The following is a 99,104-nucleotide window of genomic DNA, read 5'->3' as shown; positions in this document are numbered from 1 at the left end:
CGTCGGTGCCCGCGACGCCCATCGCGATACCGATGTCGGCCAGCGCCAGCGCCGGGGCGTCATTGGTGCCGTCGCCGACGACCGCGACCGTGTGGCCCTCGGACTGCAATGCCCGGACCACGTCCTGCTTGTCCTCGGGCAGCACCTGCGCACGGAACTCGGCGATACCCAGTTCCGCCGCGACTGCCTGCGCGGTCTCCGGATGGTCGCCGGTGAGCAACACGATCCGCCGCACCCCGTCGCGGCGCAGTCCGGCCAGCACCTCGTGCGCCTCCGGCCGTACCGTGTCCCGCAACGACACCAACCCGGCCAGCCTGCCCTCCACCGACAGCAGCAACGGCGTCTCCGCGTCCCGCCGGAGCTTGTCCACCCAATGCCCGGCTTCGGCCGGAATCGGGACATTCTCCCGGCGCAGCAGCTCCACGCTGCCCAGCAGCAGGGTCCGGCCGTCGCTCTGGACTCGCATCCCCTGCCCCAGCAGCACGGTGCACTCCTCGTGCGGGGGCACCTCGATCCGCCGCTCCTCGGTCGAGCGCAACACCGCCTGCGCCAGCGGATGCCGCGAGTGGATCTCCGAGCTCGCCGCGTAGGCGAGGACCTGCTCGGGTGACCAGCCGGGGTCGAACGACACCACGTTCGTCACCACCGGACGTCCGACCGTCAGCGTCCCGGTCTTGTCGAAGACAACAGCGTCGACCCGGCCCGCTGCCTCCAGGTGCGCACCGCCCTTGATCAGGATCCCGCGCCGGGCGCCGTTGCCGATCGCGGCGCTGATCGCCGTCGGCGTGGCCAGTCCGACCGCACACGGGCACGCCACCAGCAGCATGGTCATCGCCCGGCGCACGTCGCGGGTCGCCAACAGGGTCAGCGCCGACAACGCGAACGACGCCGGCACGAAACGCCGCGAGAAGGCGTCCCCGACCGTCTGGATCGGCGCCCGGTCCGCCTGAGCCTGCTCGACCCGGGCGACGATCCGCCCGATCGCGGTGTCCGGGCCCACCGCGGTCGCCCGCACGACGAGCCGGCCCCGCAGCAGCACCGAGCCCGCATGCAGGACCGCACCCGGCGCGACGACGACCGGCAGCTGCTCGCCGGTGACCGCCGCCTGGTCGAGGATGCCGTCGCCCTCGACGACGACCCCGTCCACCGGCAGCACCACGTGCTCGTGCACGACGACCTCGTCGCCGAACCTCAGATCGGCGATGTCGGCCTCGGCCTCGGCACCGCCCGGCAGGCGGACCCACGTGCGGGTCTGCGCGCCGGTGAGCAGCTCCGAAATCGCCCGCCTGCTCCGCCGCAGCGTGAGGTCCTGCAAGTACTCGCCGATGTTCAACAGCCACAGCACCGTCAGTGCAACCACGTTCTCCCGCAACACCAGACTGGCCACGGTCGCGGCGGACACCAGCGCATCGGTTCCCGCGCCCCGCCCGCCGATCAGCGTCCGCAGCGCACCCCGCAGGAACGGGTAGCCGGTGAAAATCGTGACCGCGGTGGCGGCGGTCCGGCTCACCGGACCGAGCAGCGGCGGCCTGCGCAGGCCGTAGCGCCGGACGCCGAGCAGGGCAAGCGCAGCACCCCCAACCGCCAAGCGCAGCAGCTCCCCGGCGCGCGCGTCCTCCGACCGCGGCACCCGGCCGGACGGCTCGGCCCGATCCGCGCGCAGCCCGGCTTCGACCGCTGCCACCAGCTCGTCGCGATCGCAACGGCGATCGTCATACCAGACCACGACGCTGCCGCTGCGCGGATAAGCGTGCACCTGACGGACTCCGGCGACCCGGTCCGCGGCGTCCTCGACCGCGACCGCGCGCGCCGGGCTGCCGCACAACGCGTCGTCGCGGAACCGGGCTCGCCCGGCCGCGTCCGACACCAGAGTCAGCACGGTGTGCTCAGTGCTCGTGGCCGTGCCCGGCCGCCGCACCCGGCACCGGCGCCTGCTCGCCGATCCGCTCACGCGCCTCGCTCACCACATCAGCAGTCGCCAGCCGCACCTTTTCCGCGCTCGTCTCGGCGGTCCGGGCACCCTTCAGCCCCCACGACACCACAGTCACCGTCGCAGAACGGACTGCACCCGAACGGGCGACCCGCTTGACCCCGTCGTACACCGCCGCCCCAGCGACGCCGGTCACCACCAGCCCAGCCGCCTTAGCGGCGATCGCGTGCAACACCACCGAGCCTCCTCCGCCTTCCTGCCCCGCAACCGCGCCCATCACCGCAGCGACGACACACCGGCGAAGCGAAGCCGACAGCCTAACCGCGCCGGGCATGCCTGTCCTGACGACGAGACTACCTGAGAACGATTGTCATTGCAGACAGGGTGGCTGTTGCTAGGAAACCGGACAGGGCCCTCACGGAGGCGAGCATCGACAGCTCCGCTGATGACCGGCAAGCCATGCCCGGCGGCGCTTGCTCGACCACGCGCAGTTGGCCGGCTGTTCTCCTCAACCGCTCCCGCTCGGCGGGAAGACCGTCCGCCCGCACCGGCGAACGAGCCGTTCTTGCGCGTCTGCGGTCTCGCAATGACCGCACTGACGCCCAGCCGGGACAACACACGAGACTGCCGAAAGAACGTTGTGCGCCGCAGGGCGGTCCCTGCAGCGGAGTGCTGCCCGGCGGGCTCTGGCTTCTCCATCTGTCGTCAACAGGGGCTCGTGGGGCAATGCAGGCCGGCACGCCATCGGGCGGCGACCGCGCAGCTCCACGCCACGATCCCGACCGAACTGTCAGCCCGTGTGCGCTCGGCATCGTGAAGTGCCGGTCAAGACCACCGCCCCCCGCTGACCAGCGCGAGGGGCAAACAGCGACCTCACGAGGGGCAAAGCCTGCCCCACCGTCCCACTTCGCCTCAGACGCCAGCTAAGATATGACGACGCTCCCCCGCAATCCGCACGTGGCAGCAGGCCTGCCCCACGCCGCAGACCACTCCCACTCCATCAACTGGAAGCGCGCGTTCTCAAGCCAGGCGGGCGCTTCAACGACGACGTCGAGCTCTTGCCCAATCTGCAACCCGCTTTCGCCTCCAAAGTCCCTGCCACCGGAGACGCCACCCACGCCGGCGGACCTGCCCCCACCCAAGTCCCCGTCGCCCAGCACCAAGGCAAAGCAGGCGCAGTCCCGATAGTCCACGACGACACCGCCCCCGGCTGTGAACTATCCGCCGGCCGACTCGTCCTGCATCCCCCCTCAAATCCCGGATCTGCTCCGTCCTCCGGCCCACACGCCCACATACACCGGCACCACCAACGAATGCTGTTCGTCCTCTCCGGGCACCTCGCCATCGTCCACGGCACCCACGAACCCACCCTCAACGGACTCCCCGACAAGGTTCCGCTGATCGCCGTGCACGACGGCGGGAACGGGAACCTGCAGCGACCGGATCCTCGCTAAACCTTGCACGCGAGCCACCGATGAATTACGCACCTTCTAAGACTCTGGGCAGGTGCGGATCAACGATCCTATACTCCCTGATCCGGTCAGTGCCGCTATCCTCGGTGTGCAACCCTGATTCTTCTGCAGTGATGCTTTCCTGCTTACCACTCCATGGTGTCCAGACTTCGAATACCATGCGAAAACATCGCAGCACATCAACATTATGTGGATCCACGGCGACGCCTGAGCAGACCCGATCACAGCGAATCGTCACAGGCCGACCGTCACAATCCCGCCCTGGCCGACGCGCAGCCACGGCCCTGCACTTTCGCGCCACCGGTGCCCGCAGCCGGAGCCAGACTGGCCGATCCATCGGATATCACGAACTCAAGGGGCGAACGCACCCCACGCGTCCAGGGCCCCGACCATGCACGAAGGGACCGACCTCAGTAGCGAGCTTTCGCGACTTCAGCCGTGACGCGAAACGGGGTCAACAGGTGGGGTCTCAGCGCCCAGCAGCGAAACTCATGAAAGTAAAGATGCTGGTAGAGACCATGGTTTCCCTTGCCGACCGCCCTCCGGAGGCAGGTGTCGCAGGTTCGAATCCTGCCGGGGGCACGGCCAAGGATGGGAACGGGAGAGGTGCTAGCCATGGCGCCCCCGGGTTTTGTTGTGTTTGTGCTGGTTTGGCTGCCCGGACTACGTCGGCCTTCGCCACCTGTCAGTCGGCCATGACGTTCGTTGCTTGCTGGGAAGAAGTGGCCGGCACGCCACGCGGTGCGGCGGCGCCGACGAGATAGCTGTCGAGGGTCTTCCGGCGTTGCGCCAGGTTCCGCTCTTGCCGGGCGAGTTCGTCACGAACCTTACGAATACGAGCCAGCAGTGCTGAGCAATCCGCCTCCGCGCGCGTGTCTCCGGCCAGCGGAAGGCAGTCACGAATGACCGATGAGGACAGACCCGCGCTGAACAGGTCCTGGATGAACGCGACCCGCTCTACCGCCTCCGGCTGGTACTCCCGGTAGGCATTGGCGGTGCGGCGGCTGCACAGCAGGCCCTGTTGTTCGTAGTAGCGCAGGGAGCGACTGCTCACGCCGGTGGCTGCGCTGAGCTCTCCGATCCGCACGGCGATTCTCCGGACGTCTCCGATGTTGACCTTGACACTGATGACACAGTTTAGCGTTCTGGGCATGACAACCGCACCGCAGATGAAGGGCCGGACCGCGGTCGTGACCGGCGCCACGTCCGGCATCGGGGCCGAGATCACGGAGCAGTTGGCCGGACACGGCTCCCATCTCGTGCTGGTGGCTCGCTCCGCCGACCGCCTTGAGACGGCGGCGACCCGCTTACGCGTTCAGTACGGCGTCGATGTCCGCACGGTGTCCCTCGATCTCGCCAGCCGCGAATCACCCCGGCTGCTCGCGCACCAGCTCGCTGAGGCGGGGATCGAGGTGGAGATGCTGGTCAACAATGCCGCCGCCAGTCAAGTGGGTGCACTGACCGACACCGATCCGACACGGTTGCGCGCGATGCTGGAACTCAACGTCGGGGCACTGGCGGAACTGACCGCCTGGCTGCTTCCCGGCATGGTCCGACGCGGCCGCGGAGCGGTGCTCAACATCGCCAGCACGGGCGCCTACCAGCCGACGCCGTACATGGCGGCCTACGGCGCGTCCAAGTCCTTCGTACTCTCGTTCACCCAGGCCGTGTGGGCCGAGGTCGCCGGCACCGGCGTGCGGGTTGTGGCCGTCGTCCCGGGCCCCACCGACACTCCGATGAACGCAGCGGCGGCACCGCTGCGCAAACGTCAGCCCGCGGACGTGGCCCGCACCGCTCTGGGCGCGCTGAGCCGGCGACGGCCGGCGATTGTGGACGGTGGCGGCAACGCTCTGCAGACCTTTGTCTTCGGCAGACTGTTACCGGCCGCAATAGCCGCCCGTGCCGGGAAGCAGATCTTCGAATCCACGATCCTCCGTCGCTGACCCGCGACCACGGCTCACCTCGTTCGCGAAAGAAGAAAAACATGCCCGAACCGATCACGACGACAGCCCGCGAGCTGGACGGCCTGCGCGGCCGCCGCGTTCTCGTCACCGGCGGCAGCAAGGGAATCGGGCGCGCCGTCGCCTCCCGGCTCGCAGCCGTCGGCGCGACGGTCGTCGCGGCGGCCAGAAAAGAACCCGAGAGCCTGCCACCCGGGGTGAACTTCATCTCGGCCGACCTCGGCACAGCAGACGGCTGCGCCGAGCTGGTTACCGCCGCGACCGATCTGCTCGGCGGTGTCGACGCACTGATCAACAACGTCGGTGCCGGTACCCCACCGCCTGACGGACTGCTGTCCGCGTCGGACGACATCTGGGAACAGACACTCCAGCTGAACCTGCTGGCTTCGGTCCGCCTGGATCGCGCGGTGCTCCCCGGGATGATCGCACGGGGTAGCGGAGCGATCATCCACGTCACATCGGTGGGCGCATACCTACCGATCGGTCCCGATGCCCCCTACCAGGCAGCGAAGGCGGCACTGTCGACCTACAGCAAAGCACTGGCGAACGAGTTCGCTGCACGCGGTGTTCGGGTCAACCGGATCTCCCCCGGCCTGATCGCCAACGACGCAATTTCCGCACTGCTGGGACAGCCCGCCCACGGCGGTCCAGACGACCCCGCGGCGCAGACGCTCCAGAACTGGGTCGGCGGCATCCCCCTTGGCCGCCCCGGGCAGCCTGCCGAGGTCGCCGACCTGGTCACTTTTCTGGTTTCCGACCACGCCGCCTGGATCACCGGATCCGACTTCCGCATCGACGGCGGCTCATTCCAAGCTGTGTGACCGGCCACGTCAACGCCGATCCAAGGACCGGCCGGCGGGTTGGGTGATCGACACGCTGAACCTGTCGAGCCACTGCGCCGTCCGTACCCGAACGCCTGCCCGACTTGCCTCTTCGCAGCTTCCTCGCCGCCGTGGGGGAAGCTCGCGTAGACCTCCAGCAGCACCGAGACCGACTGACCGCGGCATGACGGAAGCCGTAGGGGCTGGCAACGAGTCGCCCTCGCTGCGCTTTCGATTCTTCCGCTCCGGCGCGTATGAGCGAGTGCGCGTCGGGAGTGGGTCACCGACCTTGGCGGACCCGCCGAGCGCTTTCAACCTGATCCGCAGCGAGCCCTACAAACCCAAGACGCTGACACAACGGTACAACCGGCCCGCCGATCGACTTGGCATCAACACCACCATCCGCTGCGTTCGGCACTATGCAGCGACCGAACCGATCGTCGCAGGCGTCGACATTCGCGCCGTGGCAGGCCCGCCCTCGGACTTCTTCGGACCTGGGAATGCGCAGTGGCACGCGGCCGGTCACGAGGCCTTGCGGACCACGCCGACCGACGTGATCCATCCCACACCAGATGACTCTTGCCGAAAGTGGGCACAGGTTTAGCCTGACCTTAAGTGAACTTAGTTAGGCTACGAGTCCGACGGTGGGAGAATCCCGTGCACATCGCCATTGGCGAGGGCAGATGCTGCGGGCCGGCCAGTATTCCTGGGTACGGAGGTCGCTTCGGTGGCGCGCGAGGCGGACGCGGAGGTCACGCTGGTGTCCGGTTTGGACACGCCACTATCCGATGTGCCGGGTCCGGAGCTCGGCAGCCTGCCCATCGAGCTGCATCGCGCGCACGAGATGCCGGTGTCGACCGGTTCGGTCCCCGGCAGCTGGTCGGGCCAGTACCACCGCAAGGTCCAGATCCACGGCCTGCCACGGGGGCCGACACGTTCGCGGTGACCGAGGGCAGCACGGCCGACGGCAAGCTCGTCGCGTTGTACGGCAAGAACAATGCCGTGCGCAGCACGGTCGGCGTCGGCATGGTGCGCTCCGTGCGGTCCGCACGTGCACACGTCGTCGCGCGGACGGCATGGGGCGAAGTCGTTACGCAGAAGGGAGTTCCGGCATGAGTGCAGTACCCGGCGAACAGTCGAGGGCCGGGGTGATCGGCCTGGGCATGATCGGCGGCGGAGTTGCGGTCAGCCTGGCCCGCAGCGGCCAGGCCCCCGCCGTCTACGACATCCGGCCGGAGGCCGCGGACGGGCTGGCCGGGGTGCCGGAGCCGCTCGGGTCGCCGGCCGAGGTGGCGCGCGCCAGCGATGTGGTGCTGATCGCCGTGGTCGACGCGGATCAGGCCAGGCAAGTGCTGTCCGGAAAGGACGGAGTGCTCGCGGGCGCGCATCCGGATCTGGTTGTGGTGCTGCTGTCGACGGTGGCGGTTCCGGTGGTGCACGAGCTGGCCGAGTCGTGCGCGAAGGACGGCGTCGAGCTGCTCGACTGCGGTGTCACGCCGGGAGACAAAGCCTTCGAAAACGGCATGGTCGCAATCCTCGGCGGCGACGAGTCCGCGGTGGCCAAGGCGATGCCGGTACTGTCCGGCTTCGCCAAGCAGGTCGTCCACTGTGGACCACTGGGTGCCGGGATGGCGGCCAAGATCGCTCGCAACGTCATCACCTACGGGACGTGGCGCGCCGTACACGAGGCCGCCGCACTGGCCGAAGCCGCCGGGGTGGCCCCGAACAAGCTGATTACCGTCGTCGAGGAGGCGGACCCCCAAGGCGCGACATTGTTCTCGTGGCTGCGGATGCGGCTGGCGGGCGAGGCGAGTCGAGCCCTCGCCGGACAGGTAAAACGGTTGCAGGACAAGGATCTCGCGGCAGCACAGGACCTGGCCGGACGCGTGCACGTGACGTTGCCACTGGTCGAGGTGGCCCGCGCGTGCGGCGCAGAAACGCTGGCGATCACGGCAGGGGAGAACGCGTGAGCAGCGAACGGGGCCGCGCGATGATGGACCAGGTCTACGGCGAAGGTTTCAGCAAAAGCCTGCCGGCGGAGACCACGCCGATGCTGGAGAAGACCGTCGAGCACCTCTTCGGCGAGATCTGGAGCCGCCCCGGGCTGTCGGTGCGCGACCGTCGGCTGCTGGTGCTCGGCGCGACCGCCGCACTGGGCCGGGCCGATCTGATCCGGATCCAGGTCCAGGGCGCACTCGCCGGCGGGGACCTGACCGCGGAACAGCTACGGGAAGCGGTGCTGCATTTGCAGTACTACGTCGGCTGGGGCAATGGAACCCAGGTGCACAACGGAGTCGAAGCAGCGCTGCACGCGCACGACGAGAAGGAGCACAAGTGACCGTCGAACTGCCCGAAATGCCGATGGTGCGCCAGCGATTGCTGGACCCGCCGGTGGAGTACGACCGGTTGCGGGCCGAGCAGCCGATCGTGCGGATGCGTTTCCCGAGCGGCCGGACCGGCTGGCTGGCGACCCGGTTCGAGGAGGGCAGCCAGGTGTTCTCCGACCCGCGGATGAGCGCCCGCCGTCCGCGCCACGACGTGCCGCCCGAGGAGGACGACGACCACGGCTCGGACGAGTCCGGCGAGGAGATCGACCCGACGTTCGTGTTCATGGACGAGCCCGACCACAGCGCCTACCGGCGGCTGCTGGCAGGCCGGTTCAGCCCGAAGTCGGTGCAGCAGAAGCTCCAGCCCTACATCGACCGGATCGTGGACGAACACCTCGCCGCCATCGAGTGCGCCGGCGCCGACGGCACCCCGGTCGACCTCGTCGAACACCTCGCGCTGCCGATCCCGTGCCTGGTGATCTGCGAACTGCTCGGCGTGCCCTACGCCGACCGCGACGGATTCCACCACGCCACCGAAGTGATGATGGACGTGAGCAAGACCCGCGCCGAACGCGGAAAGGGCGCCCGCTGGCTGCAGAACTACATCACCGGCCTCGTCACGGCGAAGAAGGCCGACCCGCAGTCGTCCGGACTGCTCGCCGACCTCATCCGCAGCAGCCAGGAGGACGGCTCGATCCTCACCGACAAGGACCTCGTCAGCATCGGCGTGCTGCTGCTGTTCGCCGGGCACGACACCACCATGGCGATGATCGGGCTGTCCGCCCTGACCCTGCTCACCCACGACGAACAACGCCGGCACCTGCAAGAGCACCCGGACAACATCGGCCCTGCCGTCGAGGAACTGCTGCGCTACCTCACCATCGTCCAGTTCGGACTCGGCCGGACCGCGAAAGAAGACCTGGAAATCGGCGGGCAGCAGATCACCAAGGGTGACCTCGTGGTCGTCGCGATGCCCGCCGCCAACCGCGACCCGCGCGCGTTCGACAACCCCGATACGCCGGACTTCGAACGGGCGAGGACCCGCCATCTCGCCTTCGGCTACGGCGTGCACCAGTGCCTCGGCCAGAACGTGGCCCGCGCCGAACTCAAGACGATCCTGCCCCGCCTGTTCGAGCGCTTTCCCCGCCTACGCCTGGCCACCCCGCTCGAAGACGTCGAAATGGACACCTACGGCACCAACTACGGGGTCCGCAAGATGCTCGTCACCTGGTGACGACCGACGCGTCGGGGTGGCGGTGCCGGGGCGCCGCCACCACGGCGTTTATCGTGAACCGGTGGTGAAAGGCAGGTCTTCGACCGGGTCCGGGCGGCCCCGCAGCCGACGGGGGCAGGGCGAGCGGCTACGCGCCGAAGTGCTCGACGCGGTCAACCGCCTGCTCGACGACTGGGGCAGCGACGAAAGACTGACCATGCGCGCGGTGGCCAAGGAGGTCGGCGTCGCTGCGCCGAGTATCTACCTGCATTTCGCCGACAAGGCCGAACTCGTCTGGGCGGCGCTGACCGACAAGTACGAGCAGCTCGCTCAGCAGATGCGCGCCGCCGACCAGCAGGCGGCCGCCGCCGGGGCGCGCGAACGGCTCCGGGCACAGGTCGCCGCCTACTGCCGGTTCGCGCACGAAAACGCCGGGCACTACCGGCTGATGTACGAGGTCCGCCAGCCCACCGCCGATCCGGCACGGATCGGGCACCACCCCTCGCGGCTGGTCTCCCGCGGACTGCGCCGCGCGCTGGCCCGGTGCGCCGACGAAGGCTATCCGCTCGCACTCCCCTTGCACCAAGCCGCACACACCCTGTGGACCGGACTCCACGGTCTCGTCTCGGTCCAGCACAGCCTCGCCATCAACACGCCGATGACCACGATCACCGACTTGGCCGACGGCCTCGTCGACGTCCTCGTCAGCACTGAGCGCACAGCCGGTCCCGGCTACCCGCAGTCGACCGAGGTCGACCGGCTCATCGCCGAAACCGTCCTCGACCACGACTGAATAGCGAGTTCACGAGGCCGCTGCGGCGGCCAGCCGAACCGCGCAGCTGCTGGCAGGACACGCGACCGGCCCCTCCAGCCGCGCGGCCAGTGCGACGCACTCCGCGAATGCCGGCGTCGGCGCCTCGTTGTCGCCTCAGGCCGAGCGACGACCTGCGCACCGAGGCGGTCGGCAAGCTTGCGTCGGTCGCCGCGTTCGGTGCCTTCGACGCCGGCGATCAGCCGACGTCGGCGACGGTCCGATAGGCCAGGTCGTCCCGGCTCTGCGAGAGGGCCGGCCAGTTGTTCTCCGGCGTCGGGAAATCGACCGGGCTGATCGGGAGGGAGAAGTTGCGGAGGAAGTCGCGGCGGAGGATTCTCCACTGCCCGTTTCGACGTTCGAACACATCGTGGTAGCGGTTCGAGTTCAGCCAGTTCAGTTCCGGGTCGTCACCGGGTTCGCGCCAGTAGAAGGAGAACTGGTAAGTCTCCGCCACCGCTCGATCCCCGTCGACCTCGATGAGCATGTTGCAGAGGTGGTGCTGCGAAGCGGTGAAATCACCGAACCCGGCCCATTCCTGGTCGAAGAACTCCTCGGCGGTACCGGTGTGGAGCCTGCCGTGCCTGCCGATGTGCACGTCGACGGCGCCCGGCCAGAAACAGGAGAGCGTCAGCTCCTTGTCCATGCGGTCGACACCGCGGCAGTATCGGCACATCAGCTCGTAGATCTCTTGTTTGGCCAGCAAGGTCAGAAGTCGTTCATCGAGGTCCACACTGTCCTCCGGTTGTTCCGCCGACCGACTGCTTCCCGACACATGGTGCTCGGTCACCCGGCCCGGCCACTGTCAAATAGCCGACAGTTCGCCGGGTGGCCGGACCCGCACCACGACCGCACGTCGCCAGGTGCCACACCGGTTTCGTTCGCCCTCAGCGCAGCAATGCGATAACCGGGGCGAACGCTTCGAGCTCCAGCTCGTTCACGGTCACGTAGCCGAACCCAAAGCGCCTGCGGTTCTCCCGCAACCTGTCGGCGATTTCCGCGGCAGTGCCGAAATACGCCGTGGGCAGTTCGGCGATTTGGGCGACGGTCAGATCCGGAAGCTCTTCCTGTGCCTTGACCAACGCGGTTTCTCGATCATCGGTGATCACCAGGTGATAGACGGAGATGTTGAACTCCACGTCGTCGGCTCGGTTCCCGAGCTTCCCGCGGACGAACTCGACCCGCTCTGCGATCGCGCCGGCATCGGCGAGACCCGGCCGACAGCCCGTGTTGCCGTGCACGGTACCGCTGAAACCGACGATGTCGGCGTGCCCGGCCGCGAGTGTGAGTACCCGGTCACCGCGACCGGCGATCAGCAGCGGCGGGCCGGACCGCTGCGCGGGCCGGGGCTCCTGGCCGGGATCGGCGTAACACCGCTCGAGTTCGGCGACAGTGCGCTCCAGCTGGTCGACCCGGCGCCCGGCGGTTTCCCAGGGGATGCCGGCGGCTTCGAACTCCGCCTTCAGGTACCCGCCGCCGAGGCCGATCTCGATCCGGCCATCGGTGAACCGGTCGGTTCCGGCGACCTCCCGGGCGAGCAGCGTCGGGTGGTAGAACGCGGCGTTGAGCACGAAGGTCGTCAGTCGTACTCGTTCGGTCGCCTCCGCCGCGAGCACCATCGCCGGGAACGGCGGAGCAAGGCCGAGGTGGTCGGCGACCCCGATGACGTCGTAGCCGAGCTTTTCGGCCCGGCGGCATTTCGCCATCCACTCGGCCCGCGACGACGGCACGAACATGGTGACTCCGAAACGAAACGGTTTCTCACTCATGGTTGCCTCTTCGTTCGCGTCGTGCGGTTCAGCCGGCCGAGCCGAACCACCGGTTCAGCGCCGAGCGGAGCGCGTGCTGGTCGGTGCCTGCCCAGGCGACGTAACCGTCGGGACGGATGAGCAGCGCGCCTGCCGGAGCTTCTTCGGCTTTCGCGGAGACCCTGGCCACCCGATCGGCCCACGGTGCCACGGCATCGGCGAGCTCGGTGCCGCCGGTGAGGTCCAGCAGCAGGGGGCGCGCGTCGTGCAGGAGTTCGGCGAGGCGGTGCGCACGCCCGTCCTCGGTCAGCACGTCCAGGATCGGGACGAACCACCCGGTGGGCGCGGCGGGGTGCTCCTCCCCCATGTCGTACCGCACGTCCGCCCCGGCCATCAGGTCGGCGATCTGCTGGACGTTTTCCTTGCGGGTCAGCAATTCCGTGAACAACTGCCGGAGGGCGGTCACGTCGGCACCCGGTGCCATCAGCGCGGTCTGGGACTGGGTCTGCATGAACACCCGCTGCCCGATCGCGCGGCGTTCGGTCTCGTAGGTGTCCAGCAATCCCTTCGGGGCCCAGCCGTGCACCTCGGCCGCGAGCTTCCAGGCCAGGTTCGCGGCGTCCTGCAACGCGAGGTTCAGGCCGGGCCCGCCCGCGGCGGCGTGCACATGCGCGGCGTCGCCTGCGATGAACACCCGCCGATCGCGGTAATGCTCCGCCAGCCGGGTGTTCCGGCCGCACAGGCGGCGCAGCAGCGCCGGGGAACCGGCCGGGGGCGGGACCAGGGGAACCCGCACGCCGAGGACCCGTTCGACGCTGTCTTCCATTTCCTCGATCGTCATCGGTTTGCCGGGGCCGGGGAAGTTCCCGGCGGGGTGGTCCTCCCATTCGATCGTGTGCAGGAACGCGTGCTCGGAATCGGAGAAGGAGATGGTGAGAACACCTCGTTCGGTGCGGTGGAAGTTCGCCTCGATCTCACCGAACCCGTCGATCGCGACTCGCCCGTCCGGGGCGGGCCGCAGCCCCTCGTGCGCACCGATGAGCATCGACCGGTCGACGACGCGTCCGTCGGTGATTCCGTGGAACCCGATGCCGGACTGCTTGCGGACGACACTGTGCGCGCCGTCGCAGCCGACGACGAACCTGGCGCTGAACGTCGTCTCGGCACCTGCCTCGTCCGACGCGACGACCTCGACGTGGTCCTCCGCCTGGCTGAAGGCCCGCACGTCGTACCCGCGACGCACGTCGACTCCCAGCTCGGCCGCCCGCTCGCCGAAGGCGCGCTCGATGTCACGCTGAACGACACGGTGGGCGTACATGGAGTTGTCCGCACCGAGGACGTGCAACGGCAGTGTTATCGCCCCGAAGAAGAACTCGGGGACAGGTACGGGCGCTCCCGTTCCGCCGGTGCGCTCGAACAGGCCGCGGTGGTCCAACAGGCGCACCACCTGCCCGGTGAGCCCGTGCGCCTTGTCCGCCTGGTTCGCGCCGGGCAGCCGCTCCAGGACCACCGGGTCGATGCCGGCGAGCTTGAGTTCGCAGGCGAGGAAAAGACCGACCGGCCCACCACCGACGACGATCGCATCGAACATCACGAGTGTTTCCTTTCACGGCCCGGGAAAAGCGTTTGTGCGCGGAGATCGTCGAATCCGGCACCCAGCCGGGCAAACGCCGCACGCAACAGCGGAAACAGTTCGACGGCCGGTTCGGCCCGGAGCCAGAAGTCCACCGTCGCCAGTTGTGTGCTCAGAGCGGCGTTGGCGACCAGTCGCGGAAGGATGTCCGCGGTGCCGTCCACGCCCAGCCGCTGCGCGATCGCCTTGGCAAGTTCCTCGGTCGCCACCCGCGATCCGCGAGCAGTGGCGTCCTGCATGTCCGGTTCGCTGAGGACGGCGGCGAGGCTGTCCTGTTCTTCCCTCGGCTGCGCGGCGGTGACCTCGAGGCGCTCCGAGTACGGCTCGACGACGACTGCCGTGATCGCGTCCCACAACGGTTCGCCCGCGGGCCGTTCGAGCAGGGCCTGCGCCGCCTTGCGCGTCCGCTGGACGTGCCGGTCGGCGATGGCTTCTTCCTTGCTGGCGAAGTAGTTGCTGAACGTCCGGCGGGACACCCCGACCCGCTCGACGATGTCCTCCACCCGGACGTTGGCCAAGCCGTGTTCCTTCGCCAGCAGCACCGTGGTCAGGCTCAGCTGGTCACGCAGTTCGCGACGCTTCCGCTCCCGTAGTCCGCTCGCCATACCCCGAGACTAACAGAACTTGCGCAGTGTGCAACTTTGCCCTTTGGGCAATTATCTGCACCTTCACAGCAGCGTGGGGTCCGCGCCGCCGTCGACGGTCACGGTGCTGCCGGTGACGTAACCCGCTTGTTCGGAGGCCAGGAAAAGCGCGGCGGCAGCGACCTCGGCGGGGGTGCCGAACCGGCCCGCCGGGATGAATTCGTCCGCGATGGCACGGCGCTGCCGTTCGTCGGGGAATTGGCTTTCGTTGATCTGGTGGGACTCGATGAGCCCCACGGTCACGGTGTTGACCGTGACCCCGGTCCTCGCGACCTCCCTGGCAGTCATCTTCGCCACGTTGACGAGCCCGTACTTCGCGATCGTGCCCATGTTGAACTGCTGCGGGGCACGGTAGGCGGCGCCGGTGACGTTGATGATCCTTCCCCACCCGCGCTCGCGCATCCCGGGAAGCACCGTTCGGGTGACCTCGACGTGGCTGAGGAAATTGAGCTGGCTGCTCGCGTGCCATTCTTCGGTGGTGCTCTCGAGCGAGGCGGGCATCGACCGGCCGGCGTTGTTCACCACGATGTCGATTCCCCCGAACCCGGCGATCGCCGCCTCGGCGGCCGCTGCCGGTTGGCCCGGCACGCCGAAGTCCGCGGAGTGCCATCGGCAGCGAACGTCGTACCGCGCCTCGATTTCCTCGGCGGTCCGGGCGAGCAGCTCGGAGCCGCGCGCGATGAGGAACAGGTCCACCCCTTCGCCCGCCAGCGCGTCCACCACCCCGCGCCCGATTCCCTGTGTGGCACCGCTGACCAGAGCGCGACGTCCGGCGATTCCCAAATCCATGTCGATCGTCACCATTTCTGTTCGTCGGGAGAAATCAGACCGGATTCCGCAACGCACGGTGAGTGCCGAAAACGCGACCGGAATAGACCAGCGGATCGCCCTTCAGTGCATCGGCGGCCAGGACCCGGCCCGGTACGAGAAGGTGGTCACCGCCTTCGACCAGTTCGCCGGTACGGCAGGCGAGCCAGCCGGAACCGCCGAGGCGGGGCAGGCCGTGGTCGGCGGTCCAGCCGACCCCGTCGAACTTCGCGGCGCCCCCTTTGCGGGAGAACGTCAGTGCCAGATCCGACTGACCGGCGCCGAGGACGTTGACCCCGAAGTGGCCGGTGGTACGCACCATGGCCAGCAGCTCGGAGCCGTGGTCGAGGCAGATGACCACCATCGGCGGGGTCATCGACAGCGACGCGAACGCGCTGACCGTGGTGCCGTGCGGCACGCGGTCCGCCATCGCGGTGATCACCGCGACCGGGGACGGTACCGCGGCCATCACGTCGCGGAACCGGTCGGCCAAGCCGGGAACTGCCGCTGCCGCGGGGTGCTCAGCGGCCGTTCGGTGGTCGAAATCGGTGGTTCGCATGAGCTCTTCTCCTCTTGAACCGGGTTGGTGTGCGGGCCGGTCAGCTGCCCTGCTCCGTGGTCGCGCTCAGCCGCGCGCGCAACTCGGCGAGCTCGCCCCGGTAGGCGGCCGCGTTCCGCACCTTGATGTCCTCGTACCCCCGGACGGTGTCGGGCAGGCCGGCGATCCGCACCGCCAGTGCGTGGCTGCCCGGGTCGACCCGCTCGGCCAGCTCCGCCACCACCTGCTCGTACTCCCGCACGAGGTCGCGTTCGAGCCGCCGCACCCTGGCCGGGCCGAACGGGTCGAACGGGGTCCCGCGGAGCCGGCGCAGCACCGTCAGCAGCCGGAACACCGGCCGGAACCACGGTCCGAGACTGATCTTGCGGCGCAGGCCCATGGCCCGCAGGACCGGCGGGTGCAACCGGAAGGACACCCTCGCGCCCGCACCGAACCGTTCCCGGACGTCCGCATCCACGGCGGGGTCCAGTGCCAGCCGCGCGACCTCGTACTCGTCCTTGTAGGCCATCAGCCGGTGCAGGTGGTGTGCCACGGCCTCGGTCAGCTCGGACGAACCGGGGACCCGCTCGTCCTCGGCCCGGTGGACCCTGGCGACCTGCTCCACGTACCGGCGCGCGTAGCGCAGATTCTGGTAGGCGACGAGATCCGGCACGCGGATGCGGAGCAGCCGATCCAGCTCGGACCCGGCGGGCGCACCCACCAGCCCGAGCAGTTCGCGGATCTCCGCGCCCGGCTCGGCGGGCAGTTCGCCGGACGGCTCGGCGGGCGGCTCGGCGGCGTCGGCCCGGCCGAGCCGGAACGCGAGCAGATTGGCCTGTACCGCAACGCCGTTGACGCTGATGGCCTCCTCGAGCGCTTCCGGCGGGAGTGGGAGCGCGCCCCGCTGCACGGCCATGCCGGCGAGATAAAGGTTGGCGTACTGGTCGTCGCCGAACAGCTCACGGCTGCGCCGCCGGGCGTCGACGAACACCGCGTCCCGGGTCGCACCCGCGATCCGGTCGGTCAGCTCGCCGATCGGCGGGAAAGCGGCCGCGACGTCCGAGACCATCCGGCCGGTCGGCACCTCGGCGGTGGACACCAGGGCCACCGTCCGCTCGCGTGACACGGCGGCGAGGTGCGCCGGGTCGGCCGCGACCAGGATGTCCGCGCCGAGGTAACAGTCCACCTCGCCCTGCGCCGCTTTCGGCGCGCGCTCCCACGGCCCGACGCTGAGCGCGACGTCCGCGATGACCGCGCCGCCCTTCTGCGCGAGCCCGGTCTGGTCGAGCGTCTTGACCTCGCGGCCGGCGAGCATCCCGGCGACCCCGATGATCTGCGACAGCGTGACGACCCCGGACCCGCCGACCCCGGCGATCCGCAGCACATGCCGGTCGGTGCGCCCGGCCGGCACCGGCTCCGGCAGCGGGCCGGGATCCGCCGGCAGCGCCTTCTTCGCCGCTTTCCCTTGGCGCACAGTGAGAAACGACGGGCAGTCGCCATCGAGGCAGGAGAGGTCGCTGTTGCACGAGGGCTGGTCGATCCGGGTCTTGCGGCCGAACTCCGTCTCGACCGGCTGCACGGACAGGCAGTTGGACTTCGCCCCGCAGTCGCCGCAGCCCTCGCAGACCCGCTCGTTGATCAGCACCTTGTCGAGCGGCGCCTTGAGTTGCCCGCGCTTGCGCTTGCGGCGCACCTCGGTCGCGCACTCCTGGTCGTGGATCAGCACCGTCACGCCCGGCACCTCGGCGAGTTCGCGCTGCGTCTCGACGAGCCGGTCACGGTGGCGCACCTTGACCCCGCGGGCCAGCCGGATCCGGCGGAACCGGCTCGGATCCTCGGTCGTCACCACGATCTTCGCGACGCCCTCCGCCTGCAGCCAGCGGGTCAGCTCGGGTAGCCCCATCCGGCCCTCGGGCTGCTGGCCGCCGGTCATCGCGACCGCGGAATTGTGCAGCAGCTTGTAGGTGATCGACACGCCCGCCGCCACCGCCGCCCGGATCGCCAGGCTGCCGGAATGGTGGAAGGTGCCGTCACCGAGGTTCTGCACCAGGTGACCGGTGCTCAGGAACGGCGCCATGCCGATCCACTGCGCCCCCTCACCGCCCATCTGCGTCAGCCCGGTGACGTCCCCGACCTGGGCCGGGTCCATGAACAGCACCATCGCGTGGCAGCCGATGCCACCGCCGACGAGGGTGCCGTCGGGGACCTTCGTGGAGCTGTTGTGCGGGCAGCCGGAACAGAAGTAGGGCGTGCGCGTGACCATCGGGAGCTCGATCCGGGACGCGACCGGAGCAGTCGTGACCGGCAGGAATTCGCCGAGCCTGCGGCCGAGCCCGGTGGCGATGGCGTCGGCGCCCAGCTCGCCGGAGTGCGAGAGCAGCGCCCGCCCGTCCGGGTCCTTCTTGCCCGAGACCCGTGGTGCGCCGGGCCGGCCGTACAGCAGTTCCTTCACCGCCGTCTCGATCATCGGCCGCTTTTCCTCGACGACCACGATCTCGTCGAGGCCCTCGGCGAACTCCGCCAGGATCGTCGGTTCGACCGGGTGGACCAGGCCGAGGCGCAGCACCCGGATCCGGTCGTCGCCGGCCACGCCGAGTGCGTCGAGCGCCTGGTCGACGGCGAGCGCAGTGGCCCCGGCGCAGACGATCCCGATCCGCGCCCGCGGCCCCGCCGCGGTGATGCGGTTGAGCTCGTTGAGCCGCGCGTACCGCAGTGCGGTCTCGAGCCGGATCCCGGACTGCGACTCCTCCAGCCGCCCGAGCACAGGCTGGGCGAACTGGGCGGTGACGGTGTGCCGGAATCCGCCGTCCGGCAGGACCGGGGACACCCGGTCCGGGTCGACCCGGACCAGCCCGGCCCCGTCGGCGACCTGGGTGGCGATCTTCAGCGCGGTCCACAACCCCGACGCCCGCGACATCGCCACCGCGTGCAGGCCGAGGTCGAGGACCTCCTGCGGATCGGCCGGGCTGAGCACCGGCATCCCGAGGTCGGCGAGCAGCCGTTCGGAGGTACCGGGCACGGTGGACGACTTCGCCCCCGGGTCGTCGCCGACCAGCACGACCGCGCCGCCCTCGGGGTGCGTGCCCATCAGGTTGGCGTGCCGCAGCGCGTCCGCGGCGCGGTCGAGGCCGGGGGTCTTGCCGTACCAGAACCCGGCGACGCCGGAGACCGTCCGCTCGTCCCGGGTCGCGGCGAGCTGGGTGCCGGCGACGGCGGTGGCGGCCAGTTCCTCGTTCACCGCGGGCCGGAAGACGATCTCCTCCTCGTCGAGCAGGGCACGCTGCCGGGCCAGCTCCAGGTCGTAGCCCGCCAGCGGCGAACCCTCGTACCCGGAGACGAACACCCCGGTGTCCCGGCCCGCCCGGCGATCGGCCCGCCGGACGTCGAGCGGCAGCCGGGCCAGCGCCTGTACCCCGGTGAGGTGCACGGTGCCCGTGCCGAGCAGGTAACGATCGGTCAAGACGGTCGACGACGTCACGGTGGTTCAGTCCTTCCAGACCCGGTCGTGCTGCTCCACACCGGCTGCCGCGAGGGCCTCTCCCAGGCGCAGGATGTCGAAGAGCTGTTCGCCACGGTCGATCGCCGCGCGGATGCCGTGCTCGCGCTCCACCCGGGCACGGGCGGCGCGGACCACCTCCGGGAGGATGTCGAGCGGGAGGCTGATCACCCCGTCGCCGTCGGCCACGATCACGTCGCCGGGCTCCACCAGAACGCCACCGCAGACGACCGGCACGTTCACCGCACCCGGCCCCGCCTTGTCGGTGTGCCCCGCGTAGATGCCGCGAGACCAGACCGGGAAAGCCATCTCCGCCAACGCATCCGAGTCGCGGATCGGCCCGTCGACCACCACGCCGACGGCGCCGTTGGCACGTGCGGCCAGCGCGGTGAGTTCGGCGAACATCGCCGCGGCTCCGTGCCCGCCATTCACCCCGACGAGGAGCTGTCCCGGCCCGAGCAGCTGGATCGCGCGGTGGGCGAGCAGGCCGTCGTCCGGGCTGCTCCGCACGGTCACGGCCTGGCCCGAGATCCGCGTGCCCCGCAGGAGCGGCTTGATCGCCGGGTCCAGCAGCGCCGCGCGGCCGCGGTCGAACCCGAGCAGCGATCCCAGCGCCTCGTGCAGATCGGCCACGCTGCACGCCTCGACGGCGGCGAGCGATTCGGGGTCGGCAGCGGGAATCTTCAGATACACAGTCATGACAGCTCCGCCCGTGCGTGCCCGAGAACCTCGGGGTTGAACAAGTACCGCGGCCGTTCGCCGCGCAGCACCGCCAGTGCGGCTTCGGCGGCCTCGACGGCCGACCGCACCCGGGCCAGCTCGGTGCCACCGCCACAGTGCGGGGAGAGCACGACGTTCGGGGCGGCGAACAGCGGGGCGGACACGTCCGGCGGTTCCTGCTCGAAGACGTCGAGCCCGGCGGCGCGGATCGTGGCCGTCGCGAGTGCCTTGGTCAGTGCCCCCTCGTCGACGGTGCCGCCGCGCGAGGTGTTGATCAGGATCGCGCCCGGCTTCATCCGCTCCAGTTCGGCGGCGCCGATCAGGTGCCGGGTGCCCTCGGTGAGCGGCAGGTGCAACGTGACGATGTCCGAGCGCGCCAGCAGTTCGTCCAGCTCGACCTTCTCCGCACCGGGCGTCTCCGCCTGAACCGGGTCGTACGCCAGGACCGTGCACCGGAAACCTGTGAGCAGCTGCGCGACGTCCCGGCCGATGTTGCCGTAACCGACGATCCCGACGGTCGCGCCGAACAGATCCGGGAACGCGGTCATCCGCTCACGCTCGCGGTAACCACCCGCGCGGACCGCCGCGTCGAGCTCGGGGACCCGGCGCAGGACAGCGAGCATGAGGGTCAAGGCGTGCTCGGCGACGCTGGTCGAGTTCGCGTTCCCGCTGGTGGCTACCACGATGCCCAGCTCGGTGGCGGTCTCGAGGTCCACGGAGTCAAGTCCGGCCCCGTGCTTCGCGATCACCTTCAGCTTCGGGCAGCGGCGAAGCAGGGCACCCGGTAACGGCACGGACCGGAGCACCATCGCGTCGGCGTCGGCGAGGGCCTCGGCCATTTCGGCCTCCGTGGCGACGCCGTGGTGCACCTCGCGCACCTCGAAGGCCGGGCGCAGCAGCTCGATGCCGCGCTCGTGGATCGGCGCGGACACGACGATCACGGGTTTCGGAGCTGTCGACATTGACATCATCACCTTCAGTACAGGGAAAGAGGATTGGTGGTGAGGATCGAGCGGGCGGCCGCCGCGCCACCGGCCCACTGCACGAGCAGGCCGAGAAGCCCGCCGTCCTCGGGTACGGGGCCCTCCTTCATCGGGTGCGGCCAGTCGGAGCCCCACACGCAGCGATCCGGGGCGGTCTCGACGAGGGCGCCGGCGAACCGCCCGGCGTGGGGGTAGGGGCCGGGCCCTAGCCCGTCGATGGCGTAGGGATGCGAAAGTTTCACCCAGCCCTCCCCCGCGGAAAGCCACTCCCGCAGCGCGCTGAACCCGCGGCCCGACACAGTGTCACCGGCCCGTGGACTGCCCATCGCCTCGACCACGACCCGAACTCCGGATCCGGCGACGGCGTCGATCAGCGCGGGCGCCGAGTCGCTGTGGTCGAGCAACACGTCGGCATGCCAGCCCAAGGTGCGCAGCCGCGGCAGGATCTCACCGATCCGGTCGGCGGTCTGCGGCCAGCGCAGCCGTAACCCGCAGACCCCGGCCAGGCCACGCAGATCCTCCTCGGCGGTGGCGAGCAGGTCGAGATCGACGACACCACGGAACCGGGCCGGGTGCGCCGCAAGTGCGGCAAGCAACCGGCTGTTGTCGGTGCCGTAGCAGCTGGGCTGTACCAGTACGCCGTGGCTGAGCCCGAGCGCGTCGAGCGTCCGCAGGTAATCCGCTGGGGTGGAGTCCGGCGGGGTGTACGTACGTCCTGCGGCGTAAGGGAAATCGGCGGCGGGGCCGAAGACGTGAGCGTGGGTGTCCCAGCCGCCGTCCCCGACGTCCCAGCCGGGGTCGCGCACGTCGGGACGGAAACCGGGGATACTCGGCGGCTCGCTCACCGCGGTCATCGGGAGACCGTGGCCCGCGCGCGGAATTCCGCGCCGGGATGCCCCGCCGGCAGGCGCGGTCCGCCACCGGCGACGTTCTCACGCAGGGTCGCCGCCGGATACGCGGCCGGTACCCGGCCACGGCGCTGCAGCTCCGGCACCACCATCTCGACGAAGTCCGGGAAGGTGTGCAACGGCGCGTAGTCGTAGATGTTGAAGCCGTCGATCCCGCCGATCTCCATGATCTCTTCGAGCTTGTCCGCCACCGTCTCCGGCGAACCGACGACAGTGATCGCCCCGAGCGAGCGCGCCATCTTCTCCGCGACCTGCCTCGGGGTCCACACGCGGTCGGGATCGCCGATGGTGAAGCGCTCCAGGAAGGACCGGATGCCGTCGGTCTGCACGTACTCCAGCGGGGCGTCGATGTCCGCCGCCCCGAAGTCGAGCTGCATCAGTGCGGACTGCCTGGCCAGTGTGCCCTCGGCACTCACGAACCGGACCTGGTCCTCGAACTTCCGCTGCGCCTCGGCGTCGGTCGGCGCGACGACCACGGACACCCCGGCGATGAAGGTGAGGTCCCGGCCGGTCCGCGCCCTGATGTCGTCCACAGTGGACCGCATGCGGCGTGGATCGGTCTCGACCAGGAAAACGGCCTCCGCGTGTTTCGCGGCGAACTCCTTCCCCGCGGCCGAAGCACCGGCCTGGAACAGGGCCGGCGTGCGTTGTGGCGAGGGCTCACACAGGAACCGGTCCGGTACGGCGAAGTACTTTCCCTTGTGCGCAGCCGGATGGACCTTCGCCGGGTCGGCATACCCGATCGCGGGGTCACGGATCACGGCGTCGTCCTCCCAGCTGCCCTCCCACAGCGCATAACAGGCCTCCAGGAACTCCTCCGCGATCGCGTAACGCTCGTCGTGCGGGACCTGTGCGTCGCGGCCGAGGTTGCGGGCCGCACTGGCGGTCGCCGAGGTGACCACGTTCCAGCCGACCCGGCCCTTGGTGAGGTGGTCGAGGGTGGCCATCGTGCGGGCGAAGGAATACGGCTGCGCGTAGGTCGTGGAGGCCGTCACGGCGAAGCCGAGGTGTTCGGTCACCGCGGCCATCGCGGAGATCGCCATCATCGGGTCGTTGATCGGCAGCGCGATCGCCTCGCGGATGCTGGTGTCCGCGCTGCCCTGGTAAACGTCGTTGATCCCGGGGAAGTCGGCCAGGAACAGACTGTCGAACAGGCCGGCCTCGAGGGTGCGCGCCGTCTCGATCCAGTAGTCGAGATCGGTGTAGCGGTATTCCTGGTTGTCCGGGTTCCGCCAGCTGCCGACGGCTGTGTGGCCGACCCCGGCGATCTTGAATCCGTGCAGATGAATGCGCGTCATTGACACACCTTCCGCTGGGCTTTTCCGGTCGTGCGCGACCGATGACTCGACGGTAGAAGCAGCTGCCGCTCCAACACTGTCAAAGCGGCGACAGTTCACCGGAGCTCGCGACGGAGGATTCGGTGCCGGCGTCGCGAAGCCGGGCACCGCGGGTCTCCGGGGTGCGGAACACGACGATCAGGCCCACCACGGCGATCGCCATGACGTAGCACGCCGGGGCACTGGACGAGCCCGTCGCGCTGATCAGGGCGGCCGCGACGAGTGGCGCTGTGCCACCGAAAACCGCGTACCCGACGTTGTAACCGATGGAGTGACCGGTGACCCGGACAGCGGTGGAGAACAGCTCGACCATCGTCACGAACCCGCCGGAGGCGAACAGCGCGACGCCCACCGCGAGCACCAGCTGCCCCGTGAGCGCCCCCACGATCCCGCCCGTACCGGCCAAGGCGAACGCGGGCCAGACGCCGAGCAGCAGCCAGCCGACACCGGCGAACATCACCGGCTTGCGGCCGAACCGGTCCGCGATCCAGCCGAACGGCAGCATCAGCAGTGCCATCACCACGATCGCCGCCGCGTTGGTGAGCAGCGCCGCGGTCACCGACAGCTGCGCCACCGTGGTCAGGTAGGTGTAGAAGTAGCTGAGCAACAGGTAGGCACCGACGGCCTGCACCGCGACCAGCAGCGTGACGGTCACGATCGCGCGCCGATCCGAACGCAGGGCCTGGCGAACGGGATGGGCCGCGCGTTGCTCACGCGTGGCCTCCACGTACTCCTCGGGATCGTCGAGCGTGCTGCGCAGCCAGAGCCCGATCAACGCGAACAGGCCACCGAGCAGGAACGGCACCCGCCACGCCCAATCGAGGTACGCCGCGTTCCCCAGCCCGCCGCGCAGACCGAGAATCAGCAGCGACGCCAGCACCGAAGGCAGCCACGACATCGCCACGGCGACCCCGATCCACCGCGCGCGGCGGTCGGTGGGCGCGGACTCGAGGATGTAGCTGAGGCCGCCGCTCGTCTCCCCTCCGGCGGAGAATCCCTGTGCGATCCGGCAGAGCAGGAGCAGCGCCGGTGCCCCGATGCCGATCGACTGGTAAGTGGGCAGCAGACCGATCACCATCGTCGACGCCCCCATGAGCAGGACCGTCACGGCGAGCACCCGGATCCGGCCACGGCGGTCACCCATCGCGCCGAAGACGAGCCCGCCGAGCGGACGGACCAGGAACGAGACGGCGTACACGGCGAAAGTGCCGAGCAGCGCCGCCACGGGGCTGGACCCCGGGAAGAAGTACACGGCAAGGATCGGGGCCGACAGGCCGTAGACGAGAAAGTCGTACCATTCGACGAACGTGCCGACGAAACCACCGACCAGACGACGGCGTGGGGTGACAGCGGACATGCGCAACTCCTCGCGGGCGGAGCGCCGACGAGGAACGACGTCCCATCCTCGCGACGATGTCCAGGACGCTAAGTGTGCCGCGAGCCGCAGACTGTCAACATCACGACAGTTCGGCCGAACCCGCCAGTGCCCGCAACCCCGGGGGGTCGGCCAGCCGGATCACGCCGTACGACAGCCGGACCAGCCCCTGGGCCTCGAAACCCTTCAGCACCTTGTTGAGGCTTTGCCGGGACACCCCGAACACGGCGGCGAGCTCGGCCTGCGGCAGGTCGACGGCAAGCACGCCGTCGCGGTCGGGGGCCGAGAGCAGGAGCATCCGCCGGGCGACGCGCGCGGGCAGCCCATCGAGTGAGGCCTCGGCCAGGAAACCGATCAGGATTCTGATGTCGCGCAGCATCGACCCCATGATCGCATCGTCCACACAGGAATGTTTGCGACGCAGCTGCGCGAAGGCGTCCCAGTTGAGGACCTGCACCGTGACCTCCGTGCGGGCCGTCGCGCTCTGGGGCAGGCCACGGCCGTCGACCAGCGAGCTGATCCCGAGACACTCACCGGGACCGACCAGGCCGTAGCGCAGCTCCTTGCCGTCCGGCCGCGAATACGACAGCCACACCCGCCCGTCGACGATCCGGTACATCACCCGATGCCGGTCCTCCTGGGTGTAGAGGCGGGCCCCGGCCGGTACCACCCGGCTGACCGAGCGCGCGACGAAGTCCTCCTGCGCAGCAGGGGTGAGCAGGCCGAAAAGATCGACCCGCCAAGCCTCCGCCTGCTGCGCACCGACGCGGCCACCGTGGCGAGGTGTCATCCGACGGACGGTACAACACTTCGGCCCGCACCCCACTGAGATCGAGGACCTGCCGGCAGTTCCCCCGCCTTGACACCCGCCGGGCACACGGGCAAGCGGTCTCTCATCGTTTGTCCTTGGATATCCCGATGGTGAGACCAAGGCGGTGAATGGGCAGCACTCGTGCGACCTGCGTGAAGCAGGCCCGACCTCCCGGCGCGGCAGGAGCGCGGATGACCGTCGGTGCCCGGACAGTGCCCGGTCCCGGGCAGACCGACCGGCCGGTGCGGGTGTCTTCGGTGCGGAAGTCGTTGCCGAGCAGGCTCTTCGGCATCGCCCGCACCCAAGGCAGGATCGCGCTCGACACGAACTGGGTACCGCCATTCGTCCGGGAAGTCTTGCGCACAAGCAGCTTCCGGCCGAAGGGGAGCCCGCACCGGAGCCTCACGCCTGCCCGATGCGGGTCATCAGGGGATGTGTCGCCAGCGGGGTCACCTCCGCGGTGACCAACGGCCAGATCGGCAGGCTCTGCAACGCCTCCGCCAGCTCGTCGGCATCGCGGGCGGACCACAGGCCGACGTTTCCCTGGTACCCGGGCACGCGCCAGAGCGTGCGCAGGATGCCCTGAGCGTGCAGCTCCTGCCCTCGCGCCCACTCGCGTGCCAGCAGATCGCGATACTCCTCGGCGGGCAACGCACTCACCCGGCTGGTCTCGATCCGTACCAAGAAGTCCATCAGGACACCTCCCGAAGAATTGTTTCCGGCGTGACCCGCACCGTCGGGTCGACCTCCCCGGAGCAGCGCAGCCCGTCGCGCCGGGGTTTCCCGGCGAGCGCCGTATCGCCGACGCCGAGCTGCACCGCGTCTCCCTTGGTTGGCCGCCGAGGCCGGAGTGACTTGACCAGGCTGCAGAACAAAGCCACTCTACGTGCTACTGTCTAGCACACTGTTCCGACTATGCGAACACTCGTCCACCTGATGAACCTGGGCCGGACACTGTTGTTCTCCCCGGAGATCACGCGCGGCGAGCCGAGCGCGGGCGGGGTGGCGCACGGTGCGCCGGTACTCGCCCCGCCCTGGATCACCACCGGGCGGCAACTACGCGTTCGCCGGCACAGCGATCATCGGAGATCCGGACCTCTGGCTGATGTTCGCCGGGCAGGCATGGCCTCTGCCGGAGGACTTGTCGCAACGCCTGGCGCCCGCCGGGTTCGGGCTCTGGTCGAGCCGGGAAGGACGCACCCGCACAGTGGTGGCGTGTCACGAGTGGACGGATCTGGGCAACACCTGCCTATCCGTGCCTGTCCTGCACGATGGCCGCATGCCGGCGCACCGTCACGCGCCCCACTTCGAGCGACAGGTCGTTCCCCGATCTCCTGCAGACTCGCGGGCAGTACGAGGACCGTCCGCCGCTGCCGTTCATCCCCGGCTGCGAGATCGGCAGCGTGGTGGTCTCCGCCCCGGCGTCGAGCGGTCTCGCACCCGGCGACCACGTCGCGGCCGACGGCCGGCTCGCGACGGGCGATGAATACCGATCCCGACAATACAAGAGCGGACATCAGACTCAATGTCCGATGTCCGACATCCCCCAGCTGGGCAGAGATACCGACGGATCGTGCCTGACCTCGATGGACGCGGTCTACTGCCGCCGCGACCGGGAGAGCGACGGGAACCGATGCTCCTGTGCGAGAAGCCGATGCCGGATTCGGTTCCACGGCCCGAGCACGCTGAGCGTGCTGCTGAGCCGTTTCGACCGCGTCGCCGGCGAGACGTCACCGCCTTCAACGCCGAACTCCAGGAATGGCGCGACTTCCGCCGCCCGCATGGCGGACCCGACGGCGAGGCACCCGATGATCACACCCTCTCGGTGGTGTGTGCCGCGAGTGCCCGGAACTGGCTGGCGTGGAAGACCAGCGGGGGCCGCGTCGGGTCCGCACTGCATCCGAGCACTTCCAGGAGCACGAGTACGTGATCGCCTGCCTCGAGTTCCTCGTACACCCGGCAGTCCAGGAATGCGGTGGCGCTGGAGATGAACACGCTCCCCTCCACCGTGGCTTCCCAGCCGATTCCGCGGAAGCGATCACCGTCTCGGCTCGACAATTGCCGAGCGCTCCCGATGTCGCCTGCGGCCAGGACGCTGAGCCCCAATCGCCGACGGGGGCGTAGTTCAGGCCACGTTCTCGAGGTGTGCTGGACGCAGACGGACACGAGCGGCGGCGCCAACGAGACCGAGGTGAACGAGTTCAGGAAAAAGCCCGATGGAACACCGCCACTCGTCGCCGCCAAGGCCACCGCCCCGGACGGGAAGCATCCGACCGCCTGCCGGAGTGACCGTCCGGGGTCGCCGGCAGTCCTCATTTCGAGCATGTCAATCCTCCTGGCGCACCGAGCCCGAGTCGCCGAGCACCCACGTCACAGCATCGCGCCGGTCACCTCGAGACCGAGCGCGTCCCGGCCGAACATCGCAAGCGCGCTTTCCACGTCGTTGACCACGTGGCCCCGTCCGGTGTGCACATCCCGCCAGATGCGCTCGAGTGCGCCACCGGATCGCATCGCGCTGCCACCCGCGTTCTCCATCACCAGGTCGACCGCACCGACGGCCCGCTCCGTGGCAAGCGGCTGATCTCGCCTCAGCCGCGTCCGCAGTCCCAGCGGCGTGTCCTCGCCCGATTCGGCGCACGTGTAGACATCTGCAACATTGCGCGTCAACTGCAGCCACGCCCCGTCGACCGCACTCGCCGCACGGGCAATGCGGACCTGCGCAAAGGGATCCTCGGCGACCCGTTGGTTGCCGACCACCCGGATGCGCTTGCGCGTGGCATCCAGATACGCCGCAAGGCCGGCCTCGGCCATCCCGACGATCGCAACCGAAATGGAGGTCGTGAAGATCGTGGCCAGCGGCATCCGGTACAGCGGCTCCGGGTTCACCGCGTGCCCCGGACACTCCGGCAGCGCCACTTGCGCCGCACTCAACGTCCGATGCTCCGGCACGAAGACCTCGGCGATGTGCAGATCGTTGCTCCCGGTGCCCCGCAGTCCGACGGCGTGCCACACGTCCTCAACGACGAAATCGCTCTGCGGCACCAGGAACGTTCGAACGTGCGACGGCGTGCCGCCGCCCTCCTGCACCACCGCGCCGACCAGCGCCCACCCAACGTGGTCGCTCCCCGAGGAGAAGCCCCACCGGCCGCTGAGCCGGTAACCTCCCTCGACACGGTGCGCGGTACCCGAGGGTGCCAAGGATGAACACACGACCGCGTCGAGATCGTCGATCAAGCCGCCGGCGGCCCAGGTCGGCCGTCGGCAATCCCGTCCCGCTAGGAAACATCCCTCAGGAGCGTCCGGGGGCTAGTGCTCACCCCTTCGCCTTGCCCATGTTCGCCTGCACAGCTTGGATCGCATCCTGGGTGCGCGGGTCGCGAAACAGCTTGCCCTGCGGCGGCCGGGTCACAGAGGCACAGAGGCACAGAACATCGAAGCTTTTCAAGTCACACTCCCGCTCGTTTGAGACGCACACGTGGGAACTCGTCAACCTCGCGGCGCCGCGGGCAACCGACGGCAACGCAGAGGCAAACGCAATGCGACCGAATCCCGCGGCAGGCGCGTGAACACCTTGCCGAGCGGCTCGTTTGCCGTCTGCGGAAGCCACAAGCTTCACCGGAAGAACCTATGTTTACTGAGGTGCGGGTTCAGCTGGACAGGTTGTTCGTCCGAAACCTCGACACGCCTCGTCGCATCATCGAGACCGGTTTCGACCTCACCGGTCAGGTTCAGGGCAGGTCCACGGAGGCTCCGGCGAGCACTCATGCGGGCACCCGGCAGAAATCCGAGCGTCGAGCGATCGGCCGCAAGGCGACGAGCGAGGCGACCATACAGGCACTCCGAGCCGGAGAGCGACGCCCGGCAGCACACTGGCGACAGGCTTCGAGATGGTCTTCGGTATGCGCTTTGGGGGAGATTTCCGGCACAGTCGACATAGTTGGACTTCCTACTATATGGTGTCCTCAGGTCTGCGGTGCAGGGAAGCCGGTGCGAGTCCGGTGCGGTCCCGCCACTGTGACCGGGGAGCGGTGTTCCACCGGGAAGACGGCCACTGGCGCGAGCCGGGAAGGCCTGGGGCGCCGCGGATCCGGGAGCCAGGATACCGGCCGCAGATGTCCGTGTTCGTCCACGAGGATGGAGCTGAACGCATGCGGATTCTTCCTGCCTGCGCGAAAGACGCCGGACCACCGCCGCACCGGCGGTAGTTCAGCCTGCCCGTCGACCCGGCCACCACCTGTGCGCCCCGGGCAGTCCGTCCTGCGCTCTCGCGAAAGGCGTTTCATGACCACCGAACTCCAGCACTTCGTCGGCGGCAAACCCGTTCCCGGCACCTCGGGGCGGTTCTCCGACGTCTTCGACCCCAGTACCGGCGCCGTCCAGGCCAGGGTGCCGCTCGCCTCCGCCGGGGAGGTCGCCGCCGCGGTCGGCGTCGCGGCCGATGCCCAGCTCGAGTGGGCGCGCTGGAACCCACAGCGCCGCGCCCGTGTGCTGATGCGGTTCCTCGATCTTGTCCGGTCCGAAGAGGACAGTCTGGCGCGGATGCTTTCCGCGGAGCACGGCAAAACGGTCGCCGACGCCCGCGGTGACCTGCAGCGCGGTCTGGAAGTCGTCGAGTTCGCGATCGGGATCCCGCACCTGCTCAAGGGCGAGTTCACCGACTCCGCAGGCACCGGCATCGACGTCTACTCCATGCGCCAGCCGCTTGGTGTCGTCGCCGGGATCACGCCGTTCAATTTCCCCGCGATGATCCCGCTGTGGAAGGCCGCGCCCGCGATCGCGTGCGGCAACGCCTTCGTGCTCAAGCCGTCCGAACGCGACCCCTCGGTGCCGCTGCGGCTGGCCGAGCTGTTCGGCGAGGCCGGGCTGCCGCCGGGTGTCTTCCAGGTGGTCAACGGCGACAAAGAAGCCGTCGACGCGCTGCTCACCGATCCCCGGGTCGAGGCGATCGGGTTCGTCGGCTCGTCGTCGATCGCCGAGTACATCTACACAACCGCTGCCGCACAAGGGAAACGCGCACAGTGCTTCGGCGGGGCCAAGAACCACCTGATCGTCATGCCCGACGCCGACCTCGACCAGGCCGTCGACGCGCTGATCGGCGCCGGCTACGGTTCCGCAGGCGAGCGCTGCATGGCGATTTCGGTCGCGGTGCCGGTCGGCGAGGCGACCGCCGGCGCGCTGGTGGCGCGACTAGCCGAACGCGTGAAGACGCTGAAGATCGGCCCCGCGCACGACGAGAGCGCCGACTTCGGTCCGCTGGTCACCGCCGAGGCCGTCCAGCGCGTCCGCGACTACCTCGAGGTCGGCATCGCCGAAGGCGCCGAACTGGTCGTCGACGGCCGCGGCCGGACCGTACCCGGTCACGAGAACGGTTTCTTCCTCGGCGGCTGCCTGTTCGACAACGTGACGCCGGACATGCGCATTTACCGGGAGGAGATCTTCGGCCCGGTCCTGTCGGTGGTGCGTGCCACCGATTACGAGGCGGCACTGCGGCTGCCGAGTGAACATCAGTACGGCAACGGCGTCGCGATCTTCACCCGCGACGGCGACACCGCCCGCGATTTCACCGCTCGCGTCAACACCGGCATGGTCGGCGTGAACGTGCCGATCCCGGTCCCGATCGCCTACCACACATTCCGCGGCTGGAAACGCTCCGGATTCGGCGACCTCAATCAGCACGGCCCCGATTCGGTCCGGTTTTACACCAAGACGAAGACCGTCACCTCGCGGTGGCCGTCGGGCATCAAGGAAGAAGCCTCGTTTGTCATCCCGACGATGGACTGAGGCAGGTCATGAGACTGACCGAAGAACAACGCGCACTGCGGGACACCGCCGCGGAGTTCGCGGCCGAACACCTCGCCCCGCACGCGGTGGAATGGGACCGGGCCAAGCACTTCCCGGTCGATGTACTGCGCAAAGCAGCACAGCTCGGCCTCGGCGGGATGTACCTGCCCGAGGACGTCGGCGGCTCCCGGCTCGGCCGGTTCGACGGGACGCTCGTGTTCGAAGCACTGGCCGCCGGATGTCCCTCGATCGCCGGCTACGTGTCCATCCACAACATGGTCACCACGATGATCAACCGGTTCGGCAATGCCGCCCAGCGCCACCGGTACCTGCCTCGTATGTCCACAATGGAGTCGCTGGGCAGCTACTGCCTCACCGAGCCCGGTACCGGTTCGGACGCCGCCGCTCTCGTGACCCGCGCACGGCGGGACGGAGACCAGTACGTCCTCGACGGGGTCAAGCAGTTCATCTCCGGTGCGGGCGCCTCCGACGTCTACGTCGTACTGGCCCGCACCGGTGGTCCCGGTCCGCACGGAATCTCCGCGTTCATCGTCGAACGGGACATCCCCGGGCTGTCGTTCGGCCCGAACGAGGTCAAGATGGGCTGGCACGCCCAGCCCACCCGGCAGGTTGTCTTCGAAAACGCCCGTGTCCCCGCGACGGCGCTGCTGGGCGAAGAAGGCGGCGGCTTCACGGTGGCGATGTCCGCTTTGGACGGTGGACGGCTGAACATCGCAGCGTGCTCACTGGGCGGGGCGGAAGCGGCTCTGGGCAAGGCAGTCCGATACCTGTCCGAACGCTCGGCGTTCGGCGCAAAGCTGTCGGAGGCATCGGCCCTGCAGTTCCGGCTGGCCGACATGCGCACCGACCTCGAAGCCGCCCGGACCTTGCTGTGGCGGGCCGCGGATGCGCTCGACCAAGGCGAGCCGGACGCCACTCAGCTCGCCGCAATGGCGAAACGGTTCTGCACCGATACCGGATTCGAGGTCGCCAACCAGGCGCTGCAGTTGCACGGCGGTTACGGCTACCTCGCCGAGTATGGGCTGGAGAAGATCGTCCGCGATCTGCGGGTGCACCAGATCCTCGAAGGGACCAATGAAATCATGCGGGTGATCATCTCCCGCCGGATGTTGAAGGAGGCCGTGTGAGCGACGTCGAATTCCTCGTGCACAGCGGGATCGGCCGGATCACGCTCAACCGTCCCCGCGCGCTCAATGCCCTGACCCACGAGATGGTCCGCGCGATCACCGTCCACCTCGACCAATGGCGCGACGACCGGAGTGTGCGCGCAGTGGTCGTGGACGGCGCCGGTGACCGCGGACTGTGTGCCGGCGGCGATATCCGGTCCATTTACGACGATGCGAAGGCGGCAGGCACCGCGTCGTTGGAGTTCTGGGCGGACGAATACCGGATGAACGCGGCCATTGCCCGCTATCCCAAGCCCTACCTCGCGATCATGGATGGTCTCGTGATGGGCGGCGGGGTCGGGGTGTCTGCACACGGCAGCCACCGCATCGTCACCGGCCGGTCGCGGATCGCCATGCCCGAGGTCGGCATCGGATTCGTTCCCGATGTCGGCGGCACCTACCTGCTCTCGCGCGCTCCCGGCGAACTCGGCACGCATACTGCGCTGACCGCAGTCCGGCTGTCCGGCGCCGACGCAATCCACTGTGGACTAGCCGACCACTACGTACCGGCCGCAAGACTGCCCGATCTCTTCGACGCTCTCGCCACGAACACACCGGACGCGGCGATCGCGACGGTCGCCGATCCGCCGCCGCCGAGTGCGCTTGCCACCGAAAGCACGTGGATCGATTACTGCTACGCCGCCGGCACCGTCGAAGAGATCCTCGATCGACTGCGCGATGGCGGCGACTCGGCCGTGGCCGCGGCCAAGGAGATCGACGGCAAGTCCCCGACCGCGCTCAAAGTCACCCTGCGCGCCCTGCGCACTGCGGCGGCTCTGCCGGACCTGGAAGCAGTACTGGCGCAGGAGTACCGGATCTCGCACCGTGCGTTCACCTCCACGGAGTTCATCGAGGGCATCCGTGCGCAGGTCGTCGACAAGGACCGGGCACCCCGATGGTCGCCGGCGACCCTGGCCGAGGTCGACGACGAACTGGTCGAACGCCATTTCGCCAACCTGGGCAACGAAGAATGGACGGGAGTGCCCCGATGAGCATCGCTTTCCTCGGACTCGGGAACATGGGCGGGCCGATGGCCGCCAACCTGGTCAAAGCCGGGGAGAAGGTGACCGGCTACGATCCGGTGGCCGAGACCCGCATCGCAGCGGAGGACAACGGAGTGTCCATTGCGGACTCCGCAGTCGCCGCAGTCGTCGAGGCGAACGTCGTCATCACCATGCTCCCCAGCGGACAGCATCTCCTGGATTGCTATCGTGACATCGTCCCCGCCGCGGCGCCTGGCACACTGTTTCTCGACTGCTCCACCATCGAGGTCGCCGACGCCCGCACCGCTGCCGACCTGGCCGCCGCCGCAGGGCACCTTGCCCTCGACGCACCGGTATCGGGCGGGGTGGTCGGCGCCACCGCCGGCACGCTCACGTTCATGGTCGGTGGCCCGTCAGCGGCGTTCACCGCTGCTGAACGCTGTCTGGCGCAGATGGGCAAGAAGATCGTCCACTGTGGTGAGACCGGTGCCGGACAGGCGGCGAAGATCTGCAACAACATGATACTCGGCATCTCGATGATCGCGGTCAGCGAAGCGTTCGCCCTCGGCCGCCGGCTCGGCCTGACCGACCAGGCCCTGTTCGATGTCGCCTCCACCGCCTCGGGACAGTGCTGGGCGCTGACCACCAACTGCCCGGTCCCCGGACCGGTGCCGGCCAGCCCGGCCAACCGGGACTACACCGGCGGGTTCGCCAGCGGCCTGATGCTCAAGGACCTGCGCCTGGCCCAAGCCGCGGCACAGGCCGAGGGCGTCCGTACCGAACTCGGCAGGCACGCCGAAGAGCTCTACACCGCGTTCGTCGGCAACGACGGACCGGCTCGGGACTTCTCCGCCATCGTCACCACTCTCACCACGGACGGCACCCCATGACCGAAACCATCCTCCTCGACCGCCCCGCCGAACGAGTCGCCCGGATCACCCTCGACCGGCCCCGGGTGCTCAACGCACTGAACCTGCGGACCATGCAGGAGATCACTGCGGCAACGTCCGAACTGGACGGTGACCCGGATGTCGGCGCGATCATCCTCACCGGCTCGGCGAAAGCGTTCGCCGCCGGCGCGGACATCAAGGAAATGGCGCCGCAGAGTTTCGGCGACGTCCACGCCGCGGACTGGCTCGGCGGATGGGAAGCACTCAGCCGCGTCCGGACGCCGCTCGTGGCGGCGGTCGCCGGCTATGCCCTTGGCGGCGGCTGCGAACTGGCGATGATGTGCGATCTGCTGCTCGCCGCGGACACCGCCAAGTTCGGTCAGCCGGAAATCACCCTCGGCGTGCTCCCCGGCATGGGCGGTTCTCAGCGACTGACCCGCGCGATCGGCAAGGCCAAGGCGATGGACCTGATCCTCACCGGCCGGACGATGGACGCCGAGGAGGCCGAGCGCGCCGGCTTGGTGTCCCGGATCGTCCCGGCCGACGCGCTATCGGAGGAGACCGTCAGCACGGCGTCGAAGATCGCGTCGATGTCCAAGCCGGCGGTGATGCTGGCAAAGGAAGCCGTGCACCGCGCATTCGAAACCAGCCTCTCGGAGGGCTTGCTGTTCGAACGACGGCTCTTCCACTCGACGTTCGCCACGCACGACCAGAAGGAAGGCATGACGGCGTTCATCGAGAAGCGGCCACCGGAGTTCCGGCACCGCTGATGGTGCGGACACCACCGGTCCGGGTTCTGGGCGGACCGTCGGCTCCGCTGTCCACTCAGGACCCGGACGGTACGGGAAGGTCACGCGTTCGCGGCGAATTCGCGGAGCAGCGCGTTTCTCTTTTCGAGTGTCTCCGCGGTTGACGGCACCATGATCGGGGCGCCCTCGGCCGCGAAGGCCTGGCACTTTTCCACGTAGGGGCGCAGCAGTTCGTGGTAGGTCGCCGCGGCGGCGCGCAGGTCTGCGTGGTACTCGGTCCAGGTGGTGGCCAGTAGTTCCGCGGAGCGGATGGCCAGGGTGGTTCCCATACCCGACAGCAGGGCCGCGCAGTGCGCGGCGTCGCCGATGACGGCGACGTTTCCCTTGGTCCAGTGGGGCAGGTGGGTCTGGCTCACCGAGTCGAAGTAGAAGCCCTTGGCGGCCGGATCGGCGAACGCGGCCCGGATTTCGGGTACCTGCCAGGCGTCGACCCGGGAAAGCAGGCCGTCGATGATCGTGCGCTGGGCGGGAACGTCCCGGTAGTCGTAGTCGAGCTGCGGGCTGGCGGCCAGCATCATCGCCAGCGGTCCGTCGCCTGCGTCGCGTACCACGACGGTGAGGCCGGGGACGGTGAGCATCGCCCGCTGCCAGTCGATCTCCCGCGGGAGGTCGACGAGTGCGACGTAGTAGCCGATGTGGCGTACGTAGCCGGACTCGGCCCCGAAGACGAGCCGCCGGACGGTGGAGTGCAGGCCGTCGGCGCCGACCACGAGGTCGAAACTGCCGGACGTGCCGTCGCTCAAGGTGACCTCGGCCCGCTGCGGGCCGTCTTCGAGTGCCACGAGCGAGGTCGAGAAGCGGAACTCCACCTCGGCGGGCACCACGTCGAGGAGAATGTCGTTGAGCCGGTCCCTGGAGATCTCGACGTCCTGGTCGGTCTCGTTGGCGAACCAGTTCAGGTCGATACCGGCCACCTGCCTGCCGGATCCGTCCAGCACCGGCCACACACCCTCGGCACGCACCCGCGACCGGTTGATCCGGTCGAGGATCCCCATCCGCTCGACCGTGCCGAGCGCCTCTCCGCGCACGTCGATGGGAGCGCCGCCGCGGCGCAGGCCCGCGGCCCGCTCGACCACGGTGACGCGGTGGCCCAGGCGCGCGAACCAGTGCGCGGCGGAGAGTCCGGCCATGCTCGCACCGGAGACGAGAACGTCCATCGGGTCCAGCTCCTCATCGTGATCGGGGCAAGTGGGGACTCTCGCATTGTTGCATGGAATCTCCATAAGATGGGATGCAATATGGCCTTGTTCGTGCACCCCCGGTCAGGCAAACGCTTGCCATCGGATAACTCGGATGCAACTATGGCTGATAGCATCCAATTCGGCCACCACTGCGTGGCCGCCGGGAGGCACACACTGCGACCAGATCGGTGAGGGTGGTCATGAGCTACGACGAGTACCGGGTCGCCGAGGTGGCCGGCAACCGGATCCCCTACCACGAGACCGGGACCGGTGAACCGCTGCTGATCCACCACGGGGCCGAGTCGCACAAGGGGCAGTACGCGATTTTCGCGCCGTTGCTGCCGCCCGGTATCCGCGCCGTCTCCTACGACCAGCGCGACGTCGGCGACGCGGAGAGCGTCGACGCCGACTACACGATATCCGACCTCGCCGATGACTGCGTCGGGCTGATGGACGCGCTGCACATCGAGAAGGCGCACGTCATGGGCATCTCGTTCGGCGGTGCGATCGCACTCCACGTCGGCCTGCGCCATCCCGGCCGGGTGCAGTCGCTCATCGTCGGCGCGGCGCCGGATTCCTTCGCACGCCCCAATGCCTACGTGGCGAAGATGATGGCGGCACCGCCCGAGCAGAGGGGTGCGCTGATGCGTGCGGCGAGCCTGTCCCCGGAGGCGCAGCAGGACGAGTGGCTGCTGGCGCGGCTGGCCGATCTGGGGCGGGGCACGGTCACCGCGCTGGGTTCGCGACGCCGCGCGGCGATGGAAAGTCACGACGTACGGGACAGGCTGGCCGAAATCACCGCACCGACGCTGCTGCTCTACGGCGAGCTCGACCCGATCGCGCCCCCGGAAGCCGGTGCGGACCTGCACGCGCAGCTGCCGTCCTCGGAGCTCGTCGTGCTGGCAGGCGCGCGCCACGGCCTCTCGTTCGAGTTCCGCGAGCGCACCGCCGAGCTGGTCACCGACTGGATTGCCCGGCACGGAACCGGATCGGCCGCATGAGCGTCCCGGAAACCGGCCTGCGCACCCGGCCGGATCTGGTGGGCTCGTTCGGCATGGCGGCCAGTACGCACTGGGTCCCGACCGCCGTCGCCCAGTCCGTACTGGAACGCGGCGGCAACGCGGTCGATGCCGTGGTGGCCGCCGGATTCGTGATGCACGTGGTGGAGCCGCACCTCAACGGTCCGGGCGGCGATCTGGTCGCGTTGCTCGCCCCGGCGGGCGGGGACGTTCGCGTGGTCGCAGGCCAGGGACCGGCACCACGGCGGGCGACGATCGAGCACTACCGGTCACTCGGCCTCGATTCCGTGCCGGGCTCGGGCGCGCTCGCCGCCGCGGTGCCGGGAGCGGTCGAGGCGTGGCTGTGGATGCTGCGCACACACGGCACTTGGGACGTCGCGGACGTGCTCGAGTACGCCGTGCACTACGCGGAAGTCGGCCAGCCCCTTGCCCCGCAAGCCAGTGCCGTCATCGAGACGATGGCTGCGCACTTCACCGGGCACTGGCCGACTTCCGCCGACCAGTGGCTGGCAGGCGGCCGCGTTCCGGCTCCCGGTGAACTGGTCGCGATTCCGGCGTACGCCGCCACATTGCGCCGTCTGCTGGCGGCGGCGGGCAGCGGGGACCGGGTCAGCCGCATCGAGGCCGTCGGGCGGGAGTGGCGGAGCGGTTTCGTCGCCCGTGCCCTCGAGCGTGCCGCGGCGCAGGTGCACCGGCACTCGGACGGACACGACTACGCGGGAGTGCTCGACGCCGCCGACCTCGCCGCGTTCGAGGTCCGCGCCGAAGCACCGCTGACCCTCGACTTCCGGGGGGTGACCGTGTGCAAGGCGCCCTTCTGGAGCCAGGGCCCGGTTCTTCTCCAGGCACTGGCCATCCTCGACACCTTCGACGGCCCGGATCTCGACCCCGGCACGGAACGGGGCGCGCATACGATCCTCGAGGCGCTCAAGCTCGCGATGGCGGACCGGGACGCCTACTACGGCGAGGCGCACGACGCGGCGGACCTGCAGCAGCTCCTCTCCCCGGAGTACGCGAAGTCGCGCGCCGCCTTGATCACCGATGAGGCGTCGGCGCAGTGGCGGCCGGGAGTACTCGGGAAACCGGTCCCCCACACGCCGCCGCTGCGCATCGCCGAACCGGCCGTCCCGGCGATCGGAACCGGCGAGCCCACCGTGCGGGCGACGGGCGAGACCCGCGGGGACACGGTCCACCTCGACGTGGTCGACCGGTGGGGGAACCTGGTCTCGGCCACCCCGTCGGGCGGCTGGCTGCAGTCCAATCCCACGATTCCCGAGCTCGGCTTCTGCCTCGGCACCCGTCTGCAGATGACCTGGCTGGACCCGCGCAGCCCGTCTGCGCTGATGCCGGGACGACGGCCGCGGACGACGCTGAGCCCGACCATGCTGCAGCGCGGCGGACAGACCGGCACCGCACTCGGCTCGCCCGGCGGGGATCAACAGGACCAGTGGCAGCTGCTCTATCTCCTGCGCACCATCGTCGGCGGCCTTACCCCGCAGGAGGCCATCGACGCCCCGATGTTCCACACGACCGCCGCAACCCAGTCGTTCTGGCCCCGCGAATGGACGCCGCGCGGTGCGGTGGCCGAGCAACGGCTCGGGACCGAGGTCATCGCCGGGCTCCGCAGGCGCGGCCACGAGGTCACCGTCACGGGCCCGTGGAGCCTCGGCCGGCTCTCGACCGTCGCGCGCGATCCGCGAACCGGCCTGGTCTCGGCCGCCGCCAACCCGCGGGGAATGCAGGGCTACGCCGCGGGCAGGTGAAGCCGGGACCAACGACCGTACAGCCGACGTCGGGAAGTGAGTGTGCCGTGGAAACCCAGTGCAGGCACCGTCGAAGCATTCCGGTGTGGGCGATGCTCGCCACGCCGTTCACCGCCGACGGCACCGACGTCGACCACCGGTCGCTTCGCCGTTACTGCGACGAGGTGATCGGCCGAGGCTGCTCCGCGGTAGTGGTGCTGGGGGTCATCGGGGAACCGGGTGCGCTCAGTCCGCCGGAACGCTCGGCCGTGATCGAGACCGCGCTCACGACCGGCGCCGAGGTCCACGTCGCCACCATGGCCGCCACGCGGGAGGAGCGGTGCGCCGAGGTCGCCGCGCTGGCGCAGCGATTCGGGGACCGGATCGCCGGTTATCTCGTCCCCGTCCTGACTTCGGACCCGCAGGAGCTGCGCGCCGAGCTCGACCGGCTGCACACCATCGGTGGCCGGAGGATCGTCGTCCAGGACTACCCGGCGTCCTCTGGCGTCCGGATCTCCGTCGACGACCTGGCCCGCGCCGTCGCGGGGGCACCCCACGTCGCGGCGGTCAAATGCGAGGCACCGCCCACCTTCGGCCGGATCCGCCGGCTGCGAGAGCTCGTCCCCGAGGTCGCCCTGATGTCCGGTCTCGGCGGGCTCAGCCTCGTCGACGACCTCAGCCAAGGTGCGGGACTCGTCGCCTCGGGCACGTCCCGCCCCGAGGTGGCGGTCAAGGCCGTGCAGTCGTGGCTGGACGGCGACGAGCGGGCTGCCCGGCGGCTGGTGGCCGCCTCGGCGGCCGCCACCGGCTTCGAAATCCAGCAGGGCACCAGTATCGCGATCCGGAAAGAACACTGGCGGCGGCAAGGCGTGCTCACCTCGGGCGCGGTACGCGCACCGACGACGCCGTACGAGCCCTACCTCGCTCCGCTGAGCGATGCCCACGGCTTCACCGTCACCGGGGGCCGGGTTTAGTCGCCCGGGTTCCGGAACAGTTCCTCGCGCCCGGCCCAGCGGATGGTCGCCTCGACGGCGCCGAGGATGTGTTTCTTCATCAGCTCCCTGGCCAGGTCCGCGTCTCCGCTGACGATCGCCTCGGCGATCCGGGCGTGCTCGTTGACGTTGCGGCGCAAGAGGGTCGTGCTCTCGGCGTAGGCGGCGTACGCGCTGTTCGGCGGGAAGCGGCTGTGGATGTCCTGGATGCTCAGATACAGCTGGCGATTTCCCGAGGCACCCAGTATCGCGGCGTGGAACTGGTCGTTCGATTCGGCCCAGCGCCGCCCCCGGTCGTCCGATTTGGACTCCGGGTCGAAGTCGCGCCACGCGGCTTCCATGCGTTCTTGCTGGTCGTCATTGATCCGTTCCGCGGCGAGCGCCGCGGCGAACCCCTCCAGCTCGGCCCGTACCTCACCGAGTTCCCGCACGTCCTGGCTGGAGTGCCCGTTGATCCGCGCACCGCGGTTCTTCACGATCGTGACGATTCCGCGTGACTGCAGTGCACGCAGTGCCTCCCGGACCGGCGTCCGGCTGGTGCCGAACTCCTTGGCGAGCGCTTCGTGCCGCAGCCAGGAGCCGACCGGCCGCTCGCCGAGCAGGATGCCACGCTGCAGGGCCAGCACGATCTCCTCGCTCTTGGCCAGCGGCGCATCGGATTCGGGTGAAACCATGGCCCCATGATCCCACACCGGTGGATGCAAGCCGGGCCGAACTGGAGTGCAAGCTGTCCGGGATCTCATGCATCCTGCAGTCCGGTGGACCGGCGCCGGCCCGCGAGGGCACCCGCGACGGCGCCGAGCACGATCAGTGCCGGCATGGCGGCCACCGCGGGCGACGAACTTCCGGTGACCTGCCCGTAGTTGAGGACGATGAGCGCACCGACGGCGAGCAGTCCGGCGCAGGCGATGAGCGAGAGCGTCCGGGTGCCGAGCCCGGCACCGTTCAACGTGCCGCGCACCGAGGAAACCACGGCACTGAGCGCGCACGAGACCATCAGGAAGATCAGCGACAACGAGGTCACACCGGAAATCGACGGGAAAACGGTGGTCAGCGGATCGGCTCCGCCGACGACGAACGGGACGAGCACCAGCACGTCGATCGCCACCTGGATGCCGACGGCGATGTGCGGGGTCGCCCGGACCCGGTGGGTCCTGCCGAGCACGCGGGGCAGCAGGCCGGCGCGGCCGAGCGCGAATCCGTAGCGCGCGGCCATGTTGTGGAACGCCACGGCGGCGGCCAGGAAACTCAGCGCGACCGTGACGCTGATCAGCCCGCCGGCGTAGCGGCCGAGGTAGTGCTCGGCCGCCCCGCCGAGCACCGCGCCGGGGTCCGGCGCCGCCGCTGCCTGGACATCGTCGTAGGCGGCGACCAGGGTCCAGGTCGAAATCAGGAAAACCAGCACCAGCAAGCCGAGCGCGAGGTACGTCGCGTATTTGATCTTCTTCCCCGGTGCGTTGCATTCCTCTCCGTAGGTGGCCGCCGCCTCGTAGCCGGCGAAGGACAGCAGGACGAACACGACGGTCAGTGCAGCGCCGCCGCTCGTCACCGACCCGGGCGTGAACCCGTCGGTCGCGAACTGTCCGGGGTCCCTGCCGAGGACGGCGATCGCCAGCACGGCGAGCAACACGAACTGCAGCAGCGAAACCACGGTGGCCACCTTGCTGGCGAGACCGGCGCCGAAGAACCCCAGCAGCCACACGACCGCGAGCGCGACCACCGAATAGACCGCCCATGGCAGGTCGATACCCGCATACGTGGTGAGCGCCTGATCCGTGAAATAGCCGGTCGCCGCGATCATCCCGGCACAGGCCAGGTTGTAGGCGATGGTGGCGACGAACGCCGCAGCCCCGCCCGCGGACGGCCCCAGTCCGTGCCGGACGAAAACGTGGTACGCACCGGCACTCACCACCGTCCTGGCGAGCGCGATGTAGCCGGCCGTGAAGAAGACCAGCAGCACACCGATCAGGAGGATCCACCCGAGAGTCCCCTCTCCTGCGCCGAGCCCGAGGCTCAGCGACAGGTTGGAGGCCATTGCGGTCAACGGCGCGGTGGCCGCCACCACCATGAACACCATGCCGGGCACGCCGATGGCACCCCGGCGAAGTCCGGGGGACGCAGCCGGATCCGCCGGTACTTCCGTGCGACGCTCGGCATCGGGTGGTGTGGTCGCCGGTGCTCCCGCGCTCGAGGGGTCCATCGGGTGCCGCCTTCCGCCAGATTGGATGCTATCAGCATGAATGGGATTCAATGTGAGCTGTCCCGCATCAGGTGTCAAGTGCCGAGGTTCGGCGGCGGCGGTATGGACGCACGCGCAGGACCGCGACCACTCAACGTCCGGGGAGTCCGGCGGAACGCGACAGACCACTCGGACTGGGCATCGCCGAGCTGCGGAAACGCCGTCGCACCAGCGGCGCGGTCCGCGCCACCCGGGCAACCGGACAGTCGGGACCGGTTGCGCCCGCGCTAGGGTTTCGTTTGCATCCCACACGGCATATATTGCATTAACTCGGGAAAGGACGAAGCCATGACGGAGTACCCGCCCACCCCCGGCGACACCCTGGTGTTCGAGAACGATCGCGTTCGCGTGTGGTCGATGACCTTGGCGGCCAACGGCGGCATGTTCGACTTCCACCAGCACCACCACGACCACCTGATCCTGTGGCCGGACGCGGGCCGCGCGGAGGCACAGGAACTGGGAGACGAGGGCTGGCCGGTCAGGCAGGAGGCGCAGCCCGGATTCTGTCTCTTCAAGACCGTCGGAACCGGTGGGCCGATGCCGCCGCACCGGATCCGGAACCTGGAGGACCATCCGGTCACGCACTACATCGTCGAGCTGATCAGTGAGCCTTCACCGAGCGCGACCACCCTCCCCGCGGAGGCCAACGACCGGGGGTTCAGCTCGAATCCGCTGATGGGCACCACCGGACCCGAGTCGGACTAGTACACCGACCGGACTTCGTGCGGTCACTGCCGGGCTGCCCGCAGACACTCGTGCGCACCGGTCGAGCCTGACCGGTGACGCAGAATGGTGGCCGGCGCGCCGGATCGAGAGGGCGTCCTTCGCCGGCCCTGCGGGCTACCGCAGGGTGGCCGGACCCGTTTCCGGCGGCGAAGATACCGCGCAATCGGTCGACGCGGATTTCCCTGGCAGCAAACGCCCTGGCGTCATGCTCATCCAGCGCCGCCGCCTCCCCGTCAGCTGAGCCTGCCGGCGCGACAAGACCTACTGCTCCCCGCCATCCCCACGATCGCTGCCGTCCCGCGGGCTGGACAGCGACGCCGTGGACGTTGGCTCGCGTATCGGCGTGATGCAGAACAACGTTCTTGTTTCCGAGCGCAATACTGGCGCCACGAATCGCGACGACTGTCACCCACGGCATCGAACCGAACACTCAGTAGCATGACTGCGCCGGTAATTGCCAGTTACCGAGTCGAGTCGCACCCCCTTCACCCTTGCCCTTGTCGCCATGCCGACCATCTACTAGAATACTATTCTAGTAACGTGCACGGACGCCCGCTGACCGGCGTCGTGGTCACGGAGGAGCGCGACCGGCGCTCGCTACCGGCTTGTTGATCGAGAGGGACGATGAGGTTCTCCGACACCGTCGAGGAGCAACGCTTTCGGGCAGAGTTGCGTGCCTGGCTCGCGGACGCCGTTCGACGTCACTGGGGCGATGATCCGATCACCGAGGCAAGGCAGGATGTGCAGCGGCTGCGTGACTGGAGCCGCCTGCTGCACCAAGCCGGCTGGATCGGGATCACCTGGCCGCACGAGTACGGCGGGCGCGGGCTGCCGCAGTCCTGTCAGAACATCTTCTACGAGGAGCTCGGGCGGGCCGGGGCCCCCAACCACATCAACACGATCGGCCTCAACTTCGTCGCACCCACGATCATCGAGTGGGGCGATCAGGACCAGGCCCGGCGATTCCTGCCGCCATTGCTCAGCGGCGACGAAATCTGGTGCCAGGGATTCTCCGAACCCGGCGCGGGTTCCGACCTGGCGAACGTCCGGACCCGCGCGGTCCTCGACGGTGAGGAGTGGGTTGTCAACGGGCAGAAGATCTGGTCGTCCTTCGCGCACCTCGCCGACATGTGCATTCTCGTGGTGCGCACGGAGGAGGACGTCCCCTCCCACCGGGCACTCACCTTCCTGCTCCTCGACATGCGCACCCCCGGTGTCACCGTCCGGCCGCTCACCCAGCTCACCGGTGCTGCCGAGTTCAACGAGGTTTTCCTCGACGACGTCCGCATTCCGGTCTCGCGGGGGCTCGGCGAGCGGGGCGAGGGGTGGCGAGTGATCATGACGACGCTGGAGCACGAGCGCGGCACCCTCGCCATGGAGCTGGCCGCGGACTTCTCCCGGCAGCTCGATCGCGCGGTCACGCACCTGCGTGACAACGCCACGGCGGTACCGGACCACCATGTCCGGCGCGGCGTGGCGGACGCCTGGGTCCTGGTGCAGGAACTCCGCTACACCAACTACCGGTTCCGGACCGAAGCCGGCGAGACGGGGTCTCCCGGACCGAAGGGGTCGGTGGCGAAGATCGCCTGGAGTGAGGGGCACCAGCGGCTGACGGCACTCGCCCTCGAAAGCCAGGGGCTCGCCTCGGTCCTGAATGGAGCCTCGGCGGCGGAGTCGGGCTACTGGCAGCTCGAACGCCTGCGCTCGCGCGGCAACAGCATCGAGGGCGGCACCACCGAGATCCAGAAGAACATCATCGCCGAGCGGGTGCTGGGGCTCCCGCGCGGACGCTAGCGACGGGGTGACGAATGGACTTCTCCTTCAGCGACGAACAGCACCTGTTGCGGAAGCTCGCACGGGAGTACTTGACCGATCGCCTCCCGCCCGAGCGCATCGGCGAACTCGCCGACCGCGCGGCGGGCCGCGATTCCACTGTGGACCGTGAACTGTTCGAGATGGGCTGGTTCGGCGACGAGCTCGGTTTCGTCGACCTGCTGGTCCTGTTCGAAGAGGCCGGGCGTGCGCTCCTGCCGTCCGCCTGGTTTCCGACGGTCGCGGTGGTCCGCCCCCTCCTGGCTGCCTCCGACGAACTCGCCGAGCAGATCCGGAACGGGCGTACCTGCACGCTGGCCTGGGCTGCCGACCGCGCGCGCAGCGCACTCGACCGGACGCCTGCGCTTCCCGGCCTCGTCGGTCCGGGATTGCTCACCACGTCCCGGGTTCTCGTGCCCGACCTGGAGCAGGCTGATTCGGTTCTCGTGCTGGGGCTGGATGCCGGCCGGCTGGGCGGCCTCGAGGTGGACACCGGTGCGCACCCCGAGGTGATCAGCCGATGCCCGAACGTCGACGGCACAAGAAGGTTTCACGACCTGCACACCGACCGCACGCCCGCGCGCCGCGTGCAGCTCAGCGCCACCGGAATCGAAAGCCTGCGTGCGCGGTTGTGGGTGGCGCTGGCCGCCGAAGCGCTGGGAGTCGCCGGCCGAGCCCTCGACTTCGGGATCGAACACGCGCGCACCCGAACTCAATTCGGCCGGATCATCGGCACTTACCAGGGCGTTTCCCATCGGCTCGTCGACGCCTACGTCCGCATCGAACTGGCCCGTTCCCTGGTCTACCGCGCGGCCGGAATCATCGAGGAAGGCCTGACCGGCGACCCGCTCGAGATCGCGGTGTGCAGTGCCGCGAAAACCCGCGCGGCCGGCGCCGCGGTGTTCGCTGCCGAGAACTCGATCCAGGTACTCGGGGGGATGGGCATGACCTGGGAGCACCCGATCCACCGGTGGCTGAAACGCGCGATGACCCTGAACGCATGGGACGGAAACCCGGACACCCATCTCGACCGGATCGGAGAATCGATCATGGCTTTCTCGACGTGAGCGAGGAAGAGCACTTCCCCGGAACGGACGCACGCAAAAAGCGGCTTCCCAGGACCTAACCGGGCAATAAGACGTCGATCGCGGAATCGACCCTTTCCAGGAGCTGAGCATGAGTACAACGGCCGGTGTGCCATTCGACCAGCTGGTCCCACCAGAACGACTCGAGAACGGCGACGGCGATGGCCCGGACTGCTTCCGGGGCGTCGGTGATCACTTTTGCCAGCCCGGCGGAATTGCGCCGACGGGACCGGAGCATCTGCTCGCTGGCGAACGGATCGGTTGACACCGTGGCGAACACCAGGAGGCCGAGCATGTTCGGGGTCCGCTGGAACGATCGCGTGCCGCGGACGATGTATGCCGAGGCGCGGCCGCGGTCGCTGCCGTCCCGCAGATCCGGCTCCCCGACTTCGACGAGCGGGGTCTGCCAGCGATCGAAAGCCGCGGCGAAGAGGTGGTCCTTGGAATTGAAAAAACGATAGAGGGTCGCCAGCGCCACACCGCTGTCCGCCGAAACGGATTTCAGGTTTACTGCCGCCACACCGTGGAGATGAACCAGCCTTACCACACTGTGCAGAGCATTGTCATACTTCTCGATCTGCCGGGCAGTAAGCGACTCGCGCGGCAACGGGCCCTCCATGCACAGGCCCCTTCCTCTCGTCTGCGATCAAGGTTGGTGATCAACGATCAGTATAGCAAATCGAGCACCGCCGGTGCACCGGCGGGCACCCGGCAGATCGGTCCGGTAAACAGATTTGTCACGTCATTCGGAAAATGCATTAGTCCTCGCTTGAACGAAAGGTTCGACATGGCCAACGACCCGTTCCACGGACTGCCCGAAGTGCCGTCCTTCACCCTCACCAGCCGGCTCGTGAAGGACGGTGGCGAACTCGCGCTGCCCCAATTCTCCGGGATATTCGGCGTGCCGGGCGGCGAGGACACCTCTCCGGACCTCGCCTGGTCCGGTGCCCCGGCGGCGACCGAAAGCTACGCGGTGACGATGTACGACCCGGATGCGCCGACCGGTTCCGGATTCTGGCATTGGGCGGTGGTGAACCTGCCCAGCGACGTGACGGCGCTGCGCGAAGGGGCCGGAAGCTCCGACGATTCCCTTCCCCCCGGCGCCTTCCACTTGGCCAACGACGGCGGTGCGCGGCGTTTCGTGGGGGCTGCACCACCGGCCGGGCACGGCAGGCACCGCTACTTCCTCGTTGTCCACGCGCTGGCGGTCCGGGATCCGGGCGTCTCGCCCGACGCCACGCCGGCCTTCCTCGGCTTCACCATGGCCGCCCACATCGTCGGACGGGCCGTGCTGACAGCGACGGCCGAGATCCCGGCATAACGACTCGCGACCATTGGTGCTCGGAAAGGAAAACCCGTGACGACAGAGCAGTCCACGCGGCTCGCCGCCATGTTCAACCCGGCTTCCGTGGCGCTGATCGGCGCCAGCGACCGTTCGGCGTGGTCACGGACCATCCTGCACAATCTGGTGAACGGTGGCTACGCCGGCGACGTGCATCTCGTCAGCCGCCGTGGGGAGCCCGCACACGGCAGGCCGACCGTCACGAGCGTCGGCGAGCTGCCGTCGCCGCCCGATCTGGCATACCTGCTGATGCGCTCGGAGGCGGTGTTCCCGGCACTGCAGGAGGCCGCTCGCGCGGGCGTGCGGAACTTCGTCATACCCGGAGCCGGTTTCGGCGAAGCCGGGCCGCCGGGCACAGCGCTCGAGCACGAGGTGGCGAGCTACTGCCGTGCGCACGGGCTCACCGTCCTCGGCCCGAACAACCTCGGCTTCGTCAACCTGGCCGACTCGGTCTACGGCTACGCACTGGAAGTCGGGGACCTGCCGCGCGGCGGGATCAGCATCATCTCGCAAAGCGGGGCACTGGCCTGGAAGCTGATGGGCTACGTACCGTCGCGCGGCGCCGGCCTCGACCACGTCATCACGGTCGGGAACGAAGCCGTGCTGGACGCGGCGGACTGTCTGGAACACCTGCTCTCGGTGCCCTCCACCACCGTCATCTGCCTGTACCTGCACGCGATCCGGAACCCTGGCAAGTTCGCCCGGATGTGCCGCCGGGCGGCGGTCGAGGGAAAACCCGTGGTGGTTTTCAAGGTCGGATCCGGTGCGCAGTCGGCACGGGCCGCGGTCGCGCACACCGGCGGGCTGGTCGGGAACGACCGGGCCATCGAGGCCGTGCTCCGGCACAACGGGGCGATCCGGACCGCCTCCGTCGAGGAGATGATCACCACCGCGATCGTGCTCGAGGGGTACGGCGAGCTTCCCGGGACCAGGGCCGCGGTCCTCTCCGGAGCAGGTTCCGCCTGCGAGATGCTCAGCGATCGGGCGGACCGGCTGGGGATGACGTTGCCCGAGCTGACCGCCGAGACCCGGGACAAACTGGTCACCGCCGGGCTTCCGGCGTTCGCGACTGCGCAGAACCCGCTGGACGTCACTGCGGCGGTGACGATCGACCACCCGGATTTCCTCGACGACTTCGCCCGGATCATGCTCGAAGACCCCGGCGTCGACCTGCTCATCATCCAGGGGCTCGGCCTGGGAAATCCCTTCGACCCGCGACGCCGGGAGAACGCACAGTCCCTGCGGGACCTGCAGTCCTCGTCGGCGAAACCGGTGCTCGTCTTCGCCGATCTGACCGGCGACGCGGTCGAGGACTGGCAGGCGCTGCGCGCCGAGTTCGGCACCCCGCCCGTCGTCGAATCCATCGATCGGGGACTGCTCGCGCTCCACCGTTCCGGCTGGTGGTCGCGCACCCGCAAGCAGCTGCTCACCGAACCGGACCCGGCACCTGCCGGTTCGCCCGGCACCGCAGGACAGCTCGGTACCGGCGGGTGGTCGGAGTGGTCCGCGCGGGACTACCTGGCCGGGCAAGGCGTCCCGATGGTTCCCGCCCGGCTGGCGCGGTCCTCGGCGGAGGCGGCTGTCGCGGCCGGACAGCTGGGGTTTCCGGTCGTCATGAAGATCTGCTCCCCGGACATTCTGCACAAGAGCGATGCCGGCGGTGTGGTGCTCGACGTGCGGACCGCGGCCGAGGCCGGGAGCGTCTTCGACGAGCTGACGACGCGGGCCGGCGTCGCCGAGCCCGCGGCGGCCGTCGAAGGTGTGCTGATCAGCCCCCTGCGTTCCGGTGGTGTGGAGCTCATCGCCGGGGTCACGCGCGATCCGGACTGGGGCCTGATGCTGGCGATCGGGCTGGGCGGGGTCTGGGTCGAGGTCCTCGAGGACGTCGCGTTGCGGCAGCTGCCGGTCACCCCACAGCAGGTCGAGAGCATGCTCGGCGAGCTGCGCGGTGCCCCGTTGCTGCGGGGTGCGCGCGGGATCCCGCCCGCCGACATCCCGGTCCTGGCCCGAGCGATCCACCGGCTGACCATCGCGGCGCTGGATCTCGGCGAGGCCGTGCAGGCGGTCGAGGTCAACCCCCTCCTCGTCCGCGGCACACAGGTCGAAGCACTCGACGCCCTCATCGTCCGCGGCGATTCCGCTTGACCGGAAACGGCTGCACTGAATACCTGGGAAAGTGAGAAAAATGGAGTACAAGCAGATCATCGTCGACCGGGTCGGTACCGACGAGCGCCTCGCGCGTATCACGCTCAACAATCCGGACAAGCTGAACGTGCTGGGCCCGGAGATGCTCGCCGAACTCATGGACGCACTGCACGTCCTCGAATCCGACTCCAGTGCCAGGGTGATCATTCTCCGGGGAGCCGGCCGCGCGTTTTCGGCAGGCTGGGATTTCGGACAGGACATCGCCACCGCGGACCCCAGCTACGCAGGCAAGGATTTCAAGGTGGTCGACGGTGCCGGCCACCCGCTCGCGATGAACCAGGCGAGTGCGCTGAAGCGGGGCGCCGAACAGCAGCTCTACTTCTGGAGCATGTCGAAGGTCACGATCGCGCAGCTGCACGGCTACTGCCTCGCCGGTGGCCTGGAGTGGGCGATGATGGCCGATCTCGTGACCGTCGCCACCGACTGCATCCTCGGCCACCCCGGGAGCCGGGGCGTCGGCGTGGCCCGCAACGCCGCGCTGCTCCCGTTGCTGACCACCATGCGCAAAGCCAAGGAACTCCTTCTCACCGGCGACTCGCTCACCGGCGACGACGCGGTGGCCCTCGGACTGGCCAACTATTCGTGGGACGCCGCCGACCTCGACGAGCGCACGATCCAGCTGGCTGATCGGGTCGCCAACATCTCGGCCGACCACCTGGCCGTCACCAAAGCCGCCGCCAACCGCTTCGTCGAGAACATGGGAATTCGATCGAGTATCGCGTCGGTCACCGAACTGGACGCAATCGGCCAGAACACCGAGTCCAGCCGGACGTGGAACAAGAAACTGCGCGAAGAAGGCCTCAAATCGGCGCTTTCCTGGCGGGACGAACCTTATCGCGATTACAGTTTCCGGCCGCGAGAAAACGGTTAGCAGACCACCCCTCCGATTCACATCCGCACCGGATCACACACGACCGCTGCTGTTTCTGCTCCCCCACCGTTTCGACACAAGACGGAGGTTCGACGATGAATGCCGTCACGACACTCGCCCCACGACGATGGAAGTACATCATCCCGGCCGTGATGGTGATGTACCTGCTGGCCTACCTCGACCGCGGCAACGTCGCGATCATCCTGCCCTACATCGGCGACGGCCTCCGGCTCTCGGACGCGGCCCAAGGACTCACCTCGGGGATCTTCTTCCTCGGCTACCTGATCCTTCAGGTGCCCGCGGTCGTACTGGCTCGCCGATGGGGTGCCCGGCCGGTGATCACTTTCCTGCTCACCGGCTGGTCGGTCGCCGCGGTGCTCTGCGGGCTCGTGCAGAACGACGTGCAGCTCTACGTCGCGCGCTTCGTTCTCGGCGTGTTCGAGGGCGGTGTGCTGCCGGTGACCCTGCTGCTGCTCACCCGCTGGTTCGCCGATGGGGAACGGGTTCGCGCGAACACCCTGTTCCTGACCTGCCTTCCGCTCTCGGCCGTGCTGTCGCCCCCGTTCACCGGCTGGCTGCTGACCTTCGTGCACTGGCGCACGGTTTTCGTGATCGAGGGAATCGTGCCGCTCGTCTGGCTGGTCCCGCTGATGCTGATCCTGCGGGAGCGCCCGGCCCAGGCGAGCTGGCTCGACCGGGATGCGGCCGCCGAGCTCGAGCGGATCATCGCGAGCGAGCAGGCGGCGAAAACCGCAGTCGTGCGGAGCAGTTACCGCCAGGTGCTCCGCAGCCGTCTCGTCTGGCAGCTCATCGCCATCTACTTCCTCTGGACGGCGGGAGCGTACGGGCTCGTACTCTGGTTGCCGACCGTGCTGAAGGGCCTCGCGTCCCAGGAAAGCTCGTCGTTGCAGGTCGGCCTCCTCAGCTCGATCCCGTACCTGGTCGCGCTCGCCGGAATGCTGGTCTGGAGCAGGTGGGGGCGCGCAGTCCCGGCCCGGACCGCCACCGCCCTGCCGCTGCTGGTCGCCGGGGTGGCACTTGCGCTGGGACAGGTCAGCACCGGCGGTGTTCTGCAGATCGTCCTGCTGTGCATCGTCGCCGCGGGTGGTTACCTGACGCTGGGCACGTTCCTCGCCATTCCGAGCCTGATGTTCCCCGAGGCGTTCACCGTGGTCGCCATCGCCGCGATGACCACGCTCGGCGGGATCGGGGGTTTCGCCGGGCCGTTTCTGGTCGGCTGGGTCTCCGGGCTGGCCGGGGCCACTTCGGCGGGGCTGTACACGTTGGCCGCGTGTTTCCTGCTCTCCGGATTGCTCTCGATCGTCACCATCCCCCGGCGACCGCAGGTCACCACCACCCCGTCCGAGAGTAGGGTCACCATGTCGAACTGAAGATGCGAGCCTGCACCGAGCCGCTTTTCACAACACTCCGAAGGATGTTCTCGGCATGCCGCACAACGAGACCCGAGCGATCGTCGTGGACCATCTCGCGCCGGAGCGGCTGGCTGTGCACCGTGTGCAGCTGCCCGCCCCGGAACCCGGCGAGATCACCATCCGGGTCTCGGCGGTTTCGCTCAACCGCGGTGAGACCAAGCGGGCGGTCACGACCAGCGAACCCGGTACGCGCCCAGGATGGGACTTCACCGGGGTCGTCGAGGACGACCTGGGTGTTGCGAATGCCCCGAAGGCCGGGACCCGGGTTGTCGGCATCGTCTCCGAGGGTGCGTGGGCGGAGCGCATCCACGTTCCCGTTTCGTCCGTTGCGGTCGTGCCCGACGAGATCTCCGACGCGCAGGCGGCCGGCCTGCCGATGGTCGGGTTGACCGCACTCCATGCCTTGCGCAAGGGCGGTTCGCTGCTCGGCCGCGCCGTGCTGATCGACGGGTCCACCGGCGGAATCGGGCAGACCGCGATCCAGCTCGCCGCCGCCTCCGGCGCCCGCGTCCACGCGCACGTCCGAAACGACAAGGATGTGGCGATGGTCGCCGCGTTGGGCGCCGAGGAGGTCATCGTCGGGGCCACCCTGGAGGCCGCCCGTCCGCACGGGCCGTTCGATTTCGTTCTCGATTCGCTCGGCGGATCGGCGCTCTCCGCGGCCATGACAATGCTGGCCAGGCGGGGAACGTGCGTCACCATCGGCATGACCGAAAGCCCGGACGTCCATTTCGACAACAGCAAATTCGTCTTCTCCCGCGGGGCCTCGCTGCAGGGAATGGTCGTCTTCGACGAACTGGCCGCCGAACACCCCGCCGACGGATTGGCTCTGCTGCTGGGTTTGGTGGCCCGTGGTCTGCTGAAGCCGGCCATCGCCGTCGAGGCGCCGTGGACGGACGTCGCCGAGATCGCGCGAGACCTCCTGGCCGGGCGCATCCAAGGCAAGGCCATCCTCCACCTCGGCGACTGATCCGTCCCGGCGGCACGCAGCCCCGGAACTCCGGTGCACACATCCGGCGTCGAGGAAGCAGCGGCCCCGAGTAGGTTGCGTTCCCGACTTCCGTTACTACCTCGCGATACGCACCGGACGGTAGCGCGACCGGAAGAGGTCCACAGTTCTGCGAACGGTCACCGGGCCAAGCCCGGCGATACCGGCCGCTCAATTGCCACCAGGTATTCGTCTTTCCGCGGTCATCGGGCACCGGCCGCGGTCGCCGTCGGGCGGTACCCCGCCGCGGGCCGGGGTGGACGTACGGGCAAACGCCGATACCGATGTCGCCCCGTTTCGCCGGTCTCCTCTGCGCATTTCACGGCACGTGTGAAAGGTTGGCGGTTCGTCCGCCGACCGAAGGGAAACCGCGTGTCGTCCCGTCTGCTCTTTCCGGTGCTGAACGACCTGGCGCGAGTCGTCGGCACGACGACCCTCGAGCAGGACAGCGCACCGACGCCGTGCGGCGATCTCGACGTGGTCTCGCTGCGCAGGCACCTGTTCGGCGGGCTCGGGTACTTCATCGTCGCACTGGCCGACCCGGCGGGTGACCAGCGGCCGGAGCCCCGGGAGTACACCGGCCCCGACGAGCCGGAACGTCTGGTCGCGGTGATCGAGCAGCTGTCGGCGACCGTCGAAGCCGCGCTGGCCGACGGCGTCGAGACGGGTCCGGTGCGGGTGCCGGCGCTTGGCGGCAGCTATCCGGGCGACCACGTGCTGAGCATGCTGCTCGCCGAGATCGTGGTGCACGGCTGGGACCTCGCCCGTGCCACGGATCAGGTCTGGCAGCCCGATCCGGCCGCGGCGGAACGAGCACGGGCCCTGCTCGCGGTCGAGATCCGGCCGGAGTACCGGGGCGGCGCGGGAATGCCGTTCGCCCCCGAAGTGCCGATCAGCGCGGACGCCCCGGCGCTGGACCGGCTGCTGGCCTTCGCCGGCCGATCCCCGGACTGGACGCCACCGACCGGCGGCTGACGAGCAGCCGAGCGAGGTGGCCGCGGCAGGCGGCGCACCACCGGTCAGGCGCGGTCGTGGAGAGTGATCTGGTAGCCGTCGGGGTCGGCGAAGGTGAAGGTCCGGCCGAAGGGGCCGTCGATCGGCGCGGAGACGATGGGGTGCCCGTCGGCGACGAGCGCATCGTGAATGGCCTGGACATCGGTGGCGTGCAGCCAGATCGCGGCGCCGATGCCGGGCTGGGCAACGGATGCGAGATCGGTGCCGGGAACGATGTCGCGAAGTGCGAACGCGATCGGCTTCGTCTCGAAGACGACGGCGTGCGGCGGTCCGGCCGGCGAGCGGACGAGGCCTAGGTACTGCTCGTAGAACGCCTGTGCAGCGTCGAGGTCGCGCACTTGCAGCGAGATGAAGTCGGGGCCGGTGGCGGACATGGTGCTGCTCCTTCTCTTCGTGTCAGTCTTCTGACACGGGTCAATCTATGTCAGAATGCTGACATGAGTCAAGACGGGGCAGGCGTCGACCTGGAGACGTCACTGGGCTACCTGCTGAAAGAGGCGTCGAGCGTGCTGCGCTCGGCCATGGAGGAGGTGCTGCGGCCACTCGGGATGAGCGTGACGCACTACTCCTGCCTCGAACTGCTGGCGCAACGACCGGGCTTGTCGAACTCCGAACTCGCACGCGGCACATTCGTGACCCGGCAGTCGATGAACGTACTGCTCCGAACCCTGGAACGTGCGGGCCACGTGACCAGGCCCGCGGAAGCACCGGTCGGGAAGGTTCTCCCGGCCCGGCTCACACCGCGCGGCAGGCGAAAGCTCGAGAAGGCGACCGTGGCGGTCCGGTCCGTCGAGATCAGAATGCTGGCCGGCCTGACCGAAACCGAGCAGTCCGGCGCATTCCGGATCCTGCAGAGCATGATCCACTCCCTGCGCGATGGCAACGCCGGTGCCTAGAGATTTCGCTCACCGGCAGACGATCTGGACCTGGCACCGCGCCGGATGAGCGGCCACGGAACGTGGGACGCCGCGTCTGCCGCGCCTGCTCGCCGCGGCAGACGCGGCCGGGCAGGTGGATCGGTCAGTTTCGGTGGATTCCACGACCGCACAGGCGCATCAGCACGCCACCCCCAGGGGCTGGGTCGAACCACGCAGATCTGCTGGACCGCTACGACGACCTCGCCACCGGCTACCGCTGCGCGGCCCTCCTCCACGCCGTGGTCACCTGGACCAAGACACTGTCGGACACGCCCCACCTCGTTGCACACGGCGCACCTCTCGCCGCGCTCGGAGCGGAGGTCGTCCGAGCGGAAAATCCGTGCAGGCAACCGGGAAACCGGCAAATCCCGGCTGCGTCCGCTGTTGCGCTGAGCCGGTTTTGGCGGGTGGGCGGGCGCTGTCCAGGTGCCGCCTTGCCGCCGGCGCTGCCGCCCGAGTATCGTGACCCCTCGTTCAAGTGGCGGTCTTTTGTTTGGGGTGCGTGGCGTGTTGGTGACGGGAACTGTGGTTCGTTTCGACAGCGTGAAGGGTTATGGCTTCGCGCGCCCTTCGGATGGGCGCGAGGATGTCTTTCTGCACGTCAACGATTTCGAGTTCGAGAAGAATCAGCTTGCGGTGGGCGCCAAGGTCCAGTTCCAGCTCGAAGAAGGCGACCGGGGCTACAAGGCCTCGCGGGTGAAACTCCTCCAGGAGACGGCCGCCGAGCCGGCATCCCAGTCGGCGCTGGTGGCCGCGGCGCAGAACCAGGTGGACCCCGACCGGGTGGACCCCGACCAGCTGGACGACGACGGTCTCTGCGACGTGCTCTCTCCTGCCGAATTCACCGTCGAGGTGACCGAAGGCCTGCTCGCCGAGGTGCCCAGTCTCACCGGGGAGCAGATCCTGCGGATCCGGCAATGGCTGGGCGGGATCGCGCAGCGGCACGGCTGGGTCGAATCCTGATCCTGCCCGGAACCGGGCGCCCTCGGCCGGCGGGCCCACCTCACGGGCGGTCAGGCCGAGGTGGTCGAAGCCCGCGCGGGGACAGCACGTTCTCCGGCAGCCGGGATTTGCCGTCGGTCACGTCCAGCGACGTCCGACGGCACACCGCAAGGCGCATCAACCGGGCCTGAACGCGGCTTTCTTTCCGAATCGGGAAAACGCAACCAGCACGTTTTCCCGCCCGCATTCCGCGGCGTGCCGCGCTGCCCTCGTCGAAGTCGCTGCCGCGCGGGTCATCGGTATCGTGGCTGTCTGATCAGGCAGGAACGACGACCCACGGGCACGGCCGGCGTCCGCTGCCGGCTTGGAGTGGGAACGAGCATGGTGACCCTGGACCGCCTGGTGAATGTCCTCGGCGGATACGGCGCGCGGTTGTGCTGCTGTCCGGTCTCGCGGGACGTGGCACTGCGCGACGTCGTGATGCACGACCCCGACGCCCAGGGGCTGCACGGGGACGTCTTCCTCGCAGTGGCCGCCGGTTCCGCACTGCGCGCCGTCGAACTGGCGGCCGCGGCCCGTGCGTCCGTCGTGCTGGTGCGCGGGCCGGGACCGCTGGCACCGGAAGCGGTACGGAGCGCGGAAAGCGCCGGGGTCGCGGTACTGCTGGTGGAGCAGGACGTGTCGTGGGGGCAGCTCGCCGCGGTGGTCTACGGACTGGTGCTGGAGGGACGCGAGACCGAGTCGGGGCGCGGCCCGACCGATTTGTTCGCACTGGCCGACAGCCTTGCGGACGCACTCGGCAGCGCGGTGACCATCGAGGACCAGCTGTCCCGGATCCTCGCCTATTCCAGCCTCCAGCAGGGGGCCGACCGGGTGCGGCTCGAGACGATCCTCGGCAGGCGGGTGCCGGAACCGGTCCGTGAGCTGTTCGAACGCCGTGGCGTGTTCCTGCACCTCGCCGAATCGGACGAGCCGCTGTTCGTCGAGGCCGAACCGGCGCACGGGCTGTCCGGCCGCATGGTGGTCGCGGTGCGGGCCGGACGGGAATCGCTGGGGTCGATCTGGGTGGACTGCGAGCACCCGCTGAACGAGGCCCGCCGCAGCGTGCTGCGGGACAGCTCGCGCACCGTCGGCTTGCACCTGCTGCGTTCCCGGGCAAGTGCGGATCTGGAGCGGCAGGTCGAGTCCGATCTGGTGATCCGGCTGCTGGAGGGCACCGCGGACACCGCGTCGGTGCTCAGCAGGCTCGGGTTGCCGCCCGGCCGGTTCCGGGTGGTCGCGGTACAGGCGCACATCGCCGACGAACGCCATGCCGCGCTGCTGCTGGCGTTCGAGCGCGCGACGACCGGTTTCGGCTGGTCGCGGCCGGGGCGGAGCACGTTGTTCAGCAATACCGTCTACACCGTCCTGCCCGGGGACGACGTCGCCGCGGCAAGGGCGTGGGTCGACGCCCTGTGCGCCGCCCTGCCCGGCCAGGTGAAGGTGGTGGCCGGGGTCGGTGCCGCCGCCACCACCGCGGAGCTGCCCGCCAGCAGGCGGGAAGCCGACGAATGCCTCGCACTGCACGACGCGCGAGCGGTCCCGGAGACCGCGATCGCCTACGACGAGTCGTGGGACGACATCCTGGTGCTCCGGCTGCGCGCGGCCGCGGCCGCGGGCCGGGCGCCCACCCGGGGGCCGATCTCCGATCTGGCCAGGCACGACACCGCCCATGCCACCAGCTACGTTGCCACGCTCCGCGCGTGGCTGGAGACCCAGGGTGACCTCACGCAGGCCGCCGAACGCCTCGGCGTGCACCCGAACACCATCCGGTACCGCCTGCGGAAGATGGCCGAGGTGACGAACCTGCAGCTCGACCAGCCGGGCAAGCGACTGGCGATGATCATCGAACTCGCCGTGTCCGATCCGCAGGATTGACCGGAACGGACAACCCAGCCCGCGCCGTTTGTCGGGTTCGGACAACCCTCCCCCGGCTGGTCCGGGTCATCCTGGCCGTACACGCACCACTCATACGGCGGAGGAACCCATGGGCGAGCCCAACCGGCTGGACGGCGGACCGCGCTCGGCGATCGTGATCGGCGCCGGCGTGGTCGGTCTCTCCACCGCGTGGTTCCTGCAGGAACGCGGGGTGCGGGTGACGGTGGTCGATCGTGCGGGCATCGCGGCAGGCTCGTCGTGGGGCAACGCGGGCTGGCTTGCTCCCGGGCTCGCAATCCCGCTCAACGAGCCCGCCGTGCTCCGCTACGGGCTGCGGACGTTGCTGGACCGGCAGGCACCGCTGCACGTTCCGGCGAGCCCCGACCCCCGGCTGCTGAAGTTCCTCGCGCGGTTCGCCGCGAACTGCACCAGCACGTCGTGGTCGCGTGCAGTGCGGGCCAACCTTCCGCTGAGCGAGGAATGCCTGGAGGCGTTCGACGTCCTCACCGCCAACGGCGTCGATGCACCGACCATCGACGCGCCGATCACCGCGATGTTCGAGACCGCAGGCAACGCGACCGGACTGCTGGAGGAGTTGCAGCGCCTCGGTGAAGCGGGACAGAAAATCTCCTACGCCGAGCTCACCGGGACCGAACTTGCGCAGCAGTTCCCGCAGGCGACGTCCCGGCTCGGCGCGGGGGTCCAGCTCGACGGGCAGCGTTACGTCGACCCGGGCCGCTTCGTCGAATCGTTGGCGCGTTCGGTGATCAGCCGCGGCGGCAGCATCCGGCACCGCTTCGCGGTCGACCAGATCCGCCGGCACGAGCACGCCGTCAGCGTGCGCTCGGCCGGGGGCCGGTCACTGCACGCCAACGCGGTCGTGCTGGCGACCGGGGCGTGGCTCGGCGATCTCGGCCGGAAACTGGGGATCCGGGTGCCGGTGCGCGCCGGACGTGGCTACTCCTTCACCGTGCCGACCGACGACCCGGTGCCCAGCCCGATCTACCTCCCGGACATCCGGGTCGCCTGCACGCCCTACCGGGACGGCCTTCGGATGGCGGGCACCATGGAATTCCGGAAACCGGACGCGGCGCTGGACCCGGCCCGTATCGAGGCGATCATCGCCTCCGCGCGGCCACTGCTCACCGGCATCCGCTGGGAAGAGCGGACCGACGCCTGGGTCGGCTCCCGCCCGGTCACCACCGACGGACGTCCGGTGATCGGCGCGGTGGACACCCCCGGCCTGTTCGTCGCAGGCGGGCACGGGATGTGGGGGCTGACCCACGGGCCGATCACCGGACGGTTGCTCGCCGAGCAGATCACCACCGGCAACCGGCCGGAAGCCTTGCGCCCGTTCGATCCCCTGCGCTGAAGAAGGCCGGAAACCCATGCACCCGGAAAGCGAAAACGCATCCGCCGGCGCGTCCGGCCAGGCCGCGCTGACCCCGGACGAACAAGCCGAGCTGGCCTGGCTGCGCGCGGAGAACTCGTTGCTGCGCGCCGAAAAGGACCTGCTGTTGAAGGCTGCCGCCGGATTCGCCGCAGACGCCGGCGCACTCCGGGCAGCCCGTCCGAGCGAGCCAAAGCCGCGTTGATCGGCACGGACCCCGGTCGAGGAGTCCACCACCCCCACTCACCCTGGAAGGCGAACGAGCATGACCGTCACTTCGGCACGCCACTGGCTGACCCCGGATGCCCATGCCCGCCTGGTCAGCGAACTCGCCGAGCTGGTACGCGGGCAGGACCGGGCAGGAACCACCGATCCGGACGATCCGGCCGCGGACCACGACGAGCACGACGAGTTCGTGCAGAACAGCCATCGGCTGGCGCGGATCCGCCGGATCCGGGAACTCCTGCGCCAGGCGGTCGTCGGCGAGGATCCGCCGGACGACGGGATCGCCGAACCGGGCATGGTGCTCACCGTTCGGTACGACGACGCGGACACCGCCGAGACGTTCCTGCTCGGCACCCGCGACGAGGTGGAACACAGTGACCTGGAGGTCTTTTCCCCGGATTCGCCGATCGGGCGTGCGCTGTCCGGCGCCAGGCCGGGCGAACAGCGGACCTACCGGGTCCCCAACGGTGCCGCGGTGCGGGTCACCCTCGTCAACGCCGAACCCTACGGACACTTCCGGCGTACCACCGGCCAGTAGACCAGCCGACGGTCGCGACGGAACTCGTTGCGCGGCAAGCCAACCGGTCCGAGCCGAGCCCGACAGGCAGTCGCACGTCCCCACCCGAACCGGATCCGGCAAAGCCCGCTACGGCAGCCCTTCCAGCTTGCGGGCTTCCCCGAAGGTGCGCCGGTATGCGGTGGGGGTGGTACCCAGCGCGCGCCGGAAGTGCAGGCGCAGGTTCGCGGCGGTGCCCAGTCCGCAGTCCCGCGCCACCTGGTCCACCGAGTGGTCCGTGGTCTCCAGTAGTTCCCGCGCGGTGCCGAGCCGGGCGTTCAGCAGCCACTGCAACGGGGTCGTGCCCGTCTCCTCGGTGAAGCGGCGCATGAAGGTGCGTTGCGAGAGGCCCGCGTGCCGGGCGAGCACGCGCAGGGTGAGCGGCTCGGCAAGCCGTTGCAGCGCCCATTCCCGGGTGCCGGACAGCGACGCCTCCCCGGCCACCGGAACCGGGGCGGGCACGTACTGGGCCTGACCGCCCTCCCGATGCGGAGCGGCGACCAGACCGCGCGCGATCTGGTTGGCCACCACCGCACCCAGATCACGGCGCACGAGGTGCAGGCACAGGTCGATGCCGCAGCACACTCCTGCCGACGTGAGCACCTCGCCCTGGTCGACGTAGAGCACGTCGCTCTCGACCGTGACCTCGGGAAAGTCCCGTTCGAGAGCGTCGATGTGCTTCCAGTGGGTGGTGGCGTGCAACCCGTCCAGCACGCCCGCCGCGGCCAGCGCGAAGGCACCCGTGCAGATCGACGCCACCCGCCTGCCCCGGTCACGGGCCTCGGCCAGTACCTCGAGCACCGCGTCCGGCGGACGCTGCAGCGGCTCGAATCCCGGCACGATCACCGTGTCGGCGGCCCGCACCTGCTCCAGGCCACCGCCGGCATCCAGGGTGAACCCCCCGGTGGTGGCCACTTTCGAACCGAGCGCGCACACCGTCATCTCGTAGGGCGTTTCCGGCCGGGCGTTGAAGATCTGCGTCGGGATCGCCAGGTCGAGCGGGGTGACCCCGTCCAACGCCAGCACCGCGACTCGCTGCACCACCATGGCAATATTCTAACGAAAGGGGGCACTTTTGCCACTCGCCAGGTCAGCGCGGTGGCGAGCAGGCTGGAACCCATGAACGGACCGACCCGCACCCGCCAGGCCGCCGACCTGATCGCGCTGCCCGGCACGCCGCTCACCGACGCCGTCGTGCACCTCGTCCAGCCGGTGGAAACGCCGTCCGTGTTCAACCACAGCATCCGCAGCTACCTGTTCGCCCGGCTCGTGGCCGCTCGCCTCGCCCTGGCCGACGGCCGCGACTACCGCGACGACCTGCTGTTCGCCGCGTGCACGATGCACGACCTCGGCGTCGCCTCGGACGGCAGGCACGATCAGCGGTTCGAGGTCGAAGGCGCCGACCGGGCCGCCGAATTCCTCACCGGGCGCGGAATGCCCGCCGCGGACGCGGACCAGGTCTGGCAGGCGATCGCGCTGCACACCTCCCCTGGCATCGCGGAACGCCGCGGGGTGCTGTGCGTGCTCGTCCGCGAAGGCGTCTCGCTCGATTTCGGCGGCCCGATGGGCGCCAACCACCTCGATGCGGTCACCGACGAGCAGGCCGGCGCCATCCACGCCGCGTACCCACGGCTGGAAATGATCCGCTCGCTCACCGACGCCATCGTCGCGCAGTCCGCGAAAAACCCGAAGAACGCACCACGGTATTCGATTCCCGGCGAATTCCTCCGCGAACGCGAAACCTATGGCCGGACCCGGATGGAGTACGCCTGCAGTTCCTCCCGATGGGGCAACTGAATCCCGACCCAGTACAAAACGAAAGGTAAGCACCACCATGAGCTTCCACACCGTCGAGATCCCCGAGGGTTCCGAGGTATTCGGACAGACCAGGGCCGCCTTCACGAACTTCGGCTATTCGGCCGCGGTCCGGGCGAACGGCCTGCTGTTCATCGCCGGAACGATCGGCCGCCGCGCCGACGGGGTCATCGCGGAAACCATCGAAGAACAGACCGAAATCGCCATCCGGCGCATCGAAGAAATCCTTCGGCTGGAAAATCTGGACCTGTCCGCCCTCGTCGACGTCACCAGCTATCACGTGGACATCCACGAGCACCTGGCCGGCTTCCAGAAAGCCAAGCAGCGCCTCGTCAAGCCGCCCTTCCCGACCTGGTCGCTGATCGGGGTCAGCGGTCTCGCGAGCCCGGGGCTGCTCGTCGAAATCCGCGCGACCGCCGCGTATCCCGACTCTTCCCGCTAACCCACCGCTCCTGGGCCCGGCACCCGGGCCCAGGAGCCCTGCGCGCCTCGAGGTTCGTCCGTCACGAAGACCGCACGGCGGCCCGGTCTCGCGCTGCCGGCCCCGATGGTCGTCTCGTTCCTGGCCGCTTCGAGCGCACCGACGCCGATTTGCGCCGGCTATTTCGCCGGCACCTTCGCGGCAGGGATCGGCTTCGGCGCCGGCTTTCAGAGCGGAGTCCGCACCGTCGTGCCCTCGGTCGCGGTGCACCCTCGCCCCGGCCACCCGGGACAACGCGGTGTTCGTGGCCCGGTCAGCTCCGGCGCCGGGCGTCCTCCAGGTAGTGCAGGACCGCGGCCACGCGCCGATCCACCCGGTCGGCCGGGGACAGCTCGAGTTTGCCGAAAATGCTGCGGATGTGCTTGTGCACGGCGCCTTCGGTGACGAACAGCCGCTCGGCCACAGCGGTGTTGCCCAGTCCTTCGGCCATCAGCGCGAGGACGTCCCGTTCCCGCGGGCTGAGCCGTTCCAGGCGGGTGTCCTGCCGCGTTCGGGTGAACAGCTGGGCGACCACCTCGGGGTCGATGGCGGTGCCGCCGTCGACCACTCTCTCCAGTGCGGTGAGAAACTCTTCGACCCGGCCGACCCGCTCCTTCAGCAGGTAGCCGAGCCCGCCGGCGCCACCGGCGAGCAACTCGCTCGCGAAGCTCTGCTCGACGTAGGCGGACAGCACGAGCACGGCCAGGTCCGGACGCCGCCGCCGGGCTTCGACGGCCGCGCGGATGCCCTCGTCGGTGTGCGAGGGCGGCATCCGCACGTCGAGAATGGCGACATCCGGCCGGTGCCGGTCGATGGCGGCCAGCACCTCGTCGGCGGTACCGGCCGTGGCGACCACGTCGAGCCCCTCGGCTCGCAGCAACAGCGCGAGGCCCTCCCGCAGCAACGGGTCGTCCTCGGCGATCACGATCCGGACATCAGGTTCCACTGGGCAGATCCACTTCCAGGGTCGTCGGGCCGCCGGGCGGGCTGGCCAAGCGGAGGGTGCCGTCGTGGGCGGCCAGCCGGCGGCGGATGCCGGTGATCCCGGAACCACCGGACTCGTCGGCCCCGCCCCGGCCGTCGTCGGTGACGGTGAGCCGCAACCGGCCGCCCCGCGCGCGGACGGCGACCGCGACCCGTCCGGCCCCGCTGTGCTTGGCCACGTTCGTCAATGCCTCGGCGACCACGAAATAGGCGGTCGCCTCGACCGAGGCAGCGCACCGTTCCGGCGCGTCCACCTCGATCCGGCAGGGTACCGCGGACTCCGCGGCCAGCCCGGACAGTGCACCGGCCAGGCCGCGGTCCTGCAGCACCGGGGGCAGGATGCTCCGCGAGATCGACCGCAGTTCGGCCAGCGCCTGTTCGGCCGCGGACTGCGCGCGTTCGAGGATTTCCCCTGCGCCGGACGGATCGCGCGCGACCTGGCGGCGGGCGGCACCCAGCAGCACGGTCACCGTGACGATCCGGTTCTGGCTTCCGTCATGCAACGCGCGCTCGATCCGGCGCAGTTCGGCGGCATGCGCATCCAGTGCCGCGGCGCGGGTGGCGGTCAGTTCGGCGATCCGCAGGGAAAGATCGGTGCCGGGATCGGCAGCCAGCAGCCGGCGCCCCGGGTTTGCCTGCACCCGCGCCATCCCCGGCGTGAGTCCGACGATGATGGCGACCCAGGCGATCCCGAGCAGGGTCACCGCAAGTGCCTCCGGCCAGGAGTGCGCGACACCGAAACCGAGCGAGGTAGCGGTGGTGTCCTGTGGGAAGAACCGCCAGTAGAGCGGAAACGCCAGATCCCGCACGGCGGAGACCGGCAGCCAGATCCCGAGCAGCCCCAGCAGCAGGCCGAGCGTGGCGTGCCGGACCAGCCAGCGCAGCTCCCGCCTCGTGACGGGGTCGGCGACGGCGAGCCGCAGCCGCGTCGGCGGCGGCTCGGGATCGAGTACCTCGAACCCCGCCCTGGTCAGCCTGCGGCGTTCCCGCCCGGCCAGCGCGTGCAGGGCAGCCAGGACGAGTGGCGCCAGCAGCAGGCCGACGCCGACCACCGACGTCACCGCGGCGATCACCACCAGCACGAGCACCCCCACCGCCGGGATCGCGGTGCCCACCCCGCCGACAAGCTGCCTGAGCGCAGTGCCCGCGGCCTTCGACGAGCGCAGGGCAAGGGCCGGCACGTCCGGCTTCCGGTCGTCGTCGGTCCGCGGGTGCGTTGCCATCCACCTTCCCCTCTTCGTCCTGACCGACCTAAACAGCTGGGCGCGAGGTTGTCAGCCCGGCTGCCGCAAAAGTACAGCCTGCTGTACCACGACCGGGCGGCGTACGGGATGGGCCGCAGCACCCGGTCCGCCATAGCGTCCCCGGCATGACGATGACGAACTCATCCCAGCCCAACGACACCTCCCCGGTATCTCGCGGACACATCGCCAGGACGCTGCTCTGGACCCTCGTGGTGATCAGCGCGATCGCCAACATGGTGGCCTCGTTCGTCGGCGATTCGACCTGGCCGCATGTGGTCTGCGGTGCGGTCAGCGTGCTCTGCGTGGGCGTGCTGGTGGCGGGACGGCTGCGGAAACGCCCGGATCAGTGAGTCCGCACGAAATCTCTTACCGACAGAACACCCCAGGTGAAAGGACCCGGAAAACATGGAAACCCCATCCGATACCGAGGAGCTGTCCGGCAACGGCGTGCGCACCGTGCGCACCTCCGTTCTTCGCCGTCGTCCGCTGACCTCGTTCTTCGTACTGGCCTTTGCACTGAGCTGGCTGGCGTGGCTGCCGTACATCCTGTCCGGCAACGGAATCGGCGTCTGGCACTTCAGCTTTCCCGGCGGGGCCATGGGCAGTCAGCTCCTCGGCGTGCTGCCCGGGGCCTATCTCGGTCCGATCGCCTCGGCGCTGCTGGTGACCGGGGCCACCGAGGGGCGCGCCGGACTCCGCGTCTGGCGCCGCCGGATGACCAGGTTCCGGGTGCGCTGGTACTGGTACCTGGTGGTGCTCGTCGCGGTACCCGCGGTGCTGGTCCTCACCACGGTCGCGCTGACCGAGCAGAGCCCGGTGCTGCCGCCGCTGGCGGTGCTGACCGCCTTCCTGCCCGGTCTGCTGCTCCAGATGATCACCACCGGTCTCGCCGAGGAGCCCGGCTGGCGCGAGTTCGCGATGCCGCGGATGCAGCAGCGGCTGGGACCGGTGCCCGCCACCCTCGTCGTCGGCGTCCTGTGGGGTGCCTGGCATCTGCCGCTGTTCCTGACCGAATGGGGCGGTCCGGCAGACAGCCTCCGCCAGCCGCTGGAGTTCCTGGGCACCGTGATCGCGTTCAGTTTCGTGATGACCTGGGTCTTCAACCGCACCGGCGAAAGCATGCCACTGGTCATGTTGGTGCACACCAGCGTCAACAACTTCTTCTCGGTCGCCTGGTCCTCGGTGTTCCCGAACGTCGCACCCGACTACACGACGCATGCGTTCCTGGTCGGTTCGATGGCCGCAGCACTCGTCCTGCTCGTCGCCACCCGCGGCCGTCTTGGCCTGCCGCGGGCCGGCTCGTCACCGCAGCAGGCTGGTACCCCTCGTTTCGGGAATCCGGAGCAGCAGCGGTAGTGCGAGCACTGCCACGACGCTCGCGTAGATGGCCGGCGACAGCAGATTTCCGGTCCCGTCGACCAACAGCTGGCTGAACAGCGGGGCGGTTCCGCCGAAGATTGCGTAGGCGACGTTGTAGGGCAGTGCCATTCCGCTGAAGCGGACCTTTGTCGGGTACAGCTCCAGCACCGAGATCGCGCCCGCGCTCAGCAGGTTGACCGCCAGCAGCAAGACCAGCAGGGCAGCCACGACCGCGGCCAGGTTTCCGGTGCCGACAAGCAGATACGCGGGCAGCACGAGCACGATGGCCGCGACCGCGCCGAGGCGGAGCTGGATCCGCCTGCCGTGCCGGTCCGCCAATACGGCCAGCACCAGCCCCACCGGAATGCTCAGCACGTTCACGATCGTCAAGATCCAGAGCACCGAAGACGCCGGGAAACCGGCCGCCTGCTCGAGATAAGTCGGCATGTACCCGAGGAAGCTGTGCGTGAACAACCCGAGAACGGCGAAGTAGGCGAACAGGATCAGCAGGGTCCGCCCGTGCCCGCGCAGCAGTTCGCGGAACGGGCGGACCGGCCGCTCGGCAGGCTGTTGTGCCTGCATTGCCTTGAACACCGGCGTTTCGTCCACCCGCATGCGCAGCACCAGGCCGACCAGTGCAATCACCCCACCGAGCAGGAACGGACCTCGCCAGCCGCCACCGGCGAAGCCGGCTCCGGTCATCGCCTGGAAGGCCAGCACGACGCCGGTCGCGCCGATGGTGCCGAGCCAGGTCGACGAACCGACCAGCGCCAGGTACCAGGCGCGGCGGTCGTCCGGGGCGTGTTCGACGCTGAACGCCATCGCGCCGGTGTACTCGCCGCCCGCGGAAAAGCCCTGCAGCAACCGGCACAGCAACAGCAGGATCGGTGCGGCGACGCCGATCTGCGCCCACCCGGGGATCACCCCGATCGCCGCGGTGGCCGCACCCATCAGGACGATCGAGATGCCCAGCGACGTACGCCTGCCGCGCCGGTCACCGATCCGCCCGAACACGATCGCCCCCAGCGGCCGGGCCACGAACGCGACGCCGTACACGGCGAACGCGCCGACCAGTCCGGCAACGTGGTTACCGGCCGGGAAGAAGGTCGCGGCCAGTGCCGCCGCGGTGTAGCCGTAGAGGGTGAAGTCGAACCATTCGACGAAGTTTCCGATCGACGAGGCGAACAGCACGGTCCGTCGAGACTTGCTCGCTGCCGTGACTGCGGCCGTTGCTGATGGTGCGGACCGGCTCATGACACCTCCGCGAGATCGTGGATCGTTCGAGTGTGCGCAGTGCGCCCACCGGGATCCATCGCGAGATGTCGCGTCGGCCCGCGCCTCGCCGCGACATGTGTCACTCGCCGCGGGGCCGGAAAACTCAGCCGCCGAAGTGGTCGCGGTATGCGGTGGCGATGGCGCGGAGCTTGAGCCCGAGGTGCAGCATGAGCCGGTCGTCGCCGTTGTCGAAGTTGCAGCCGGTGATCTGCTCGACGCGTTTGAGACGCTGGTACAGCGTGGCGCGATGGACGCTCAGCGAGTCCGCGGTGCGCTGGATGTTGCCGCCGTGGTCGAAGAATTCGGTCAGCGTGCCGATCAGCACCTGGTGGTTGTCCTCCTTTTCCAACGCCACCAGTGCCGGCACCGGCGAGGTACCCAGCAGGTCGTCCAGCGGCAGTTTCAGCAGCAGTTCGTACGGGCCGAGCTCGCCCCAGCGGGCGAGTTCGCCGATGCCGGGCAACAGCAACGCGGCGCGGGCGGCCAGCAACGCCTGCTGGTAGGAGGTCACGACGGCGTCGAGTCTGCCGACGGTGCCGCCCAGTCCGAAGACCAGCCGGGCCCGGTCGTCGGTGAGCCCGCGGAACCGGCTGGTGATCCGGTCGGCGACGGAATCCACCAGCGCCTTCGCCGGCGGCCGTTGCCGGACCAGCAGGATCCACGCACGCGACCGGTTCGCCACCATCAGTGCGACGTCATCGCCGACGGTGCGGACCCCGTCCTCGATCGCGGCTTCGAAGGCGACCTGCTGCGGGGCCGAGGGCGTCTGCGCGATCCGGCATTGCACGGCGAGCACGGTGAACTGCGTGCAGTCGTCCCCGAAAAGCTGCTCGGCGCGCAGATCCTCGACTGCCTGGACGCGCACCGCGAGATCGGGCGAAACGAGTTCCCGCAGGATGCCTTCCTGCCTCGCCTTCGAGCGTTCGTGCAGCAGCAGACGGCGGTAGAGCAGCGCACCCGCGGTGGCCGCCGCTTCGGCCGCGGCGGTCGTCTCGCGGTCGGTGAACTCGCCTTCCTTGTCGATCAGCCACAGGTAACCCAGCAGCATTCCGTTGCAGCGCACCGGGGCACACAGCCGTGGCAGCGCGCCCTCGAGGTCGACCCTGCCCGGAGCAGACCATCGCGCGATGCCGAGCGCGAAGATCCGGTCGGCCACCGCGGGATCGACCGAGCGATTGAGCACGGACGAAACGCGCTGCGGATCCTCGTCGCCGAAGTGGCGGCTCGCGACCAGCAGCCGGATCGACGGATCGTCGATCGCGACCGAACGCCGCAGCCGCTCGGCAAGTTCATCCACAATGGACTGGAGGTCGATGTCCGACATGGCACCCTTCCCGCTCGGCAGCAGGCGGTGCCGGGCACCGCCTGCCGTCCAAGGTAGACCGGAGGGCCGGGACACGCCCGCGCCATCCGCTCACCCGGGCGGGTGCTCAGCCCATCACCGTGCCGGAACTACCGGTGTTGTGCCCGCGCCGCCGGGAAAAGCTGCCGAGGTCGATCGCCAGTCCGGTGTGCGCGCCCTTGTACTGCACGGGTGCCCGATCGTGCTCGGCACCCGCCTCGACCTGCTCGATCAGGGTCGCCATCAGCCTGCCCACCACCGGTGCGTTCTTGAACTGGTTGCCGCTGGTGCCGATCGCCAGGTAGAAGCCGGGCAGCTCGGTCCGGTCGTAGATCGGGGTCCAGTCGTCGGCGACGTCGTAGACGCCGACCACCCCGCGGGCCCGGTTCGGCACCCGCAGCTCGGGCAGCCGGCGCGCCGCCCGCGTCACCTGGGCTTCGAACACCGCCATCGTCGGGTTGAGGTTCGCCTCGTCGGGATCGTCGAGCCACTGGAGCGGATCGCATTCCGGTTCGGTGCCGCCGATCAGCAGGCCGCCACCGACCTCGCCGCGGAAGTACGTGCCGAGGTCGAGGTCGCCGACCGAGACCCCGACCCCGCCTGCCGGGTGGTAGCCCTCGGGCGCGAGCACGTGCGCGACCTCCTGCCGCATCGGCCGCACGCCGACGGTGAAGTCCGATCCGACACCGGCCAGTTCGTTCAGCTTCCCCGACCACGGGCCCGCGGCGTTCACCACGACCGGAGCGGAGATCCGCGTACCGTCCGCCAGCACCACCGAGCTGACCCGGCCGTCGGCGGATTCGACCGCGGTCACCTCGGCGCGGAAGCGGAACTCGACGCCTTCGATGGCCGCCGCGGCGGCCAGGTTCTGCGCGGCCAGCCGGGGATCGGTGACGTAACCGGCGTCGGGCGTGTAGACCCCGCCGAGGGTGCCCTCCGGATCCGCCCAGAACCGGTCGTCGTCGATCCGCTTGGGCGGCCAGTACCGTCCGGCGTCGATACCGGGCACCCGTTCGGCGAGCGTCGCGGCGTCCCATTCCTCGTACCGGACCCCGACCTCGTCGAACAACGGCAGCCAGTCCGCCCGCGGGGCCACCGCCACGTCGAGCATCACCATGCCGCTGCGTTCGAACCTGGCCAGGTCCCCGACCTCGTGGCCGAGGTGCTCGGCCCACGCCGACCAGCAGAAATGCGCCTCCCATGCAGCCGTCACCCCGGCGAGGGTGGAGAAGTTGTACCGCACCACGGCACTCGACGCGCTGGTCGAGCCCTGCCCTGCCCCGCCTGCGCGGTCCACGACGACCACCCGGCGAGCCGTCTTGGCCAGCTCCAGCGCGATCGCCGATCCGATCACGCCGGCGCCGACCACCACCGCGTCCGCGCTGACTTCCGAGCTCATGGTTCCCGTCCTCCCTGCGATTGTCGTGCCCCACGGGACGGGTTCAGTGTGCTTCGCCTGCCGCGTCGAGACAGCCAGCAACCGTCACGTCCGAAGCACCGCAGGCACGACATCTGTAGCCGGGGGTGCCGGCACGCGGCAGGCGTCGACACGTGTCGCGCCACTGCCACGCAGCACTCGACGAATGTCCATGGCCACCCGCTCCGGCGAGGCACACAGTGAACGGAAACCTCCACGAGCGGGAGTACCCATGTGGCTCGCAGGCGCGACCGTCATCGACGGCACCGGCGCAGATCCGGTCCCCGGCCAGGCTGTTCTCCTCGAAAACGGGCGGATCGCCGCGGTCGGCGGCTCGCCACCGGCCGGAGCGGACGTGGTCGATCTGTCCGGGATGGTACTCACCCCCGGGCTGATCGATGCGCACGTCCACCTCGGGTTGTCCAGTGACCTGGACCGGATGAGCACCACCAGGCAGCTCTCGGTCGCCGAACTGGCCGCGGATATGTTCGACAACTGCCGCCAGACCCTCGAATCCGGCTTCACCACCGTCCGCGACACCGGCGGGGTGGACCAGGGCATCGCGCACGTGGTCGAGACCGGCAAGGTGCCCGGCCCTCGCGTCATCCACTGTGGACCGATACTGGCGCAGACCGGCGGACACGGTTATCTCGGCGCGGACTGGGATTCCGCGGAGGACTGGGCCGCCCGGCAGATCCCGGGACTGCTCGCGACGTCGCTGCTGTCCGACGGCCCGGACCAGGTTCGGCACAACGCACGGGAGGCGTTCCGGCGCGGCGCAACGTTCCTGAAAATGTGCGTCACCGGCGGTGTGGTGTCCCGGCACGACAAGCTGAGCGACACCCAGTTCACCCACGACGAAATCGCCGCCGCGGTGTCCGAAGCCACCGCCCGCGGCACCTATGTCACCGTGCACGCGCACAACAACGAAGGCCTGCGCACCGCGATCGAAGCCGGCGCGAAATGCGTCGAACACGGCACGGCAGTGGACGAGGAAATGGCCGCGCTGCTGGCCGAACGCGGCGTCGCGCTCGTGCCGACGCTGTCCGTCGTGTACGCGTTGAAGGAAGACTCCACCGCGGCTGGGCTGCCCGCGCACATCGGTGACCGCGTCGGCAACGCCATCGAAGGCCAGACCGCCGCGATCCACCACGCGCGGGCGGCCGGCGTGCTGATCGGGTCCGGTTCGGACTACGTGGGGCCGAAGCAGCAACACCGTGGCCTGGAACTGGTTCTGCGCAGCGAGATCGAGACTCCGATGCAGGCACTGGTCTCGGCCACCCGGGACAACGCCCGCGTGCTGCGCATCGACGGCGAAGTGGGCACGATCGAACCGGGCAAGATCGCCGACCTCACCGTGTTCGGCGCCGATCCGCTGGCCGATCCACCGGTGTTCGATCAGCCCGATCAGGTGAAAGTCGTGCTCCAGCGCGGCCGGATCGTGAAGGACGTCCGCTGAACAGCGCGAGCGCCGTCCGGCGGCAAGCGGTACAACCGTGCACAACGCTGTGCCACCGAGGAGGAACATGACCAGCACAACGGCAGCCGAACCGGGCCGGGTCGGGCCGAAAGAGCCCGTGCACGGCAAACGCGCGGTGGCCTCGAGTCAGCACCGGATCGTCACCGACACCATGCTCGACACGTTGCGTGACGGCGGGAACGCGGTCGACGCGGCGATCGCGGGCAGCCTGGTGCAGGCCGTCGTGCAGCAGGACATGACCAACCACACCGGCACCGTCACCGCGCTCGTGTACGACGCGAAGACCGGCGAGGTCGCCGAGCTGAACAGCATGGGGCGGATCGTCCCGGGACTGGCGCCGTTCGCCCCGGTCCCGGCAGGCAAGGGGCTGTACGCCGCGGCACCCGGCACGCCCCGCGCGGTCACCCCCGGTTTCCTGCCGGGGATGAAGGCACTCTACGAACGATCGGCCACCCTGCCGTGGGCCCGGCTGTGCGCACCGGCGGTCCACTGGGCCGAGGAAGGCCACCGGGTCACGTCGTTCGAACACCTCGTCATGGCGCAGACGGTGGACTTCTTCCTCTACACCGAATCCGGGCGCAAGCACTTCACCCCCGGCGGGCACCTGCCGCAGGTCGGCGACCGCTGGGCGGCACCGGAACTCGCCGAAACGATGCGCAACCTCGCCGCGGACGGACCGGACTACTTCATCACCGGCAAGTGGGCGCAGGACTTCGTCGCACGCGGCAACGAACTCGGCTGGCAGGTGAAGCTGGAACACCTCAGCGCGATCCCGCCGCGGTGGACGTCCGGGCACCGGTGGGAGCACCGGGGCGCCACCGTCGTGCAGCAGGCCGCGCCGGAGCGGCAGGGCATCTACTGCCAGATCGTGCTGGGCATCCTCGACGAACTCGACGTCGCCTCGATCGGGCACTGGTCGGAGAACGCGGAGGCGCTGTACTACCTCGCCCACGCGCTGCGCCGGGCCGCACACGAGACCGGCCTGCTCAACGACCCGGATCTCTTCGGTGACACCACCGGTCCGCTCACCTCGCCCGCGCTGATCAAGGGCTTCGCGGACATCCTCCGCAACGCCAAGGCACGCATCGACCTCACCGAGCATGTCAAGCTGACCCGTGGTGTGCCGGCAACGGCCGCCTCGGGCGCGGCCAAGCAGCCTGCCGGCAGCTGCGAGCTGACCGTCGTCGACGAGCAGGGCAACTGGGTGCAGATGATGAACACCCTGCAGAGCGGCGGTATCCCCGGCGAGGTCGTCGGCGGTGTGCCGATGGTCGGCAGCCACTGGATGAACAGCCTCGCCTCCCCGATCGAAGGCTGGGTGACCGGCGGCGGGCGGATGCGCTCGGTCCTGTCCAACACGATGGTGCTGCGCGAGGGCAAACCGTGGCTGTCGCTGGGCTCGCCGGGCAACGTGCACTGCACCGTGCCGCAGGTGCTGTCCAACATCCTGGACTTCGGCATGGACCCGTACGCGGCCGACGACGCGCCGCGCTGCCTGCCCTACGCGGACGACCACACGATCTCGGTCGAATCCCGGGTCGCGCCCGAGGTCCCGGCGGGGCTGGCCAAACTGGGCGTGCTCACCAATCCGCTGCCCGAGTACGACTACCACATGGGCACCTACCAGATGGCCTGGCTGGCCGAGGACGGCAGCCTGAGCACCTGCACCGGACCACGCAGGGAAGGTGTGGCCGGCGGGTTCTGAACCGGTCCGGCCGCGACGCACCGGGCGTCGCGGCCGCCCGGCCGGGCTCAGCCCAGCAGGTACCGGTCGAACCACTGCAGGGCCCGCGCGAGGAAGTCGAGCTGCGCGGGAAACGCCCGCACACCATGGCCTTCCTCCGGGTAGATCAGCAACGCCGAGGGCACCCCGTTGGCACGCAGGGCGTGGTGGAACTCGCGGGCCTGGCCCGGCGGTGTGCAGTGGTCGTGCGCGCCGGCCACGTTCAGGCAAGGGGTACGGGCGTTGCTCGCGTGCAACACCGGGCTGCGGGTGTGCGCCCTGCTGCCCGCCGCCTCCGGGTCCGCGTCGAGGAAACGGTTGCCCCAGGCCGAAATGTTGCTCGTGAAGCTCTGGCTGTACCAGTCGGTGACCGGGGAGATCGGCACCGCCGCGGCGAACCGGCGGTCCTGGGTGACCAGCCACGACGACATGAACCCGCCGTAGCTGCCGCCGATCAGGCCGATCCGGGCTTCCTCGGCGATCCCGCGGGTGACCAGCGCATCGATGCCGGACAGGTAATCCTGGGTGTCCTCGCCGCCCATGTCCCCGACCACGCGCCCGGCGAAGTCCTGTCCCCTGCCGCTGCTGCCGCGGGGATTGGGGTTGAGCACCGCGTAACCCTGCGCGACCAGCAGCGGCACCCACGGATACCGCATCGACCAGGAGTTCTGGAACGACCAGATCGGTCCGCCGTGGATGTTGACCACCAGCGGGAACGGTCCCTCGCCCGCCGGGCGGCAGAGGATCCCGTCGATCTCCAGCCCGTCCGGCGCAGTCCAGGTGATTGCCTCCGCCGTGCCCGCGACCGACAGCAGATAGGAGGTGCCCGGATGCGCCACCGACGCGAGCATCACGCGGCCGCCCGGTCCGGTGAACACCAGCTGAGGTGCCACCTGGTAGGAATCCTGCACAGTCAACGTCCGGCCGTCCGCGGTGAACGCGCCGTGCGGGTAGAAACTGCCGCCGCTGCACGACAGTTCCGTGGCGAAGACCTCCTGGATCCGCTCCTCGGGCAGTGCGACGATCCCGGCGACCGAGTCGAGCCTGCGCTGCCCGAAATAGCCGAGCCGGTCCGTGTCGAGCCATTCGACCTGGGTGACGTCCGTGCCCTCGGTACCGATCCGCCGCACCGCACCGGTTTCCGGGTCGACGAGCAGCAGATCGCCTGCAACCAGCCAGCGATCGCTGCACACCGCCTCGACCACGGCCACCTTGGTCCCGTCCGGCGACCCCGCCGGCAGACCCAGCTGAACCGCACTGCCGAGCAGCTTGCGCACCTCACCGTCGAAGCCCAGCAGGCTCAGCTGCGCGGTGTACCAAGCGTCTTCCCCCGGCTCGTCCGACGAGATCGCGACGACCCGGTCCGGGCCGCACCATCCGGCTTCCCAGCAGTTCAGGCCCTCCGGCGAGAGCCGCGTCAGCTCTTCGGTGGACACCGTGTAGACCCACAGGCTGCGCCAGGCCGCGTCATCGGTGCCGTCGTCGATTTCCGGGAACCACGAGGGTTTTTCCCGCTGCTGCTTCGCGTTCGTACCCGAACCCTGTCCACCGGACAGCTCCGCGCCGAGCCCGGCGACGCCGAGCAGAATCCGCTCGCCGTCGGGCGACCAGTGGGCGTACTCCACGGTCCCGGGCACCTCGGGAGCGGGAAGCGCCTCACCGAGGCGCCCGTCCGGCAGCAGCTGCAGCTGGAACACCCCGGCCTCGCGGCGGTCGGAGAGGAACGCGAGCATGTTGCCGTCGGGCGAAAACCGTGCCCCTCGTGCCGATCCCCGCCCGGCGGACACCGCGCGGAGTTCCCCGTCCTCGGTGGTGTACACCACCGTCCTCGGCAGCCCGCTGAGCTCGTCGAGCACCGCACCGGTCACCACCACGCGCTCGCCGTCGCGGGTCACGTGCGGCTCCCGGATCGCATGCGGACGACCGAACGCAGGCTCGTGCAGCGCCTGCAGGTGTTCCGTGACCTTCCGATAGGCCGTTGTGGTTTCCAGATCTTCCACAGTGTCTTCCCTTCCTGCCAGGGCCGGTCGTCCATCGTGCCGCCGTGCTCCTGCGACACGAACTCCACCGCAACCTCCGATTTCCTCTGCGGTACCACGGTGATTGTCTCGGCCATCCAGACCCGGCACAGCCGACGTTTGCCGACTGCGCAACCTCGGTGAGGCGACAACTGTCGCCACGTCGCGCGTGCCCGGTTCCTCGGGCGAGGGCAACGGGCGCACGGTGTTCTGCACGTCGGCCGGTCCCTGGGGCGCACCACCGACGTGGCAGACTCGTGCCGAGCCAAGATCGTCGAGAGGGGCCCGTGGTGGTCGACAGCGAGCATCCGTCCGAATCCTCGCCGAGTGAGGTGATGGCACAGCTGCTCGACGGGTTCGCTCTCTCGCAGGCGTTGTTCGTCCTGGCGGAGGCGGGTGTCGCAACCGTTCTCGAGCGGGAGGGGCCGCAGACCGTCGCCGCTCTTGCCGAGCGCACGCAGTCGGATCCCGGGGCACTCGGACGGCTCATCCGCTCCCTGGCACCGCACGGTGTGTTCCGCACCGACGGTGACCGGGTGGCCGTGACAGCTCTCGGGGCCACGCTCTCGGAGCACCATCCCCAGTCGGTGCACAGTGTCGCCGTCGGCTCCATGGACCTGCACTACCGGGCCTTCGCCGAGTTGCGACACACCCTGCGGACCGGGGAGCCGGCAGCCACCAGGTACTTCGGCGAGCCCTACTTCGACTGGATCGCCACCGATCCCGCGCGGGCGAAGCTCTTCGGCGAGGCGATGACCGCGTTCGGGACCATGCGTGCCGGAATGTTCGACGGTTACCGCCTCCCGCCGGGGCGGACGATCGCCGACCTCGGCGCATCCGACGGCAGCCTGCTCGTCGACCTGCTGCTCCGTGACCACCAGCTCGATCGGCGCGGCATCGTCTTCGACCTGCCCACGACGGTCGAGAGCGCGCGACCGGTTCTGGCAGCCGCCGGTGTCGCCGATCGAGTCGACCTGGTGGCAGGCGACTTCTTCGAGGCCGTGCCGAGCGCCGACATCTACCTGCTCAGCTGGATTCTGCACGATTGGAGCGACGCGGACAGCAGGCGGATCCTCACCTCGATCGCCTCCGCTGCCCCACCGCACGCCCGGTTGCTGGTCGTGGAGCAGATCGTGCCCGCGGGCGACGATCCGCATCCCACGAAAAAGTTCGACCTGACCATGCTGGGCATCTTGGGCGGCAAGGAGCGCAGCGAACAGGAATACCGGGAACTCCTCGACAGCGGCGGCTTCGCCGTCGACCGCGTCGTCCCCACCTCCGGCCCCTTCGTCATCATCGAAGCCACCCGCCGGGACGCCGCCTCCGACCGACCGTGACCCGGGACGAACAGTCCGGTGATCGATCTCCGGCCAGCTAAGGGTGTGTCTTAGTAGGTGATGTTCTTGAGGCAGGTGAGGGTGGCGGGGGGGTGGGGAAGGCGCAGAAGTGGTTGGCGTAGCGCTCGTATCGGGTCGTCAGCCGGTGGTAGCCGAAGAGCCAGGCGATGGATCGTTCGATGACCCAACGGTGTGTGCCGAGTTTCGTGCGTGGCTCGATGCCTTTGCGGGCGATGCGGACCTTGATGCCGTGGTCGCGGACCCACTTTCGCGGGCCGGCGTGGTCGTAGGCCTTGTCGGCATGTAATTTCGCTGGTTTACGTCGGCGTGGGCCGCGGCGGGAGCGGATCGTCGGGATCGCCATCACCAGAGGCTTGAGGGCGTAGGAGTCGTTGGTGTTGGCCGCGGACACCGCCACCGACAGGGGCAGCCCAGACCGGTCGGACAGGACGTGGATCTTCGAGCCGCTCTTGCCACGCTCGACCGGGTTCGGCCCGGTCATGGATCCCCCCCTTTTCCGCCCTGACGGACGCTCCGTCACAGACCGCACGGGACCAGTCGACCATCCCCTGACCACCGAGTTCATCAAGGACCACGCGGTGCAGCCGGGACCATAGACCGGCCTTGGTCCATTCAGTGAACCAGCGATGCGCGGTGGGCACGGTGACCCCGAACGAAGGCGGCAGATACCGCCACGCGCACCCGCTGGTCAACACGAACACGATCGCCGTGAAGACCGCTCGGTCATCCACCCGCACTCGCCCGCCACCCTGCGGGCGAACCCCATGCACCGGAACCAGCGGCGCCGCCAGTACCCACAACCCATCCGGCACCAGTCGCCGAGACAAATCATCCACGACCCGAGATCACGCACCACGACCAGCCAAACCCCCACTAAGACACGCTCTAAGCAGGGTCTTGTACGCGGAGCGTGCTAAACGTCGGCCGGCGCCTGAAGTTCCTCCCGGCCGGGCGGTACCGACAATTGCGTTTTCACCCCGAACGCGATGAGGGATACAGTTCTCGTCATTTCTTTTCCCGGACCGCGCCGAAATGGTGTGCACGCCCTCCATCGAGATCACTTGCACCGGAACCTACTGGCTGGTAGGTTACCGTCCACTGTGATCCACTTCATGGTTCGAAGGGGAGTCATGATCGGGAAAATTACCCGGGCACTGGCCGTCGCGGTCGTGCTCACCGGATCCGTCGCCGCACCCGCGGCCGCGGCCACCGACGATTCGTTCTACACCTACGGCGGCAGCGAGCCGTTGTCGTCTTTCGCCCCCGGCGAGGTGCTCAAGACGCGTACGGTCAGCTACCACGTGCTCGGCATTCCGACGCCGGTGCAAGCCACCCAGTTGCTCTACCGGACCGCCGACGCGCAGGGCCGCCCGACCGCCAACGTCACCTCGGTCGTGCGCAGCCCCGCCGGGAACGGCAGTAAGGCGCTGTCCTACCAGTCGGCCTACGATTCGCTCGATCCCGCGGACGGCCCGTCCCGCGCGATCGCCGGGGACGTGTCCTTGGGCACCCTGTTGCCCAATGCCGAATCCCTGCTGCTCGCGCCGGCTCTGCTGCTCGGCTACGACGTGGTGATCCCCGATACCGAGGGACAGACCGCCGATTTCGCCGCCGGGCCGGAATACGGCAAGACCACTTTGGACTCGATCAGGGCGGTGACCAACGCCGGGAGCGCCGGAATCGGCGCGAAGACCCGGTTCGGCCTGATGGGGTACTCCGGCGGCGCCATCGCCACCGGCTGGGCGGCGGCACTCGCGCCGAGCTATGCCCCGGACGTCAACCGGAAACTGGTCGGTTTCGCCGAAGGCGGGGTGCTCGTCGACCCCGCGCACAACCTCAACTACGTCGGCGGCACACCCGTGTGGTCCGGCGTGATCCCGATGGCGCTCATCGGGGTGGCGCGCGGCTACGGCATCGATTTGAAGCCGTACGCCAGCGAATACGGGCGCAAGGTGCTCGACGAAACCGAACACGCGTCGATCGCCGAGGCACTGGGCCGGTATCCGGGGCTGAACTGGCAGAAATTGGTGAAACCCGAGTACGCGAATCCTGATTCCGTGCCGCCTTTCGTCGACGCGGTCAACCAGGTCAACCTCGGTTCCGCGGCCACGCCGTCGATTCCCGGTTTCGTCGGGCAGGGCAACAACGGTGCGCTGGAAGGCACCGTGACCAATCCTCCTGGCATCGGTGGCGGCGATGGCGTGATGGTGGCCGGCGACGTGCGTGCGATCGCGAAGCAGTACTGCGAAACGGGAAACACCGGCATCCAGTACACCCAGTACGACGCGCTCAGCCACACGAGCGCCCTGCCCGCGTGGGCCCCGTCCGCGATCTCGTGGATCGGCGACCGGTTCGCGGGCAAGGCCGCACCGTCGAATTGCGGGCAAATCCCGCCGGGCAATTCGCTCGCGCCGGAGCAACCCGTCGGCTGAACCGCCAGCGGGAGTACCCGGACCGCATCGTGGTCCGGGTACTCCCTTCGGTACCGCGTCAGCGGGGCTCGGCCGCGCAGGTCCGGTCGTGCGCCGGACGCCCTCCGGTGGTGAGGAACGTCGTCACCGTGTCACTCGCGCAGGTGTTCTCGGAGCCGAACAGGTAGACCCCGTGCCCGCCCTGGTCGACCGTCACCATCCGGGCCCGGTCGCCGAAGGCCGCCCGCAACTGCCGCGCTCCGGTCAACGGTGTCCCCGGGTCGCGCCGGTTCTGCGTCATCAGCACGTTCGACGGGCCGTTGCCGCTGACTCGCACCTTCGGATCGATCGGCTGCGACGGCCAGTACGCGCAGGCCCGGATGTTCGCCGCGGCCGCACCGTAACTCGGGTAGCGGATCCGGTCGATCGCCACGTCCCGCTGGTAACTCCGGACCGATTTCGACCAGCGGTTGCCCCCGCAGATCACGTAGAGGTGGCTGGAAAGCTCGTTGTCGGCGTCCGGCGCAGGCTCCGAACCGGCCGGGAGAGGCGGCAACGGCCGGTTCGCGGCGAGGGCCTGCCAGATACCGGCCGGCCGGCCGGCCGAAATTCCGATCCGGGTAGAGCAAGGCAAAAGTCGCCGACCGGAACAGGGCACCGTCGAATCCTTGGGACGGTGCCTTGTCCAGCCGGGTGGCCAGTCGGTCATACTTCGCACGCACCCGGGCCGGTGTGCTGCCCAATCCGTATTTCGGGTTCGCCGCGGCGAATTTCGCGAAGTCCGGGAACCGGTCCTCGAAGCCCCGTGCGAACAGCCGCCCGCCGAAGGAGTCCAGACCACCCGGCGCCAAGTTGCTGTCGAGCACGAACCGGTCGCTCTGCTGCGGGAACAGCGTGGTGTACACCGCACCCAGGTCCGTGCCCTACGAATAGCCGTCGTAGGAGATCGTGGATTCGCCCAATGCCACCCGGATCCGGTCCATGTCCCGTACGGTGTCCGCGGTCGTCACGTAAGGCAGCATCCAGGCCGATCTCGACGTTGCGCGCTGGCTGGCGACGGTCTTGATCTCCTCGGCTCGTTTCACCACATCCATGCCGTCACGCGCATACCGCGGGATTTTTCCCTTCGCCTGCTGTTCCGGAGTCAAATTGCAGGTCACCGGCGTACTGTGGCCCACTCCCCGTGGATCGAACCCGATCACGTCATAGGAATCCAGCACGCTCTGCGGTAATCCCAGTTTATTCATGACCGCCCGGAAAACCCAGGCCCAATCCGCCCGGACCGCCTTGGTTTGGTGAGCAGCACCCCATTTCACGATGCCCGGTACCGCTGTCGCAACGGCGGGAGCCGCGACCGCGGCCAGCGCGGCGGCGGCAACGAGTAACAAGGTTTTCCGCATCCGGTCTTCCTGCCAGCCGGGCCACTGGCCGGAAATCCGCGCCGGTTCGCACCCGGCGTTAGCGACGCCACCCCGCCGGCCACATCGTCCGCGAGCGTCGACCGCGGGTAGACCCAGGGCCAAGCCGGTCATTCCCCGAGGATGACCACGTCCGGGCCACGGCTGGGCACTTTCGCGTTCAGTCCGCCTGCGCACGAGCAGAACGTCGGCGTGCCACGTGGTGCCCGACGGCACCGGCAACCCCGGCCGCAACGACGATCGCGGTGCCAACCGGACTCAGGAACTTCGACAAACTCGGCGCGTCACTCGGGCCCAGCAACCACAGCGACAGGGGAACGAGATAAGCCGCGGCAAGCACCCCGGTCCACCATCCGGCGGCACGCAACCGCCGATCTCGCAAGGTCCCCACCACCACAAGCACAACCGGAATACCGGCGACGAACGCGAACTGCCCGAGAACGAGCACCGGAAAAGCCCAAACAGCAACAAGCACCCCCCACGAAGCACGACGGGTACGCCCAGACCCGGCAACATTCGGCTCGGTGGCCGGAGTAGTGGTCATGGTCTTCTCCTTCGAAGTGAATTTGCGGGATAAATCAGGACAAACTTTTTTTCCGGCTCCCCCACCGCCGCCCCCGCCGCACCAGCAACGACAAGCAAGCCACACAGCCACGTCCACCCCAACGAACGCCAGCACCCCGGACCACAACCGCGGCGGCTGCAACTCCGAGACTCCGAAGCGACCTGACCGCAGCCGGGGAATCAGGACCAGAGGCAACCAATTCCTCGGAAGCAACAGAATCACCAAAACTTCCAGAACTCTCATACCGTCCGGACCACAAAGGACTCTCGCAACGCCCCTTCAGGTGCGCTCAGCCCTCCCGCAGATCTGGGAACTGCAGGAGCCTCCGCAGCCCCTGAAATCCCATGATGCCCCGCTCTCGCATTGCCTCGGGATTACCCGAACGCCATAGCTTCTGCGATCCCCGATAAGCCTGGCCCCCGACCTCGTCAGGTTTCCAAAGCCGGTCTCGGGTCTCCGGTCTCCGGTCTCCGGTCTCCGGTCTCCGGTCTCCGGTCTCCGGTCTCCGGTCTCCGGTCTCCGGTCTCCGGTCTCCGGTCTCCGGTCTCCGGTCTCCGGTCTCCGGTCTCCGGTCTCGGGAAGCATGGTGTGCCCATTCGGGCGGTTTGCCGTCCGGATCGGTGGTTTCTCCGGCGGGCTAACGGTTTCCTATCTGGCAGGCGGGTCCCAGGGTCGGCTGCTCCCGGTCCGGGCGGGCCGCTTCGCCGGCGGGCGGGTTCCCGGATGGGCGAGGGTCAGGGACAGGTGCGCGCTTCGGCGGCGGTCTTGAGGTCGGCGAGCCAGAAGTCCAGGCCCGGGTAGAGGTTTTCGGCGGCGGTTTTCGGGTCGGCTTCAATCTGGGCGCCGGTCCAGCTTTCTTCGGTGCGGACCAGGGTGCCGCCGGGGACCTTGGTGAAGTTCCAGATGTGCGTGCCCTCGTCGATGCGCAGGCCTTCGCCGATGGCGGGACCGCTCCAGCGGATGCACTTGCCGGGAACCGCCTGGTGCACGGTCGAGGTGACGACCAGGGTGGTCGCCGGCGTCGACGGGGTTGCCGGCGCCGGAGTGGTCCAGCGGAACCGCGAACCGGGGCGCAGCGGACCAGGATCCAGCCGCTTCATGCTGGTGACAGACTTCTGCCAGGTCGGCCACCCCGCCACCCGAGTCTGCACGTTCCAGACGGTGCGCAGCGGCGCCTTGATCAGGATCTCGGTGCGATGGTGCAGCTTCGCGGCGGGGTCGGTGCCCTCGCCGAGGCAGGTGAGCGAAGCGGACTGCGCGGCCAGCCCCGGCCCCACGGACGAACCGGCAGTCACAGCACCCGCCGGCGCGACAACACCGACGAGCCCCGCAGCCACCAACGGAACGGCAACCGCCGCAGACCGCCACCACGAACGCCCACCGAACCCAACCGACCTAGCGGAACGGCCAGAACCAACCACTCCCACCGAACCGGCCGAACCCTCGGAACGGCCCGGCCCACCGAAACCGACGGGGTGAACCGATCCCGCCGCACTTTCCGCCCCCGGGGAACGGACCACGCCAACCAAACCGGCGACACCAACCGCCCCGACCGAACGATCCGGGCCACCAGCCACAGGAGCCGGGCCACCAGCCACAGGGGCAGGGGCAGGGGCAGGGGCAGGGGCAGGGGCAGGGGCAGGGGCAGGGGCAGGGGCAGGGGCAGGGGCAGGGGCAGGGGCAGGGGCACCGTCCGCATTAGCGGCAGCCATGGCCGGACAGGCAGCCGTGGCGCTCGCGCCAAGAGCGATCGCACCAAAGGTGGTCGCGCCAGGGACATTATCCATGCCGGGCGCGCCGAACGCGCCCCGCGCGCTAAACGCGGCCCGCACGTTGGACAGGCCGGGCACACCGACAGCACCGGGCAAGCCATGAGCGCTGGCAGCACTGGGCAGGTCGTGAGCGCCGGACAGGCCATCGTCACCGGACACGCCCCGTGCACCAAACACGCCAGCAGCACCGGACATGCCCCGGGCACCAAACACTCCGGCAGTACCGGACATGCCCCGGGCACCAGACACGCCGGCAGCACTGGCAGCACCCTGGATACCAGACACACCCTGGGTACCGACCGAGCCGGAGGCTGCGCCGGTCTCGATGTTCTCGGTCATCTCGTGTTCCCCTCGCTAGTGCTTCTCGCTGTAGTTAGACCTTATAACCACACAGCGCTGAAGGTCAATAGCAAAAGTGAGACCTTCTAACTACACTGCGAAGGCAACACCAACCGACCAGAAGGGAAGTGCCGGATGCCGGACACCGACGGGCGGAGTCCGCGGGAGCGTTATCGGGTTCAGGTTCGCGGGGAGATCAAGCAGCGGGCGTGGGAGCAGATCGCCACCGCGGGGGTGTCCGCGCTCTCGCTGAACGCGATCGCCAAGCAGCTGGGGATGAGCGGGCCTGCCCTGTACCGGTACTTCGCCAACCGCGACGAGCTGATCACCGCACTCGTCCGCGACGCGTACCGGAGTCTGGCCGACACGGTGCGGGACACCTTCGACAACGGTGCCGACCTCGGGAAGCTGGCGCACGTCATCCGGGACTGGGCACACACCGACCCCCAGCGGTACTTCCTCATCTACGGCACCCCGGTCCCCGGCTACCACGCGCCGGACGACACCACCGCGATCTCGAACGAGATACTCGCCGTACTGGTCGAAGCGTGCGGCCCGCTGCCGGACGAACCGGCGACCCCGTTCGACGACCACCTCGACCACCACCGCGCGTGGGCAGGCGATCTCCCGACCACCCAGACCCTGCACCGTGTGCTGTCCTTCTGGGCCCGTCTGCACGGCGTGCTCTCCCTCGAGCTCGCCGGCCACTTCGGCGGCATGCAGTTCGACCCCGGCCTGCTGATCGACGAGGAACTGAGCGAACTGCGCGCGCAGTGACCACCCGGGTCAGCGCGCCCAGTCCGGCACCCAGACCTCTCCACCGGCGCGGGCGCGATACCCGGCCGCCAGGTAGTCGAGGAACCCGGCCAGCACGGGGTGCGCGTTGTCCGCCCGCCAGATCACCGAAAGCGGGTAGACCGGCGTCGGATCGACGACCGGGATCCGCCGCAGGTCGTAGCTTTCCGGCCAGAGGTACCGCGAACCGTCGCCGACGAAAGTGGCAAGCCGGGCCGAACCGGCGAGTTCGGCAAGCAGTGCCTCGACACCGAAACTCGGTCCGACAGTTTCGATGGTGAGCCCGAATGCCTCGGCCAGGTCCGCGTAGTAGCCCCGCGGCTCGACCTCGGTGAGGCCCGGCATCCAGATCGGGTGGCCGGCAAGTTCGCCCGGCGTCACGCTGCCCGCGTTCGCCAGCGGATGCCGGGGACCTACCAGCACCTCATGCCGTTCGTCGATGACCCGCGCCGAGCGGAGCCCGCCGGGGACAGTGCCCGCGGAATCCCGCAACGAGCGGAACGTCGCGTCGAGCGCACCGGCACCCAGCTCGGCCAGCACGACCGCAGTGTCCACATTGGTCAGAGTGACGACGTCCAGTTCGATGTCCGGACGCTGCTGGTAGAACGCGTACAGCAGGTTGGCGGGCGTGATCCGCCGGTTCATCACGTCGATCCGCAGTGCCCGCCGTCCCGGTGTCACGGCCGCGGTGACCCGTTCCGCGGCGCGGAGGAGTTCGCGCGCGTGCGGCAGCAGGGCCTGCCCGTCGACGGACAACCGGACCCCGCGAGCCGTCCGCGCGAACAACCGGACGCCGAATTCCCGCTCCAGCGCGGCCACCCGCTTCGACGCGGCCTGCTGGGAAATGCCCAATTCGTCGGCCGCGGCCTGGAACTGCCCGGTCTCGGCGACGGTGAGGAAGGTCCGGACCGCATCGAGCTCCACGAGCCAGAACCTACCCGCACAACCCGGAGTTGTGACACGCCGCTCGGCCCGTTGTTGGCGGCCGCACGGGGCCGTCGGTTTCACTCCCCCGGCGACAAACGCGAGGGGGAAGCATGTCGAAGCTGGGACGGACCTTCGGATGGCTGTGGGCTGCCTACGCGATCAGCGCCTACGGCACCGGACTGGGCTTCGGCGCATTCTCGGTGATCGCCATCGAGGTCCTGCACGCCGGTTCGGCCGAGGTGGCGGCGCTGTCCGCGGCCGGGCTCGCGATCGGCGCGCTGCTGGCGGTCCCGCTCGGACCGTGGATGGAATTCCGGACGAAACGCCCGGTGCTGATCGCCATGGACATGGTCCGGTTCACCGCGATGGCCACGATTCCGTTCGCCTACTGGCTGGACGTGCTTACCTTCGCCCAGCTACTGGCAGTCTCCGTGGTCGCCGCGGCGGCGAAAATCGCGTTCACCGCGGCAAGCGGCGCCTACCTCAAGAGCATCGTGGCGGACGGCGGGCTTCTCGTGGCCACCAGCCGTTTCGAGTCCACCACCTGGTCGGCCACGGTCATCGGCCCGCCGCTGGGCGGTGCGGTCATCGGGGTGCTCGGCCCGGTGGCCACCGTCGCGCTCGACGCGCTGAGCTACCTCCTCTCGGCACTCGGCATCGTCGCGATCCGGGAACCCGAACGCCCGCCTGCCGCGAAGCCGGTGACGCCCCGGCGGTGGCAGGACCTCGTCGAAGGATGGCGTTACCTGCTCAGCCATCCGACGTTGCGCCGCTTCTTCTTCAACGCCCTGCTCGTGAACGCGCTGCTCATGGCCGCCCAGCCGGTGTTGTCGGTGCTGATGCTTTCGCAGCTGGGCTTCCCGGTCTGGCAGTACGGGCTGGCGTTCGCTGTTCCGTGCCTCGGCGGCCTGCTCGGATCGCGGCTCTCCCGCCGGATCACCGCACGCCACGGCGAACGGACCGTACTGCGCGTCTTCGGCACTCTCCGTGCCCTCTGGCCGCTCGGGCTCACGTTCGTCCGGCCGGGTCCGGCGGGGCTGGCGATCGTGATGGTCACCGAGTTCGTGCTGATCGCCTGTATCAGCGTCTTCCAGCCGGTTTTCGCCGCCTACCGGCTGAACCTGCTCGATCGGCACCGTCAGGCCAGGGTGCTCACCGCGTGGTCGATCACGGGCAGTCTCAGCACCGCGGTGCTGACGCTGGCCTGGGGACTACTGGCCCAGCTGACCGGCCCGCGCGCGGCCATCGCACTGGCCGGGGTGCTGTTGCTGGCCACGCCATTGCTGTTGCCCCGGTTGCGCGAGGATCTCAGTCCGGTCGCCGCTGGTCCGTCCCGCGCAGCAGAACATCGATGAGCACCTCGAAATCCGGCGTTACGGCCGGCTGGTGGTGCCGGTTCTGCTCGGCGGCGACCCAGCCCATGATGGCCGTGCTGTAGGCGTACCAGTACTGGCGCGCGAGCGCCTCATCCGCGCCGCCGAACCGGAACGCGGCGACCACGGCCTCCTCGACCGCCGTCGGCCCGGTGTGCCGGTGCGGCCCGGTGAGCAAGCGGACCGCGAAGCCGGGTACCTCGTGCAGCCCCTCGCGCAGGTCGCGGGCATAGCCGAGCAACCATTGCCGCCAGTTCTGCGCGGTGGGCAGATCCGGTGTGGTGATGCGGCGGGCGAGCTCGGCGGAGACGAGGTCGAGCAGGTGCTCGCGGTCGCGCACCCAGCGGTACAACGCGGACGGCGCCACGCCCAGTTCGGTGGCGACGGCCTGCATCGTCACCTGGTCCGGATCCCGGGGAAGGGCGGCCTCGACGATCGTCTCCAGGCTGAGCTTCGCGGGCCGGCCGCGTCGGGGTGCTGCCATCGGCGCACTGTAACGAGAAATTTAGTGAAGCGTCGTCACAAATATGTTAGGTTAGCCTCACCTGATGTGGAGGTGAGGCCGGTGCGCGCGGAACGGCTGGTGGTCGTCCTGGCCTGCGTGTGCGTGTTCGCGGTGATCCTGGACGCGACGATCGTGGCGGTCGCACTCCCGGACATCCGCGGCGAACTGGGCTTCGGCGAAGCCGGGATCGGCTGGGTGGTCAACGCCTACACGCTGGTGTTCGCCGGGTTCCAGCTGCTGGGTGGGCGGTGCGCCGACGTATACGGATTGCGCCGGATCCTGTACGCGGGGCTTGCGTTGTTCGGAATCGGCAGCGTGCTCGCCGGGCTGGCGCCGAGCCCGTGGCTGTTGCTCACGGCACGCGCGGTGCAGGGACTCGGCGGCGCACTGCTGGTGCCGACCGCGCTGACGTGCATCACCACCGTGATCCCGGACGGGGCGCGACGCGCGTCCGCGCTCGCCACGTGGAGCATGGTCGGCGCGGTCGGCGCGGCGTCCGGCACGGTGCTCGGTGGCGTGCTCACGCAGGCGGGTGGCTGGCGGTGGGTGTTCCTGATCAACGTGCCGATCGTGCTGCTCGCCGCGCTGCTGGTACGTCCGGCGTTGCCCGCGCGCAGCGACGGGGCACGGCGGCGCCTGGACCTCCCCGGCGCCCTGCTGGTGACGGCCGGGCTGACGTCGGTCGTCTACGCGATTTCCGGTTCCGGCGGGGCACTCGCCACCTGGCTGCCCGCCGTCGCCGGAGCGCTGTTGTTGGCGGCATTCCTCGGTTACGAACACCGCAGCCGGGAGCCGATGCTGCCGTTGCGGTTGTTCCGGGTGCGCACGGTCAGCGCGGCGAATCTGACCATGTTCGCCATCGGGCTGGCGTTCTTCGCCACGCCGATCCTGCTTTCCCTTTACCTGCAAGGGGTCCGGGGTTACTCACCACTGCAGGCCGGGCTGGCGTTCGCGCCGTCGTCGCTGCTGACGCTGACCGGCGGACGGCTGGCCGGACGGGTCACGCCGTCGTGGGGGGTGCGACGGACCTCGATCGCCGGCGCGCTGATCGCGACGGCCGGATTCGGGCTGCTCGCCGCCCTCACCGAGGCTCAGGCTTCTTATCTGCCCGGGATCGGGATCCCGGTGGCGGTGATCGGGTTCGGCATCGGGCTGGCGTTCACCCCGATCACGGTCGCGGCGACCCGCGGGGTCGAACCGGGTTACGCGGGGATCGCCGCCGGGCTGCTGAACACCACCCGGCAGACCAGCGGGGCGGCGGGCGTCGCGATCCTCACCTCGATCAGCATCGCGGTCGGCAACCACGCCGCGCACGGGTACGCGGTGGCGTTCGCGGTCACCTTCGGCTGCGCCGCAGCAGCCACCGCACTCGCCGTCCTGCTGCCCGGCAACCGCGCCGCCGGCAGCCCGGCGATGGCCGGCCGCTGAAGTCCGGCGATCGCGGGCTTCCGACTGCTCGCGATCCCGGCCGAAGCAAACACAATCGAACATAGCTGCACGCGTGCGCTGGGCGACGAAAGTCGTACGCCGCGTGGGTTAACGGCGAAAGTACGCGGGCCGTAAGCACACATCGGGTGGGCGGATCCGTTGATTCTTGTTGACTTATTCCGTTCGGAGTTGAAGCATTGGTGGTGACTTCCCGCCGGAGACAACGAGGTCCGCATGAGCCGAGAGTCCGCACCCCGTCCCGCGTTCGAACGGCAGCCGGCCCTGGGCCGCCGGCATTTCCTCGGAGGGCTCGCGCTCGCCGGCGCCGCGCTCGCGCTGCCCCGGCTCGGTGGTGCCGCCTCCGCGGCAACCGGGAAGACCGTCGCGGGCGGGCCGGATCCGGCGCGCGGCGGGTACTACGTGCCGAACCGGGATCCGCTGCGGGCGGTGCCGTTCCAGAAGCTCCCGCCCGGTTCGGTCCGTCCGCGCGGCTGGCTGGGCAAACAGCTCGACCTGCAGGTGCACGGGCTGTCCGGCCGCTATGACGAGGTCTCCGATTTCCTGGTGTACGAGGGCAACGGCTGGGTCGATCCGGCGAACGACGCGTGGGAGGAACTGCCGTACTGGCTGCGCGGACTGGGCGACCTCGGCTACGTCTCCGGTGACCAGGGCATTCTGGACAAGGCCGAACGCTGGCTGCGGGCAATCATGGCCACCCAGTCCGACGACGGCTGGTTCGGTCCTGCCGCGCTGCGCACGTCCCTGGAGGGCGGCCCGGATTTCTGGCCGGGGATGCCACTGCTGTCCGCACTGCGGTCGTGGCAGGAGTACTCCGGCGACGACGCCGTCGTCCCGTTCATGACCCGCTACTTCACCTTCCAGAACAGCCAGCCGGCCGAGGTGTTCAACCGGTCCTGGGGTGCGTTCCGCTGGGGCGACAACATCGACAGCGTTTACTGGCTCTACAACCGGACCGGCGATTCCTGGCTGCTGGACCTCGTGACGAAGATGCACCAGGGTTCGGCCGATTACACGTCCGGAATTCCCACCTGGCACAACGTGAATCTCGCGCAGGGCTTCCGGGAACCGTTGCAGTACTGGCTGCTCGCGGACGAGGACCGGTTCCGCGACGCAACTTACCGCAATTACCGAACCGTGATGTCGCAGTACGGGCAGTTCGCCGGCGGCGGGTTCGCCGGCGACGAGAACTGCCGCCCCGGATTCGGCGATCCACGGCAGGGCTTCGAGACCTGCGGAATCGTCGAGTTCATGCACAGCTTCGAAATGCTGACACGGTTCACCGCGGACACCGCGTGGGCCGACCGGTGCGAGGAGCTGGCGTTCAACCTGCTGCCCGCGGCCTACGACGCCGAAGAGCGCGGACTGCACTACATCACCAGCGCCAACAGCATCCAGCTCGACGACGGCGTCAAACACGGCCAGTTCCAGAACGCGTTCGCCATGCAGTCCTACAAACCCGGCGTGCACGAATACCGTTGCTGCCCGCACAACTACGGGATGGGCTGGCCGTACTTCACCGAAGAATTGTGGCTGGCCACCGGCGACGGCGGACTGGCCGCGGCGATGTATTCACCGAGCGAAGTGCGTGCCAAGGTCGGCGACGGCACAGAGGTCACCATCACCGAGGACACCGACTATCCCTTCGACGAGCAGATCAAGCTCACCGTCTCCACCCCGAATCCGGTAACTTTCCCGCTGTACCTGCGAATCCCGCACTGGGCCGAGGGCGCCACCGTGCAGCTGCCGGGAAAACCGGCCGCCCCGGCGACAGCAGGCGACTGGTCCAAAGCAGACCAGACGTGGCACGACGGGGACACCGTGACGCTGCAGCTGCCGATGCAGGTGTCGACCCGGCAGTGGACGGACAACCACGACGCAGTTTCGGTCGATCGCGGACCGATCACCTACTCGCTGGAGATCGGCGAAGAGGTGGAGCAGTTCGGCGGCACCGCGGACTGGCCCGCACTCGCCGTGCATCCCACCTCGCCGTGGAATTACGGGCTGCTCAGCGGGGCCGGATTCACGCTGAATCGGCAACCGATCGGCGACCACGACCCGTTCACCCACGAAGGCGCGCCGGTGCGGCTGTCCGCGCAGGCCAAGCGAATCGCCGAATGGGAGGCCGACAGCGAGGACGTGGTCGGCCTCCTGCAGCCGAGCCCCGCCCGGTCCGACGCCGGGGTCGAGACAGTCACGTTGATCCCGATGGGCGCGGCGCGGCTGCGGATCACCACGTTCCCGACCACTGTGGACGGGAGCGGCGGAAACCAGTGGCGCCGGCTGCCGCTCGTGCGCGCCTCGCACATCAACGACGGCGACTCGTACGAGGCTGTCCACGATGGACGGACGCCGTCCGGCTCCGGCGACCAGTCGGTACCACGGTTCACCTGGTGGGACCACCGCGGCGGAACCGAGTGGGTGGAATGGGATCTGCGCGAGGTGCAGACCGTCGGGCAGGCTTCGGTGTACTGGTACGACGACACCGGCGCTGGTGAATGCCGGACGCCCGCGTCGTGGCAGGTGCTGTGGCTGGACGGGGAAACCTGGCGCCCGGTCACCGGAGCCGGTCCTTATGGGACAGACCTCGACCGGGACAACGTGGTCCGCTTCGATCCGGTGCAGGCGCAGGTACTGCGGGTCGAAGCGGTACTGCAGGACGGTTTCTCCGGCGGAATCCTGGAGATGTCGTTCACCCAGTGACTGCGCGGTACTGCTCGGCGACGGCGGCGAACGCCGCCTTTGGTTCCCAGCGCAGATCCGGATACGTGCTGCCGTAACGGTTCTCGAGCACTTTGACGATACCCGGCCCGGCGAGGTCCAGATCGTCGCGCGGGTCGCCTCCCGGCCGGTGCGGGAAGTTGTAGAGCGCGAAGAGGAAGACGAAAGTGCTGTCGACACCTTCCTCTTCGTGGATCCGCAGCAGCTCGCTCAGGTACTCGGCCTGGCCGGCCTCGTCGCGTTCGTAGTCGCCGTCCAGCCGGACCGGATCGCCGGTTTCCCGGTCGTATTCGGCGATCTCCATGGACCGCGGTGCCACCTCCGGCGCGCCCCGCCATGCCGCTGAGCCGAAGCCGGTGACTGCGACCGGTTTGCCTTGTGCCACCAGGGATCGCACCCCGGCGCGGTACTGGCCGGCCACCTCGGCGGACCGGATCAGCTCCACCGACACGAAGTCGAACGGTGTCCAGTCGATCCGCTCGAACGGGATCGCCGCGTAGGTGATCTTGCCGTGGAACCGTTCGCGGATCACCGATACCGCCGTTGCGAGGAATTCGTCGAGGCGGGCAGCCACCTCGGCCAGCCGTTCGGCCCGCCGCTGCGGCACGCTCAGCAACCGAGCGACCCGCTCCGACGCGTCGGCACCGGGGAGGAATCCCGGGTTCATCACGCTCAGCTCGACCCCGGCGACGAACACGACCTCGGCACCGCCTGCCCGGATGCGTTCCGCGCGCGCCGCGCAGTCGGCGAACAACGCGAGCACCTCGTCCGTGGTCAGCTCCAGCGGATACGGCGAAAACCAGACCTCCAGCCCAAGGTCTGCCGCGCAGCGGGCGGCCAGCTCCAGCCGTTCCGGATCGCCGCCGATCAGCTGGACGGCGGTGCAGTGCAGATCGTCCCGGATGATCTGCAGCTCGCGCCGGACCACCTCCGGTTCGAAGTCCACCCGCGACGTCGCACCGTCGCGGACGAAACCCGTCTCGTACGTCATTCCCTTGGCCCGCATGGCTGTTCCCTTCGTCTTCGGCAGGTCCAAGCTTAAGCACTATTTTTGCGTGCACGCAAGTTTGCGTATACGCAAACTTGCTGTCAGGATGGCCGGGTGGGTTTGCGCGAACGGAAGAAACAGGCCACCCGGGAAGCACTGCAGGAGGCCGCACTGCGGCTGGCGATGGAACACGGCCCGGCGAACGTCCGAGTCGACGACATCGCCGAAGCAGCAGGGGTTTCGCCGCGGACGTACAACAACTACTTCTCGAGCCGCGAAGAGGCGATCGTCGCGGCCGTCACGACCGAGCGGGAGAGCCGGATCGCCGGCGCCGTGACCAGGAAACCCCCCGGCACCCCGCTCGCCGACGCCGTACGGGACGCGCTCGTGGAGCAGTACACCGACCCCGGCGAGCACCGCCGGGAAGCACTGCTGCTGATCACCACCGACCCCGCCCTGCGCTCGGCGTTCCTGAACAGCCCCGCCGCACTCGAACACCCACTGGCAGAAGCGATCGCCGAACGCCTCGGCACCACCGACACGCAGACCGCGCGGGTACTGGCCGCAGGCGTCGCGGCAGCCGTCCGCATCGCACTGGAGACCTGGATCCACCCACGCACCGACGGACTCGTGGTGGTCTCCGGGTCACTGCCGGACTTGCTGCGTACCGCCTTGGCGCCACTCGCACCCGCCCTGTCCGCCGCGGAGAACCAAACCCCCGAAGGCAGGTAGGCCCTGCTCGGGTGCGCTCAGCCGTGCCAACGCCTGCCGCCGATCCATCCGGCCACTCGCGCAGTCCGCTACCGCCCGCGCGACGCACCGCCACATCCGCGACCCGCCACCCACGCAACCCCTCCCGCTCACACGACCCGCCACCCACGCAACCCCTCCCGCTCACGCGACCCGCCACCCACGCAACCCCTCCCGCTCACACGACCTGCCACCCACGCAACCCCTCCGCTTGCGGCCGCCACGGTCGCTCGCGCGAGCCACTCCCTGGGTCCAGCCCGCAAACCCCCACGAAGGCCCCTGTCCCGGTGACCTCGCCGAGCCGCGCCCGGCAAGACGCGCCACTCTATTCACAAAGTTGTGAAGCATGTGTACCTTCTGAAGTACGCGTAGGACGTAGTGACCGAGGAGCAGGAATGACCCTTCACCCAGGACTTCCGCTGGAGCGCGGTGCCTGTCCGTTCGATCCGCCGCCTGCGTTGCGGGGACGGGCGGCAGTCGAGCCGCTCACCTATCCGGACGGCACCGAGGGCTGGCTGGTCACCGGCTACGACGAGGCTCGCGCGATTCTCGCGGACAAGCGGGTGTCTGCACGGTCGGAGCTGGCCCGGGTGCCGTTCGACCTCGGACCGATCCCGCCGCCGAAGCCGGCCGACCCCGGGGTGTTCACCGGGATGGACGATCCGCAGCACCACGAGTACCGCAAGGAACTGACCGGGGCGTTCACCGTGCGCCGGATGCGGCTGCTGGAGGCACGGGTGGCCGAGATCGTCGAGGAGCACCTGGACGCGATGGCCACCGCGGGCGGTCCGGTCGACCTGGTCACCGCGTTCGCGCGACCGGTGCCTGCGCTGGTGATCTGCGAACTGCTCGGCACCTCGTACGAGCGGCGCGACGAGTTCCAGGGCTACGCGGCCACGATGTTCGCTGCCGGCACCGAGGTCAGCGTCGACGAACGGTACGCCGCGGTGGCGGGTGTCGTCGCGTTCATCGCGGAGCAGGTCCAGGCCAAACGCCGGGCGCCGACCGACGACCTGCTCTCCGACCTCATCCGCGAGGGCAAGCTGAACGACGAGGAACTCGCCAATATCGGCATGATGCTGCTCGTCGCCGGGTTCGAGACCACGCGGAACATGCTCGCGCTCGGCACGTACGCGCTGCTGGAGAACCCGGACCAGCTCGCCAAGCTGAAGGCCGATCCCGACCTCGCCGCGAGCGCGGTCGAGGAGCTGATGCGCTACCTCAGCGTGATCCACATCGGACCGATCCGGACCGCGCTGGAGGACATCGAGCTCGGCGGCCGGACCATCAAAGCGGGCGACAGCATCACGGTGTCGGTCCCGATGGCCAACCGCGACCCGAAGCGCTACCCCGAGCCGGACGTGCTCGACCTCGAACGCAAGGCCGCAGGCCACGTCGGCTTCGGCCACGGCGTGCACCAGTGCCTCGGACAGCAGCTCGCCCGGGTGGAAATGCGGATCGCACTGGCCCGGCTGGTCACCCGCTTCCCCGACCTGCGCCTCGCCGTACCCGCCGCGGAGATCGTCGTGCCCGAGCAGGCATCCATCTACGGTCCGGTCAGCCTTCCGGTCGCCTGGGGGTGATCAGCGCAGGTCGCCCTGGAACTCGAGGTAGGACAGGCCGACCGCGGTGACGACCTGCGGGCACAGCTTGGCCCGGTCCTGTTCGGACGCTGGATTTCCCTTACCGGACAAGCCGAAACAGCCGAGGCCCGCGGTTGTCTCGACAGCCTTGTGCACGGTCTCGGCGTCGTCGATGATCTTCTTGGTCTGACTGTCCGGGAGATAGTCGCCCATGACCCGGACGACCGCGTCCGCGGTCTCGCCGAGTGCTTTCACCTGCGTGCCACAGGCGGTGTCGGCCGGGGAAACCCCGGACGGGCAGGCGTCGGTGAGCGGGTACGCGACGTGGTACTTCGCCTCGAAGATCCGGCGGAGGAAATCCCTGTCGTCGGCGGTCATCGGATGCGGCTGAGGCGAAGCGGCCGCGGAGGACGAGGCAGGCGCGGGGACACCGGCTTCCCCGCACCCGGCCGACAGCCCGAGACACAGCGCGGCAACCACCACGGCCAGCTTGCGTTCCATGAACCGAGTGTTGCCCACGAGACCGGGACCGGTCCCGACGACCACGCCGCCGAACCACCGCACAGGCGGACCCACCACCGAGGTCATCGGGACCGGCTCCCACCCGACCCCGAAAACCACCACGGCGCAAGCACAGCCGCCCCACAAGACCGGTCTCGTCACGAGCGCGGCCGCCAGTCCCCACGGTGCAGGCCAATTCCGCCGAACCCGCCAGCACCCCCGGGGCAACCCGTCCCGCCGGGTCGTCGGCTGGGGCGGTCTCGGTGGTCTTGACCCGGCCGGACGTCGTGTTAGCCTGTCGCCATGTCGTGCTTCGGGCGGGTCGTAGCCGGGCGCGTCGGCTGAACCAGGAGGCCGGCGTGCTGCGTCGGCGTTCGCTCGCCCTCTTTCGGGGACCTGGCCCGGTTTCGCCCGCTCCCGTTCCGGAGGAAGCCGCCATGTCATCCGCGCAGTCCACGACCTACCCCGCCACCCGGTCCGCGCTTCTCCTGCGCCGCCGGATCGCCGCCTACTTCACCGGTGGCATCGAGGAAATCCCCGCACTCGTCCGCGTCCTGCGCGAAACCGACCGCCACGTGCACGATCTCTCCGTCGACGTCCGCGACGGCGTCACCGAGAGCAGCATGGTCTGCGCCGTCCTGGTCGCCGCGGACGAGGTCGATCCGCTGCTCGAACGCCTCCGCCGGTTGCCCGCGGTGGTCTCGGCCGAACCGGTGTAGCCGGCTCACCCTGCGGTGAGGTAGCGGGTCAGCATGTCCACCATCTCGTTCTCGAACGAGTCGACGTCCGCCGGATCCGGCGCGGCGATCATCTTGTGCACCACCAGCTCTATCGTGGTGACCACGAGCCGCGCCGCGGTCGCGGTGTCCGCGACCCGGCTTTCCGGGTGGTGCTCCAGCAGGTTCTGCAGGAACTCGGTCCGCTCCCGCTCGAACCCTTCGACCCGCTCCAGCAGCTCCTGGGAACGGGGCGCCTCCTCGGCGATCACCCGCAGCAGCTGCGGATCGTCCAGGTGGTTTTCGATCGCGGCCCGGACGAAGCCGCGCAGGATGCCCTCCAGAGAACCGGGCAGTTCCTCCGACAGAGTGCGCTGGACCGCCGCCGCACCCACCTCGAGGTGCCGCGAGACGAGCTCGGCCAGTATGGCGTCCTTGTTCGGGTAGTACTGATACAGCGAACCGATCGAGATCCGCGCCCGTTCGGCGATGCGGTTCGTGGTGCCCGCGGCGTAGCCGTGCTCGGCGAAAACGTGAGCAGCCGCGGAGAGGATGCGCTCCCGCGTCCGCTCGGCACGCAGCTGCCGAGGCTGTTTACGTGCGCGAAGGCGGCGGTCCCCGGTGGTCATGGCGGCTCCTTGCGGTGTACCGGAAAGCGAGTGGCGGGAGAACCGAATAATTGCTCACAATAGTGTCATGACCTGGGCACAAAGACCAGCCATCGACAAGGGGAAAAGCATGACCGCAGCAGCCGCCGGCCCCCGGCGGGTCTCGCCGGACGAGGTCCGTGCGCGACTCGGCGAGCCGGAGCCGATGATCAAGGACAAGGTCCACGACCACATCGACGAGTACGCCCGGCGGTTCATCGCGCATTCGCCGTTCCTGACCATGGCCACCGCGGACGCGGCCGGCCGGGCAGATTGCTCACCCCGCGGTGATTACCCGGGATTCGCGAAGGTCCTCGACGAGCACACCATCGCGTTGCCCGATCGGCCGGGCAACAAGCTCGCCGACTCGTTCCGCAACCTCTCCGAGAACGACGGGATCGGGCTGCTGTTCCTGGTCCCCGGCATCCGGGAGGTGCTGCGGGTCAACGGCGCCGGCTACCCCACCGACGAACCCGACGTGCTCGCCCGGATGCAAACCGAGGCGAAGACACCGGAGCTGGCGATCGTGATCGAGGTGGCCGAGGTGTTCTTCCACTGCGGCCGCGCGCTCGTGCGGTCCCGGCTGTGGGATCCGGAGAGCCAGGCACTGGCCGACGAACTGCCTTCGGCCGGAGAGGTAGCCGCCGAGCAGATGGACGCCGACGTGCCACCGCAGCAACTGGACCAGCTTCTCGAATCCTCCTACCAACGGCTGTACTGACCTCGGAGAACCGGAATGCAGCACACGATTCTCGACCGCATCGAACCGATCGCGGAGGACGTCGTCTCGCTCGTCCTGCGCGGCGCAGACGGCCCGCTCGCGCCGTGGGAGCCGGGCGCACACCTCGATCTCGCGCCGCCGAACTGGCTGACCCGGCAGTACTCGCTGTGTGGCGATCCCGCCGATCGCGAGCGTTACCGCGTGGCGGTGCGCTACGACCGGCTCAGCCGCGGCGGCTCGGAGTACATCCACCGCTTCCTGCGCACCGGGCGTCCACTGCGTGTTTCCCTGCCCCGCAACAACTTCCCGCTGCTGCCGGCACGGGGTTACCTGTTCCTCGCCGGAGGCATCGGGATCACGCCGATGCTGGCAATGCTGCGGGCCGCCGGACCGGCCGGGACGCTGGTGTACCTGGGAAAGTCCGCGGCAACCATGCCGTTCGCCGTGGAACTCCAAGCGAGGTACGGAAATCGGGTGCGGATCGTGGAGACCGAGCGCGACGGACGGCCCGATTTCACCGCACTGGCCGCCGCACTGCCGTCGGACGCGCTGGTCTACTGCTGTGGTCCGGCCTCGATGATCGAGGCAGCCGAGGCCGCGTTCCCGGCCGATCGGCTGCACGTCGAGCGGTTCCAGCCGGTGGTGAGGACGTTTCCGCCGAACACCGCGTTCGACGTGGTCTGCGCCCGTTCCGGGGACACCGTGCGGGTCGAGGCGGACATGACCATGCTGGACGCGCTCAAGTTCGCCGGTCACCCGGTGCAGTCCGGCTGCCGGGAGGGCATCTGCGGCAGCTGCGAGCTTTCCGTCCTCAGTGGACAGCCGGAGCACCGCGACGACCTCGGTGCCGCACAGGGACGGATGTACCCGTGCGTTTCCCGGTCCACTTCGGACCGTCTCGTGGTGGACCTCTGACCTACCGGACGGCCGGCCTGCCGAACAGCGCTTCGGCGTTGCCGCGGTCAATGGCTTCCTGCCCGCCGGACTCGAAACAGGGGTAGGTTTCCAGGAAACCGTTGTAGTACTCGCCCGCGGCCTCGGGGGCAAACGGCCAGTCGCTGCCGTAGAGGACGTGTCCCGGCTCGGCGAAGGCAAGCAGCGAGGGCAACGCGCTGGGGCTGGCCGAAAGCGCGGTGTCGAAGTAGAACCGCTTGAAGTCGCGGATGAGCTCGTCGGCGTCCTGGTCGGGGTCGAGCGAAATCGAGGTGAGCCCGGAGAACCGGTATGCCGCATACGGCAGGAAACCTCCGCCGTGCGCAAGGATGATCCGGACGTTCGGGAACCGCCGCGGCACCCCGGCCAGCACCAGGTCGACCGCGGTGCGGGTGGTGTCGAAGATGAAGTCGACCAACGGTGCCGGCGCCCCTGGCAGCCACGCCATCGGCGGCTGCGCGGGATGCACGAAGACCACCGCGGCCCGCCGGTCGAGTTCCGCCCACAGCGGGGTGAAGTCCGGGTCGCCGAGATAGCGTCCGTGCACATTGGACACCAGCACGATCCCGTCGGCACCGAGCACGTCCAGCGCGTGCGTGGCCTCGGTCAGCGCACCGTCGACGTCCGGAAGCGGGATCGAGGCGAAGAGCCCGAAGCGGTCGGGCCGGTCCCGGACGATCTCCGCGCCGTCCTCGTTCACCTGCCGCGCCAGCTCACGCGCGGCACGGTCGTCGCCAGGATCGAAGTGCACGCCGGGCGCGGTGACGGACAGGACCCCGGTCGCGATCCCTTGCCGGTCCATCATCGCGACCGCCTCGGCCGGACTCCAGGACGGGACCGCCCAGCCACCCACGGTGTCCCCGCCGGCCGTGAGCGCACGGCTCCAGGCTGGCGGGACGAAGTGCTGGTGAACGTCGATCCGGGCGGGCGTCGGCATGGTCACTACCTCACTAAAGGTTCGCTTAGCAAATATTGCTCTGCTAGAGTAGCGCGCATGCGGCAGCAGTTCCCAGACCGAGTTCCGGACGCGACCGAGGAGGAATCACCGCATCCGGCCGCTTCGACAGCCGCCGGACAGGCACCCGTCGACAAGGCGGTCGACAAGGCGGTCGACAAGGCAGCGGTCGACGAGTCGACACCGGCAGCAGAAGCAGCGGCCGAAGCGCTGGCACAGGCGGCGGACCAGCTGTACTACGCGATGCGCCGGGCTCGGGCGTTGACCTCTGGCCAGGCGAGTGACGGGCTCTCGCTGGCGCAGCTCGCGTTGCTGGCCCCGCTGGCCGAGGCGCCGGGTGAACCGGGGCTCCCGGTCGGCAGGCTCGCCGCGGCCGCGGAGGTCGGCGTCTCCACCGCCACCCGCATGCTCAAGCAGCTCGAAGGCAAGGGCGTGCTGACCCGGCAGCGCTCTCCTGCCGACGAGCGCCAGGTCCTGATCCGCCTCACCGACGACGGCGCCGACCAACTCGCCGCAATGCAGGACATCCTGCGAGCCCGGCAACGTCGCGTGCTGCAGCACTACACCCCCACGGAACTGGGCACACTCACCGCCGACCTGCAGCGGCTTGCCGCCGTGATCTGGCGAGAATAAGAACCGAGCCACACACCCTGCCGGACGACGGACCGCTGGCCGGTACCCACCTCCCCGCACCCAACACCCGCCACCCCACCGGCAACCAACACCCGTCACCACGTACGCAACCAACACCCGCCACACACACCCGCCATCCCGCCACACCC

At 69.2% G+C, this 99,104-nt stretch carries 94 protein-coding genes, 2 pseudogenes and 1 riboswitch; of the genes and pseudogenes, 52 read left to right on the top strand and 44 right to left on the bottom strand.

Annotated elements, in window-relative coordinates; translation table 11 throughout:
- Together ABD793_RS33130 and ABD793_RS33125 are read right to left on the bottom strand one after the other, a co-directional pair.
- The coding region (locus ABD793_RS33130) for a heavy metal translocating P-type ATPase (RefSeq protein ID WP_344867216.1) at window positions 1-1,879 on the bottom strand (1,879 nt) is incomplete at its 3' end.
- Window positions 1,880-1,886: 7 nt separating this feature from the next.
- Window positions 1,887-2,168 (bottom strand): DUF1490 family protein, encoded by a 282-nt coding sequence (locus tag ABD793_RS33125; protein WP_344867215.1) that lies wholly within the window; start codon window positions 2,166-2,168, stop codon window positions 1,887-1,889.
- Window positions 2,169-3,243: 1,075 nt separating this feature from the next.
- Between ABD793_RS33125 and ABD793_RS33120 the strand changes: the two genes are divergently transcribed.
- A complete protein-coding gene (locus tag ABD793_RS33120; protein WP_344867214.1) occupies window positions 3,244-3,384 on the top strand; it encodes a hypothetical protein in 141 nt (46 codons plus the stop codon).
- A gap of 703 nt (window positions 3,385-4,087) precedes the next feature.
- On the opposite strand, the gene ABD793_RS33115 is transcribed toward ABD793_RS33120, so the two are convergent.
- The gene (locus ABD793_RS33115; RefSeq protein ID WP_344867213.1) at window positions 4,088-4,489 is read right to left on the bottom strand and encodes a MerR family transcriptional regulator; all 402 of its coding nucleotides are present in this window, start codon (window positions 4,487-4,489) and stop codon (window positions 4,088-4,090) included.
- A 40-nt stretch (window positions 4,490-4,529) separates the two neighbouring features.
- Here ABD793_RS33115 and ABD793_RS33110 point away from each other — a divergent pair, with 40 nt between their 5' ends.
- The 9 genes from ABD793_RS33110 (at window position 4,530) to ABD793_RS33070 (ending at window position 10,517) form a co-directional block, all read left to right on the top strand.
- Window positions 4,530-5,345 (top strand): SDR family NAD(P)-dependent oxidoreductase, encoded by an 816-nt coding sequence (locus tag ABD793_RS33110; RefSeq protein WP_344867225.1) that lies wholly within the window; start codon window positions 4,530-4,532, stop codon window positions 5,343-5,345.
- A 41-nt stretch (window positions 5,346-5,386) separates the two neighbouring features.
- The gene (locus tag ABD793_RS33105; protein WP_344867212.1) at window positions 5,387-6,184 is read left to right on the top strand and encodes an SDR family oxidoreductase; all 798 of its coding nucleotides are present in this window, start codon (window positions 5,387-5,389) and stop codon (window positions 6,182-6,184) included.
- Window positions 6,185-6,368: 184 nt separating this feature from the next.
- Window positions 6,369-6,788: a hypothetical protein gene (locus tag ABD793_RS33100; RefSeq protein ID WP_344867211.1), complete on the top strand. Its 420-nt coding sequence runs from the start codon at window positions 6,369-6,371 to the stop codon at window positions 6,786-6,788.
- A gap of 123 nt (window positions 6,789-6,911) precedes the next feature.
- Window positions 6,912-7,130 (top strand): hypothetical protein, encoded by a 219-nt coding sequence (locus ABD793_RS33095; protein WP_344867210.1) that lies wholly within the window; start codon window positions 6,912-6,914, stop codon window positions 7,128-7,130.
- A complete protein-coding gene (locus tag ABD793_RS33090) occupies window positions 7,127-7,300 on the top strand; it encodes a hypothetical protein (RefSeq protein WP_344867209.1) in 174 nt (57 codons plus the stop codon). The genes ABD793_RS33095 and ABD793_RS33090 overlap by 4 nt, the downstream gene beginning before the upstream one ends.
- Window positions 7,297-8,154 carry an NAD(P)-dependent oxidoreductase gene (locus ABD793_RS33085; RefSeq protein WP_344867208.1) on the top strand — a complete coding sequence of 286 codons (858 nt, stop codon included), beginning with the start codon at window positions 7,297-7,299 and terminating at the stop codon, window positions 8,152-8,154. Before ABD793_RS33090 ends, ABD793_RS33085 begins: the two co-directional genes overlap by 4 nt.
- Window positions 8,151-8,522, top strand: coding sequence for a carboxymuconolactone decarboxylase family protein (locus tag ABD793_RS33080; RefSeq protein ID WP_344867207.1), 372 nt, complete (start codon window positions 8,151-8,153; stop codon window positions 8,520-8,522). The genes ABD793_RS33085 and ABD793_RS33080 overlap by 4 nt, the downstream gene beginning before the upstream one ends.
- Window positions 8,519-9,745: a cytochrome P450 gene (locus ABD793_RS33075; RefSeq protein ID WP_344867206.1), complete on the top strand. Its 1,227-nt coding sequence runs from the start codon at window positions 8,519-8,521 to the stop codon at window positions 9,743-9,745. Before ABD793_RS33080 ends, ABD793_RS33075 begins: the two co-directional genes overlap by 4 nt.
- Before the next feature lie 61 nt (window positions 9,746-9,806).
- Window positions 9,807-10,517, top strand: coding sequence for a TetR/AcrR family transcriptional regulator (locus tag ABD793_RS33070; protein WP_344867205.1), 711 nt, complete (start codon window positions 9,807-9,809; stop codon window positions 10,515-10,517).
- Between the two features lie 217 nt (window positions 10,518-10,734).
- On the opposite strand, the gene ABD793_RS33065 is transcribed toward ABD793_RS33070, so the two are convergent.
- From ABD793_RS33065 to ABD793_RS32995, 15 genes are all read right to left on the bottom strand, one after another.
- Window positions 10,735-11,268: a nuclear transport factor 2 family protein gene (locus tag ABD793_RS33065; RefSeq protein ID WP_344867204.1), complete on the bottom strand. Its 534-nt coding sequence runs from the start codon at window positions 11,266-11,268 to the stop codon at window positions 10,735-10,737.
- Between the two features lie 154 nt (window positions 11,269-11,422).
- Complete coding sequence (locus tag ABD793_RS33060) at window positions 11,423-12,304, bottom strand: LLM class F420-dependent oxidoreductase (RefSeq protein ID WP_344867203.1); 882 nt, start codon at window positions 12,302-12,304, stop codon at window positions 11,423-11,425.
- A 28-nt stretch (window positions 12,305-12,332) separates the two neighbouring features.
- A complete protein-coding gene (locus tag ABD793_RS33055; protein WP_344867202.1) occupies window positions 12,333-13,874 on the bottom strand; it encodes an FAD-dependent monooxygenase in 1,542 nt (513 codons plus the stop codon).
- Window positions 13,874-14,521: an acyl-CoA-like ligand-binding transcription factor gene (locus ABD793_RS33050; RefSeq protein ID WP_344867201.1), complete on the bottom strand. Its 648-nt coding sequence runs from the start codon at window positions 14,519-14,521 to the stop codon at window positions 13,874-13,876. Before ABD793_RS33050 ends, ABD793_RS33055 begins: the two co-directional genes overlap by 1 nt.
- A gap of 63 nt (window positions 14,522-14,584) precedes the next feature.
- Entirely contained in the window at window positions 14,585-15,349 is a 765-nt protein-coding gene (locus ABD793_RS33045) for an SDR family oxidoreductase (RefSeq protein WP_344867200.1), read from the bottom strand.
- 34 nt (window positions 15,350-15,383) lie between these two features.
- The gene (locus ABD793_RS33040; RefSeq protein WP_344867199.1) at window positions 15,384-15,926 is read right to left on the bottom strand and encodes a flavin reductase family protein; all 543 of its coding nucleotides are present in this window, start codon (window positions 15,924-15,926) and stop codon (window positions 15,384-15,386) included.
- A 40-nt stretch (window positions 15,927-15,966) separates the two neighbouring features.
- Window positions 15,967-19,383, bottom strand: a complete 3,417-nt coding sequence (locus ABD793_RS33035) for an indolepyruvate ferredoxin oxidoreductase family protein (protein WP_344867198.1) — start codon at window positions 19,381-19,383, stop codon at window positions 15,967-15,969.
- Window positions 19,384-19,389: 6 nt separating this feature from the next.
- A complete protein-coding gene (locus ABD793_RS33030) occupies window positions 19,390-20,100 on the bottom strand; it encodes a 4-carboxy-4-hydroxy-2-oxoadipate aldolase/oxaloacetate decarboxylase (protein WP_344867197.1) in 711 nt (236 codons plus the stop codon).
- Window positions 20,097-21,083: a phosphoglycerate dehydrogenase gene (locus ABD793_RS33025; RefSeq protein ID WP_344867196.1), complete on the bottom strand. Its 987-nt coding sequence runs from the start codon at window positions 21,081-21,083 to the stop codon at window positions 20,097-20,099. The genes ABD793_RS33030 and ABD793_RS33025 overlap by 4 nt, the downstream gene beginning before the upstream one ends.
- Window positions 21,084-21,097: 14 nt before the next feature.
- Complete coding sequence (locus ABD793_RS33020) at window positions 21,098-21,958, bottom strand: amidohydrolase family protein (RefSeq protein WP_344867195.1); 861 nt, start codon at window positions 21,956-21,958, stop codon at window positions 21,098-21,100.
- Window positions 21,955-23,310 (bottom strand): LLM class flavin-dependent oxidoreductase, encoded by a 1,356-nt coding sequence (locus ABD793_RS33015; RefSeq protein WP_344867194.1) that lies wholly within the window; start codon window positions 23,308-23,310, stop codon window positions 21,955-21,957. The genes ABD793_RS33020 and ABD793_RS33015 overlap by 4 nt, the downstream gene beginning before the upstream one ends.
- Window positions 23,311-23,389: 79 nt before the next feature.
- Complete coding sequence (locus ABD793_RS33010; protein ID WP_344867193.1) at window positions 23,390-24,706, bottom strand: MFS transporter; 1,317 nt, start codon at window positions 24,704-24,706, stop codon at window positions 23,390-23,392.
- A 100-nt stretch (window positions 24,707-24,806) separates the two neighbouring features.
- A complete protein-coding gene (locus tag ABD793_RS33005; protein ID WP_344867192.1) occupies window positions 24,807-25,514 on the bottom strand; it encodes a Crp/Fnr family transcriptional regulator in 708 nt (235 codons plus the stop codon).
- A 423-nt stretch (window positions 25,515-25,937) separates the two neighbouring features.
- Window positions 25,938-26,228, bottom strand: coding sequence for a muconolactone Delta-isomerase (locus ABD793_RS33000; RefSeq protein WP_344867191.1), 291 nt, complete (start codon window positions 26,226-26,228; stop codon window positions 25,938-25,940).
- Window positions 26,228-26,353, bottom strand: coding sequence for a hypothetical protein (locus ABD793_RS32995; protein WP_344867190.1), 126 nt, complete (start codon window positions 26,351-26,353; stop codon window positions 26,228-26,230). Before ABD793_RS32995 ends, ABD793_RS33000 begins: the two co-directional genes overlap by 1 nt.
- A 453-nt stretch (window positions 26,354-26,806) precedes the next feature.
- On the opposite strand from ABD793_RS32995, the pseudogene ABD793_RS42865 reads away from it, so the two are divergent.
- A pseudogene (locus ABD793_RS42865) lies at window positions 26,807-27,070 on the top strand (alcohol dehydrogenase catalytic domain-containing protein); the annotation flags it as partial.
- Window positions 27,071-27,347: 277 nt separating this feature from the next.
- Here the strand turns inward: ABD793_RS42865 and ABD793_RS32990 are convergent.
- From ABD793_RS32990 to ABD793_RS32980, 3 genes are all read right to left on the bottom strand, one after another.
- Window positions 27,348-27,851 (bottom strand): flavin reductase family protein, encoded by a 504-nt coding sequence (locus ABD793_RS32990; RefSeq protein ID WP_344867224.1) that lies wholly within the window; start codon window positions 27,849-27,851, stop codon window positions 27,348-27,350.
- Between the two features lie 54 nt (window positions 27,852-27,905).
- Window positions 27,906-28,625 carry an acyl-CoA dehydrogenase family protein gene (locus tag ABD793_RS32985; RefSeq protein WP_344867189.1) on the bottom strand — a complete coding sequence of 240 codons (720 nt, stop codon included), beginning with the start codon at window positions 28,623-28,625 and terminating at the stop codon, window positions 27,906-27,908.
- 223 nt (window positions 28,626-28,848) lie between these two features.
- Window positions 28,849-28,980, bottom strand: coding sequence for a hypothetical protein (locus ABD793_RS32980; protein ID WP_344867188.1), 132 nt, complete (start codon window positions 28,978-28,980; stop codon window positions 28,849-28,851).
- A gap of 492 nt (window positions 28,981-29,472) precedes the next feature.
- A riboswitch (cobalamin riboswitch) is annotated at window positions 29,473-29,660 on the top strand.
- Between the two features lie 156 nt (window positions 29,661-29,816).
- Here ABD793_RS32980 and ABD793_RS32975 point away from each other — a divergent pair.
- The 5 genes from ABD793_RS32975 to ABD793_RS32955 are packed head-to-tail and all read left to right on the top strand — an operon-like array spanning window position 29,817 to window position 35,146.
- The gene (locus tag ABD793_RS32975) at window positions 29,817-31,316 is read left to right on the top strand and encodes a CoA-acylating methylmalonate-semialdehyde dehydrogenase (protein ID WP_344867187.1); all 1,500 of its coding nucleotides are present in this window, start codon (window positions 29,817-29,819) and stop codon (window positions 31,314-31,316) included.
- 8 nt (window positions 31,317-31,324) lie between these two features.
- The gene (locus ABD793_RS32970) at window positions 31,325-32,464 is read left to right on the top strand and encodes an acyl-CoA dehydrogenase family protein (protein WP_344867186.1); all 1,140 of its coding nucleotides are present in this window, start codon (window positions 31,325-31,327) and stop codon (window positions 32,462-32,464) included.
- On the top strand, window positions 32,461-33,495 hold the full coding sequence (locus ABD793_RS32965; protein WP_344867185.1) for an enoyl-CoA hydratase/isomerase family protein: 1,035 nt from the start codon (window positions 32,461-32,463) through the stop codon (window positions 33,493-33,495). The genes ABD793_RS32970 and ABD793_RS32965 overlap by 4 nt, the downstream gene beginning before the upstream one ends.
- Window positions 33,492-34,376 (top strand): 3-hydroxyisobutyrate dehydrogenase, encoded by an 885-nt coding sequence (gene mmsB / locus ABD793_RS32960; protein WP_344867184.1) that lies wholly within the window; start codon window positions 33,492-33,494, stop codon window positions 34,374-34,376. The genes ABD793_RS32965 and mmsB overlap by 4 nt, the downstream gene beginning before the upstream one ends.
- Window positions 34,373-35,146 (top strand): enoyl-CoA hydratase, encoded by a 774-nt coding sequence (locus ABD793_RS32955; protein WP_344867183.1) that lies wholly within the window; start codon window positions 34,373-34,375, stop codon window positions 35,144-35,146. Before mmsB ends, ABD793_RS32955 begins: the two co-directional genes overlap by 4 nt.
- Window positions 35,147-35,226: 80 nt before the next feature.
- Here the strand turns inward: ABD793_RS32955 and ABD793_RS32950 are convergent, their stop codons facing one another.
- Window positions 35,227-36,342: an FAD-dependent monooxygenase gene (locus ABD793_RS32950; RefSeq protein ID WP_344867182.1), complete on the bottom strand. Its 1,116-nt coding sequence runs from the start codon at window positions 36,340-36,342 to the stop codon at window positions 35,227-35,229.
- A 224-nt stretch (window positions 36,343-36,566) separates the two neighbouring features.
- Between ABD793_RS32950 and ABD793_RS32945 the strand changes: the two genes are divergently transcribed.
- The 3 genes from ABD793_RS32945 (at window position 36,567) to ABD793_RS32935 (ending at window position 40,101) form a co-directional block, all read left to right on the top strand.
- Window positions 36,567-37,367, top strand: coding sequence for an alpha/beta fold hydrolase (locus ABD793_RS32945; protein ID WP_344867181.1), 801 nt, complete (start codon window positions 36,567-36,569; stop codon window positions 37,365-37,367).
- On the top strand, window positions 37,364-39,148 hold the full coding sequence (locus tag ABD793_RS32940) for a gamma-glutamyltransferase family protein (RefSeq protein ID WP_344867180.1): 1,785 nt from the start codon (window positions 37,364-37,366) through the stop codon (window positions 39,146-39,148). Before ABD793_RS32945 ends, ABD793_RS32940 begins: the two co-directional genes overlap by 4 nt.
- Window positions 39,149-39,240: 92 nt before the next feature.
- Window positions 39,241-40,101, top strand: coding sequence for a dihydrodipicolinate synthase family protein (locus tag ABD793_RS32935; protein ID WP_344867178.1), 861 nt, complete (start codon window positions 39,241-39,243; stop codon window positions 40,099-40,101).
- Here ABD793_RS32935 and ABD793_RS32930 read toward each other — a convergent pair.
- A complete protein-coding gene (locus tag ABD793_RS32930; protein WP_344867176.1) occupies window positions 40,098-40,793 on the bottom strand; it encodes a GntR family transcriptional regulator in 696 nt (231 codons plus the stop codon). The genes ABD793_RS32935 and ABD793_RS32930 overlap by 4 nt on opposite strands.
- A 65-nt stretch (window positions 40,794-40,858) precedes the next feature.
- Complete coding sequence (locus tag ABD793_RS32925) at window positions 40,859-42,319, bottom strand: APC family permease (RefSeq protein ID WP_344867174.1); 1,461 nt, start codon at window positions 42,317-42,319, stop codon at window positions 40,859-40,861.
- Between the two features lie 327 nt (window positions 42,320-42,646).
- On the opposite strand from ABD793_RS32925, the gene ABD793_RS32920 reads away from it, so the two are divergent.
- The 3 genes from ABD793_RS32920 to ABD793_RS32910 all read left to right on the top strand — a co-directional run bounded on the left by ABD793_RS32920 (window position 42,647) and on the right by ABD793_RS32910 (window position 45,963).
- The gene (locus tag ABD793_RS32920) at window positions 42,647-43,063 is read left to right on the top strand and encodes a hypothetical protein (protein ID WP_344867172.1); all 417 of its coding nucleotides are present in this window, start codon (window positions 42,647-42,649) and stop codon (window positions 43,061-43,063) included.
- A gap of 645 nt (window positions 43,064-43,708) precedes the next feature.
- Window positions 43,709-44,878, top strand: coding sequence for an acyl-CoA dehydrogenase family protein (locus tag ABD793_RS32915; RefSeq protein WP_344867170.1), 1,170 nt, complete (start codon window positions 43,709-43,711; stop codon window positions 44,876-44,878).
- A gap of 14 nt (window positions 44,879-44,892) precedes the next feature.
- Window positions 44,893-45,963, top strand: a complete 1,071-nt coding sequence (locus tag ABD793_RS32910) for an acyl-CoA dehydrogenase family protein (RefSeq protein WP_344867168.1) — start codon at window positions 44,893-44,895, stop codon at window positions 45,961-45,963.
- A gap of 55 nt (window positions 45,964-46,018) precedes the next feature.
- On the opposite strand, the gene ABD793_RS32905 is transcribed toward ABD793_RS32910, so the two are convergent.
- A complete protein-coding gene (locus ABD793_RS32905; protein WP_344867166.1) occupies window positions 46,019-46,600 on the bottom strand; it encodes a TetR/AcrR family transcriptional regulator in 582 nt (193 codons plus the stop codon).
- A 168-nt stretch (window positions 46,601-46,768) separates the two neighbouring features.
- Here ABD793_RS32905 and ABD793_RS32900 point away from each other — a divergent pair, with 168 nt between their 5' ends.
- The 6 genes from ABD793_RS32900 (at window position 46,769) to ABD793_RS32875 (ending at window position 53,795) form a co-directional block, all read left to right on the top strand.
- Window positions 46,769-47,302: a YbhB/YbcL family Raf kinase inhibitor-like protein gene (locus tag ABD793_RS32900; protein WP_344867164.1), complete on the top strand. Its 534-nt coding sequence runs from the start codon at window positions 46,769-46,771 to the stop codon at window positions 47,300-47,302.
- 36 nt (window positions 47,303-47,338) lie between these two features.
- Window positions 47,339-49,468: an acetate--CoA ligase family protein gene (locus tag ABD793_RS32895; RefSeq protein WP_344867162.1), complete on the top strand. Its 2,130-nt coding sequence runs from the start codon at window positions 47,339-47,341 to the stop codon at window positions 49,466-49,468.
- Window positions 49,469-49,508: 40 nt separating this feature from the next.
- Window positions 49,509-50,399 (top strand): enoyl-CoA hydratase-related protein, encoded by an 891-nt coding sequence (locus tag ABD793_RS32890; RefSeq protein ID WP_344867160.1) that lies wholly within the window; start codon window positions 49,509-49,511, stop codon window positions 50,397-50,399.
- 95 nt (window positions 50,400-50,494) lie between these two features.
- The gene (locus ABD793_RS32885; protein WP_344867158.1) at window positions 50,495-51,790 is read left to right on the top strand and encodes an MFS transporter; all 1,296 of its coding nucleotides are present in this window, start codon (window positions 50,495-50,497) and stop codon (window positions 51,788-51,790) included.
- 55 nt (window positions 51,791-51,845) lie between these two features.
- The gene (locus ABD793_RS32880) at window positions 51,846-52,802 is read left to right on the top strand and encodes a zinc-binding dehydrogenase (RefSeq protein ID WP_344867156.1); all 957 of its coding nucleotides are present in this window, start codon (window positions 51,846-51,848) and stop codon (window positions 52,800-52,802) included.
- Window positions 52,803-53,192: 390 nt separating this feature from the next.
- The gene (locus ABD793_RS32875) at window positions 53,193-53,795 is read left to right on the top strand and encodes a TIGR03086 family metal-binding protein (protein ID WP_344867154.1); all 603 of its coding nucleotides are present in this window, start codon (window positions 53,193-53,195) and stop codon (window positions 53,793-53,795) included.
- A 44-nt stretch (window positions 53,796-53,839) separates the two neighbouring features.
- Here the strand turns inward: ABD793_RS32875 and ABD793_RS32870 are convergent, their stop codons facing one another.
- Window positions 53,840-54,208 (bottom strand): VOC family protein, encoded by a 369-nt coding sequence (locus ABD793_RS32870; protein ID WP_344867152.1) that lies wholly within the window; start codon window positions 54,206-54,208, stop codon window positions 53,840-53,842.
- 63 nt (window positions 54,209-54,271) lie between these two features.
- Here ABD793_RS32870 and ABD793_RS32865 point away from each other — a divergent pair, with 63 nt between their 5' ends.
- The 6 genes from ABD793_RS32865 to ABD793_RS32840 all read left to right on the top strand — a co-directional run bounded on the left by ABD793_RS32865 (window position 54,272) and on the right by ABD793_RS32840 (window position 59,763).
- Window positions 54,272-54,730: a MarR family winged helix-turn-helix transcriptional regulator gene (locus ABD793_RS32865; RefSeq protein WP_344867150.1), complete on the top strand. Its 459-nt coding sequence runs from the start codon at window positions 54,272-54,274 to the stop codon at window positions 54,728-54,730.
- Between the two features lie 528 nt (window positions 54,731-55,258).
- Window positions 55,259-55,714, top strand: coding sequence for a cold-shock protein (locus ABD793_RS32860; RefSeq protein WP_344867148.1), 456 nt, complete (start codon window positions 55,259-55,261; stop codon window positions 55,712-55,714).
- A gap of 360 nt (window positions 55,715-56,074) precedes the next feature.
- Entirely contained in the window at window positions 56,075-57,610 is a 1,536-nt protein-coding gene (locus ABD793_RS32855; RefSeq protein WP_344867146.1) for a PucR family transcriptional regulator, read from the top strand.
- 109 nt (window positions 57,611-57,719) lie between these two features.
- Window positions 57,720-58,982: an NAD(P)/FAD-dependent oxidoreductase gene (locus tag ABD793_RS32850; protein WP_344867144.1), complete on the top strand. Its 1,263-nt coding sequence runs from the start codon at window positions 57,720-57,722 to the stop codon at window positions 58,980-58,982.
- Window positions 58,983-58,998: 16 nt separating this feature from the next.
- Window positions 58,999-59,205: a hypothetical protein gene (locus tag ABD793_RS32845; RefSeq protein ID WP_344867142.1), complete on the top strand. Its 207-nt coding sequence runs from the start codon at window positions 58,999-59,001 to the stop codon at window positions 59,203-59,205.
- Window positions 59,206-59,265: 60 nt separating this feature from the next.
- Window positions 59,266-59,763 (top strand): GreA/GreB family elongation factor, encoded by a 498-nt coding sequence (locus tag ABD793_RS32840; protein ID WP_344867140.1) that lies wholly within the window; start codon window positions 59,266-59,268, stop codon window positions 59,761-59,763.
- A 108-nt stretch (window positions 59,764-59,871) separates the two neighbouring features.
- Here ABD793_RS32840 and ABD793_RS32835 read toward each other — a convergent pair whose 3' ends face one another.
- Window positions 59,872-60,828: a GlxA family transcriptional regulator gene (locus ABD793_RS32835; protein ID WP_344867138.1), complete on the bottom strand. Its 957-nt coding sequence runs from the start codon at window positions 60,826-60,828 to the stop codon at window positions 59,872-59,874.
- Window positions 60,829-60,900: 72 nt separating this feature from the next.
- Here ABD793_RS32835 and ABD793_RS32830 point away from each other — a divergent pair, with 72 nt between their 5' ends.
- Window positions 60,901-61,578, top strand: coding sequence for an HD domain-containing protein (locus tag ABD793_RS32830; protein WP_344867137.1), 678 nt, complete (start codon window positions 60,901-60,903; stop codon window positions 61,576-61,578).
- A 37-nt stretch (window positions 61,579-61,615) separates the two neighbouring features.
- Window positions 61,616-62,038, top strand: a complete 423-nt coding sequence (locus ABD793_RS32825) for a Rid family hydrolase (RefSeq protein ID WP_344867135.1) — start codon at window positions 61,616-61,618, stop codon at window positions 62,036-62,038.
- 292 nt (window positions 62,039-62,330) lie between these two features.
- Here ABD793_RS32825 and ABD793_RS32820 read toward each other — a convergent pair whose 3' ends face one another.
- Both ABD793_RS32820 and ABD793_RS32815 read right to left on the bottom strand, forming a co-directional pair.
- Window positions 62,331-63,002, bottom strand: coding sequence for a response regulator transcription factor (locus ABD793_RS32820; RefSeq protein WP_344867133.1), 672 nt, complete (start codon window positions 63,000-63,002; stop codon window positions 62,331-62,333).
- A complete protein-coding gene (locus ABD793_RS32815) occupies window positions 62,992-64,263 on the bottom strand; it encodes a sensor histidine kinase (protein ID WP_344867131.1) in 1,272 nt (423 codons plus the stop codon). Before ABD793_RS32815 ends, ABD793_RS32820 begins: the two co-directional genes overlap by 11 nt.
- Before the next feature lie 146 nt (window positions 64,264-64,409).
- Between ABD793_RS32815 and ABD793_RS32810 the strand changes: the two genes are divergently transcribed.
- The gene (locus ABD793_RS32810; protein WP_344867129.1) at window positions 64,410-64,634 is read left to right on the top strand and encodes a hypothetical protein; all 225 of its coding nucleotides are present in this window, start codon (window positions 64,410-64,412) and stop codon (window positions 64,632-64,634) included.
- 55 nt (window positions 64,635-64,689) lie between these two features.
- Window positions 64,690-65,640, top strand: a complete 951-nt coding sequence (locus tag ABD793_RS32805; protein WP_344867127.1) for a CPBP family intramembrane glutamic endopeptidase — start codon at window positions 64,690-64,692, stop codon at window positions 65,638-65,640.
- On the opposite strand, the gene ABD793_RS32800 is transcribed toward ABD793_RS32805, so the two are convergent.
- The 3 genes from ABD793_RS32800 to ABD793_RS32790 all read right to left on the bottom strand — a co-directional run bounded on the left by ABD793_RS32800 (window position 65,587) and on the right by ABD793_RS32790 (window position 69,659).
- Window positions 65,587-66,897, bottom strand: a complete 1,311-nt coding sequence (locus ABD793_RS32800; protein WP_344867125.1) for an MFS transporter — start codon at window positions 66,895-66,897, stop codon at window positions 65,587-65,589. The two genes, ABD793_RS32805 and ABD793_RS32800, sit on opposite strands and share 54 nt — an antisense overlap.
- 124 nt (window positions 66,898-67,021) lie before the next feature.
- Window positions 67,022-68,242, bottom strand: coding sequence for a PucR family transcriptional regulator (locus ABD793_RS32795; protein WP_344867123.1), 1,221 nt, complete (start codon window positions 68,240-68,242; stop codon window positions 67,022-67,024).
- A 106-nt stretch (window positions 68,243-68,348) separates the two neighbouring features.
- Window positions 68,349-69,659: an NAD(P)/FAD-dependent oxidoreductase gene (locus tag ABD793_RS32790; protein ID WP_344867121.1), complete on the bottom strand. Its 1,311-nt coding sequence runs from the start codon at window positions 69,657-69,659 to the stop codon at window positions 68,349-68,351.
- A 250-nt stretch (window positions 69,660-69,909) separates the two neighbouring features.
- Here ABD793_RS32790 and ABD793_RS32785 point away from each other — a divergent pair, with 250 nt between their 5' ends.
- Entirely contained in the window at window positions 69,910-71,136 is a 1,227-nt protein-coding gene (locus ABD793_RS32785; protein ID WP_344867119.1) for a metal-dependent hydrolase family protein, read from the top strand.
- A gap of 67 nt (window positions 71,137-71,203) precedes the next feature.
- The gene (locus ABD793_RS32780) at window positions 71,204-72,862 is read left to right on the top strand and encodes a gamma-glutamyltransferase (RefSeq protein WP_344867117.1); all 1,659 of its coding nucleotides are present in this window, start codon (window positions 71,204-71,206) and stop codon (window positions 72,860-72,862) included.
- Between the two features lie 47 nt (window positions 72,863-72,909).
- On the opposite strand, the gene ABD793_RS32775 is transcribed toward ABD793_RS32780, so the two are convergent.
- The gene (locus tag ABD793_RS32775; protein WP_344867115.1) at window positions 72,910-74,880 is read right to left on the bottom strand and encodes a S9 family peptidase; all 1,971 of its coding nucleotides are present in this window, start codon (window positions 74,878-74,880) and stop codon (window positions 72,910-72,912) included.
- Between the two features lie 308 nt (window positions 74,881-75,188).
- Here ABD793_RS32775 and ABD793_RS32770 point away from each other — a divergent pair, with 308 nt between their 5' ends.
- A complete protein-coding gene (locus ABD793_RS32770; RefSeq protein ID WP_344867113.1) occupies window positions 75,189-76,235 on the top strand; it encodes a methyltransferase in 1,047 nt (348 codons plus the stop codon).
- Window positions 76,236-76,285: 50 nt separating this feature from the next.
- Here ABD793_RS32770 and ABD793_RS32765 read toward each other — a convergent pair.
- A pseudogene (locus tag ABD793_RS32765) lies at window positions 76,286-77,083 on the bottom strand (IS5 family transposase).
- A 303-nt stretch (window positions 77,084-77,386) separates the two neighbouring features.
- Between ABD793_RS32765 and ABD793_RS32760 the strand changes: the two are divergent.
- Window positions 77,387-78,688, top strand: coding sequence for a lipase family protein (locus ABD793_RS32760; RefSeq protein WP_344867111.1), 1,302 nt, complete (start codon window positions 77,387-77,389; stop codon window positions 78,686-78,688).
- Between the two features lie 58 nt (window positions 78,689-78,746).
- On the opposite strand, the gene ABD793_RS32755 is transcribed toward ABD793_RS32760, so the two are convergent.
- The 4 genes from ABD793_RS32755 to ABD793_RS32740 form a co-directional block, all read right to left on the bottom strand.
- Window positions 78,747-79,223: an alpha/beta hydrolase gene (locus ABD793_RS32755; protein WP_344867109.1), complete on the bottom strand. Its 477-nt coding sequence runs from the start codon at window positions 79,221-79,223 to the stop codon at window positions 78,747-78,749.
- A 367-nt stretch (window positions 79,224-79,590) separates the two neighbouring features.
- On the bottom strand, window positions 79,591-80,067 hold the full coding sequence (locus ABD793_RS32750; protein ID WP_344867107.1) for a hypothetical protein: 477 nt from the start codon (window positions 80,065-80,067) through the stop codon (window positions 79,591-79,593).
- Between the two features lie 178 nt (window positions 80,068-80,245).
- Window positions 80,246-80,893 carry a hypothetical protein gene (locus tag ABD793_RS32745; RefSeq protein ID WP_344867105.1) on the bottom strand — a complete coding sequence of 216 codons (648 nt, stop codon included), beginning with the start codon at window positions 80,891-80,893 and terminating at the stop codon, window positions 80,246-80,248.
- A 491-nt stretch (window positions 80,894-81,384) separates the two neighbouring features.
- On the bottom strand, window positions 81,385-82,071 hold the full coding sequence (locus ABD793_RS32740; protein ID WP_344867223.1) for an SRPBCC family protein: 687 nt from the start codon (window positions 82,069-82,071) through the stop codon (window positions 81,385-81,387).
- 825 nt (window positions 82,072-82,896) lie between these two features.
- Between ABD793_RS32740 and ABD793_RS32735 the strand changes: the two genes are divergently transcribed.
- Window positions 82,897-83,538, top strand: coding sequence for a TetR/AcrR family transcriptional regulator (locus tag ABD793_RS32735; RefSeq protein WP_344867103.1), 642 nt, complete (start codon window positions 82,897-82,899; stop codon window positions 83,536-83,538).
- Window positions 83,539-83,547: 9 nt separating this feature from the next.
- Here the strand turns inward: ABD793_RS32735 and ABD793_RS32730 are convergent, their stop codons facing one another.
- Window positions 83,548-84,480, bottom strand: coding sequence for a LysR family transcriptional regulator (locus tag ABD793_RS32730; protein ID WP_344867101.1), 933 nt, complete (start codon window positions 84,478-84,480; stop codon window positions 83,548-83,550).
- A 113-nt stretch (window positions 84,481-84,593) separates the two neighbouring features.
- Between ABD793_RS32730 and ABD793_RS32725 the strand changes: the two genes are divergently transcribed.
- On the top strand, window positions 84,594-85,838 hold the full coding sequence (locus ABD793_RS32725) for an MFS transporter (protein WP_344867099.1): 1,245 nt from the start codon (window positions 84,594-84,596) through the stop codon (window positions 85,836-85,838).
- Here the strand turns inward: ABD793_RS32725 and ABD793_RS32720 are convergent.
- On the bottom strand, window positions 85,792-86,340 hold the full coding sequence (locus ABD793_RS32720) for a TetR/AcrR family transcriptional regulator (RefSeq protein WP_344867097.1): 549 nt from the start codon (window positions 86,338-86,340) through the stop codon (window positions 85,792-85,794). The two genes, ABD793_RS32725 and ABD793_RS32720, sit on opposite strands and share 47 nt — an antisense overlap.
- Window positions 86,341-86,421: 81 nt before the next feature.
- Between ABD793_RS32720 and ABD793_RS32715 the strand changes: the two genes are divergently transcribed.
- Both ABD793_RS32715 and ABD793_RS32710 read left to right on the top strand, forming a co-directional pair.
- The gene (locus ABD793_RS32715) at window positions 86,422-87,789 is read left to right on the top strand and encodes an MFS transporter (protein WP_344867095.1); all 1,368 of its coding nucleotides are present in this window, start codon (window positions 86,422-86,424) and stop codon (window positions 87,787-87,789) included.
- A 234-nt stretch (window positions 87,790-88,023) separates the two neighbouring features.
- Window positions 88,024-90,510: a beta-L-arabinofuranosidase domain-containing protein gene (locus tag ABD793_RS32710; protein ID WP_344867093.1), complete on the top strand. Its 2,487-nt coding sequence runs from the start codon at window positions 88,024-88,026 to the stop codon at window positions 90,508-90,510.
- Here the strand turns inward: ABD793_RS32710 and ABD793_RS32705 are convergent.
- A complete protein-coding gene (locus ABD793_RS32705; RefSeq protein WP_344867091.1) occupies window positions 90,500-91,534 on the bottom strand; it encodes a glycoside hydrolase family 113 protein in 1,035 nt (344 codons plus the stop codon). The genes ABD793_RS32710 and ABD793_RS32705 overlap by 11 nt on opposite strands.
- A gap of 96 nt (window positions 91,535-91,630) precedes the next feature.
- Between ABD793_RS32705 and ABD793_RS32700 the strand changes: the two genes are divergently transcribed.
- Together ABD793_RS32700 and ABD793_RS32695 are read left to right on the top strand one after the other, a co-directional pair.
- A complete protein-coding gene (locus ABD793_RS32700) occupies window positions 91,631-92,248 on the top strand; it encodes a TetR/AcrR family transcriptional regulator (RefSeq protein ID WP_486303692.1) in 618 nt (205 codons plus the stop codon).
- A 413-nt stretch (window positions 92,249-92,661) separates the two neighbouring features.
- On the top strand, window positions 92,662-93,849 hold the full coding sequence (locus ABD793_RS32695) for a cytochrome P450 (protein ID WP_344867089.1): 1,188 nt from the start codon (window positions 92,662-92,664) through the stop codon (window positions 93,847-93,849).
- Here ABD793_RS32695 and ABD793_RS32690 read toward each other — a convergent pair whose 3' ends face one another.
- Window positions 93,850-94,350 carry a hypothetical protein gene (locus tag ABD793_RS32690; protein ID WP_344867087.1) on the bottom strand — a complete coding sequence of 167 codons (501 nt, stop codon included), beginning with the start codon at window positions 94,348-94,350 and terminating at the stop codon, window positions 93,850-93,852.
- Window positions 94,351-94,787: 437 nt separating this feature from the next.
- Here ABD793_RS32690 and ABD793_RS32685 point away from each other — a divergent pair, with 437 nt between their 5' ends.
- Window positions 94,788-95,069: a hypothetical protein gene (locus ABD793_RS32685; RefSeq protein WP_344867085.1), complete on the top strand. Its 282-nt coding sequence runs from the start codon at window positions 94,788-94,790 to the stop codon at window positions 95,067-95,069.
- Between the two features lie 5 nt (window positions 95,070-95,074).
- Here ABD793_RS32685 and ABD793_RS32680 read toward each other — a convergent pair whose 3' ends face one another.
- Complete coding sequence (locus tag ABD793_RS32680; protein ID WP_344867084.1) at window positions 95,075-95,695, bottom strand: TetR/AcrR family transcriptional regulator; 621 nt, start codon at window positions 95,693-95,695, stop codon at window positions 95,075-95,077.
- Window positions 95,696-95,804: 109 nt separating this feature from the next.
- Here ABD793_RS32680 and ABD793_RS32675 point away from each other — a divergent pair, with 109 nt between their 5' ends.
- Complete coding sequence (locus tag ABD793_RS32675; protein WP_344867082.1) at window positions 95,805-96,434, top strand: MSMEG_1061 family FMN-dependent PPOX-type flavoprotein; 630 nt, start codon at window positions 95,805-95,807, stop codon at window positions 96,432-96,434.
- Window positions 96,435-96,449: 15 nt separating this feature from the next.
- Window positions 96,450-97,349, top strand: a complete 900-nt coding sequence (locus ABD793_RS32670; protein ID WP_344867080.1) for a PDR/VanB family oxidoreductase — start codon at window positions 96,450-96,452, stop codon at window positions 97,347-97,349.
- Window position 97,350: 1 nt separating this feature from the next.
- Here ABD793_RS32670 and ABD793_RS32665 read toward each other — a convergent pair whose 3' ends face one another.
- Window positions 97,351-98,304, bottom strand: coding sequence for an amidohydrolase family protein (locus ABD793_RS32665; RefSeq protein WP_344867078.1), 954 nt, complete (start codon window positions 98,302-98,304; stop codon window positions 97,351-97,353).
- 57 nt (window positions 98,305-98,361) lie between these two features.
- Between ABD793_RS32665 and ABD793_RS32660 the strand changes: the two genes are divergently transcribed.
- Window positions 98,362-98,955, top strand: a complete 594-nt coding sequence (locus ABD793_RS32660) for a MarR family winged helix-turn-helix transcriptional regulator (protein WP_344867076.1) — start codon at window positions 98,362-98,364, stop codon at window positions 98,953-98,955.
- The last annotated feature ends 149 nt before the right edge of the window (window positions 98,956-99,104 follow it).

The sequence above is a fragment of the Amycolatopsis ultiminotia genome, assembly GCF_039536925.1.
Lineage (GTDB): Bacteria > Actinomycetota > Actinomycetes > Mycobacteriales > Pseudonocardiaceae > Amycolatopsis > Amycolatopsis ultiminotia.
Note: the sequence above shows the minus strand (reverse complement) of the source record. Positions and strands in the feature narration are given on the sequence as shown.

Excerpts from the sequence above, each read along its gene's own strand:
- ABD793_RS33120 (WP_344867214.1), top strand. The coding sequence starts at position 3,244 with ATGCTGTTCGTCCTCTCCGGGCACCTCGCCATCGTCCACGGCACCCAC.
- ABD793_RS33110 (WP_344867225.1), top strand. The coding sequence starts at position 4,530 with ATGACACAGTTTAGCGTTCTGGGCATGACAACCGCACCGCAGATGAAG.
- ABD793_RS33105 (WP_344867212.1), top strand. The coding sequence starts at position 5,387 with ATGCCCGAACCGATCACGACGACAGCCCGCGAGCTGGACGGCCTGCGC.
- ABD793_RS33100 (WP_344867211.1), top strand. The coding sequence starts at position 6,369 with ATGACGGAAGCCGTAGGGGCTGGCAACGAGTCGCCCTCGCTGCGCTTT.
- ABD793_RS33085 (WP_344867208.1), top strand. The coding sequence starts at position 7,297 with ATGAGTGCAGTACCCGGCGAACAGTCGAGGGCCGGGGTGATCGGCCTG.
- ABD793_RS33060 (WP_344867203.1), bottom strand. The coding sequence starts at position 12,304 with ATGAGTGAGAAACCGTTTCGTTTCGGAGTCACCATGTTCGTGCCGTCG.
- ABD793_RS33055 (WP_344867202.1), bottom strand. The coding sequence starts at position 13,874 with ATGTTCGATGCGATCGTCGTCGGTGGTGGGCCGGTCGGTCTTTTCCTC.
- ABD793_RS33050 (WP_344867201.1), bottom strand. The coding sequence starts at position 14,521 with ATGGCGAGCGGACTACGGGAGCGGAAGCGTCGCGAACTGCGTGACCAG.
- ABD793_RS33045 (WP_344867200.1), bottom strand. The coding sequence starts at position 15,349 with ATGGATTTGGGAATCGCCGGACGTCGCGCTCTGGTCAGCGGTGCCACA.
- ABD793_RS33040 (WP_344867199.1), bottom strand. The coding sequence starts at position 15,926 with ATGCGAACCACCGATTTCGACCACCGAACGGCCGCTGAGCACCCCGCG.
- ABD793_RS33030 (WP_344867197.1), bottom strand. The coding sequence starts at position 20,100 with ATGACTGTGTATCTGAAGATTCCCGCTGCCGACCCCGAATCGCTCGCC.
- ABD793_RS33025 (WP_344867196.1), bottom strand. The coding sequence starts at position 21,083 with ATGTCGACAGCTCCGAAACCCGTGATCGTCGTGTCCGCGCCGATCCAC.
- ABD793_RS33020 (WP_344867195.1), bottom strand. The coding sequence starts at position 21,958 with ATGACCGCGGTGAGCGAGCCGCCGAGTATCCCCGGTTTCCGTCCCGAC.
- ABD793_RS33015 (WP_344867194.1), bottom strand. The coding sequence starts at position 23,310 with ATGACGCGCATTCATCTGCACGGATTCAAGATCGCCGGGGTCGGCCAC.
- ABD793_RS33010 (WP_344867193.1), bottom strand. The coding sequence starts at position 24,706 with ATGTCCGCTGTCACCCCACGCCGTCGTCTGGTCGGTGGTTTCGTCGGC.
- ABD793_RS33005 (WP_344867192.1), bottom strand. The coding sequence starts at position 25,514 with ATGACACCTCGCCACGGTGGCCGCGTCGGTGCGCAGCAGGCGGAGGCT.
- ABD793_RS33000 (WP_344867191.1), bottom strand. The coding sequence starts at position 26,228 with ATGGACTTCTTGGTACGGATCGAGACCAGCCGGGTGAGTGCGTTGCCC.
- ABD793_RS32990 (WP_344867224.1), bottom strand. The coding sequence starts at position 27,851 with ATGAGGACTGCCGGCGACCCCGGACGGTCACTCCGGCAGGCGGTCGGA.
- ABD793_RS32975 (WP_344867187.1), top strand. The coding sequence starts at position 29,817 with ATGACCACCGAACTCCAGCACTTCGTCGGCGGCAAACCCGTTCCCGGC.
- ABD793_RS32970 (WP_344867186.1), top strand. The coding sequence starts at position 31,325 with ATGAGACTGACCGAAGAACAACGCGCACTGCGGGACACCGCCGCGGAG.
- mmsB (WP_344867184.1), top strand. The coding sequence starts at position 33,492 with ATGAGCATCGCTTTCCTCGGACTCGGGAACATGGGCGGGCCGATGGCC.
- ABD793_RS32955 (WP_344867183.1), top strand. The coding sequence starts at position 34,373 with ATGACCGAAACCATCCTCCTCGACCGCCCCGCCGAACGAGTCGCCCGG.
- ABD793_RS32950 (WP_344867182.1), bottom strand. The coding sequence starts at position 36,342 with ATGGACGTTCTCGTCTCCGGTGCGAGCATGGCCGGACTCTCCGCCGCG.
- ABD793_RS32945 (WP_344867181.1), top strand. The coding sequence starts at position 36,567 with ATGAGCTACGACGAGTACCGGGTCGCCGAGGTGGCCGGCAACCGGATC.
- ABD793_RS32940 (WP_344867180.1), top strand. The coding sequence starts at position 37,364 with ATGAGCGTCCCGGAAACCGGCCTGCGCACCCGGCCGGATCTGGTGGGC.
- ABD793_RS32935 (WP_344867178.1), top strand. The coding sequence starts at position 39,241 with ATGCTCGCCACGCCGTTCACCGCCGACGGCACCGACGTCGACCACCGG.
- ABD793_RS32930 (WP_344867176.1), bottom strand. The coding sequence starts at position 40,793 with ATGGTTTCACCCGAATCCGATGCGCCGCTGGCCAAGAGCGAGGAGATC.
- ABD793_RS32925 (WP_344867174.1), bottom strand. The coding sequence starts at position 42,319 with ATGGACCCCTCGAGCGCGGGAGCACCGGCGACCACACCACCCGATGCC.
- ABD793_RS32920 (WP_344867172.1), top strand. The coding sequence starts at position 42,647 with ATGACGGAGTACCCGCCCACCCCCGGCGACACCCTGGTGTTCGAGAAC.
- ABD793_RS32915 (WP_344867170.1), top strand. The coding sequence starts at position 43,709 with ATGAGGTTCTCCGACACCGTCGAGGAGCAACGCTTTCGGGCAGAGTTG.
- ABD793_RS32910 (WP_344867168.1), top strand. The coding sequence starts at position 44,893 with ATGGACTTCTCCTTCAGCGACGAACAGCACCTGTTGCGGAAGCTCGCA.
- ABD793_RS32905 (WP_344867166.1), bottom strand. The coding sequence starts at position 46,600 with ATGGAGGGCCCGTTGCCGCGCGAGTCGCTTACTGCCCGGCAGATCGAG.
- ABD793_RS32900 (WP_344867164.1), top strand. The coding sequence starts at position 46,769 with ATGGCCAACGACCCGTTCCACGGACTGCCCGAAGTGCCGTCCTTCACC.
- ABD793_RS32890 (WP_344867160.1), top strand. The coding sequence starts at position 49,509 with ATGGAGTACAAGCAGATCATCGTCGACCGGGTCGGTACCGACGAGCGC.
- ABD793_RS32885 (WP_344867158.1), top strand. The coding sequence starts at position 50,495 with ATGAATGCCGTCACGACACTCGCCCCACGACGATGGAAGTACATCATC.
- ABD793_RS32880 (WP_344867156.1), top strand. The coding sequence starts at position 51,846 with ATGCCGCACAACGAGACCCGAGCGATCGTCGTGGACCATCTCGCGCCG.
- ABD793_RS32870 (WP_344867152.1), bottom strand. The coding sequence starts at position 54,208 with ATGTCCGCCACCGGCCCCGACTTCATCTCGCTGCAAGTGCGCGACCTC.
- ABD793_RS32865 (WP_344867150.1), top strand. The coding sequence starts at position 54,272 with ATGAGTCAAGACGGGGCAGGCGTCGACCTGGAGACGTCACTGGGCTAC.
- ABD793_RS32855 (WP_344867146.1), top strand. The coding sequence starts at position 56,075 with ATGGTGACCCTGGACCGCCTGGTGAATGTCCTCGGCGGATACGGCGCG.
- ABD793_RS32850 (WP_344867144.1), top strand. The coding sequence starts at position 57,720 with ATGGGCGAGCCCAACCGGCTGGACGGCGGACCGCGCTCGGCGATCGTG.
- ABD793_RS32845 (WP_344867142.1), top strand. The coding sequence starts at position 58,999 with ATGCACCCGGAAAGCGAAAACGCATCCGCCGGCGCGTCCGGCCAGGCC.
- ABD793_RS32840 (WP_344867140.1), top strand. The coding sequence starts at position 59,266 with ATGACCGTCACTTCGGCACGCCACTGGCTGACCCCGGATGCCCATGCC.
- ABD793_RS32835 (WP_344867138.1), bottom strand. The coding sequence starts at position 60,828 with ATGGTGGTGCAGCGAGTCGCGGTGCTGGCGTTGGACGGGGTCACCCCG.
- ABD793_RS32830 (WP_344867137.1), top strand. The coding sequence starts at position 60,901 with ATGAACGGACCGACCCGCACCCGCCAGGCCGCCGACCTGATCGCGCTG.
- ABD793_RS32825 (WP_344867135.1), top strand. The coding sequence starts at position 61,616 with ATGAGCTTCCACACCGTCGAGATCCCCGAGGGTTCCGAGGTATTCGGA.
- ABD793_RS32815 (WP_344867131.1), bottom strand. The coding sequence starts at position 64,263 with ATGGCAACGCACCCGCGGACCGACGACGACCGGAAGCCGGACGTGCCG.
- ABD793_RS32810 (WP_344867129.1), top strand. The coding sequence starts at position 64,410 with ATGACGATGACGAACTCATCCCAGCCCAACGACACCTCCCCGGTATCT.
- ABD793_RS32805 (WP_344867127.1), top strand. The coding sequence starts at position 64,690 with ATGGAAACCCCATCCGATACCGAGGAGCTGTCCGGCAACGGCGTGCGC.
- ABD793_RS32800 (WP_344867125.1), bottom strand. The coding sequence starts at position 66,897 with ATGAGCCGGTCCGCACCATCAGCAACGGCCGCAGTCACGGCAGCGAGC.
- ABD793_RS32795 (WP_344867123.1), bottom strand. The coding sequence starts at position 68,242 with ATGTCGGACATCGACCTCCAGTCCATTGTGGATGAACTTGCCGAGCGG.
- ABD793_RS32790 (WP_344867121.1), bottom strand. The coding sequence starts at position 69,659 with ATGAGCTCGGAAGTCAGCGCGGACGCGGTGGTGGTCGGCGCCGGCGTG.
- ABD793_RS32785 (WP_344867119.1), top strand. The coding sequence starts at position 69,910 with ATGTGGCTCGCAGGCGCGACCGTCATCGACGGCACCGGCGCAGATCCG.
- ABD793_RS32780 (WP_344867117.1), top strand. The coding sequence starts at position 71,204 with ATGACCAGCACAACGGCAGCCGAACCGGGCCGGGTCGGGCCGAAAGAG.
- ABD793_RS32760 (WP_344867111.1), top strand. The coding sequence starts at position 77,387 with ATGATCGGGAAAATTACCCGGGCACTGGCCGTCGCGGTCGTGCTCACC.
- ABD793_RS32750 (WP_344867107.1), bottom strand. The coding sequence starts at position 80,067 with ATGCGGAAAACCTTGTTACTCGTTGCCGCCGCCGCGCTGGCCGCGGTC.
- ABD793_RS32745 (WP_344867105.1), bottom strand. The coding sequence starts at position 80,893 with ATGAGAGTTCTGGAAGTTTTGGTGATTCTGTTGCTTCCGAGGAATTGG.
- ABD793_RS32735 (WP_344867103.1), top strand. The coding sequence starts at position 82,897 with ATGCCGGACACCGACGGGCGGAGTCCGCGGGAGCGTTATCGGGTTCAG.
- ABD793_RS32725 (WP_344867099.1), top strand. The coding sequence starts at position 84,594 with ATGTCGAAGCTGGGACGGACCTTCGGATGGCTGTGGGCTGCCTACGCG.
- ABD793_RS32720 (WP_344867097.1), bottom strand. The coding sequence starts at position 86,340 with ATGGCAGCACCCCGACGCGGCCGGCCCGCGAAGCTCAGCCTGGAGACG.
- ABD793_RS32710 (WP_344867093.1), top strand. The coding sequence starts at position 88,024 with ATGAGCCGAGAGTCCGCACCCCGTCCCGCGTTCGAACGGCAGCCGGCC.
- ABD793_RS32705 (WP_344867091.1), bottom strand. The coding sequence starts at position 91,534 with ATGCGGGCCAAGGGAATGACGTACGAGACGGGTTTCGTCCGCGACGGT.
- ABD793_RS32695 (WP_344867089.1), top strand. The coding sequence starts at position 92,662 with ATGACCCTTCACCCAGGACTTCCGCTGGAGCGCGGTGCCTGTCCGTTC.
- ABD793_RS32690 (WP_344867087.1), bottom strand. The coding sequence starts at position 94,350 with ATGGAACGCAAGCTGGCCGTGGTGGTTGCCGCGCTGTGTCTCGGGCTG.
- ABD793_RS32685 (WP_344867085.1), top strand. The coding sequence starts at position 94,788 with ATGTCATCCGCGCAGTCCACGACCTACCCCGCCACCCGGTCCGCGCTT.
- ABD793_RS32680 (WP_344867084.1), bottom strand. The coding sequence starts at position 95,695 with ATGACCACCGGGGACCGCCGCCTTCGCGCACGTAAACAGCCTCGGCAG.
- ABD793_RS32675 (WP_344867082.1), top strand. The coding sequence starts at position 95,805 with ATGACCGCAGCAGCCGCCGGCCCCCGGCGGGTCTCGCCGGACGAGGTC.
- ABD793_RS32670 (WP_344867080.1), top strand. The coding sequence starts at position 96,450 with ATGCAGCACACGATTCTCGACCGCATCGAACCGATCGCGGAGGACGTC.
- ABD793_RS32665 (WP_344867078.1), bottom strand. The coding sequence starts at position 98,304 with ATGCCGACGCCCGCCCGGATCGACGTTCACCAGCACTTCGTCCCGCCA.
- ABD793_RS32660 (WP_344867076.1), top strand. The coding sequence starts at position 98,362 with ATGCGGCAGCAGTTCCCAGACCGAGTTCCGGACGCGACCGAGGAGGAA.